The organism is Brevibacterium sediminis, assembly GCF_024895295.1.
Classification (GTDB): Bacteria; Actinomycetota; Actinomycetes; order Actinomycetales; family Brevibacteriaceae; genus Brevibacterium; species Brevibacterium sediminis.
This window is the reverse complement of record NZ_JAHQRN010000003.1, coordinates 285,164-400,506: the sequence shown is the minus strand read 5'-3', so window position 1 is coordinate 400,506 and position 115,343 is coordinate 285,164. Positions and strand designations below refer to the sequence as shown.

The window sequence follows — 115,343 nt, the reverse complement described above, 5'->3', positions numbered from 1 at the left end:
GTTGACGAGTCCGGCCGAGAGCAGGGCGAGGACGCCGAAGGTCGTGGTGTTCGAGATCGAGACGAAGGCGTCGGAGAACACGGCGATGAGTCCGGTGGTCGACATGATGCCGAGGATTCCCGCGTAGAGCGGGAACTGCAGGAGGATCTCGCCGACGTTCGACGCAGCCTCCTTCGTCAGGTGGATGAGCTCGAACGGGTTGCGCACGAGCAGGAGGATGAGCGCGAGGAACGACCAATTGACGATGTCGAGGGTCAGTCCCCCGCCCTGGGCGAAGTGGATGATGAGATAGGCGACGAGAGCGAGACCGACGATGAGAGTGAGCACTCGTGAGGCGTCGATCCGGTCGGCCGGAGTGACGACCTCCTCGTCGACCTCGCTCTGCCCCTCCGAACTCACCGAGGCGGGGAGTTCGTAGACGGTGGCGCCGGACTTGGGTGCGACGAGGAAGAAGAGGAGCGCGCAGACGATGATGACTCCGGCGATCGCCAATAGGTTCCAGCCGGCGAAGATCGTCTCCGACACCGGAACTGTCTTCCCGCCGAGGGACTCGGAGAGGAAGGAGTCCGGGGTGGCCGCGGTCAGCGGACCCGATCCCGAATACCCCATGTGCCAGACGACGAATCCGGAGTAGCCGGCGGCGACGAGCAGCGGGAAATGGACCTTGATTCCGCGTTCGCGTGACTGCACTGCGATCTCACGGGCGAGCAGGGCGCCGACGACGAGGCCGAGTCCCCAGGTGATGAGACTGGCGAGCGCGGCGACGATGAAGACGAAGACATAGGCGAAGGTGGCGTTTCCGGGAACTCGAGCGAGCCGGGCCAGCAGCTTCCGCACCGGTCCGGTGTTGGCGAGGATGTGCCCGAGCAGGAGGATCAGACACATCTGCGTCATGAACTCGAGCAGACCGGCCAGTCCTTCACCCCAGCCGGTGACGACGTCCGTCGGTCCGGCGTCGGTGAAGATGAACGCGAGGACGGCGACGATGAGGGTGAGGACGATGGCGAAGGTCAGGGCCGAGGGAATCCACTGTTCGAGGAATCGGTTGACCGGCCGCATGATCCCTTTTGAGGCTGCGGCGTTGACCTGGGTTGACGGCTTCGGTGCCGACATGGGAAGACCTCCCGCTGAGAATTATGAGAATTGTCTGTGCGTGGTCTCAGCATACAATCAGGGCGCTGTCCCTGTAAGAGACAGCGCCCTGAGCGCGATCACAACCCGGTCACGATCGGAACCCGGATTCTCGGGCTCCGGTCGTACCGATCAGTCCTGTTTGTACACGAGCTGCTTGTTGACGAATTCGTCCATCGCCAGCGGACCGAGTTCCCGGCCGACTCCGGAGCGCTTGACTCCGCCGAAGGGCAGGTATTCGCGGCTGCCTTCCGGAGCGTTGAGGAAGACCATGCCGGAATCGATCTGGTCGCCGACGCGTTCGGCACGGGCGATGTCGGTGGAGAACACGGCGGCCCCCAGGCCGAATGGGGTGTCGTTGGCGAGCTCGACGGCTTCTTCCTCGCTGCTGACCTTGTAGACGATGACAGCGGGGCCGAAGAGCTCTTCGTAGTATCCGCGCATGCCCTTCTGCACATCGGTGAGGACGACGGGTTCGACGTAGGCTCCGCCGCCGTCGTACTTCTTGCCGCCGGCCAGCAGGGTCGCGCCCTCGCTGACGGTGTCCTGGACCTGCTCGACGAAGCGGTCGGCGGCGGCCACCGACGACAGCGGGGACAGCCGGGAGCCCTCCTCGCCGGGAACGGCGGGGGTGTTCTTCTTGGCCGCCTCGGTGATGGAGGAGACGAAGTCGTCGTAGATGTCGTCCATGACGATCATCCGCTTGGGCGAGTTGCAGGCCTGGCCGGTATTGCCCATGCGGGTGTTGAAGAACGTCTTCGCGGATTTCTGGACGTCGTCCGTGTCGAGCAGGATATAGGGGTCGGATCCGCCGAGTTCGAGCACGACCTTCTTGAGGTTCTTTCCGGCCTCGGCAGCGACGGCGGCACCGGCGCGTTCGGATCCGGTCAGGGACACTCCGTGGTTGCGGGGGTCGGGCAGGATGATGTCGGCGACCTGCTCGTTGCTGGCGTAGATGTTGATGTACGCACCTTCGGGCAGGCCTGCCTCGATGAAGATCTCTTCCATGATCTGTGCCGAGCGGGGGCACTGCGGGGCGTGCTTGAGCAGGATCGTGTTGCCCAGGGCCAGGTTCGGGGCGGCGAAGCGGGCGACCTGGTAGTAGGGGAAGTTCCACGGCATGATGCCCAGCAGCGAGCCGACGGGCTTGCGGCGGATCATGGCGGTGGCGTCCTTGGGTCCGCGCAGGGGTTCGTCGGCCATGAAGGCTTCGGCGTTGTCGGCGAAGTATTTGTAGATCATCGAGCTCAGCTGAACCTCGCCCTTGCCCTCGGGCACGGACTTGCCCATTTCGAGCTTGATGACTTCGGCGAGCTCCTCGGCGCGCTCGGCGTAGATCTCGGACACGCGGGTGAGGATGGCGGCGCGCTCGGCGACCGTGGTCCGGCTCCACTCGTCGAATGTCGTCGCCGAACGATCGAGGGCGGCGAGGATCTCGGCATCGGTGGCGGTGGGGAATTCTTCGGCGACTTGGCCGGTCGCCGGGTCGGTGACGCGATACATGGTGGTCATGGCTGTCCTCTTTCACTTCGACGGGGTTGAGGCGATCACCGATGGTGTGATCGCAGGTCCATCCCCCACGCTATGGCCGAACCCCGGCGTCGGCAACGGCGGTCTCACCTCCTGGGCAGATTCCCAGCCATCACCGAGGCGGCTGACCCGACCGACGGTGCGCGCAGCAACGCCGCCGGTCGGGCCTATTCCGCCGGTCAGGTCTGATCCGCCGGTCGGATCTGATCCGCCGGTCGGGTTCGTCCCGATCCCTCAGCCGGTGACGCCGGTGATCTCGTCGGTGGCGTGCGGCAGCTCAGCGCTCTTCTCCACTTTCCCGGTGCCGAGGTCGACGATGTGGATCTCCGACTTCTCCGGATCGGACACGTACGCCTTCTCCCCCTGCACGAACAGGGTCGGTCGGGCCTGCTGCCAGTCGACCGGTTCCTTCCATTCGTCGATGACAGGGTATTCCTCATCGATGCCACCGGACTTCGGGTCGATGACCCGCAGCGTCCCATCGGTGCCGAGGACGAGGGCCTCACCGTCAGGGCCGCGACCCAGCGAACGGAAGCTGTACGAGGCGCCGAGGTCGACGAGCTTCATCGTGCCTGCCTCGGTGTCGGTGAGGCTGATGCGCTCAGGACGCTCGAGCTCGGCGTCTTCGTCGACCTTGTAGTCGCCGAGAACGACTGGGGACTCGTCACTGCCGGCCTGATTGCCGATGCGCCCGTAGTCATCCTCCGCGTCGATCTTGCTGAACTCACCGTCCTTGTACAGCAGAATTCCGTCCTCGCAGCCGAGCGCGATGGCTTCGTTCTCGGCCGCCGCTTCGCCGTGAACACCGGGGCAGTCCTCGCTGCGGGCGATCTCCTTGCCCGACTCGTCGACGACCTTCGCTCCGGAGCGCTCCTCCTCGGTGCCGATGGTGTGCAGAGTCGACCCGTCTTCGAGTCGGACCGCGACACCGTGGTGCGGCTCTTCGGCTTCGATCACCTGCGGGTCCGGTGCGCCTTCGGCGAAGGAGGACGTGTCGAAGGTCTGGATCTTCCCATCGCCGTCGCCGAAGAGTACGGTCGTCCCGCCGTGCCGGACGACGTGCCCGGGAGTGTCGGTTTCATAGACCGTGTCGGTCAGGGTCGGCACCGCGGCATAGCTGTGAGTGTGGTCGCCGTGCTCTTCGGTCCAGACCCCCGCGTCGAAGAGCCGGAACCCCTCGGCCACGGAGACCATGACGTGGCGGGAGTCGCCGACGGGATTGACGCGGTTGAAGCCTTCGAGCTTCGCATCGTCGATGACCTCGAGGGTCTGCGCGTCGAGCGTCATGATCCCACCGTCGTAGGTGGTCACCAAGCGCGGGGCGGGGGCGTCGAGTTCCTCGGCGTCCTCGGCCCCGGCCTGTTCACCGCTGTGGTCGTCGTGACCGGCCGCTTCGCTTTCGCTTCCGCTCGTGCCGCAGGCTGCCAGCAGCAGGGTCGCGGCGAGGGCCGCGGATGCGGAGCCGATGATCGTGCGGTGTCGCCTCATCACTGGTGTTCTCATTTCCTCTGTTCTCTCTTCTTCTCTGTGGTGGATTTCAGTCTTCGGGTGCCAGTCCCGCGGCGATGGCCTCGGCGTTGGCTTTCTGCATGTCGATGTAGGTGGCGGCGCCCCCGTCGGCCTCGGTCAGGGATTCCGAGTACAGGGGCACCACCTCGACCTCTGCATCGACCTCACCGGAGAGCGCCTCGGCAAGTTTCTGCGGTTGGGAGGAGTCGGCGAAGATCGTCGGTACACCTGCTTCCTCGACAGTTCTGGCGAGCTCCTCGAGGTCGGCGGCCGAGGGTGAGGCGAGCGTTGTGCCGCTGGGCAGGACAGCACCGATGACCTCGAAGTCGAAGCGCTCGGCGAAGTAGCCGAACACGTGGTGGTTGGTCACGAGCTTCCGCCGGTCGGCAGGGATCGCCTCGGCGATGTCCGCGATCTCGGCATCGAGGTCTTTCAGCTGGTCCCGGTAGGTGTCTGCGGAAGCGGCGACCGCATCGACGACCTCACTTTCGACCTGTTCTGCCAGGGTGTCTTCGATGGCGTCGACGGCGGTCAGCATGCGTTCCGGGTCGGTCCAGAAGTGCGGATCCGCTTGGTCCGAGCTCTCCCCGCTGCGATAGTCGAGCGGATCGATGTGCTCCCCGACTTCGAGGACCTCGACGCCTTCGCTGCGGGCATTGTCGAGGTTCGCGTTCAGTCCCTCTTCGAGACCGAGGCCGTTGGAAACGATGAGATCCGCTGATTCCATCTGCCCGGCTTCCTTCGCCGAGATGCCGAAGGAGTGGGGATCGGCGTTGGGTTTCATGAGCACCGTGACGTCGGCGGATTCTCCGACGACATTGCGCACGACATCGCCGAGGATGTTCGTCGTTACGACGATGCGCGGGGTCTCCTGCCCGGTCGAGCAGGCCGTGACCGCGGCGGTGAGGCCGAGGGCGAGCGCCGCGGCGAACAGCGAAGTGAACGGTCGGGGCCTGCGCGGTTCTCTCGGGACTCCGGGCCGCGCGCCTTTCGTGCTCATCGGCCGGTGACCGCGAGCGCGGCCGGAGTTCCGCCGACGTCGAAGCTGCGCGCCTGGCGCAGCCCGTCGGCCTGGTCGAGTTCGAGAACTGTGCCGGAACTCGGGTCGCTGACATAGGTGCGCTCCCGGTCGACGACGACATCGGGACCGGACCCGTGCCCCTCGCTCTCTGTCTTCGGCGCGTCGATGAGGTTCTCCTTCGTCTCGGACTCTCCTGTCTCGGGATCGATCGCGTAGGCCGTGCCGTCGGCATCGAGGGCGACCACGGCGGAGTCGTCGCCGGCCACGGAGGCGGCGACCACCTCGGCGCCGGTGTCGGCATACGTCCATTCACCGGACTTCGCATCGAACAGGCCGATTCCGTGGTCATCGAGAGGTGCGGCGGTGAGGTCGCGGCCGACCTCCACCGACCAGGCACGCGACCCGTCGGCTTCGTCGGGATAGGGCACGAGCTTCGCGGAGAGATCGTCATCGAACGTCATCAGCCCCTCGGCGCAGGCGAAGGCGGGACCCTCTCTGGTGACCCCGGTGCCGTGGATATCCGCGCAGTCCTCATCGACGGGTTCGGCTTTGCCCTTCTCGTCGTAGACGGCGAGTGAGGACGGCAGATCCTCCGACGATTCGCCGGGGACGGTGGAGATCAGGTGGTCTTCGTAGGGCACCGCGACACCGTGGTGGGGACCGGGCCTGATGGTGCCCAGCTGTTCGACGTTCCCGTCGCCGAGTCCGCCGCGGTCAAGGAGCTTCGCGCGTCCTTCTCCGTCGAAGAAGAGTGCGACGCCCGTGCCGGCCGAGACGACATGGGCGGGATCGTCGCCGGTGACCGCGTCGAGCGCTGTCGGTTCGGCGCGGTAGTAGTGCTTGTGGTCGCCGTGGTCGACGGTCCAGACTCCCGTGTCGACGGGGGTCACGGTTCCGGCTTCCTGATCGGCGAGGTAGAGAAAGCGGGCGTCGGTCCCGGCAAGTGTGGTGTCCGCGGTTGCAGGTACCTCGAGCACGGTCTCCTCGCTGATCAGGTCGAGGATCTGCACGGCACCCGATTCCGAGTCGCTGACGCTCAGGCGCAGCTGCGGTTCGCTCGCCTCCTCGGCGCCTTCGACGTAGCCGTGCGGGGTGGCGGAGTCGGTGTCGGACTCGGGCTCCGCCGCTTCCGGAGAGGCATTCTGACATCCGACGAGCAGTGCGGCCGCGAGGATCGATGCGGCGGCGGGGAGTGGCAGGTTCTTCATAACGACTTTCTAATGATATTCATTCTCATTACCAGTGAGATACTAGCGCATTGCGGAGTCGTTTCGCGACGAGGGCGACAAAGAAGGCCCCGACTGCGACGAGGGCGATCGTCGCCCCGGCCGAGGTTCCCGCGTGCCAGCTGATCAGCAGACCCGCGAAGGTCGCGAAGGCACCGAGTGCCGCGGCGGCGACCATCATCGCCCCGACGCTCCTGAACAGCAGGAACGCCGTGGCCGGTGGCCCGATGAGAAGTCCGAAGACGAGCAGCGTGCCGACGATCTGGAACGACGCGACCACCGCCAGGGCCGTGAGGACGAGCAGCGCCGCATGCGCCCACCCTGGCCGCATGGCCAGGGTGGCGGCCTTGCGCTCATCGAAGGCCAGGGCGAGGAACGGCCGCCGCAGAAGGATGCAGGCGAGCACGCCGAGTCCGGTCGCGACGCCGAGGATGACGAGATCAGCCCAGCGGACGCCGAGCACGTCCCCGAACAGGAAGGCGGTGAGGTCGACGGCGAAGGACTGCGAATGGGAGATGATGACGACGCCGAATGCGAGCATGCCGACGAACAGCAGCCCAATGCTCACGTCCTGGGACAGCTTTGATTCGCCTGCGACCCAGGTGATGCCCGCGGCCATGAGCAGGGCGCTGATCGCTGCACCGATCATCAGATGCCCGCCGAGCAGGGCGGCGATCGCCACCCCCGGGAGCATGCCGTGGGACATCGCATCCCCGAAGAATGCGAGTCCGCGCAGCACCACCCAAGTGCCAATGCAGCCGCAGAGAATGGCCGCGAGCACACCAGCAATGAGCGCGCGGAGTACGAAGGAGACGCCGAAGGGCTCGAGGATGAGTTCCATTCAGATGATGATAACCGTTATTATTATCAAATGGACAAATCGTCTCCCACTATCGACGTCACGGGCCTGACCTGCCACTACGGCGGGCTTCTCGCCGTCGACGCCATCGACCTGCACATTCCGGTCGGGGCGGTCATCGCCCTCGTCGGCCATAACGGCTCCGGCAAGTCGACTGTGCTCATGGCCCTGGCCGGACTGCTCAGCCCCAGCGCCGGAGCGATCATGGGCAGACCTGCCGATATCGCATTCGTGCCCCAGCGCAGCACCGCTCCCGACCATCTGCCGATCACCGTCAGACAGACGGTCGAGATGGGCCGGTGGAGGAGGACGGGTCTCTTCGGGCGCCTCGGCGCCGCGGATCGGAGGATCGTCTCGGACTGCCTCGACCGGCTGCACATCTCCGATCTTGCCGACCGCCGCCTCGGCGGACTCTCCGGTGGCCAGCGGCAGCGTACGCTTGTCGCCCAAGGACTGGCCCAGGACGCACCCCTGCTTCTCCTCGACGAACCGTTGGCGGGAGTCGACTCCGAGGCGGTCGCGCTCATCGGTCGAGCCATCGATCAGGCACGCTCCGAAGGTACGACGATCGTCCTGGCCACTCACGACGAGGCGCAGGCCCACTCCGCGGATCGGGTGGTCCGACTGCACCGAGGATCTGTTGCCGAGGTGCGCACGCGGGGCCGGGAAGGCGGCTCAGAGACACCCACAGAGCACAGACGACTGCTACGGTAACCCCATGGCCAGTGTGACTGAACTCGTGAAGCGCTACTACACCACCGTCGATGCCGGAGATGCGGACGCCACCTCGGCGCTGTTCGCCGCGGACGCCAGCTATGATCGACCGGGCTATCCGACGATGGTCGGCCAGCAGATCACCGACTTCTACCATGGCGAACGCGTCATCGAATCCGGTGCGCATTCGCTGCAGGAGATCCTCGTCGACGGTGATCGCGCGTCCAGTCGCGGTGTCTTCAGCGGCCGTCTCAAGAACGGCTCTGAGACCTCGGTGGGTTTTGCGGACTTCTTCCTCTTCGACTCCGCGGGCCTCATCGCCGAACGCACCACGTACTTCTACCAAGCAGCGGTCTGACACCAAGCAGCGGTCTGAACCGCTTGTGCCCGATCACCGGCCTGAGCCGCTGCGGCTGATCACATCGTGTTGACGATCAGTCCGATGTGTGTGTAGAAGTTCATCGCGCCGAAGAGGACGAACACGATTCCGGTGATCGTCCAGACCACGCCGGTCACGGAGATCGCAGCTCCACCGACTTGCGCGTCGACCGGGGTGCTCAGCACCTTGCGCACCGCGAAGGGGAACAGCACCGCCCCGAGACCGACCAGGGCGAAGAGCAGTGACATGAATGTGGCTTCGATGACCGGGTAGTCAGCAAAGGCACCGGAGATCGGCTCCTGCGGCGGAGCGGCGAACAGCTGGTAGACCGTTCCCGCGAGTGCGATGGCGAAGAGGGCGAGTCCGAGCGCGGCGATGAAGATCGACAGCGGCTTCACCGTGCTTGCCGCCATCCCCAGCGGATCGGCATCGGCCTTGAGGTCGGCCCCGCGCTTCCACAGATACCAGGCAGCAGCGAGCAGGAGCACGCCGAAGGCGAGGCTCGTCTCGCCGAAGATGACGTTGTCGAAGGCGAATCCGCCCGCTGCCAGCGGCCAGGTCAGCGTCATGTGCAGACCGGTCAGGGTGAGGATGAGTCCCAGCACGCCGAAGGTCAGCGCCCATCCGTCGGTGCTGAGCACGCGTCTGCCTCCACGCCATTTCGATCCTGCGCTGTCAGCGACTCCGGCCGTCCCTCCGGCACGGCGCAGTTCCCGGTAGAACAGGACGACGGCGAGCAGTCCGGCGCCGACCGCCACTGACATGATCGTGTTGTAGGTGGGCATCGTGGCCCAATCGATCATTCCCGGCGATTCGACGCCGGTGAAGAATCCGCCCATGGTGATTTCCTCCTGAGGTGATCGCATTGCGGCATCCGGGGCAGGTTGCCCCGGAGCCCCAATGCACTTGCTCTTATGACAACGCTGAGAATCACCTCAAAGATTCCTTATTCGTCCTGGTGAGAGTGTCTGACTCGTCACCAATACGGGCCAACGGTCAGCACGTGGGAAGACGTTTCAGCGCCCCTGACCGCGGGCCTCGAGCACCGCCTTCTGGATCCGATCCCGGACGGCCGCTGCCTGTGGGGTCGGGGTCGGGCCATAAGCGTCTTCGACCTGTTCGAAGACGTCCTCCATACCTGCGGGATCGATATCGACCGGCAGGTCCTCGATGGCGGCGAACGCCGGTCCGATATGGTCCATGAAACCGCGGATCCCGGCCTCTCCCCCGCCGAAGTGCATGCCTTCGAACTGGCCGATGGCCGACCAGCGCAGACCCAGCGAATTCTTCATCACCGTGTCGAGCCCCTCGGCAGTGACGACGCCGTTCTGCACGAGCGAGATCGCCTCTTTCATCAGCGCATTCTGCAGCCGGTTGCCGACGAATCCGCGGATCTCGCGCCCCAGCACCACCGGTTCGCGCCCGCAGCTGCGGTAGAACTCGACCGCGGCCTCCACGGTCTCCTGGGAGGTCTGCGGCGACGGCACGACCTCGACGAGAGGCATGAGGTGCGGTGGATTGAACGGGTGGCCGACGATGACGCGGGAGGCCGCGGACTCGGGCAGTGCGGCCGCGATCGTTGAGGCCGGGATCGTCGACGACGATGTGGCGAACACGGCCCCGGCCGGAGCCGCCTCGGCGATCTGAGAGAACAGCACGGGCTTCGATTCCGGATCCTCGGGACCGGATTCCTGGACGAAGACGACACCTGCCACTGCGGCCTCGACGGATTCGGCGAGTTCCACGGTGCCGACTTCAGAGGCCAACTCATCTTCGGCGGAGGCATCAGCGGTGACGTCGGCCTGTAAGCCGGCGACCACCTCGGCGAGGTCGGGACGCGGGTCGAAGACCCGCACCGTGTACCCGCTGCGGGCGAAGAGGAAGGCGAACGATCGGCCGATGGTTCCGGCGCCGATGACGGCGACTGTTGAGCTCATGCGACCAGGCTATACCCGCCCCACCTGCTCGAGCGGCGGAGTTCACTGGGGCGTGCGAGGGCATTCACCCAAGCGTGCGGCGGCAGACACCGGCCCGTTCGCCGTAGTCGAATCGTTGCCGTGTGCCTCCCGCCGAGGTCGCGTCCTGGTGGCACAATGTCACCATGAGCGCGAACCCAGAACTGAGAACAGTGGACTCGGAGATCATCGCCCTGGCGGAGGACGAATACGCCGCCGCGGCCGAGACCGCACGCATCGAGGTGCGCGAGATCCACACCGCCGACGAGGCGGCCAAGGCCTCACTGCTGCTCGACGAAGTCTGGAACGTTGACGAGACCGGCACGAACGTGTTCGAACCCAGCCTCATCATCGCCTTCGCCCACGCCGGCAACTATGTCTCCGCTGCGTACAGCGTCGACGAACCCGACGAGATGATCGGTGTGACCATCGGCTTCTTCGGCCAGCCTCTGGGTTCGGTCATGCATTCGCATATCGCCGGAGTCCGCCATCAGATCATCGGCCGCGGGGCCGGATCCGCTATGAAGCTGCACCAGCGTCTGTGGTGCCTCAACCTCGGCATCACCGAGATGACCTGGACTTTCGACCCGCTCATCGCCCGCAATGCGTACTTCAACTTCCAGCGTCTGGGCGTCGGCATGGTCGAATACCTCGAGGACTTCTACGGGCAGATGCGCGATGGGGTGAACTCCGGCCAGGCCAGCGACCGGATGATGGTGTCCTGGCCGCTCGACCGTCCGGCACGCGCCTCGGTCGTCGATCCCGGATCGGCGTTCCCCTGCCTGCGCGCCGATGACGACGGGGAGCCGCTGCTGAGCGAGGTTCCGAAGGAGACCGAGTTCGTCTCGCTGGATTTCCCCTCCGACATCGAGGACCTGCGCGGACAGGATGCCGATCTCGCCAGCCGCTGGCGACTGGCGCTGCGCACGGCGCTGACCGGGCTCGTCGGCGACGGCTGGGTCGTCGACACCTGCCTCAAGGGCGGCACCTACCTCCTCCACCACCCCTGAGCGTTCACCTTCGCTGCCCGTTCGCCCGGCGCGGCGAGCCTGCTCGCGCTGCCGGCAGCTGTCCCGTTCACCTCGGCGTCACCTGATACGTGTTCACTGAGGTGTTCACCTGAGCGAAGCGGAGGACCGATGAACAGTGATACGGCGGCCACACAGCCGCCTGGTCCGGTACCCCTCGCCGAGGTGGCCGGATCGTTCCTGCGCCTCGGCCTGACGTCGTTCGGCGGTCCCGTCGCCCACCTCGGGTACTTCCGCGAGACCTTCGTCAGCCGCCGTTCCTGGCTGGACGACCGTGAGTACGCCGACCTCGTGGCCCTGTGCCAGATGCTGCCCGGCCCTGCGTCGAGCCAGGTCGGCATGGGACTCGGGCTGCGCCGTGCGGGCCTGCCCGGGCTCGCGGCCGCGTGGGTGAGCTTCACTCTGCCGTCGGCGATTCTGCTCACCCTCTTCGCGTTGGGGCTCTCGGCCTTCGGTGACCTCGGGGATGCCGGGTGGCTGCTCGGGCTCAAGGCCGCCGCGGTGGCCGTCGTCGCCGGTGCCGTGCAGTCGATGGCGAAAACTCTGACCCCGGATGCTCGTCGTGCGAGCATCGCCGCTGCCGCCCTCACCCTCATGCTCGTCATCCCGGATTCGATGGTGCCGACGGCGCTCGTCCAGATCGCCGCGATCGTCCTCGGCGGAGTTCTCGGCCTCGTCTGGCTGAAACGGCCCGACGAAAGTGGGAAAGAGCAGGAATCGTCCGCCGAGGCGGCCGCACCCTACACAGCGGTCGATTCCAATTCAGTTTCCGCCTCCGAGTCAGCAGCTGCCGCGGTCGGGCCCCATTCCCCCGAGAGCCGCATCGCCTCCCGCGGTGCCAGACGGTTGGGCATCGCCTCCCTCATCGCCTTCGCCGCTCTGCTCCTCGGACTGCCCGCGCTCACCGCGGCGACCGGGGATGCGACCATTCGCCTCATCGATATCTTCTATCGGGCCGGGGCCCTGGTCTTCGGCGGCGGTCATGTCGTCCTGCCGCTGCTCGAGGCCGAACTCGTGCCCACCGGTCTGGTCGGCCACGACACGTTCCTCGCCGGCTACGGTGCAGCACAGGCCGTTCCCGGTCCGCTGTTCACCTTCGCGGCGTTCCTCGGAGCGTCGATGACGACGGGACCGAGCGGCATCCTCGGTGCCGGTATCGCCCTGTTGGCGATCTTCCTTCCGGCGGGTCTGCTGGTCGTCGGGATCCTGCCGTTCTGGGAACGGCTGCGTGCCTGGGAACCGGCGACGGCGGCACTGACCGGAGTCAATGCCGCCGTCGTGGGGCTGCTGGGGGCCGCGCTCTACGATCCTGTGTTCGTCGAGGGGATCACCTCGCCTGCGACCCTGGCGCTGGCCGTTGCCGCCTTCGTCGCCGGGACCATGTGGAAGGTCCCGGCGTGGACGACGGTGATCGGCGCCGGGGTGCTCGGCTGGCTGCTGCTGTGATTGGTCAGGCCCGGGGCTCGACCGATCGCTGCCCGGATCGGCCTTGTGATCAGGACTGTTCCCAGTCCTTGCGCAGCAGCTTCTTGTCGAGTTTGCCCACCGAGGTGCGCGGCATCTCCTCGACCACCCTGACCTCGTCGGGCATCTGCCACTTGGCGAAACGAGCACTCAGCGTTTCGACGATCGAGTCCCGGGTCACCTCGGCGCCGGGGTTGGCCACAACGTAGGCGACGGGACGCTCATCCCACTTCTCGTCGGGGACGCCGATGACGGCGGCCTCGCTGACGTCGGGGTTGTCGAGGATCGCGTTCTCCATGTCGATCGACGAGATCCACTCGCCGCCGGACTTGATGACGTCCTTAAGTCGGTCGGTGATCTTCAGGTAGCCGTACTGGTCGATGGTGCCGACATCGCCCGAGCGCCACCACCCGTCGAGGAACCGGTCGGCGTTGTCGGGCAGCTGGTAGTAGGACTCGGTGATCCAGGGTCCGCGCATGAGGAGCTCACCCATGGACTTTCCGTCGCGTGGCAGCTCATTGCCCTCGGGGTCGACGGTCTTCATTTCGACACCGATGATCGGCAGGCCCTGCGAGCGCTTGAGGTCCCACTTCTCTTCCTCGTCGAGGTCTAGACCGGGACGGATCTTCCAGTTCGTCGACGCCAGCGGGGTGGTTTCGGTGGCACCGTAGCCGTGGATGACGTCGGCCCCGGTGACCTCCTTGAACCCGCGCATCATCGACAGCGGCGGCTCGGACGACCCGGAGACGAGACGGACACCGCTGAGGTCCGGGGCCTGCGGCATCTTCTTCATCATCTGCAGCATCGGCCCGAAGATGGCGGGGGCGCCGTTGGCCAGGGTGACCTTCTCCTCGACGAAGGCTTGGGCGATGGCACCGAATTCCTCGGCGGCGAACTTGCCGGGCAGGACGAGCTTGGCGCCGGCGGCCACAGCATTCTGCGGGAAGCCCCACGACAGCACATGGAACATCGGGGTGATGGGCATGACGCAGTCGTCGAAGTTCGCGTGGAGTGCGGCCAGACCGCCCATCGTGTGCAGGTAGATCGACCGGTGCGAGTAGTACACACCCTTGGGGCGGCCGGTTGTGCCGGTGGTGTATCCGGCGTAGGCGGCGGTCTTCTCGTCGACGACGGGCCAGTCGTAGGTCTCGGACTTCTCCGCGATGAGGTCTTCGTAGGAGACGACGTTGGTCAGGCTCGTCTCGATCTCGGCGATCGGCTTGTCGGTCATGACGACCCAGCCCTTGACGTCGAGCTTCGGGGCCAGCGATTCGGCGACGGTCAGCAGCGATTCGTCGACGAAGATCCAGTCCGACTTCGAGTGGCTGACGACGTAGGCGAGGTCCTCGGGAGCCAGGCGCAGGTTGAGCTGGAGCATGGTCGCGGCCACACCGGGCACGGCGAAGTAGAGCTCGAGGTGGCGGCGAGAGTTCCAGTCGAGGACTCCGACCATGGAGCCGGCACCGACGCCGAGGTCGGCGAGGCCGTGCGCGAGCTGCGCCATGCGCTTGAACTCGTCGGCGTAGTTCGACCGGCCCCAGGATCCGTCCGAACGGCGGTAGACGACCTCGGCATCACCGAAGACGGTGGCTGCATGGCGGATGAGGCTGGTGGTGTTGAGCTGGTAGCTGTCGCCCAGGGTGGACGGAATTCCTGTCAGCATGAGACTCCTTCGTTCGTGCTCCGGTCCCTCCTCGTCGCTGTGGCCGCGACGGGAGAAGAATCGTGATCGCCGGTTTCGTGGTGGGCGGTCGTCACCATCACATCAGGTGGGGAGGCGGTGCGGATGCAGATGCCTTTATTCGTGGTCAAACAGTTATCAACCGGTCTGCGGTCCGGCCGCTATGGACCAGCGTGCGGTCTGGCAGTCATGAACCGTTTCATCCGCGCCGACCCACAATCATTCCCCGGTAAAGCCGGGTGCCCTCTTGTCGAGGAAGGCGGCGACCCCCTCGGCGAAGTCGTTGCTCGCACGCAGCGCATCCTGTCCTTCGACCTCGCGGGCGAAGGACGCGTCGAGTTCGGCCAGGCTGGCCCGGTTGATCGCTCGCTTCGAAGCTGCCAGGGCACGGGTCGGGCCCTGCGCGAAGACCGCGGCGACTTCTCCGGCACGTTCCAGGTGGCTTCCAGCCGGAACGACCTCGCTGGCCAGTCCCCAGTCGAGGGCGTCGGCGGCCTGCAGCTTCTCTCCGGTCAGCGCCAGGCGCAGGGCCCGGTGGCGTCCGGCCGAGGCGGCGACCAGGGCGGTCGAGCCCCCGTCGGGCATGAGCCCGATCTTCGTGAACGGCAGCATGAGATAGGACTTCTCGCTCATCACCAGATAATCGCAGGCCAGGGCGAGGGAACATCCGATGCCCGCGGCCGGTCCGGACACAGCCGCGATCGTGGGGATGGGCAGGTCGAGGATCGCGGCGATGATCCTATTCGCTCCGGCGAGGTTGATGCCTTCGCGCTTCGCCACTCCACCCTGCAGGTCCGCACCAGAGCTGAAGGACCGTTCATTGCCGGTGAGGATGATGGCGCGGGAGTTCGCGGCCGCCTCGGTGAACGCGGTGCCGATGGCTTGGAATGTCTCCTCGTTGAGCGCGTTGAGGCTCTCCGGACGGTTGATGGTCACGGTCGTGACATCGCCGCTGACTTCGGTGAGAACGCTGGTGGACAATGCGACTCCTTCGTACGAATCCGATGATCCGGGTAGCTTTCGGGGCTTCTGCTTCCGTCCGCTCTCGGGCGGGCGGAAGCATCTACCGTCACTTTAACGTACGTTAAGTTGATCTGCGTCACAGACCCGAGCAGCTTCGTTCTTCGCCGAGAAACGGGTCAAGCGTCGAGAAACGCCCGCCCACACCCGTGTCTCGGCACGCAGCCCGTTTCTCGGCGGAATGCGTCGTGCTCAAGCCAATGTGGCGTCGAGCTGGGCGGCGGTGAGTTCCCGGTCGGCGAAGACCAGGCGGACGGCGGTCGGGTCGGGATTGCCGGCGTCGGGTGCGCGGTGAACGAGTTCGAGGCCGAGCCTGCGAGCGACCTCCGCCGAGGCGGTATTGACCTCGAGCAGATACGCCACGACCGGCAGCTCCGGGTCGATGTCTGCCGCGGCCTCCATCGCCTCCCGCGAGACCGCTGTCGCCAGGCCACGCCCCTGCGCTTCGGGCCGGAACCGGTATCCGAGGTTCCAGAACGCTCCGGGAGTGCCGCGTGAGGCACCGGGGCCGGAGACTCCACGCAGCGAGCAGCCGCAATGGCCGAGGATGTCCCCGCCCGGAATCTGCCGCACCATCCAGGGTCCGATTCCGTCGAGTTCCCACTGCGAGGCCAGTCGGACGAGGATCGCTTCGGCCTCTTCCTCATCGGTCAGACGGCCACTGGGCAGGTGCGTCCAGACCCGCGGGTCGGAGTCGATGGAGAAGAACTGGTCGAGGTCGTCCGCGCTGGGTCGGTCGAGCACATAGTCGGGCGTCTGCCTCATCAGGCAAGGGCCGCCTCGAGGTCAGCCCAGAGGTCGTCGAGGTTCTCGATGCCGACGCTCAACCGGATGAGCCCCTCGGGCACTGTCGCCGGTTCCGAGGGGTGTCGGCGGCGCCGTTCGATGAGGGATTCCACCCCGCCCAGGGAGGTCGCCGGCGTCCACAGTCGGACCGCCTCGGCGATGGCGGTGGCCTTGTCCGCGGTCGCGACGGTGAAGGAGATGATCGCGCCGAATCCGTTCATCTGCGCGGACGCGCGGGCGTGGCCGGGGTCGTTCGGCAGGCCCGGGTAGCGTGTTTCGACGACGGCCGGGTGGGCGGCGAGGCGCTCGGCGATGACCTGGGCGTTGGCCTGCGCGCGGTCGAGGCGCACCGCCAGGGTGCGCAGTCCGCGCAGGGCCAGCCAGACCTCGAAGGGACCGGCGATTCCGCCCCGCATGGATCGTTCCGTGTGCAGTTCTTCGCGCAGTCCGGTGCTGCTGGTCACGACCGCACCGAGGACGACGTCGGAGTGCCCGGCGAGGTATTTCGTCACCGAGTGCACGACGATATCGGCGCCCAGGTCGAGCGGAGTCTGCAGCAGCGGGGTGGCGAAGGTGTTGTCGACGGAGACGAGGAATCCACGGTCCTTGGCTGCCGCGGTCAGCGCGGGAACGTCGGCGACCTCGAGCATCGGGTTCGTCGGCGATTCGATCCACAGCATCCCCGGGGATGCGGCTTCGCCCGCCGTCGCGTGCCCCGCTTCGTCGAGGGCGGCGATGACCGCCTCGGTGTCGGCGATATCAACGGTGACAAGGTCGAAGTTCTGCCGCCCAGCGATCTGCTCGGCTGAGGCGAGCGCTCCCTGGTAGCTGTGGGTGGGGATGATCAGGGTGCCTCCGGCGGGCACGAGGCTGATCACGGCCGAGATCGCCGCCAGGCCGGAGCCGAAGACCAGTCCGGGCAGGCTCGCATGTTCGAGCTGACCGAGCGCCTCTTCGAAGGGCGTCCATGCGGGAGTGTCGAAGCGGGCATAGGCATATGGCGAGTTCGAGATGTCGCCCGCGCTCACGAAGGTCGAGGACAGATCGATCGGCGGGTTCACCGAGGCGCCATCGACGCGCTGAGGTCGTCCGGTCTCGACGACGATGGTGTCCGGAGCGAACTCGGGATGACGGGCGGGAGAGGAGGCTGGCTCGGGCTGTGTCATGTCCCCAATATATGCCTCACCGCATCACACGGAATCGACAGCGATATTTCGGACACTTTTCCGAAACTCTGAAGGGTTCGCCCGGTGTCCGCTGCTTCGGACGGCGCGGAGACTTCGACCTGCTCGAGCCCCCTTCACTTAGGCCCCTTCACTCGGGTCCCGTCGTTCGGATCCTGTCACTCGAGACTGTCGATCATGTGCTCGAGCAGCAGACGCGCCCCGGGTGACTGCCGTCGGTTCCGGGCCCATACGGCGTGGAGCTCGCGGGTGAGGTCGACGTCGTCGGCCACCGGCAGCGGCACCAGACGTCCGGCTCGGAAGTCATCGCGCAGGGCGAGTTCGGACAGAACGGCCGGGGCCACGGATGTGGCGGCGGCAATGCGCAGGGCGGAGTTCGATCCGTACTCCCCCGCCACGCGCACTCCTCCCGCTCCGAGCAGTGCCGAGTCGATGACTTCCCTGGTGCCCGAACCGATCTCACGCACCAGCAGCGGCACCTGCGCCAGCTCCTCGGCGGTGACCGGCTTCGTCCAAGCGTGGGCGAAGTCCGGGGCACAGGCGATCATGAGTCGGTCACGGCCGACCACCTCGGCGTTGAGGTCCTGCGGCAGGGACACGGATTCGATGAGCCCGAGGTCGCAGGTCTGCCGGCGCACCCGGTCGATGACGGTCGCGGAGTTCTCCACCGACAGACCGATGTCGATCGTCGGGTGTGCGGCACGGAAGGTCGTGAGGTGGTGGGGCATGAGGTATTCGGCGACCGTCAGCGAAGCGCTGACCTTGACGGTTCCGGCGCGGGCGTCCTGGATCGCGCGGGCCCCGGCGTAGAGCGTGTCGTAGGCTTCGATGACATTCGATGCCCATTCGGCGACGGCGCGGCCCTCGACGGTGAGTTCGGTGCCCCGCGGAGAGCGCCGCAGCAGCGGCACCTTGAGATCGCGTTCGAGGTTGCGCAGGCTGCGGGAGGCATTCGGCTGGGCGAGATCGAGTTTCGCCGCGGCCTGGCCGATCGACCTGGCGTTGCCGCTGAGGGCCACCAGCAGCCCCAGAGCCTGGAGCTCGGGCCAGTTCTTCATATTCCCGAGGTCGTGCATATGCTCATCATGACATATCAGATCCATATGGGTTGCTAAGAAATCACCGTCTACTGCGACCGTGCAGGCGTTGACAGACTGAAGTCATGAACCGCTTCGTCTCCCTCTTACCCGGACTCGCCGTCGCCGCTGCAGCCACGGCCGTCGCGTGGCCGATCTCCATGCTCGCCCCCGTGCTCTCACCGCTGCTCGTGGCGATCGTGCTCGGAATCCTTCTGGGCAATCTCGTGCCCAACCTGCCCGAGGCGTTCATGCCCGGACTCAACTTCGCCGCGAAGCCGCTGCTGCGCCTGGGCATCGTCGCCCTCGGCGCGCAGGTGGTGCTCGGCGACATCCTCGACCTCGGGTGGCTCGTTCTCGTGCTCGCCGCCGTCATCGTCGCCGCCGGCATCCTTTCGGCCCTGGCCCTGGCGGGACCGCTCAAGGTCGACCGCCCCCTGGCCGTGCTCATCGGCAGCGGATTCGGCATCTGCGGTGCCGCCGCCGTCGCCGGAGTCGAGTCGACTCTGAAGTCGAAGAAGGAGGATGTGGCGGCCGCGATCGGCCTCGTCGTCCTCTTCGGCACCCTGATGATCGCGATCGTGCCCGGACTCTCGACCGCCCTGGGTCTGTCCCCGGAGACCGCCGGAATGTGGGGCGGTGCGGCTACCCATGAGGTTGCCCAGGTCGTGGCGATCGGCGGGATCATCGGCCCCGCGGCCCTCGAGATCGCCGTCCTCGTCAAACTCGCCCGCGTCATCATGCTCGCCCCCACCGTCGCCGTGTTCAGCTACGCAGTGCGCCGCAGCGAGGACAAGGCACTGACGAACACCGGCACCGAGGCGGCCGCCGGTTCCACCGGAACCTCAGCAGCCGCGGGGTCGACTGGAGAGAGCAACGGGTCGGGTGCATCGGCCGCGGGGGCGGTATCGACCGGTGGGCCGGTGTCGATCGCGGCGAAGCAGACTCCGGCGCAGGGCAAACGTCCGCCGATCGTTCCGCTCTTCGTCGTCGGCTTCCTCATTATGGCGGCCCTGCGCACCTTCGGCCTGCTGCCCGAGATCGCGGTCACCGGTCTCAGCTGGATCCAGACAGTATGCCTGGCTATGGCGATGTTCGCCCTCGGCCGCGGAGTGCAGTGGCGATCACTGAAGAACCTCGGCGCCCGGCCGATCGCCCTGGCCGCACTCGTCACGATCATCGTCGCCCTCATCGCCCTCGGCGGAGCCATCCTCCTCACCTAACCCTCCCCAATTGCTACCTGACGGCGGCCCAGCAACCTCGCGCGAGGTTGCTGGGCCGCCGTCAGGTAGCAATTGGGGAGGATTTTCCGTCTATCGGGACTTTCCGACGGATCGGACACGCCTCAGCGGTACCCGCCGGTAACACTGGTAGTCTCTCAGCGAATCAGCCAGCGATGCTCAGTGTCGCTTCAGCCTTCGCAAGGACATCATGCTCACTCAGATCATTGCTCTGCTCATATTCGTCGCCCTCTTCGCCATCGGCGCTGTCCGCGGCGTGCAGATCGGCGTGCTCATGCTTGTCGGCGCGGCCGGAACCGGGCTCCTCTTCACCGATATGGCCATCGACGACATCATCGCCGAGTTCCCCTTGGACATCATGATCCTGCTGGCCGGGGTCACCTATTTCTTCGCGATCGCGCAGGAGAACGGGACCGTCGACAAAATCATCGACTGGGCCCTCGAACGCGTCGGATCCTCGGCGGTGCTGCTGCCCGCGGTGTTCTTCGTCATCACGGGCTGCATTGCGGCCATGGGTGCACCGTTGGCGGGACTGGTGATGATGCCCGTGGGAATGCAGGTCGCCCGCAAGTACGGTGTCGACTACGCGCTCATGGGACTGGCGATCTGCTTCGCCATCGGCGCCGGCGGCTTCGCCCCGACCAGCCTCTACGGAATCGTCACGTACTCGACCGCCCACGATGCCGGCATCGACCTCTCCCCGTTCCTGCTCTTCGGAATCGCCGTGGCCGTCTACCTCGTCATGCTCGTCGTCGCCTACTTCATGTACGGTCGGTCGCTGTTCTCGAAGACGACGGTGGCGGCCGCCGAGCATGCTTCGGCCGGGAGTGCCCAGTCGAAGATCTCCCGCGGCTCCGCCTCGGCGTCGAGTGTCGCCTTTGGTGAGGATGACGAAGACGAAGCGCTCTTCGACTCCTCCACCACCGACGTGGCGGGAGAATCCAAGCCGTTCACCTTCGTACAGATCCTCACCGTGATCTTCATGGTCGGCCTCATCGGCACCGTGGTCGTGCTCGCGGCCCTCGGTCAGGAACCGGACATCGGCCTGCTCTGCTTCATGTTCGGAGCGATCCTCGCGCTCGTCGACCCGAAGACGGGCAAGGCCGCGATCCCGAAGATCGACTGGCCGACCGTGCTGCTCGTCGGCGGCATCATCACCTTCGTCGGCGTGTTGCAGAACATGGGAGCCGTCGACCTGCTCGGCGAAGGCGCCGAGTCGATCGGTTCGCCGCTCATCGCCGCCTTCGTCCTCTGCATCGTCGGCGGCCTGGTCTCGGCCTTCGCATCGACGACGGGCATCCTTGCTGCGCTCGTGCCGCTGGCTCTGCCGCTCATCGCCGCGGGTGGGGTTCCCGGCTGGGCACTCATCGCGGCTCTGGGCGTGTGCTCGGCGGTCGTCGACGTCTCACCGTTCTCGACGCTGGGTGCCACGGTCGTCGCGACCGCCCCGGTCGAGGACAAGCCGCGCCTGACCCGCATCCTCGTGAAGTTCGGCATGTCGATGGTCGTCATCGGACCGGTCGCGCTCGTCGGCGGCCTCGTCGTGCCCGCCATGATGTTCTGAGGCTGGGTTCCGGGCCAGGCTCTCGGACCGGACCCCAGACCCAGGCTCCAGAGCCTCTAAGAATAGGTCAGCATCGGACACTTTTCTCCAACAGAAGTGTCCGATGCTGACCTATTTTCCGGCTGCACCCCGTTCTTCGGTTGCATCCCGTTCTTCGGCTGCAACCACGCTTCTGCCGCCCCTCAGCTCAAGGGCTTGGCCAGCAACACGAATTCCAGGTCATCGACCTTCGGCAGCCCGAAACGTTCGTCACCGTAGGGGAAGGGCTCGGTTTCGCCGGTGCGCACGTAGCCGCGGCGCTCGTAGTAGGCGATGAGTTCGTCACGCTTATTGATCACGCTCATCCGCATCGACGTCGCACCCCAATGTTCGGCCACCCACGCCTCGGCGAGGCCGATGAGCAACGACCCCAGCCCTTTGCCCTGTCCCAGCGGAGAGACTGCGAGCACCCCGAGGTAGGAGGCTCCGTCTTCGGGCTCTCGCACATAGACGCTGGCCACGGCACGACCCTGATCATCGCGGGCGAGCAGGATCTGGGAGTCCGCCTCGACGAGCATGTCCTCGGCCATCGGACCATCGAGCCGTTGTCCCCCGAGCAGGTCCGCCTCGGTGGTCCACCCCTGTTTCGATCCCTCGCCGCGGTAGGCCGAAGACACGAGCTCGACGTAGTCGGGAATGTCGGCGGACGTCAGTTCGGTGACCTCGAATCCGACTGCGCGCAGCTTCTGGCGGTGCGCGTCGACCAGGGTCGCCGAGGGGTGTGCGGTCATAGGTGGGACTCCTTCAAGATCGTCCGGTCGGCTGCGTCAGACCAGGCTAGTCGCTTCCTCAGAAACAGAACTATAGTGTCAGTTGTCAGGACAGCGGCGATCGCCGATCGAACGCCGACGACCATCGCGCAGTGTCGCCGGCACGGACATTCGGGAGGAATGACCATGGACATCGACATCTCGGGAGAGACCTTCACCATCACCGAGGATGCTGCGGCCAAACGCTTCACCGTCTCCCACTCCGGAAAGGTCATCGGTCTCGTCGATTACATCGACCGTGAGGCGAGTGCCGATGACACCGCCGACGGCCCGGTGCGCATCTTCACCCACACCGAGGTGTCCCCCGAGTGGGGCGGCCGCGGCTTGGCCGCCAAGCTGGTGCGCTATGCACTGGAGACCAGCGCCGAGGAGGGGCTGAAGTTCCGGACGACGTGCTCCTACGTGCAGAATTTCCTGGTCAAGAACGACGAGTTCGACAAGTTCGTCGCCTGAGCGTCACGCTCGGTCTCGTCAGCTCCCTGCCCGGGGACGTCAACTCGCACCCCAGAGTCGTCATTACGCAGTGACCGGGCCTGCTTCGCTTAATTTCGCGGGCGTCAGCGGTTCGCCGCTGGCGCCTTCTTCTGCATTGCCCACGATGTTCGCGCTCTCGACGATCTCCTGTTGACGGTCGTGTCCGGAGACGAAGCGCAGGACGAAGATCGCCCAGGCGGTGACTGCCACGATGACCGCGGCGACGAGTGACCACAGCAGTCCTGGGTCACTGACTGCCAGCTGTGGGATCTCTCGTCCGGGGACTGCAGCGGCAAAGATGCCTGCGATCAGTGCACCCAGATAGGAGCCGACCATCATTCCGATGTGGCGGCGGACATTGCCACGGCGGATCGCGATGACGCTGAGCGTGGTGGAGATGAAGATCCAGATCGCCAGGGCGTGGAAGAGCGTGAAGGAACCGGTGAGCGAGTAGATGAACATTCCGCTGGTGCACACGAAGTACATGAGAATGACCCAGGACCGTCCGATGAAACGGTGCTTGCGGTCCTTGGTGCGGCGGATGATCTGGATGGGTCCCAGCAGGACGACACCCGTGGCGGCGATGGCATGGATGGCGATGAAGAGTGAGAACATGTCATTAAGATAGTTTCACTAACCAAGTGTGGCAACGTGGATAGTGAACGCCGCTTCCACTATCCATTCACCGTCGTCGAGGATGAAACCTGCAGAAGCAACCTGCAGAAGTAGGGGCACAGTGAAGCTCAGCGCATTGGCAAAGGCCGCCGGCGTCTCGGCGGCGAGTATCAAGTACTACATCCACGAGGGGCTTCTGCCGCCTGGACAGAAGGAGAATGCGACGACGGCCGTCTACGACGAGGCGCATCTGCACCGGCTGGTGCTCATCCGCTGGCTGCGCGAGGAGCTGGCCACCCCAATCGCCGACATCGCTGAACTCACCCGCGCCATTGACGACGAATCGCTGCCGACGATCGAGCTGATGGGCGTATGCCAGGAGCTCGCCTTGCGCGGGAATTCCGGACTGCCCGCCTCGGCGCAGCGCGCACCGGGTTCCCCGCCGTTCGCCCTGCAGGCCTCTAGAGGACATCCGACCGCAGCCTCCCCCACCCCTGACCGCTTCGATGATCTGGTCTCCGAGGTGATCGATCGCCTCGGCTGGCCCGATGAGGAATCGGCGGCGAGGAATGCACTGGCCCGTGTTGTCGCAATGGTCGATGCGGGCGGATACCCGGTCACCGTCGATTCGATCGTTGCCCAGTGCCGGGCCATTGCTCCAATCGCTCAGACTCATGTCCGCCCGATCAGCATCGAGCACAGCCGCGACAGGGTCTGCCTGAGCGTGATCCGCGGCATCACAATGTCCAATCGTCAGCTCATCGCTGCGAGTGCGCTGGCTCATGCTTCGCTGTCGATGATGTCGCGCGGCCTCGATGACTGACCGCTATCCAACGCCCGGGACCGCCTCACCACTTCGCGGTGACCGGGCCACACCCCACACCGCTGCACCCACAACCGCCTCGGCCTTACCAATTGCGCTCGGCCTGACGTAACGCACTGGAGCAACAGTGCCGTCAGTCAGCACCGAGGTGATCAGGCACTGGCGGTGCGTCGTCCCTTCTTCGCAAGGTAGGCGGCGACGGAGATCGAGACCAGACAGCCCGCTGCGAGGTAGGCACCGACGAGGTACCAGCTGCCGTCGCCGACTCCGACGAGGTAGGTGGCGATGAACGGAGTGAAGCCGCCGGCCAGCGCGCTGGCCAGCTGGTAGCCGACGCCCGCTCCGCTGTAACGGAACTCGGGGCTGAACATTTCGGCGAACAGCGGCTGCTGGACGCTGACGACCGCGTCGTGAGCGATATTGACCAGCAGCACGGCGAAGATCACGACGGCAATCGTGCTTCCCGATTCCAGTGCGAGGAAGAACGGGATCGCGCTGAGCAGTCCGATGACTCCGCCGGTGAGATAGACGCGCAGACGTCCGTACCGATCAGAGAGGTAGGCGAAGGCAGGAATCGTGACGATTCCCAGTCCGCCGACGAGCAGCGTGATGTTGAGCATAAACTGCCTGTCGAGACCGAGCTCGTCCGTCGCATACGACAGCGCGAAGGTGGTGACGATGTACATAGTCAGAAGCTCGATGAACCGCAGTCCGACGATTTGTGCGATCTGTGCGGGGAATCGCTTGAAGGCCTCGAGGATCGGCAGTTTGGCGACTTTGTCCTCGTCCGCGTTCTTCACTCGCTCCACATATTCTTCGGATTCGGCGACACCGGAACGGATCCACAGCCCGACCAGGACGAGGCCGGCGCTGGCGAGGAACGGGATCCGCCATCCCCAAGCCAGGAAGCCTTCGTAGGTCAGTCCGCCGCTGAGGATGGCGACGAGTCCGGTGGCCAGCAGCAAGCCGACCGAATAGCCGACCTGAACCCCGCTGGAGTAGAAGGCGCGCAGCTTCGGCGGTGCGCTTTCGACGGCCATGAGCGCGGCGCCTCCCCATTCTCCGCCGACCGCCACGCCCTGGATGCAGCGCAGCAGGACGAGCAGTGCCGGTGCCAGCCAGCCGATCGCCTGGTAGGTCGGCAGACAACCGATGAGGGCGGTCGCCACGCCCATGATCGTCATCGTCCAGATGAGCATGGACTTGCGCCCGAGGCGGTCGCCGAAGTGGCCGAAGATGATTCCGCCGAGCGGGCGGAAGATGAATCCGACGCCGAAGGTCGCGAACGCCGCGAGCGTGCCCGCCCGGTCACTGTAACCGGGGAAGAAGAGCTCGCCGAAGACCAGAGCTGCGACGATCCCGTAGAGCAGGAAGTCGTACCATTCGACGACGGCGCCGATGAACGACCCAGCAGCCGCACGGCGTGCACGCCGTCCCACGTCAGGTTCAGCTCTCACCTGGTCTTCGATATCGGCCATCGGATTCTCCCCTGAACTCGTCTTCGGCCTCCTGCTGGCCGCCCTCGCGTGATCGCCGCTGAGCAATCTAGCACGGCCGATGACGACTGAGCGGCCCGTGTCCACCAGGGAAAACGCACGTCGCCGGTCAGTCTCCGTCCACGGTTGCCGATGCGCTGGGGTCAGGCACCGACCGGAGGGGCCACGACAATCGGCAACTGTGAACGCCTGCACGCTTCGCCGCTCGCGACCGTTGTCGATTCTCGGCCGGTGCCTGTGATCCTGCCGGAGGTCCGTGATCCCCGGATGATCACGATTCGCCGAGGCGGCTCCCTCACCGATGCCGTCCACCACCTTCTCGCGCTGTGGGCCGCCGACTGCGCCGAACACGTCCTGCCGTTCTTCGAAGCCGTCTGCCCCGAGGATGAACGACCTCGCGAAGCCATTGCCGCCGCCCGGGCGTGGGCAGCCGGTGAAATGCCGATGATGGAGGCTCGCGCCCTCGGCGGTCATGCCATGGGTGCGGCACGACCCCTGCGTGGACCCGCCCGATTCGCCGCTTATGCGGCGGGACAGGCAGCCTGCGTCGGACACGTCGCCGAGCACAACCTCGGTGCAGCGGCCTACGCGATCAAAGCGGCCCGAGGGGCATCGGGGAAGGACCTTGGGGCCGGTCTCGGCGAACGCGACTGGCAGCGCGACCGGCTGCCAAATGAAGTCCGCGAACTCGTGCTGGAAGATCAGGCACGACGCGACGCGATCTGCTGGTCGGTCTTCAGCGCCTGATCGCTGGCGGCACCCTCCATGGCAGACAGCACGCTTTCAAACGGGTGCTATCTGTCGTGAACTGGACTGCCAGCGACAAACCCTCGTGGTCACCGTAACCCTGGTACGCAGAAGCCCGCCGGAGTGTACGGGCGTCTGCGTCGGCCTCGCGAAATCCTTGCGGACCTCGCTTCAGAGGCTTCGGGGCTTCACGCGCGCCGGCGAGCGAGAACGTCGTTGACGGCACCGAGGTCGGCGGCCTTCGTCGTCCGGATCGCCTTGCGCCCGTGGCCAAGGGGTCCTTCCTCGCGGGCGGAGTCGCTGAGTTCCGGCCGGTAGCCGAGCTCTTCGGCGAACTGAGCCGCGATATCTTCACGGCTGCGGGCCTCGGTTTCGTACGAGCTGGCATCGGCCGCCGATGCCGAGGGCATCGGATGCTCGGCTTCGGGTGCGTCGACATAGCTGGGCACCGGCAGCGGGGTCGGCGACCAGCCGTCGCGCGATTTCAGGCGTTGCATGAACGGGTCATCGACCGTGCGAGCCGCCGCATCAAGTGCAGCGTGCACATCCGCATCGACTTCCTTTCGACCGGCCGCATCTGCGACGGTTTCGGTCTCAGTGAGGAGGTCGGCTCCGAGCGAGACCGGGGTCTTGGTGGACTCGGTCCGAGCCTTTTCTGCAGACGTCGCCGAGGCGGCGTCGGCATCGTTCTCGCGGTCGATGTTGGTACCCGTCGCCTTCGGCTCTGCCGTCGACGTTGATTCCGCGGTCACGACGGTGCCCGACGTCGAGGCGGCCTCCGAGCCGGCGGCCACCTCGGCGGAAGTCGCGTCACCGTCTGCGGTGGCGTTCTCCTTCACGACCGGGATCGGTCCGGTGAGGAGGACCTGGCGCGTGCTGTGGCCCTCGGCGGCTTCCTTGCGGATGCGCACGAGCGGGATCTCTCCGGTGTCGGCCTCTTCGCGGGACTTCTTCGCCGCGGCGGAGCGGTTCATCGCAGCGCGAGCCTGCGCGGCCTTCGCCGCCGCGCTTGTGCCCTGGGCGGCCGCGGCGATCCGGGCAGCGGTTCCGCTCGAGGTCGATGCCGGGGCCGTGCGAGGCTGCTGCTTGACCGGAACGGTCTGCGACTTCGCGGACTTCGCGCCCGTGCGAGCTGTCGTCTGCGATCCAGTTGCAGCCTGTGCGCTTGTCGTCGTCTTGGCCGAGGCAGTCGGTCGTGAGGAGGCAGTCTGTCGTGCCGTGGCAGTCGACGGTTCGGCCGATTTCGGCTCGGCGGCACGCTCGACCTTGGCGGCGTGCTCCGGCTCAGCGGCACGCTTCGGCTGGCCCGCTGACCGTGACCGTGCGGTCTCCTGCAAACGTCGCAGCTTCTTCTTCGTCTCGCGCTTGCGCAGATTGAGCGTGCGCACGAGGAAGAGAGTGACGACCGCGAGCCCGAGGAAGACACCGGCCAAAGCGATGTGCACGACCGAGAAGGCCGCGAGCACACTTGACACAAGGATGCCGAGAACCGAGGCGAGGAAGACCAGGGAGAAGCCCCTGACCATAGTGTTCAGCGACTTCAGTGACTCCCGCAGGGTCGTGGCTTGCTCGGTCATCGCATGTTCCTCATCGGTTCCGATGGTCGGATTGGAAATCTGTCGGTTCTGTCCATCTGTGCCGGCCATCCCCTCGCCGAGGTGGCCGCCGCGTCCCGTCCGGGACCGGCCTTCACGTGGTCCGCCTCCGTGAGGAGCTGGACCGGCGCCGGCCGAAGCCATCCGGCTCGTCGACGCCTTGTGCCCCGCGCCGGTCGAGTGCGGCGGATGGGCCTGTGGCGAACGGCCCTGTCTGTCCGACGGCCCGACGGAGCGGCCGCTGTCGTTGAAGACGGCATGGACCGCGGGGTGGAGCAGTCGCACATTGTCAGAGGCAGCGCCTGCACGAACACCTGTGTCAGTACCGACGCCTACGCTGGAAACGACAACACCGCGACCGACGGCCGCATGGTCGGCGGACAGGGAGGAGTAAGTTTCACCGACCGCAACGGGAAGGACGTTGAGCTGGGCGTGCTCGGCAGCCTCGGTGATGGTGTGTGCTTCGGCGTGACCGTCGATGACGGCGAGCTCGGGAGTGGAGGCCGAGAGACTCAGCTTCGGGGCCTCGACTTCCTGTGAGACGTCCGGGGTCGGAACCGACGGCACCTTCCGAGGTTTGTCGTGGAAGACCTGGATGCGCTCCGAATGGTCGTGCCCGGGGATGGCTGTCTCGGCGGAGACGACGGCCGCATTGTCCGGAACCGTGTCGATTTCGACGCGCGAGAGATCCGTCGCGGACTTCCGAATCATTGCGGGCACAGCAACGGCGAAGACCACGACGATGGCGATGACGACGATGATGCTGGTGTCCACAATGCCACCCTAAGTTGCAGGCATCAGGGAAGTCGTGAAGACGCGAGGTGTGTCGGTCAAACTAGGGCGAAGTTCACCGAATTCCCAGGCGGCGGCTGGACGTCCCCGGTTCGCGCCTACCACCCGCCGGTGCCGTGCCTGTATGCGGCCAGCAGACCCTGAGGGACCTCCTCGGCGAGGAGGGCGAAGGTGCGGTGGTCGCACCACTGCCCATCGATGTGCATGTACTTCTCGCGCAGCCCCTCATCGCGCAGACCCAGCTTCTCGACCACGCGCAGGCTCGCGGTGTTCTCCGGGCGGATGTTGATTTCGATGCGATGGAGTCCGAGGGCGAAGAAGCAGTGGTCGGCGGCCATCGCCACGGCGACCGGGGTGATACCGCGCCCGGCCACGCGCGAGTCGATCCAGTAACCGATCTGCCCGGACAGGATCGAACCCCAGCTCAGTCCCGATACGGTGATCTGTCCGCGGAAGTTCCCGTCGACCTCGATGGCGAACGGCACGGTCTGCCCGCGTTTGGCCTGTTTGTCCTGCATCCGCACCATCGTGCGGAACCCCGGCAGCTCCTGGCCCGGCGCAGGCAGGGTCGCATCCCACGGGCGCAGCCAGTCGCGGTTGAATCGGCGGACCTCTCGCCAGGCCTCTTCGTCGCGGCGGCGCAGCGGTCGCAGCACGATATCGGACTGTCGATCAGTCAGGATGACAGGCCACACACGGCTGCCCTCGCTCTCGGGATCAAGGTCGGTCTGCCCGGACGGGCTGAACCAGGACGGTCGGCTCGGAGCCGTGTCGGCGCTCAGTCCAGCGTCGGCACGAACTCGCGCAGCCACGCTTTGAGATCGTCGCCGAGGTCCTCCCGGTCGCAAGCGATCTGCACAACGGCCTTGAGGTAGTCGAGCTTGTCTCCCGTGTCGTAGCGGGCGCCCTTGAACACGACTCCGTAGACGCCGTGGCCCTCGTCGTCTCCGGCGAGCTCCTGCAGGGCATCGGTGAGCTGGATCTCGTTGCCGCGTCCCGGCTTCGTCGTCTCGAGGACATCGAAGATCTCCGGCGCCAGCACGTAGCGGCCGATGATGGCGAGATTCGACGGAGCATCCTCGGTGGCGGGCTTCTCGACGAGGTCGGTGACCTTGACGACCTCGTCGTCGGCAGTGGACTCGACGGCGGCACAGCCGTAGAGGTGGATCGCCTCGGGCGGAACCTCCATGAGGGCGACGACACTGCCGCCGGTCTTCTCCGCGACCTCGATCATCTTCGGCAGGATCGGGCTGCGCTCATCGATGAGGTCATCACCGAGGAGGACCGCGAACGGCTCATTGCCCACATGCTGACGCCCCTTGAGCACGGCATGGCCGAGTCCCTTGGGGTCGCCCTGGCGCACATAGTGGATATCAGCGAGTTCCGAGGGATGGCGCACCGCGGCGAGCTTCTTGTCGTCGCCCTTCTGCGCGAGCGCTGCCTCGAGCCCGTCAACCCGGTCGAAATGATCCTCCAGCGGCCGCTTGTTCCGACCGGTGATCATGAGAACGTCCTGCAGACCGGCATCGACGGCTTCCTCGATGACGTACTGGATCGCCGGCTTATCGACGACCGGGAGCATCTCTTTGGGGGTGGCTTTCGTGGCGGGGAGGAACCGAGTTCCGAGACCGGCGACGGGGATCACGGCCTTGCGAACGGTGCGCTGCGCTTCATCACTCATGAAGTCATCTTAACGAATCCGCCAACCCCGGTTAGTCTGAAATGCGTGGACTCACAAACTTCGAAGGCGCAGCTGCGGTCCCGCATCCGCGCCGCTCGCGCAGACCGCTCCCTCATCGAGGCGACTCCGGGGACCACGGCGGCTGCGGGGACGGTGGCGGCCGCTGCGTGGAACCTCATCCGAGAAACACCGGTTCGTTCCCTTCTTGCCTATGCGGCGCTGCCCGGAGAGCCGGACCTCGACCCGGCACTCGATCAGTTTCTCGCATCCGGCGGCACCGTCTACCTGCCCGTCGTCACCAAGGTGGGCGAACCTTTGATGTTCGGCCAGGTCACTGGTTCAATGGCCAGCCTGAGACCGCAGGGCCGATGGGGAATCCGCGAACCGGCCCGGGATGGTGAGCTGCTCACCGCCGCCCAGCTGCTCTCCCCCACGATCGGCCTCGACCTCGTCTTCGTCCCCGCCCTGGGCTTCGGCACCGATGGTGCTCGGCTGGGAAACGGAGGCGGCTTCTACGACAGGACCTTCGGCCCGCACGGGGCCGAGCCTCTCGGGTCGGGCGTTTTCGGATCGGGACTTCCTGGTTCCGAGCCCCCTGGTTCCGAGCCCCCTGGTTCGGAACGCAATGGTTCGGCAGCTTCTGGTTCGGCAGCTCCTGGCTCGGGTCCCCGCGTTGTCGGGGTGTGCTTCGCCTACGAGCTCAATCTCAAGGGTCTCGCCGCAGAAGTCTGGGACCTGCGCATCCCGGAGGCCGTCACCGACGACGGAACTCACATCTTCACGGCCTGATCGTCGGGAATCAGCACCCACTCGCGCATGTTGATATGTGGATAACCTTGTGCATATCCCGGACCGGTGCTCCGGGGAGGTTCCGACGTGCACTATAATCTTGTCGTCGAAGAAAGGTCTCGAATGCCCGTCTACTCCTACGCCTGCAAGAGCTGTGGTCACGCCTTTGATATTCATCAGGACTTCAGCGATGACTCGCTCACCGTCTGCCCGGAATGCCAGGGCCGCCTGAAGAAGGTCTTCGGCGCCGTGGGCATCAGCTTCAAGGGATCCGGCTTCTACGCCACTGACTCCCGCTCGAGCAAGTCGAGCACCGTCAGCTCCTCGAGTTCAGACTCCTCCTCGAAGGAGTCCTCGAGCTCGTCGTCGAAGGAATCCTCCAGCACGTCGACTTCGTCATCGAGCAGCTCCTCGGCAGCGAGCACCCCAGCCGCAAGCTGAGCGACGCCGGTCGCCAGCTGACACTTCCCAGCCGCCAGCTGACAGCCGGCACCTACAGGTGATTCACCTCAGCCGCCAGCCGACCGAATGCCGCGACGAACCGGCTCTCGTCACTCAGACACCAATCGCCTGTGGACGGCACGAACTGTCCACAGGCAAGTACCGTACCCTTGCTGCGGGCCGCGCACCGCCGCAGACTCGGCGGCATGGGCATCTTCCACCGCATCCGGTCCTCGTCTTCTAGCTGGTCACGGCCGTCTCGCATTCGGCCGCAGCGCATCCTCGCCGCCGTCTGCCTCGCGTGCGCCTGCGCTCTTGCCGTCTGGGTGCTCACACCGAGCAGCGCAGGAACGGCGATCGTCGTCGCGAAGTCGGACCTGGCGCCCGGAACCGAGCTCAAGGCCCAGGACCTCACTCTCACTCAGTTCCCTTCCGACCTCGTCCCCGACAAGGCATTCAGGTCCGTTGAAGAGGTGAAGGGACGGGCCACCTCGGCGGGGTTGTCGAAGGGGTCACCTCTGACCTCGTCGATCGTTCTCGATCAGCAGGCGCTGCCCAAAGGCAGTCGCGATCTGCTCATGCCGATCCGTCTGGCCGATGACGCCTCGGCGGCACTGCTCCAACCGGGGCAGAAGATCCGACTCTTCTCGTCCCTGCCCGATGGCGGGTCGGAAGTCGTCGTCGAGAAAGTGACGATCGCCCGCCTCGTCGACAAACCCGAAGGAATAGCCGCGGAGTCAGGACAACTTGTTTCCGTGATCCTCTCCGCCGATGACGCCGGGCGTGTCGCCGAGTTCGCCGGACTCCCCATCAGCTTTGCAATCCTCCCTCGCTGAACCATGCCATCGCCGGGCCGTTCGCCCTGCTGATCTGCGGTAGTCGGAGACGTCTGCGTTCACCTGACCGGCATTCATCACTGCGTTCCGACTACCCGGAGCATCACATCGATTACCCGAAGCGTCAATACGATGATCAGACTCGCAGAACATTTCTGCTGACAATGAGTTACCCATGTGTACTATTGGAACGTAATTGAGCTATTCGATAACAGCATTTCAGTGAACACACACCGAGAGGGTTTCTCTAATGCTTAAGGGATTCAGAGACTTCATTCTCCAGGGGAATGTCGTCGAACTCGCAACAGCGGTCATCATCGGCGGCGCTTTCACCGCCATCGTCACCGCCTTCTCCGACAAGATCATCAACCCGCTCATCGCCGCTGTCGGTGGTGCTGAGGGACCGGCCCTGCAGATCCCGCTCAAGGAAGGCGTGCCCGAGGCCACCCTTGATATCGGTGCGGTCATCACTGCGGCCATCAACTTCCTCATCGTGGCCGCCATCGTCTACTTCATCATCATCGTGCCGATGAACAAGCTCAACGAGCTGCGCAAGCGCGGAGCTCCCGAAGAAGAAGTTCCTCCGACCACCGAGGATCTGCTCGGCGACATCCGCGAGATCCTGCGCAACCAGGTTGCCTCGCCTGCCGGACCCGCCGAAGGTCCCGCCACCGACGGTCCGATCGATCCGAACCAGCCTCCGCGGCACTGATCACCAGCCGATCGCAAAGAAGGCCCGCTCGCATCCGAGAGCGGGCCTTCTTCATGTCTGAAACCTCTCCAGCCCGCTTGAAACCTATCGGCCCGTCTGAAACCTATCGGGCTATCTGAGACCGATCGGGCGCTATTGACCGACCGTAAAGGGCGGGGAGATGCCCGGTCAGATCGAAGCCACCAGACGGATCAGGAGCTATGACCAGTGCGGGGGCTTCTGCGAACGGTAGTAGTCCTCGCTGAAGCCGCCGCCACCGGAGTCGGCTTCATTGCGCAGAGTCGCTCGATATCGACGCTTCGCCGCTTCGACCCGGGCCCTCCGAGACTCATCAGTTTCGGCCTCGCCGTCGCCATGTGATGGCTGTACCGGCTCAGCGCCGGACTCGCCGCCGCCGTGCAGTGGCTCGTCCAGTGCAGTGTTCGACCCGCTGACGCTGGGATCAACCGTTTCTCGGTCGCTGCCGCCAGCCTCTCGGTCGCAATCAGCATCCTCGCTGCCGGCGGGCCGGTCAGGCATCGTCGTTCTTCGACCCCGACTTCGCCGAGGCGGTCCCGTCCGTCCCGGATTCAGCCGACTCCGACTCCCCCGACTCCGCCTCGGCCGAATCCGACCCGCCAAAGTCAGCGGCGGTCGAATCCTCGTCGGCCGAATCCGAGTCTGCGGACTCGGCCCCAGCCGCGCTGGCGGCCCCAGCGTCGTGCGTGGCAGTTGCCTCCGCGGACGAACCTGCACCGTCGTCCCCGGCGCGGTCGGACCCCGCATCAACCGAATCAGCGTGGGCGAGCTCGTCGGCCGCCTCGGGGACCTGGTCATTGCTTGCGGTCTGCACGAGGCCGGCGGAGCGGAGCTCATCGGCACGGATCTTACCGGTGTCGAAGGTCGGCAGGATGTCGTCTTCGACGGGTCCAGTCGAGTTCGACCGTGGGATGAACACCTCAGCGCCCGTGACTTTCTTCGCCTGCGCATGGCGTTCGCGGTAGCGGTCCACGGCGGCCTGCAGCTGGGAATCGCCGCGGCTCGAGTTGCCCTTCTGCGCCAGCGCGGTGCGCAGCAGGTCCTTGATCTCACCGTCGCCGCGCACGACCGCATCCGACTGGATCCAGTCGATCATCTGATCGAGGCCTTCGGCGGAGTACTTGTGCATCGGCAGACCGGGCACGAGCTTCGGTCGGCTGCCGGTGCGGCCGACGACCACCGAGGCGGCACGCGCCGCATTGAGAACGGCCTGCGGGCTCATCGTCTCCACGGTGGCACGCCAGGTCTCGAAGATCTTCTCGGTCTCGGTCTGCGGGTCGACGAACGCATCGGTCGACCACACGCGCATGAACTTCCAGCCTCGGCGGCTCAGCTGTTCGGGCAGCACCCGGTCCCGCTGGCGCAGGCTGCGCATCGACGCGTATTCGGGTCCGTCACCGGCGACGGCGATGATCATTCCGTGCTCGTCCTCGGTGGAGTTCGCCACGGCCAGGTCGATGCCGTTGTAGTGTTCGTGAGCGACGACGCCGAGCTGCAGCAGCCGGTCGGCGATGTCATTGAACAGCGGATCGTAGATCTCGCCGTGCGGTCCGGGCTGGTGGACGCCGCCGGTCGCGACCTCCTCGAGCAGCTGCGGGAGCATGACCGCTCCACCGTTGAGTTTGCTGCGGTCGAAGTCCTCGGCCTCGATGCTCGAGACCAGGGTCAGCCGCTTCCTGGCCCGCGTCATCGTGGCCGCGAGGATGCGACGACCATCCGGCCCGGACAGCGGACCGAAGTCGTGGATGACGCGACCGTGGACGGTGCGGCCATAGCCGAGGGTGAAGATCACGGCATCGCGCGACATGCCCTGGACGCGTTCGGCGTCGGTGACGACGAATGGTTCCTTCGAAGAATCGTTGAAGAACGCCGCCACATACGGCAGATCCTTCATCGCCCGCGAGATCGCCGTAGCCACTCGCTGCGCATGATGCGGGGTGAGCGCGACGACGGCCAATGACTCCCGCGACCGATTCCGCGCGTGCTTGAGCACCAGATCGACGACGCGTTTGACCTCGGCGTCGGGGCTCTCGACCCGACCGGTCCCGATGTCCGTGGGGCCCCTGCCGTCGGCGACATAGGAGAATTCGAGGCCGCTGCCCTCACCGGTATGCGCGGTCGGCAGCGTCGAAATCGTCGAATCGTAGAAGTGCCGGTTGGCCAGGTCGATGAGCCCGACCGGGGATAAGCGGTAGGAGTTCGACAGTCGCATCCGCGGCAGGAACTCGCCGAGGCGGTCCTGCACCGAGCGGGGATGTTTCCCGTCGTCCATGCCGAAGCGATCGACCGCGATCGAGAACGGGCGCGGTCCGAGCAGGCGGGAGTCTCCGAGGGAGATGACCTGACGGGCTCGGGTGATTCCGGGAACGACATCGGCGACCGAGAGCCGTCCGGCATCGGCGATGACGACCGCATCGAAGAGAGGCAGAGCGGAGAAGAGTTCGGGCACCGTGTACGGGCTGCCCATCCACACCGGGGCCAGAGTCGTCAGCAGTTCGGGTGCCTGCGTGGAGATCCGCTTCGTCGAAGTGTGCTTCGACAGCAGCTCCTGTTTGATGACTCCGGCGGCGATCGGGTCGGATTCGATTCCGCGCTTCCATGCCTGCGCATGGTTGTAGCGCAGTCGGGAGGCACCGGCAGCGACGAAGGCGCGGTCGTTCTCGCGGAAGCCTTCGGCCACCTGGTGGAGAGCGGCACCGTCGTGGCGACCGATCGCAGGATCTTCACCGGCCATGGTCTGCAGTACGGAGGCCCAATATGCGAGGTCGAACTCGGGGCCGACGAGTGACTCGTCGACCTTGCGCCTGCGCAGATCGGCCATGAGATCGCCGAGGCCCTCGCCGTCGAGTTCACGCTGCAGGCGGGACCGTTCGGGCAGATCGGCGAGGTTCTCCGAATCGCTGCCCATCGCTTCGGCACGTGCCTGAAGTTCCTCGATGAGCATCGATCCGAGGTCCCCGCCGTCCGGCGTCGTCTCGAGGATCGGGGCGAGCTTGGCCATATCGGCTTCCACGCTCTGGAGGATCTCGTCGGCTTCGAGGACGCCGCGCGGGATCTGCGGGCGGCCGTCATGTCCGGCGAGGTCCGAAAGGATGACCCGCTGGGCGCGGACGTCGATGAGTGCCTCGTGGAGGTCAGGCACCTCGGCGCCGGGCCGGAGGAACTCCGCGGCCGATTTCTTCAGTCGACGGCGCTGCATCATGCCAATCTCGACGCCGACATCGGCCCGGTATTCGGGTGTGCCGGTGGCGGCGATGAGGTCATCGAGGCGGTGGTCGTAGATGTCGGGTGCGAAGTTGTCGAGCGTCTTGCGCACGCGCAGGAGCACGCGGACGGCGCGGGACCAGTCGTCGACATTGCGGCGCGGATTGAGTTTCGCCTTCTGCAGCACCGGTTCGGTGGCAGCGACGAGGTCGGGGATCATCCGACCGATGCGTTCGGCCACGGTGCGTGCGGCTTCGGCTTCTTCGACGGATTTGAGATCGGCTCCGAACCAGACGGTGTCTTCGACATCGAGGGTGAAAGCACCCAGTCCGGCGAGTTCACCGAGTTTGCCGCGCAGGATGTTCCGGCGGTCGTCGCTGGCGCCGAGGATATCGTCATCGAAGCGCACCGGTGTCTGCGGGGAGTCATCACCGGAGGTCAGTTCGGCGAGGTGCTGCATGGTTTCGTAGACGGAGACGTCCCACGGCTTGCGCCTGCGGTGCAGGGAGGAGACGTGGTCGGCCAGGGTCGCCCGCTGTTCGTTGAGTTCGGTCAGCAGGTGGGACAGGTCCGGGCGTTCGGACTTCTCTGCCGAGGCGATGAGACCGATGAGCTGTTTGCGGATGTCTTCCGAACCAGCGCGGGTGTCGACCGCGAAGTCGGAGAGTCCGACCTCGCCGAGGCGAGCAGAGAAATCGTCGAGCGCATCGGAGGTCTGCGCGAGGAAGAGGACGCTCTTGCCGGTGTGTGCCAGTGTGGTGGCCACGGCGACGGCAACCTGGGTGGCACCGGTTCCGGGCGGGGTGTCGACGACGACGGAGTGACCGGACACGGCAGCGTCGACGACGGCCTGCTGGTCACCGTCGACGTCGATGACGAGGAATTCCTCCTGCGGCTTCCGGTCGGGAAGAGGGGTGATCGGCTCCTGAAGCGCAGCGGGTACGACGTCTTCACCGTCGGCTTCAGCCGCGGGTGCTGTCTTCTCAGACTTGGTCGCCGATACAGCTTCGGCATCGGTCGACGTCTTCTCGTCGTCGGTGGTCGTGTCGACGGCGGACTCGGCGGCAGTGACCGGCTCTGCGGCATCGAGTGGTTCGTCGGTGATCGGCACGGTCGGCTGACCGTAGTCCTCATCGGCATCGGCATCCGCTGCATCAGCGGCACCGGCAGCTGCCTCGGACGAAGCATTCTCGGCCGCAGGCTTCTCGTACGCAGCTTTCTCACCGGTCTTCTCGCCGCTGGTTGCCGACTCAACAGCAGACTCAGCAGCATCCTCGGCGGGGTCGCCTTCTGCCGTTTCCGCAGTCTTGGTCTCAGCTCCTGACTTCGCTGCGTCCGCGGAGGTCGCTTCAGGCGCCGACTTCTCGCCGCCTGCGGGTTCGGTGTCCTTGTCTGCGGACTCGGCGGCACCGGCGACGCCGGCGACTCTCTTCGCTTCGGCTCGCTTCTGCTCGGCTTCGGCCTTCTCGGCGGCGGCGATCTTCTCGTCCGGGAGCACGCCCGGCTGCGGCACATACGAGGGCCCGCCGAGGGAGGCACGCACGTCCTCGTCACCGGCCAGCGCCCGCAGAACGGGATGCTGGGTAGGCAGGTAGTCGGTAGAGAACGGGTTTGCGATGTTCGCGAACGTCGAGATGATCAGGCGGTGGTTGATCCGCAGACCGGGCACGTTCTGCCCCAGATCGCGCAGGCGGTCGAGAGCCGGGCCCGGGTCGAAGCCGTGCGGTCCGCCGGTCGCGTCGACCCATTCGTCGACGGGCACGTCGAGGTCGTATTCCTCGCGCAGATGCTGGACGAGAGCGGGGTTGATCGTGATCTCGTTGTCGAGCACGATCTCGTAGTCCTCGACTCGGGACCCACGAGGCACCAGCGTGATGTGGCGCATGACGACGGGGGCGTTGAACTTGAACTTCGCGTCCTTCTCCGTCCACGAAGCGAATCCGAGCGCCAGGTGGGCGGTGCGGATGCCGCGTTCGTTATCGAGCTGCTCTGCCTTCGACCGGATGGATTTCGCACGCCGACGCGCGTCCGTGAGGATGTCGTGGTCGCGGATGAGGCTGGAGAGTCGGGTGGCGCGACCGGCCAGCAGCTGTGCCAGGCCGGAGGGGTGAGCGCCGGAGAGGTCGATGCTTCCGTCACGGGAGTCCCGGAAATGAAGCATGGTGTCGCGACCGCCCAGATGGGCAGCCTGCTTCTTCCACTCGGCGAAGACATCTCCGAGTTCTGGGAACTGTTCGTCTCTAACGGAATCCGACACAATTCGACCCTAACGAGAAACTGTCCATAATAGGTGCTGGCACACCGTGGAACAGTGAGGTTTCTTCTACGCTACACTGGGTGATCGTGGTTGAGGACGACCACCTGGCCCCCGTAGCTCAGGGGATAGAGCACCGCTCTCCTAAAGCGGGTGTCGGCAGTTCGAATCTGCCCGGGGGCGCCAGAACCACCTGTCCGAGCAAGATCCACTTGCCGATGTCGCCCAGACCCACCATCGCCGAGGCGGCCGATCGTATCGATCGGCCGCCTCGGTGATCGTCTTCCGGCCTGAATGATCCGCTCCTCGTGATCGGGATTCACGGACTCAGGCGGGGTCTAGAGGCCAGGCTCTGCCGGGGCCTCGTTGCTCTTGCGGCGACCGTGATCGCGGGCGACGCGGACGACCATCGTCGGGCACTGCGAGTACGGCAGCACCGACTGCGAGGTCGAACCGAGCAGGAGGCCGGCGAATCCGCCGCGGCCACGCGAGCCGATGACGAGCACTTCGGCCGTGTCAGAGGCTCGGACGAGCACCTCGGCGGGCTGGCCGTCGAAGAGCGTCCACGTGACGTCGAGATCAGGGAACTCTTCGGCCAGCCGCTGTTTGGCGACGACGAGTTTGTCCGCGCCCTCGTTGACGAGGCGTTCGAGGTCGGCGGTGCTCGGCAGCCACTCGGGACCGATGACCGTTGTGGTGATCACGGCGACGATGTGCAGCGGTGAGCCACGGCGCACAGCCAATCGGGCCGCCTTCCACAGCGCCGGGGATTCGGCGCCGAGGGAGTCGACGCCGACGACGACCTTCCCGTCGAAGCGCAGACCTTCGATCGACTCGGCATTGGGGTCGTGGGTTTCGACCTCGACGCCGTCCTGTCGGATCGGCCGCGACGAGGTCGGGTGCGCGGGGCGCTCGGCCTGGTTGTCCCAGCAGGAGGGGACGACGACTGTCGGGCATGCGGAGTGCGCCGGCAGAGCGCTCGAGACCGTGCCGAGGAGACGACCGGCGAAGCCGCCGCGCCCGCGGGAGCCGACGACGGTGAGGCAGCCGGTCTTCGATTCGTCGATGAGCACACCGGCGGCGTCTCCGATCTCGATGACCGCCTCGACGGGAACACCGGCGGCCTTCACCTCGGCGGCGGCCTCCTTGAGCGTGTTCGTCACGGCCGCACGGATCGAGCTGTCGTCGATGGGCACATAGGACACGTCGATGGCGGCCGCGGCCACGCTCGGGATCGTGTAGGCGCCGACGAGGCGGATCGGACGGTCCAGGGAGCGTGCCTCTTGGATCGCCCAGGCCAGGGCATTGCGGCTCGGCGGCGAACCGTCGATTCCGACGATGACGGCTTCGGGCTCACCGGCCGGGGCCGGGTCGGGGTTCTGTGGGCGATCCTGCTCACTCATCGCAAGCTCCTTGGGTCGAAGCGAACTTCTGTTTCGTCCACCCTAGAGCACATTGACGGTGAGAACTTCACCTATGTCACATCGTTATCCGAATTGCGCCAACATATGGACAACACGGTCCCCTATCTGGGACGATGGCCCGTTTTCAGGCGGCGCTGGAGCTGTTGTCAAGCAGCGCTGGAGTATTCGAGGAATGGTCGCCACTTCTCGACGGGCTTGTCGATCCCACGCATCCACAGCTGACCCAGGCGGGGCTCCTGCGGCAGGAAGCTGAGCTTCCAGCCGATCTCACTGAGAGTGCGATTGCCCTTGCGATTGTTGCATTCGCGGCAGCACGCGACGAGATTCTCCCAGGTGTTCGCTCCTCCGCGAGACCGTGGGACGACGTGGTCGACGGTGTACGCCGGTTTCGAGCAATAGGCGCAGCGGTGGCCGTCCCGACGCAGGACTCCGCGACGGGAGAGCGAGACGCGGCGGTTGCTCGGCGGGCGCACATAGCGGGTGAGCAGGATGACGGAGGGCTGATCGAGACTCATGTGCTCGGATCTCACCGGAATGTCCTCTGCGGCCAGAACTGTCGCCTTTCCGGTCAGCACGAGCACCACGGCTCGTGTGAACGGAACGATCGACAGCGGTTCATAACCGGCGTTCAGCACGAGAGTCTTCATATCTCGCCCCTCATCTTCTTCTCTATCGGGCCGAAACCGGCTGCCCCGGCCCCAGGGAACACAAAAGGCGCCGTGCTCATGGGCACGACGCCTGGGAAAGAGGGCACGGAGACAGATATGTACTCCGCACCAGAGACTGGAGCGGCTATTCGAATTATTCGACTATGCCCCATCCGCTTTCCTTCGCATCAGCGGTTGACACCACTTGGTGTCCACCATTTATGGAACTCAATCTTCTCCAGAGTAACGCCGCGCGCGCCCGTGACCCAATTCATACGGCTAGCGTCACGGAAACTTCGGTTTCCGTTCACCGAATCTGGTAGGTGCGATATGCGCCCGAAGTTTCCGGGCATACGAAAGCTCCCCGTGCGACTCGAGGACCGTCGAGTCTCACGGGGAGCAATCGGAAAGAAGATCAGAGAACGCGGATGAAAGTGACGTTGCCCATCCAGCTGTAGCTGCGCTTCGAGGTTCCCGAGCTCGGCGAACCGGCATCGTACATCTGTCCGCCACCGGCGTAGATGCCGACGTGGCCGGGGTGCCAGATGAGGTCACCGGGCTTGGCTTCGGACTGCGAGACGATCTGGCCTGCACCCTTCTGTGCACCGGAGGTGCGGGGCAGGTTCACGCCGACGTGGCTGTAGACCCACGAGGTATAGCCGGAGCAGTCCCAGCCGTTCTGGCTGGTTCCGCCCATGACGTAGGGGGTTCCGACGCCCTTCTGGGCCCAGGCGAGGACCTGCTCGGCCTTGGATCCGTCGATGGATCCCGAGTCCTTGGAGTCGGACTCGCCCGAATCGGACGATCCGCTGTTGGCGGTGTCGTCGGAGGTTCCGGCGGATTCGTCGGAGGAGGGAGTGGAGGTTTCGACCGGCTTGGGCTTCGGCTTGGGCTTCGGAGCAGCTTCAGCGGTGATGGCCTTGCTCTCGACACCGAAGGAATCGGACTTCTTGTCGTCCTTCTTGTCCTTCGAGTCGTCGCCGATGGTGACGGTCTGGTTCTCGAAATCGACCTTCTGGGTGGTCTCGGCTTCTGCGGAGACCTTGCTCTGGTCGTCGGCTCCCTGACCGGCGGCCGGCATCACTGCGGCGGTCAGCAGACCACCGCTGGCAGCGACAACTGCTGCGCGACGGCCGAAGACGCCTGAGTTGGCGTTCAGAAGTTCAGTGAGTTCGGTCAGTGGAGTCTTGACCTTGGCATCGGCGGCGCGGCGGCCATGCTGCTTAGTTGCCACGTTTTCCCTCTCGCACCTATTGGCTTTCCGGGCCAACCGCCGCTCTTGGTCCTTGGTATCCCACAGCGAGCGCGGCGTTCGGTTCTCGCTGTGCAGTCGTCATTGCGTGAACGACCTCCACAACTGTAACCAATCGGTGACTGATTGTCACGTTTTTGTCACAACCACCGGAGGAAAACCGTGATGTTTTCCATAAAAACGCAGGTCAGAGGCCCTAAACGGCGTAAAATATTCGTAACATTTTCTCGTTATACGACGTGACCCAGGGGTGGAAAATCCACTCCCTGGGTCAGAGATCACAGTCATTTGTAACGAATCGGGGTTCGGGCACCCGCTCTTTCGTTACCGTTGCTCGGTCTCGTCGTTATCGAGACACAGCGCTGCCGTCACCGAAACGCCCTCTCGTCCCGTTACCGAGACTCAGTCTCGCCGCTATCGGCGGAGGCCTCTGGGCGTCTCAGCTTCGGTAGGCGAAGACGTGCGAGGCGGTCTCGACCGGCAGGTCGAGTACGTCCTGCGCGCCGGGCACCTGCACGGTGATGTATTCGCCGTTGCGAGAGATTTCGACGTCGCTGCCCGGCAGGACGCCGGCGACCTGGAACTGCTGAAGCAGATGGATATCGACCTGCAGGGGTTCGGCCAGCCAAGCGATCGTCAGCTTCTTCGCACCGTCCCGGCCGACTGCCGTGGCGAGGTCGATGACGTCGGTGGTCTTCGAGGCCTCGCCGCCGATGACGTCGAGTCCGGGGATCGGGTTGCCGTAGGGCCCGGTGGAGGTCTCCGAGAGCAGCGTCACGAGCTTGCGCTCGACCTGCTCGCTCATCACGTGCTCCCAGCGGCAGGCCTCGTCGTGGACGAGTTCCCATTCGAGTCCGACGACATCGGAGAGGAGACGCTCGGCCAGGCGGTGCTTGCGCATGACGTCGGTGGCGATCCGTCGGCCCTCCGGAGTGAGCTCGAGATGGCGGTCGTTGCCGACGTGGAGCAGTCCGTCGCGCTCCATCCGCGCCACGGTCTGTGACACGGTGGGGCCGGAATGGTCCAGGCGCTCGGCGATGCGGGCACGCAAAGGCACGATCGACTGTTCTTCGAGCTCGATGATCGATTTGAGGTACATCTCGGTTGTATCAATGAGGTCGTTCACTTCTGACCAGCCACTCCACTCTTCGTCTTCAGGTCGTTTCGACCGTTTCAGGCGTTGTCACCATTTCGGGTCGTTCCGACCCTGCCCCGCCCCGCACAGGCGAACCCGTTCGCGGCCGTTGCGATCTGCCCCAATCCTATCGTGCGTTCAGCAATTCCCGTGATTCGAGGATTCGCCCCGTCCCGGAGGCGACCTCGGTCAGCGCCTGACGGCTCGACCGGGGTCTGCATCTGCCCGCTCGGGAAGAATTCGCACCGCCCGGCTCAGCCCGCGTTCGTGTAGGTCGTCTTGTGCACTGTGAAGAACTCGCGTGCCGCCCGAGCCTGTTCGCGGGGACCATAGCTCGACCCTTTCCGTCCGCCGAAGGACACGTGATAATCCACTCCTGCAGTCGGAGCATTGACCATGACCATCCCGGCATCGGCGTAACGCTTGAAGTGGGTCGAATATTTCAGGGAGGTCGTGAAGATGCCCGCGGACAGTCCGAACTCGGTGTCGTTGGCCACGGCCAGCGCTTCGTCGTAGTCGGCGACCTCGATCACCGAGGCGACCGGACCGAAGACCTCTTCGACGTTGATCGTGTCGCCCGGCTTCGTGCCCGTGACGAGTGCGGGCGCGAGGAAGTACCCCTCCGTGTCCGAATCGATGAGCTCACCGCCGGTGACCTCCCCGCCTTCGGCTCGGGCCTTGGCGATGCAATCGAGGTCCTGGTCGAGCTGGGTCTTGGAGACCACGGGTCCGATGGCGACGCCCTCGGCTCGGGCGTCTCCGACGGTCAGCGCCGCCATCTTCTCCTTGAGCAGCGCGACGAATTCGTCGTGGACACCGGAGGTGACGATGAGGCGGGAGGACGCGGTGCAGCGCTGGCCGGTGGAGAAGAAGGCTCCGTTGATCGCGGCCTCGGCGGCCGCTTCGAGGTCGGCGTCGCCGAGCACGACGAGCGGATTCTTCCCGCCCATTTCGCACTGCACTCTGATCTGGTGGGCCGCAGCCGATGCGATGACGGACCGTCCGACGGCGACGGATCCGGTGAAGGTCACGGCGTCGACCTTCGCCGAGGTGGTCAGTGCGTCCCCAACCACGGAGCCCGGCCCCATGACGAGGTTGAGGACCCCATCGGGCAGTCCCGCCTCGGCGAGGATATCGACCAGTGCGTACGCACTGGCGGGGACGAGCTCGGCAGGTTTGAATACGATCGTGTTGCCGAAGGCCAGAGCCGGGGCGATCTTCCAGGCCGGGATGGCGATCGGGAAGTTCCACGGGGTGATGATGCCGATGACGCCGATGGGCTCGTGCGTCATCTCGGCAATGAGTCCGGGGCGGACCGAGTCCACGACCTCACCGGTGTTGCGGATGGTCTCGCCGGCGAAGAACTTGAAGATCTGGGAAGCGCGCAGCACCTCGCCCTTGGCTTCGGCGAGCTGTTTGCCCTCTTCCCGGGCGAGCAGATCGCCGAGTTCATCGGCGCGTTCGGCGATGAGGCTGCCGGCCTTGTCGAGGATCGCGAATCGCTGCTGTGAGCCGAGGTCCGCCCAGGCGGGGGCGGCAGCGCGGGCGGCAGCGATCGCCGAGGCGACCGTGGCGGCATCCGCGCGGGCGTACCGGCCGATCACATCGGACGGGTCGGACGGGTTCGTATTCGTCGACCGGTCGTCGCTGGGCACCCGTGCGCCGCCGATGAGGTTATCGAAGACGGCGTCGGGTCCGTACTGGGTGGCTGATGTCTCGGCCATGGATACTCCTTTGTATGTATAGGGCTTGTGTGCAGGCAGGCCTCAGGGGTAGAGGCGGACGACCTCCCAGGCCGAGGCGTCGTCGAGGTCGGCCGTTTCGTGACTGCCGTCGGCGCGGCGGAAGACCCACCGGTCGTGGAACCGATTCTGCTGGCCCTGCCAGAATTCGATCTCGAAGACGCGCACGCGGAATCCGCCCCAATGATCGGGCCGCGGCACATCCTGACCCTCGAGCTCGGCCGTCGCTGCATTGTATTCGGCCTGCATCTGCTCGCGGCCCGTCACCGGCTGGGACTGCTTGGACACGGTCGCCCCGATCTGCGATCCACGGGGGCGCACGGCGAAGTACGCGTCCGAGTCCTCGGGGGCGGCCACCTCGGCGAGGCCGCGGATGCGGACCTGCCGTTCCATGTCCTGCCACGGGAAGTTCACGGCGATGCGGGGGTCGGCCTGCAGCTGCCGGCCCTTCGCGGAGTCGTAGTCGGTGAAGAACAGGAGTCCGCGCTCGTCGAGGCCTTTGAGCAGGACGATGCGCGAGCTCGGGCCCCACTCGTCGAGAGTCGAGACGGTCATCGCATTCGGTTCGCGGACATGGTCGGCCGCCTCGTCGTACCAGTGACGCAGCAGGTCCAAGGGTGCGGTGTCCGGGTGTTCGAAGACGGCTGAGTCATAGGACTTCCGGGTCTGCGGGAGGCGATCGACGGGCTCACTCATGTCTTCACTCTACGACGCGGCACGGACACGAGTCAGCCGGGTCCCGCCTTAGTGGGGCGGTCAGGCCCCGCCTCGGTGGGGCGGTCAGGTCCCGCCTCGATGGGGCGGCCGAGGCGGGGAATGTCGAGTCGGCACGTCCGTCACATGACGGACCGGTCCCGGGCGCCGGGCGGGCCCGCCGTAGAATGTCGAGCGTGACTGCGACGAATATTGAGATCCCGAAGAACCTCCTGCCCGCCGACGGACGCTTCGGGTCCGGCCCGGCCCGCATCCGCCCCGCCCAGATCGAGGCGCTGACCTCGGCCGCGACCGAGGTGCTCGGCACCAGCCACCGCCAGGCGCCGGTGAAGAACCTCGTCGGCCGCATCCGCTCCGGACTGGCCGAGCTGTTCAGCCTGCCCGAGGGCTACGAAGTGGTGCTCGGCAACGGCGGGTCCACCGTGTTCTGGGACATCGCGGCCTTCGGCCTCGTCCGCGAACGGGCCGCCCACGCGACCTTCGGCGAGTTCGGACAGAAGTTCGCGAAGGCCACCGACACCGCTCCGCACCTGAAGTCGTCCCTCGTCCTGGGCGCCGAACCTGGCACCGCTGCGATCCCGACACCGGAGGCCCTGGCTGCCGCTGGTCTCGTGGACTCCCCCGCCGAGGCGGCCACCGGCGAGAACGCCGCCGACGTCTTCGCCTGGCCCCACAATGAGACCTCGACCGGTGTGGCCACCCGGATCGCACGTCCGACCGGGATCGCCGAGGATGCCCTCGTCGTCATCGATGCCACCTCCGGCGCCGGCGGGCTCGATGTCGACATCGCCGAGACCGACGTCTACTACTTCGCCCCGCAGAAGAACATGGGCTCCGAAGGCGGACTGTGGGTTGCGATCATGTCGCCGCGCGCGATCGCCCGCGCGCAGGAGATCAAGGACTCCGGACGCTGGATCCCGACCTCGCTCGACCTGGTCACCGCGATCGAGAACTCGGCCAAGGACCAGACCTACAACACCCCGGCTGTGGCGACCCTGCTGCTGCTCGCCGAACAGATCGAATGGATCAACGGCAACGGCGGTCTGTCCTGGGCGGCCGAACGGACCGCTGAGTCTTCCGGGCTCGTCTACGACTGGGCGGAATCCGCCGAGGCGGCCCACCCCTATGTTGCAGACGCTGCGGATCGTTCGTCGGTCGTGGCCACCGTCGATTTCGATGATTCGGTGAATGCTGCTGCTGTGGCCAAGGTTCTGCGGGCCAATGGCGTCGTCGACGTGGAGCCCTACCGCAAGCTCGGCCGCAATCAGCTGCGCATCGCGACCTTCGTCTCCGTTGACCCCGACGACGTGCGAGCACTGCTTAGCTGCATCGACTACGTCGTCGACGCCCTAAAATAACGAGCAGCGCGCCGTCCGCTCCTCCACGTAATGCCAGAACGCCCCGTTGCAACGGGGCGTTCTGATGTTTACGGGATGTTCCGGCGCTTATGGTGCGGGATGCCGCCAGCGGGACGGAGAACCTCCACTCCGAAAAGATCGTGTTGCGGGGCGTAGGCTCGTGACTGATCGGCGGCAACCGCCGTTGTGAAGGATCTGCCCGGGGAGGCGCACCGTGACCAGCACCGCGACCGACGCACGAGCACGCACCGTCGACAGCTGCGCCCGCGTCGGCGTCATCGGCAGCGGCATCGCCGGGGCCAGCACCGCTTTCGCCCTCGCTTACCGCGGCGTCGACGTCACCATCGTTGACGATGCCATGGCCGGGCAGGCTACAGCGGCCAGCGCAGGCATCATCGCACCGTGGGTGTCGACGAGCACGGGCGCCTACTACGAGACGTACGCAGCCGGCGGAAACTTCTATCCGGAGTTTCTCAAACGGTTGACTGCGCTGGGCATCCCGGACCTCGGCTACCGCCGATCCGGTGCCCTCGTCGTCAACAATGACCCGGGCACTCTCGCCGAGGCGGCTGCGACTATCCGTGAGCGCGTCGCGGCCGCCAGATCCGTCGCTGGCGAGATCCATGACGTCGATGCGGCGGAGCTGGCCGAGCTCTTCCCTCCGATCGCTCCGGACATGACTGGACTCCTCATCACCGGAGGCGGACGTGTCGACGGGCGGGTTCTGCGAGATGCGATCCTCACCGGGGCCCGGCAGTATGGCGCCAAGTTCGTCGCTGACTCCGCGCAGGCCATCATCGCATCGGGTAGGGGAACTTCGAGCAGGGGAACATGGTCGGTGCGCACCACCTCGGCGATGGACGACTTCGACGCGCTCGTCATCGCAGGTGGGGCACGGAGTGCTGATCTCCTCGACCGACTCGGTCACCAGGTGGGGATCGCTCCTCAGCGTGGCCAGCTGCTCCATCTGGGGCTGCGCGGGGTCAACACATCGCCGTGGCCGACGATTCACCCGCTCGACCACCACTACATCACCCCGTTCGACGGAGGCCGCATCGTCGCGGGAGCCACCAGGGAGGACGGCGTCGGCTTCGACGTCCGCGCAACGGCCGCCGGCACGAAACAGGTCCTCGACGACGCGCTGCGGATCGCCCCCGGCCTCGCCGAGGCGACTGTCCTCGAGGCCCGGATCGGCGTACGCCCCATGTCGACGCGGGAGGGGGCACTGCCCCACGCGGGAGCGGTCCCGGGCGCGGACGGACTGTGGCTGGCTTCGGGGTTCGGAGCCGGTGGACTCACGATGGGTCCACTCATCGGCGACGGGCTGGCGAGGCTGATACTCGGCGAAGAGGCAACGGAGATCGCCCACCTGGCGCTGTGAGCTGCGGTCTGACACTGAGCGTTGCGGTCCGGAGCTGTGATCCGCGGGCTAGCTCAATGAGTTGAGGACTGTCTCTGTGGCCGCAGATGCTTGTCGGGTGGGTTTCGCGGTTTGCTAGCCTGAGGTTATGACTGCGGCGCTGCCCCGAGCCTTCCGCTGGTTCTGGGCGGGCGAGACCGTCTCTGGTTTCGGCAGCTGGATCACCATGATCGCCCTGCAGGTCATCGTCGTCGACCATCTGCACGCGGGTACTGTAGGTTTGGGCTGGCTGAACGCCTCCCGGTGGCTGCCCTACCTGCTGTTCGGTCTCGTGCTTGGAGCGCTGATCGACCGGGTGCGGCGCAGACCAGTCATGATCGGGACCGACCTGGTGCGAGCAATTCTGCTGTGCGCAATCCCCGCTCTGTGGTTCGCCGATCTGCTCGATCTTGGTGTGCTCGTCCTACTCGTCGCGCTTCTGGGAACGGCGACACTGATCAACGACAGCGCTTCGCAGGCATATCTGCCCCGCCTCGTCACCCGGAGCAGCCTGCAGCCTGCCCACGCCCGAATCGACGGTACCAACGCGGCCGCAGAGACGGCCGGGCCCGCGCTCGGCGGTGCGCTTCTCGCCCTCATCTCCGCTCCTCTGGCCGTTCTCGTCAATGTCTCGACCTTTCTGTTCTCCGCGATCGTCGTCGCACTCATCCGCGTCGAAGAACCCAGGCTGGCGCCGCAGTCGCCGCCACCGCCGAAACGGCGGCTCGGGCACGAAATCGCAGCCGGCCTGAAGTGGGTGTATACGACTCGAACGCTGAGGGATCTCGCCGTGTGGACACACATCTGGTTCGCCGGGCAGGCGATTCTGGCATCGGTCACGGCTGTATACTTCCTCAACGACGTCGGGCTCAACACCATCGCTTTCGGCATCGTCATGGGAGGAAGCGGACTCGGCGGCATCGCCGGAGCGCTGAGCTCAGGGACGGTAGGGCGTCGCGTGGGATCCGGGCGGACCGTGATCCTCGCCCACGTGGGCTCGGCCATCGGAGTGCTGGTTCTCATCTCGGCCGAACTCGCCGCGGACGGCGAGGCGGGGAACGGCCGGTCCACAGTCGCCTCGGCGATCATCCTGTTCACCGGGATGTTCCTGCACGGTTTCGGGATCGGGCTGAGCAACTCACATGAGATGGCCTACCGACAGTCGATCACTCCTGACCGTTTCCAGGCGCGGACGAACACGACGATGCGTTCGATCAACCGCGCCGTCATCGTCATAGTCTCGCCGCTGGCCGGATTCCTCGCAGCTGCCACCGGCACCGATTTCGCCTTGGTCCTCGCAGCCGCGATCTTCGCTCTCACAGCAATCGGACTGTGGTTTTCGCCATTTAGGGCTGCGCGACTCGACCGCGGCTGAGAATCGCATACCTGGCGGAACGGGTTCGCGCCGCTTCACCGGTCCGCCTCAGGCATCCCACACCCTTAGCCGCAGAACACCCCGTTGCAACGCGGTGTTCTGCCGCTGTCGGTGAGGGGTCCCGACCTTACCCGCGGTGAAGCCACTCTGAGTGCGGTGTGACAGTAACGGTGCGGGATGCCATCCGCCGGCCCAGGGCTGACCGTGACCGGCCCTTACCCGAAGAAGTGGATAAGCACGCCGATGCCGAAGGTGATTCCGGCCAGCATGGCGAGGATGAACTCGATGCCCGCGCCGAGGCCGATCGCCTTGATCGACTCCCAGCTGGAGTTCCACGCCGTCTTTCCGTCCTTGAGGCGGGAATACTCGGCGAGGTAGAGACCGGCGACGAAGCCGATCGGCAGGCCCAGCACCGGAATGACGAAGAAGCCGATGACGGCGAGCACTCCGCCCAGCAGCACCGAGGAGTTCGGCACCTGCATGGATTTGAGTTTGCGGCCCGTGAGCACGAGCGAGGCGCTCATCCCGGCCGCGACGAATACGGCGACTATGGCGAAGATGATCCATGCGGTCGGTCCGCCGATGATGATCGCCCAGATGAGCACCGCGATGGCGATGAGGATCGACCCGGGCAGCACCGGCACGATGATGCCCAGGCAGCCGACGAGGATCGCCAGGCCGACGAGCACCGAGGTGATGATGTCAGTAGTCACAGTCCGTCCGTTTCCCTTGCTCAGCCCTCGAATCCCTCGCCGAGGCGGTCGATCGAAATTCTATGACACGAACCTCCGGGCCCGCCGAGTGCCGGGTTCCTCCCGCCAACGCCCGGGGCCGAACGCCCACCGGCAGTAAGCGACCCCGCCCGCTCGAACCCGTCAGTGTCCGCTGCCGCCCGGCGGCCTGCCCTGATAGCTCATGTGCAGCCGGATCCGCGACTTCGGATCCCGGTGGAGGCGCAAGTCCTTGGCCATGATCATCCACAGCAGGCCCACGGCGAAGGCGATGATCCCCGAGGCGACTCCGACGACGAGCGCCATCCGCGGTCCGAAGGCATCGGCCACCCAGCCGGCCAGGGGTGCCCCGATCGGGGTGCCGCCCATGACGACGGCCGCGTAGATGGCCATGACTCGGCCGCGGTAGTTCGGCGCGGTGGTCGTCTGCACATAGGCGTTCGCCGAGGTCATCATCGTCAGCGATGCGAAGCCGACGAACATCAGCGAGGCGGCGAAGAGATAGTAGTTGGGCATCAGCGATGCCACGCCGACGGCCACACCGAATCCGCCGGCGGCTCCGAAGATGAATCGCAGGCGGGGCTTCTCCCGCCTGGCCGAGGCGAGCGCCCCGGTCACCGATCCGATGGCCATGACGGAGTTGAGCAGGCCGAAGCCGCTGGCATCCTTGCCGAATTCGATCTTCGCCATCGTCGCCGTGTAGATGTTGAAGTTGAATCCGAAGGTCGCGACGATGAACAGCACGACGAGCACGACCGTGATGTCCGGGCGTCTGCGCAGATACTTCAGTCCGCCGAGGACTCCGCCCTTGCCACGCCGACCGGAAGGATGCAGCTTCGACTTGTCGAGCCGGAGGAGCACCGTGAGCGTCGCCGCGAAGCCCAGTCCGCTGATGAGGAAGACGGGACCGGGCCCGATGACGGCAGTGAGCACACCGGCCACGGCCGGACCGATCATGCGGGCACCGTTGAAGGACGCCGAGTTGAGGCTGACGGCATTCGGCAGCAGCTTCTCACCGACGAGTTCGGAGACGAAGGCCTGCCTGGCCGGGTTGTCCAGGGTTGTGAGCATCCCGAGCGTGAACGCGAGCACGTAGACGTGCCAGAGGACGATGACGTCGGTGATGGTGAGGACGAAGAGGACGAGTCCGATGAATCCCAGCAGCGCCTGAGTGACCATGAGCAGACGCCGTTTGTCGAACTTGTCGACGAGGTTTCCCGCGAACGGGAACATGATCAGCTGCGGTCCCAGCTGCAGCGCCATGGTGAGACCCAACGCCGAAGCGTTGTTGTCCGTGAGCATGGTCAGGACGATCCAGTCCTGCGCCGTGCGCTGCATCCATGTCCCGGTGTTGGAGATCAGGGCACCGGCGAACCAGTGCCGGTAGTTCGGCTCCGACAGCGACCGGAACATCTGGGACATCGAGTGGTTCAGCCCTCCTGGAACTCGAGCTCGCCGGAGTAGTCGTCGACGACCGCTTCAGCAGGCTCGTTGTTCGGCCGTCTCACATCGGTCTCCGAATGCGCACCGCACCCGGATTCGAGTCCGACCACGCGGCCGTCGAACGGCGACCACGCATTGGCGCAGACCCCGAACTTCTGGCGCAGCGATCCGGCTATCGGCATGAGGTAGCCGCAGCTGCCGCAGTGCCCGGCCGCGCGTGAGGCGAACTCGCTGTCGGGTCCGGCATCCGATTCCGACCACCGGCTCGCAGCCGCGCTCAGCCCGTCGGAGGAGAGCACGCGTTCACGACCGAGACCGAATTCGAAGTTCTGGATCTGGTCGACGTTGTCCGCCGAATTGTCCTCGGTCTGCTGGAAGCCCGGCTGCAGGTTCGGATCCTGGTCGAGCTTCGGCAGGGTGTCGCGCGGGCCCATATCGCCGGGTTCGAGCCGTTCCTCCCACGGCACCCACTCAGGGGCGACGAGAGCATCGGGCCCGGGCAGCAGCGCGGTTTCGCAGACCGTGACCTTCTTCGCACGCGGAGCGCGGGCGAGCACGGCCACCCACCGCCAACCGCGGTAGGTCGGGTCGGTGCACACGAAGTAGTGGGTGACCAGGCGGGTCGCCTCGGCCACCGTGCCCAGGTGTTCGCCGACGACGGCGGTGCCGGCCACCTCGGTGATGGCGGTGCGTGCGATGTCGATCGCCGCGGCCAGCTGGGCGTCGAGGACGACCTTCTCCGTGCCCGATCGCGGACGACCGGTCTTCGATGCCTTCGCCGAGGCAGCCGTGCCGGAATCCGCGGCGACCGCACTTCCAGCGGCGGCCGATTCGCCCGCAGCGGTCGGCACATCGCTGCCGGGGGCCGCCTCGGTGGTCTGTTCGGCGTCGTTCTCGACGGGCGCGGCGGTCTGCCGGGCCAGCCAATCACTGAACAGTGATGACATCAGGACTCCAAATCGTCGGCAATCGCCCGCAGCAGGCTGGCGACCTTGTTCCCATGGGTGGGGTCCGGGTAACGGCCGTGCTGCAGTCCGTTGTTGAGGTCATCCAAAACTTTGATGACATCTTCAACCATAACTGCCATGTCCACGGCCGGACGTCGGCGGGCCTTGGCGACTTTGCCGGGAGTGGTGATCGGGCGGGCCTTGAGCACCTGCGCTCCGCGGCGGGAATCGACGACATCGTATTCGAGCCGGGTGCCCTTGGTGACTTCGACTCCCTCGGGCAGCACGGAGGAATGGAGGAAGGCCTGCGAGCCGTCCTCGGCGATCACGAAGCCGAAGCCCTTGTCGGCATCGAACCATTTCACGCGTCCGGTGGGCATGATGTCCTTTCTGTCTGTTCGTACCCGTTGAAGCGGGCTGATCGTACGGTGCCCGCAGGTGCGGGCTGTGTGTCGGTCGGCTGCGGAGTCGGATTCCGCGGCCGGCAAGCAGGTCGGGTGGTGTGGTCGCTGTGCTCGTGTGCCCTCATCGCCGTCAGTCAGACCATGCCGACTGCGGGACCGAGGGCATCGCATCGGCGCTGTGATCCCTGGCTCTCACCTGTCCGTGGAGGTCACGTGCAGGGTGGCGGTGAGCACCTTGTCCGCGGCGGGAGATCACGGGGGCGTACGCGATTGGGTGGTCGGCCGCCTCGGCGAGGTGGGGATCCGCACCATTCGATCACATTGTGCGGGTGGGGCTCATGCCCGTACCCGAACCTGCAGGGTGAGGCATGAGTGATGGTTTCAGCGGTGGCCCACCCCGGTCTGTCTGCGTCGGATGGCGGCTCGGATCATGGCCACGCAGGCGAGGATGACGGCGATGGGCACGAGGATCATGGGCAGGTAGGTCAGCAGCGGACTGGGCGTGAGTCCCATCCAGGCCTGGCCGAGGACGCCGATGAGGCCGAGCGCCCCGATGGCTGCGGCGGCAACCGCGGCGACGACGATGGTCGTGTCGACTCGAGTGGCTGACAATGCGCGTCCTTCCGTCCGATCTCTGATCCTTCTCTGCGCCTCCATTGTACCCCTCGCGATAGACTGATCTGCGATGTCAATGACCTTCAGCCAGTGGCTGTCCCACAGTGCAGATGCCGACTTCGAGTCCTTCGTCCGGACTCGACGCGACCTCCTCCAACCCGAGTCCCCGACGATGGCGGCCCTGGCCGCGGCCGCGTCCTCGCGCATCGGGGTCTCCCGCGGCATCGAAGCTCTCGATGCGCAGTCGCTCGAGGTCTTCATCGCCTTGGCCAAGGCGGCCCGGACGACGCCGGAGATCAAGATCACCGGCAATCCGCATATCGATCCCGCCCTCGCCGAGGCGGCCCTGCCCCGACTGCGCGGCCTCGGCCTGGCATGGCCGGCCGGTGGGGATGGGAACTGGCGGATCCAGTCCGAGGCCATCACCCTGCTGCCCACCTCGGCGGCCGAATCAGCCAGGGCATATCCGTGGCAGATCAACCCTTCGTCGGTCGATGCGAGCACGGCCACGATCGGCCAGCCGCTCATCCACAACAGCGAACAGGCCGCCGTGGCCGAGGTCATCTCATCTCTGCGCGGCCTCGTCGATGAGCTCGCCGCCTCCCCGATCTCCCGGCTGACCAGCGGCGGCATCTCGAAACGAGACGTCTCCCGACTCGCCCGCACCCTCGAACTGGGTCTCGAGCAGACGATCACCCTGCTGCAGGCGGCGAAATCGCTGCACCTCATCGGGGTCCTCGACGATGCGCTCGATCCGCAGTGGACGGCCGCCGACGATGCCGACTCCGCCCTCGCCGGCGATCGTGCCGAACTGTGGGCGGCGCTGGTCGGGGCGTGGCTGCGCGATCTGCTCGACGTCACGCAGCTGGCGGCGGGGGCGAGCGAGAACGAACGCCTCACGGTGCTCGCGGCTCCGAAGAAGTCCCTGTTCAAGGGCTATGGGCTGTCGGTGCCGGCGATGCCGCTGCTGCGCTTCGCCGTGCTCTCCGTCCTCCATGACATCGGTCTGGGCTCGGCACGGTCGGCCGGGTGGATCCATGCCGAGGTGCTGCGTCGGCATCCGCTGCTGCCGGCGCACGAATTCGCAATGACCGAGGCCGTTCTCCACACCTGTGTGAGCTTCGGGTTGGCGACGACTCCGCTGCAAGAGCCGGATCATTTCGGTCCGAGCCGGTTCGGTCTTCGACTGGCCGCCGGGCTGGATCGGGCGATGGCCGAGCATGCCGAGCAGGACCCCTCGATCCTGCCGTTGGGTGTGTCCGTCGAGGCCCTGACAGTGCCCGGCGATGTCATCGCCGCGGTCGCCGAGGGGCTGGGGGCCGAGGTCGACACAGTGCTCATCCAGTCCGATCTCACCGCCGTGGCCACCGGCCCGATCGAACCACGGGTCCACCATATTCTGCGCAAGTATGCCGTCGTCGAGGCACGCGGCCAGGGCACCGTCTATCGCATCGACGCTGAGACCATCGAAGACACCATGCAGTCCGGGACCACCCCGGAGGAGGCCTTGGCCGAACTCGCAGGCATCAGTGCCGAAGAGCTGCCGTCGACCTTGGAATTCCTCGTGCAGAACACGGCCTCGAAGCTGCGGCGGGTGCGGGTGGCAGGGGCCCGGGCGGTGCTCATCGTCGACGACCCGGTCGACCTCGATGTCATCCTCTCCGATCAGGCGATGATGCCGGCCGGTCTCGAACGGCTGGCTCCGACCGTGGCGATCGCTCAGCTGGGCCCGGAGCGGACGATGCATCTGCTCGAGGCCGGGGATCACCATGCTCTGCTGCATTCGGCGGCCGGGCCGGTGCGCAAGCGCCGGGTGATCACCGAATCGGAACCCGAGGTCAGCGTGAGGCGACGTCCGCGGGTCAGCGACGGCCACCTCGGCGAATATATTCGAATCCTGCGGTCCGCACCGGCGGCGGCCGCCCAGGTGAGCACGGATGAGCCTTTAGGGCATATGGATCGGCTGCGGGAAGCGGCGGAGGAGAAGCGTCGCGTGCTCATCCGGATCGCGGATTCCCACGGCAAGGAACGGACGATCGAGATGCTGCCGACCACCCTCAACGCCGGCCGCGTCCGCGGAGTGGTGACGACCACCGGCGCCGAGGCTTCCCTGTCCGTCGCCCGCATCGTCTCCGTCGACCCCTCCCCCTAATTGCTACCTGACGGGGGCCCAGCAACCTGGCGCCAGGTTGCTGGGCCCCCGTCAGGTAGCTCGGAGCGGGAACAATCGGGGTGATGGACGTGTTGTGTCCTCTGGTGTCATCACACTTCGGGAAGGGAAGTATTGAATGAATGGTCCGTTGATCGTGCAGTCCGATCGGACTGTGCTGCTGGAATCGGGACATCCTCTGGCCGTCGAGGCGGCCGTGGCGATCGCCCCGTTTGCGCAGCTGTCACGGACCCCGGAGTACATCCACACCTATGAGATCACTCCGCTGGGGCTGTGGAACGCTCGCGCCAGCGGCCATGATGCCGAATCCGTCGTCGATGTGCTCCTCGAATTCGCGAAGTACCCGGTCCCGCATGAGCTGCTCGTCGACATCGTCGACATCATGGACCGCTTCGGTGTGCTCACCCTCATCGACCACCCGATCCACGGCTTGACCCTGACCTCGACGGAGACGGGACTGCTCGATGAGCTCGTCGGTCAGCCCGACCTCGTCGGCAAGTTCGGCAAACGCATCGATGCCGAATCCGTCCTCGTCCACCCCTCCGAGCGCGGGGAGCTCAAACACGCCCTGCTGCAGCTGGGCCACCCGGTCTCCGACCACGCCGGCTACGTCGACGGTGAAGCCCACGAGATCTCCCTGTCCGATGATGCCCACGGCGGTCAATGGCATCTGCGCGACTACCAGAAGCAGGCGATCGACCAGTCGCTGTCCGGTGAGTCCGGGGTCGTCGTTCTGCCGTGCGGTGCAGGGAAGACAGTCGTCGGTGTGGCCACCATGTCTCGGGTACAGACGACGACGCTCATCCTCGTGACGAACTCGGTCTCGGCCAAGCAGTGGAAGGACGAGATCCTGCGCCGCACCACCCTGACCGAGGACGAGGTCGGCGAATATTCGGGATCGACGAAGGAGATCCGCCCGATCACCATCGCCACCTACCAGGTGCTCACCACCCGCAGGAAGGGTTCGTACCTCCACCTCGAGCTCCTCGATGCCAAGGACTGGGGCCTGGTCATCTATGACGAGGTGCATCTGCTTCCGGCGCCGATCTTCCGACTGACCGCAAGCTTGCAGGCTCGCCGTCGCCTCGGCCTGACCGCGACGCTGGTGCGTGAGGACGGACGCGAGGACGAGGTGTTCTCCCTCATCGGGCCCAAGCAGTACGAGGTGCCATGGAAGGAACTCGAACGACTCGGCTATATCGCTTCGGCCGCCTGCCATGAGGTCCGCGTCCGGCTCGACGGCGGAACCCGAACAGCGTATGCCCGCGCCGACGGGGAGGACCGGTACCGGTTGGCGGCGACCTCGGATGCGAAGCTGCCGATCGTCTCCGAGCTCGTCGCCGATCACCCGGATGCGCAGATCCTCGTCATCGGTCAGTATCTCGACCAGCTCGAGGAGATCGGAGCCGAACTCGGTGCGCCCGTGCTCACCGGGCAGACTCCAGAATCGGTGCGCCAGGAGCTCTTCCGCGAGTTCCGGTCCGGGGAGATCCCGGTGCTTGTGGTCTCGAAGGTCGCGAACTTCTCTGTGGATCTGCCGGCCGCCTCGGTGGCGATCCAGGTCTCCGGAGCGTTCGGGTCCCGGCAGGAGGAGGCTCAGCGCCTCGGGCGGATCCTGCGTCCGAAGGAAGACAAGGGTTCGGCCACGTTCTACACGGTCGTCGCCGCCGATACCGTCGATGAGCATTTTGCCGCTCAGCGCCGCCGCTTCCTCACCGAGCAGGGCTACAGCTACAGCATCGAAGTCCGCTGATACTCCCCTCAATTGCTACCTGACGGGGGCCCAGCAACCTGGCGCCAGGTTGCTGGGCCGCCGTCAGGTAGTTCGGGGAGACTCACCTCCGGTCGCGAACCACTCGGCCTTCGTCCCAGACCGGTGCTGCCGACTCATAGACTTCGCCGTCGGCCCCGAAGACGAGGAACCTGTCGAAGTCACGAGCGAACCATCGGTCGTGCGTGACTGCCAGAACCGTCCCATCGAATGACTGCAGCGCAGTCTGCAATGCCTCAGCGGAGACGAGGTCGAGGTTGTCGGTGGGTTCGTCGAGCAGCAGCAGAGTCGCGCCCGCGAGCTCGAGCAGCAGGATCTGAAAGCGCGCCTGCTGCCCGCCCGAGAGTGAATCGAAGGTCTGCTCTGCAGCACCGGCCAGCTCGTAGCGGGCAAGCGCCCGCGAAGCCGGTTCCCGCGGCAGGCCTGCTCGATGCTCGTCCCCGCGGTGGAGGATCTCGAGCAGGGTCCGCCCACGCAGGTCCGGGCGGCCGTGCGTCTGCGCGAACCAGCCGGGACGCACGCGGGCTCCGAGCCGCGCTGTTCCGTCGTGGGCGACGGGCGCGATGTCGATGTCTGAGACCGGTCGATGCTCGGGTTCGGGGTCGCTGCCGCCGGCTGCGAGCAGCCTCAGGAAGTGCGACTTTCCCGACCCGTTCGATCCGAGTACGGCGATCCGATCCCCGTAGTGAAATTCGAGGTCGAACGGCAGCATGAGGTCGGTGAGTTCGAGCTCATCGGCGACGATCGCGATCTTGCCCGTGCGGCCGCCGCGCAGACGCATTCCGAGGTTCTGTTCACGCGGAATGGCTTCGGGCGGGCCGGCGGTCTCGAAGCGCTCGAGACGAGTCTGCGCGGCCCGGTACCGCGAAGTCATGTCCGAGTTGTAGGCGGCCTTCTGCTTGTACATCTGCACCAGCGACCGCAGCTTCGCGTGCTCCTCGTCCCATCGCCTGCGCAGCTCCTCGAGCCGTTCGAACCGGTCCGACCGGGCCGCGTGGTAGGTGCCGAATCCGCCCGGATGCACCCATGCGGTGTTCCCCGCCGCAGAGAGCTCGACAGTGATGATCTGCGTGGCCGCCTGTGCAAGCAGCTCACGATCGTGGGACACGAAGAGGACGCTCTTGTCCGTGTCCTTGAGCTCGGCTTCGAGCCAGCGCTTGCCCGGGACATCGAGGAAGTTGTCGGGCTCGTCGAGGATGAGGATGTCATCGGGGCCGCGCAGGAGCGCTTCGAGCACGAGTTTCTTCTGCTCCCCTCCCGACAGGGTGGAGATCTTACGGTCCCGGCAGCGGTCGTACGACATTCCCAGCGCCGAGGTGGTGCAGGTGTCCCACAGCACCTCGGCGTCGTATCCGCCCACGTCCGACCAATCGTTGATCGCCGTGGCGTAGTCCATCTGCACGGCCGTCGACTCGCTCTCGGGTCCGAGCAGCTTCTCTTCGGCCCGACGCAGATTCGCCGCCGCACGACGGATCGGCTTCGGAGCCAGTTCCTCGAGCGCCTCGGCGATGGTATCGGCGGAGATGAACTGACGCATCAATCCGATGCTGCCGGTATGCGAAACGGCTCCCTCATCAGGGACGAGCTCACCGGTGAGGATCCTCAGCAGAGTGGTCTTGCCGGCACCGTTGGCACCGATGAGCGCGGATTTGGCCCCGTCCCCGACGCGAAACGACACCGATCCGAGCAGAGGCCTGCCGTCGGCGAGGGTGTAGGAGACATCGTTGATCTCGATATGGCCCATGTGGTCAACCTATCAACATCTCTTAACATCGCAGATGTCTTCGAACTACCCGACGGCGGCCCAGCAACCTGGCGCCAGGTTGCTGGGCCCCCGTCAGGTAGTAATTACGTGGTGATGAGGGAGGGTTCGGACTTGGCGACGACCTCGCGGCGGGCGACGCGGCGGGCCAGGCGGGACTCGCCCCACTTGATGAAGCCGACGCCGCCGAGGATGAAGACTCCGCCGAAGAGCTGGATCGGGGCGGGCATCTCGAAGAGGACCAGCCAGGCGACGATGACGGAGAACGGGACCTCGACGAGATTGACGAACGATCCGACCGTCGCCCCGACATAGCGCAGACCGAGGATCCCGGTGATGTAGGCGCCGACCGTGAAGACGACGATCATCGCCATCGGCACGACCCACGACATCGACACCCCGCCGAAGTCGACGTCCGCCGTCACCGCGTTCCACGGCATGACGCCGGCGAGCACGATGGCCGACATCGCCAGCGCCCCGATGCCCATGCCCAGACCGGTCAGCGCGACCGGTGGGATCGTGATCGTGTCCTTCGCTGAGACGAGGAAGTAGCTGGCCAGGCAGACCGCGGCAGCCATCGCCATGACCACGCCGAAGATGCTGATCGACGATCCGCGCAGGTTGAGCACGAGCAGGAGCCCGATCATCGAGACGACGACCCCGATGAATGTCACGGTCGCCGGCCGGGTCCGCGTCCGCGCCCAGATCCAGAAGACGATGAGCATCGGCGCGGTCATCTCCAGCAGCAGCGCCACGGCCACGGTGAGGTGTTCGACGGCGACGAAGTAGAACCCCTGGACGCCGGCCATCGAGACCAGGCCGTAGGTGACGACGGTGCGCCAGTGCGTGAGCACTTCGCCCCAGCGTCCGCGCAGGGCGATGAGGGTGGGGATGAGCAGCAGGACCGCGGATCCGGCCAAGCGGATGAGCACCACCGCGCCCGGCGTCCACCCGATTGCGTACATCGTCTTCGCGATCGGCCCCGACACCGCGAAGAAGAACGCGGAGGCAAGAGTGAGCAGGAACCCTGCGATGACGGTGCGATTCATTCCTGACCTCCTGATGTGGTGAAACGTTGAGTGGCCTACGAGGACAGACGTCCCCCGAGGTGGTGGTGCGGTGTTGAGTTGACAGTGCGACGCTGAGCGGATGGTGCGGTGCCGGATCATCCCCTCGCCGAGGCGGTCCGACGGCTGCCGGTTTCAGTATCGACCCTTAATTTGAAATGGGTCAAGTGCATTTTGGTCCTTACATCCTGTGGCAGAATGTTATTCACCATGGCTTTCATCTACGACATTCGCGCGAACCTCACGATGCTCGTCGACCTCCTCAACACCTCCGGCGACATCACGGACGGCGGTGACGAACTGACGACAACCGCGAAACTCCGCGAATTCGCGGCCCGGCACGACTTCTCCGGACCTTTGACCGCCACCAGAAGCGACGTCGACGAGACCCTGGAACTGCGCCGCAGATTCGCCGCAGCACTGGATGCGAGCATCGACGCCGAGACCGACGACGAGGTCGAAGCGGGGACGATCGCGGTCGTCGATGAGATCAATCTCACACTGAGCGATTCGGGGTCAGTGCCGCAATTGGTCAAACACGACCATTGGGACTGGCACCTGCACGCGACCGGCGCTCAAGCCAGCCTGGCCGACCGAGTGGCCGCCGATGTCGCTCTGGTCCTCATCGACCTCATCCGCTCCGGCGATCTCGACCGGCTCGGCCGCTGCGCCGCCGAGGACTGCCGCGCCTATCTCGCCGACCTCAGCCGCAATCGCTCGAAGCGCTTCTGCGATACCGGCAGCTGCGCCACCCGCACTCATGTCGCAGCCTTCCGCGCCCGCCAGTCCGACGCCGACTCCCACATCTGACCCGAGGAGCCGCCCATGTCACTTCAGCCCTTGCGCATCACCGCCGGACGCAAGCTCGCCGCCGGCCTTGCAGGCATCATCACCATGTCGGCCACGCTGACGTCGGGCTTCGCCATTGCGGTGCTGTCATTCCTTCCCGCGGATCCCGGAGGGCTGCTGAGCGAAAAAGTCGTCTTCAGCGCCCTCGCCGTCATCGTGGCCCTCGTCTCCGCCGCCATCAGCTTCCTGCTCGTACTCGCGGCCCTCGGCCGCTTCCGCACCGGCGGCAGCCTGTCCAGATTCTTCCGATACCAGCTGGCGGCACTCGGGGCCGGCGGCGGGCTCGGCCTCGGCTTCGTTCCCGCCATGACAGACGCGGCTCCGATCTGGTGGGTGGTTGCAATCGCCGCCGGCCTCGGACTCATCGCCGTCTGCCTGCTCACATTCCGTAAGGCCCGTTATCCGATTCTCGACCGCCCTCCCTACCCCAAGGCAGCCTTGGCCGAAGGCAGCGTTATCGACTACTGGTCCGGTTCCTCGGCAAGAGCACCGAGCCTGACCGTGGTTCACTTCGTCGATAACAAGGGCCGGGACCGCTGGGCCCGTCACCTCGTCCAGCAGGACCCGTCACTACGAGGCACTGTCGGCCAGGTGATCTATGACCGCCACCGCCCCGAGCGGGTTCGGCGCTTCGCCGTCACCCAGCAGCTCTTCGACCTCCGCCCACCGCGTGAGATCCGAGAGAATCCGACATCCCGATCGGGCACCGTCTTCCCGATGCCACCCGACCCTCGCCCGCCGCGCCCACGCTGAGCCGAACACCCATACTCAGCTGAACGCGCCCTCGCACACCCACCTCGGCGGGCAAATCTGAAAACAAACTGGTCGCGACCACATTTTTCACTGAAATCGAGCCTTCGTTCCTGAGAACGAATACCCGATCCAGGACCCAAAAGGACTTTCCTGAGAGTTTTCCAGTGACGCATGTCACAATTGCATTCAGGTAATCTCCAGCCCACTCCCAGAAATGGGTCTCAGACTGGATCCATGACTACAGCACAGAACGACACCGACATCGAAGCCACCCTGCTCGTTGTCGATGATGAACCCAATATCCGCGAACTCCTGTCCACCAGTCTCCGCTTCGCCGGCTTCGACGTCGTCTCCGCCGCCAACGGCGCCGAGGCGCTGCGCCTCGCCGAGCAGACCGACGTCGACCTCCTCGTCCTCGACGTCATGCTCCCGGACATGGACGGCTTCACCGTCACCCGCCGTCTGCGCCAGATCGGCATGAACGCCCCCGTCGTGTTCCTCACCGCCCGTGATGACACCTCGGACAAGATCACCGGTCTGACCGTCGGCGGTGACGACTATGTGACGAAGCCCTTCAGTCTCGAAGAGGTCGTCGCCCGCATCCGCGCCGTCCTCCGCCGCACCCGCAATCTCGAGGACGAGGAGAACGCCGTCATCGTGGCGGGCGACCTCGAACTCGACGACGATACCCATGAGGTCCGCCGCTCCGGCATCCTCATCGACCTCTCCCCCACCGAGTTCAAGCTGCTGCGCTACCTCATGCTCAACACGAACCGCGTCCTGTCGAAGTCGCAGATCCTCGACCACGTGTGGGAATACGACTTCGGCGGAGACACCGGAATCGTCGAGTCCTATATCTCCTACCTGCGCCGCAAGATCGACGTCACCCCGGAGACGGATGCCGCCGGCCACCCCGTCGAGATGGAGTGGACGCCGATGATCCAGACCAAGCGCGGGGTCGGCTATATGCTGCGCACACCGGAATCCAAGTAGTCGTCCATGCAAGGACGATAGATTACATACGTGGCAATAGAATCCCGTCCCTCCCGTCCCGGCTTCTGGGAAGAATGGTCTCTGACTACCAAGCTGCTGGCCATCATGATGCTGCTCATGCTGCTCGTCCTCACGGGAACGAGCGCTTGGGTGTTGGAGAACCTGCGCGACAGCCTCGTCCAGCGCACCGATGAACGACTCATCAGCGCCTCCGAGACCCTGGCGAAGCAGGCCTACCAAGATGTGTTCCAGAAGGCCGAACTCCAGTCCGGGGACGACGACGCCGAGGATGCGCCGTCGTCGACGACGATCGATTCGAATTCCTGGGATCAGCTCAAGAGCCTCCTGCCGGGCGGATTCTATGTGCAGTTCTACAACACGGACGGAGATCCGATCCGCGGCCCCGTCGCCCCGGAGCCGCAGAACCATCCGATCCTGCCGAAGATCAACGAGAAGGAAGTCTATTCGCGCGGCGGCGAGCCATTCACCGTCGCCGGAACGAGTTCGCAGTGGCGGGCCCGGGCGATGAAGGTGAAGAACACCGACGTGCTCGTGTCCATCGCGGTGCCTTTCGACCGGGAAGTCGACAACATCAACGAGCGGGCCCGGAACACGATGATCGGCATCGGCCTGTTGGCCCTGGCGATGGTCGCAGGAGTCGGCTATTGGGCGATCAACAACACGTTCCGGCCGCTGCGCGATATCGAGAAGACCGCCTCGCGCATCGCCGCCGGAGACCTGTCCCAACGTGTGCCCAGCTATCCGCGCAACACCGAGCTCGGGCGGCTGTCGGCGGCACTGAATACGATGCTCGGACGCATCGAGGACTCCTTCGACGGGCAGACCCGCTCGGAGAAGCGCATCCGCCAGTTCGTCTCCGACGCCTCGCACGAGCTGCGCACGCCCCTGGTCACGATCCGCGGTTATGCGGAGCTGTACCGGCAGGGTGCGATCACGAAGTCCGAGGACGTCGCCAATGCGATGGAGCGGATGGAGTCCGAGGCCAAGCGCATGGGCGTCCTCGTCGACGATCTCGTCGTCCTGGCCAGGCTCGACGAGCAGCGTGCCGCCGAGATCGGTCCGGTCGATCTGCACAAGGTCGTCCGCGATGCCGCCGCCGATGCCGCGGCACAGGCCCCGGACCGCGATATCAGTTTCATCGGACTCGACGGTGAGGACGCCCAACCCGTGCCGATGATCCGCGGCTCCGAATCGAAGATCCGCCAAGTCATCGTCAACCTCGCCGGCAACGCCGTGCGGCACACCCCCGAGCACGCGGCGATCGAATTCGCCGTCGGCGTCGTCGGTCTCCCCGAGTCCGTCGACCCCGATTCCGCGGACACCGGCGAGATCCGCGAGGGCGGCGCCCGCGGCCAGAACGGTCGCAATGGTGCGAAGAGCGGGGCGAAGGACAAACCCCGTGAACGCGGGTTCGTCACCGGAGGGGTCCGCATCTTCCGCCGAGGCGACTCCGCCGGACACGACCAAACCGACACCCAACCGACCCCCCGGACCGCCGCACAGTCCCCGACCAAGCCCGACCGTCAGGTGGGTCCCGAGAGTCCCGCCGCGAATGCGGAGCGGGGAGAGGGGCAGCACAACGGGCAGCTCAGGACACCGTCCGGATCGCAGTCGGCGCAACCCACCGGTCCTCAGAATTCCGGATCGCAGAGTGGGGCAGCGGACGATTCCCAGACTGCATCGAAGTCCGCATCGTCAGCCGGACCCCAGTCCGGCTCGCAGTCCAAGGCTCCCGAGCCGGCGAACATCGTCCCCGATGTCACGGCGGCCGGATCGATCACGGTCGATGAGTCACTGCGCGGATTCCCCAACGGCAGGGTCCGCTTCGAGGTCAGGGACCACGGCGACGGTATCGACCCCGAGGTGGTTCCGCGCATCTTCGAGCGCTTCTACCGCCTCGACGTGTCCCGGACCAGGGACACCGGCGGATCCGGGCTCGGGCTGTCGATCGTCAAGGCGATCGTGGAGAACCACCATGGTGCGATCTCCGTCCACGAAACTCCGGGCGGCGGTGCGACGTTCCGCATCGACCTGCCCATCTCCGACAACGGCGAAACCACTGCGGACACGCGAAAGGATGAGCGATGAACGAGAACACCGACCCTCAGAATCCGGATGAGGTGTCCCGCAGCTCCCGATCGGATGATCAGACACCGCGTCCGTCTGAGAATCAGGGCAGCGGTCCCGCCGGCGGGGGACGTCGCAGCCCATCGGCAGGTGGCTACCGAGGGTCCGGAGCCGAGGTTCCGCGCACCTTCCCGTCCCAGCCCAACGGTCCTGCACGCGTCAGTCCACCGGTCGCACCGCCCGAGAGACGCCCCGACGTTCCGTCGACTCAGGCACAGAACCCTGTGGACGGATCCCCTCACCGAGGCGGCTCTCCCTCCCAGCAGCCGTCGCCGTATCAGCCGAACGGGCAGCAGCACTCTTCGTACCAGCCAGGCAGCCAACAGCAGGGCGACCAGCAGGGACACCAGAGCGCCCACGGCAACTACGGCAGCCAATCGCAGCCGGATCGGCAGAACGTCCAGCCGAATCAGCCTCATCACCAGCCCCCGTACGGTCAGCCCCAACAGAATGGGCCGCAGTCGTATCAGGGCCAGAACAACGCCGGACAGAACAGCACCGCCTCGTCGACTACCGGCACCGGAACCCCGGCAGGACCCGGAGGAGCAGCAGGACCCGGAGCAGCAGCTGTTGGCGCTGGTGCCTATCACGCCGGGGCGAACTCTCAGGGGACAGGACCCGCCGGCTATCCAGCCGCTCCCGACCACCCGAACAGCCCCGGCAACCCGAACGGCCCCCAGAACCCGCACGGTCCCGGGTACCCGAACGCTCCGGGCCAACAGTCTGGTTCCGGTCAGCAGGTCGCTTCGAACCAGCAGAACACCCCGGGCCACCCCACCGGCTCCAACGCCTATTCGGCCGCACATGGCTCGGGCCCCTATTCCTCGGAATTCTCAGCCGTCGGTTCTCAGCCCGGGCCCGGTGGACCGGGAGATCCCAACGGACCCGGTGGCCCGGTCGGGCCGGACGGGTTCGGTCCGTACGGAGCTCAGCAGCCGCCTCGGCGAGAGAAGAAAGGACCCGGCTGGGGTGCGACGATCGCGATCGGCCTGGTGGCCGCGCTCCTCGGTGGGGCTCTCGCGTTCGGAGGGAACTATGCGCTTTCGGCGTTGCAGCAGGACGAACCGCGCAAGGTCGCCGAGGAGACGATCGAGACCCCCGATTGGACGCAGGTCGCTGAGAAGACCTCGGACAGTGTGATGTCGATCCAGGTCGGCACTCGAGGCCAGGTCCAGGGACTAGGCTCGGGTGCGCTGTACGACGATCAGGGCCACGTCATCACGAACAACCACGTCGTCGCGCCCGCGGACACCCCCGACGGCGAGATCGCCGTGACCATGAAGAACGGTGAGACGACGGAGGCGAAGATCGTCGGCCGCGATCCTTCGACCGATATCGCCGTCATCAAGCTCGAACAGGTGCCCGACGGTGTGAAACCTCTGGTCATCGGCGATTCGAAGAAGCTGACCGTGGGCGACCCCGTGATGGCCCTGGGCAACCCGCTCGGCCTGGCCAACACCGTGACCACCGGCATCGTCTCCGCGCTCGACCGTCCGGTATCGACGGAGAACATCGGCGACGATGCCTCCTCGCAGGAGAAGGAGATGACGATCACGAACGCCATCCAGACCGACGCGGCGATCAACCCCGGCAACTCGGGTGGACCGCTGGTCAATGGTGATGGCCAGTTCATCGGCGTGAACTCGGCGGCCGCATCGCTGAGCCAGGGCGAGGGAGGTCAGTCCGGGTCGATCGGCATCGGATTCGCGATCCCCGCGAACCAGGCTGTCATGATCGCCGATCAGCTCATCTCCTCCGGCAAGGCCAAGCATCCGTTCCTCGGCATCACTCTCACCGACGGGCACATCAACAGCGGCGGGATCAGCCGAGGCAGCGCCAAGGTGCAGTCCGTGGCCGGCGGATCCCCCGCGGCCAAGGCCGGAGTCAAGGACGGAGACGACATCGTCGAGGTGTCCGGAACCAAGGTGAACAACGCCATCGCCCTGCGCGCCCTCGTCCGCGCTCAGCCGGTGAACACCCCGGTCGAGGTCACCGTGGTCCGTGGCGGAAAGGAACAGAAACTCGACGTCACGCTCGTGCTGCAGTAGGCACGTCGCTGAGGCGGTTCGCTGCTGCAGCGGTCAGCCGCCCGAACTTCCACCACTCACGCGTCCGCGCTTGGGGATCCGGTCGTGACTCAGCCACCTGGAGGGTGTGGACAGCCGAACGCTGTCCACACCCTCTTTCTGTGCTCTTCCTCCCTTCGGCCACAGTCGCCGACACTGATGTCGTCTCGCCCGACCGCGGCGGAACATCTCTGACCAAGAGGAGTGATGATGAGTTTCGAAGTCGACGCCGAACGCGTCCAATCCGCTGCCACAGCCGCCGCGAACACCTCCCGCAATCTCGTGTCCGAATCCGACACGATGATGCGCAATCTGCTCGCCCTCCAGGAATGCTGGCGCGGCAGTGCGGCCCAGAATTTCCAAGCCGTGGTCAACCAGTGGGAGCGTGCGCAGAAGCAGCTCATGGAATCGCTCAACTCCGTCCACGGAGCGCTCCACACCGCGGCCCGGCAGTACTCCGAAGTCGAGGCGGCGAACTCGCGCCTCTTCGCCCCCTGAGCCGATCGGATTCCACACTCACGATCGAGCTTCCGCTCGTGACGGGCAGTTCCCTTTCCGCCTCGTCGAGTCCCTGCTCGGTCGGGCGTCCCGACCGGATCCGCTCGCGCTGCACGCCCTGTCGAGTCCCGTTCGCCGAGCGTCACAGATCCCCGCCGCGGATCCCCGAGTTTCTGCGGCCGGGATCTGTTCGTTCTCGTAGTCGGCGTCTGGCAAACTATCAGCCTTTCTCAGTAGACTTGAGAGCGATAGTTCGCGGCGGTGTTGGCCAAGGATCTCCGGACCGGAGTGGATCGGGTTGGCAGCGTCGGGTCAAACCAATGCAGGAGTCGACTACGGATGAGTATCTTCCAACGGATCGCGACGATCTTCGGTGCCAAGGCCAACAAAGCTCTGGACAAGGCCGAAAACCCCAACGAAACCCTTGACTATTCGTACCAGAAGCAGTTGGAGCTGCTGCAGAAGGTCCGTCGTGGTGTTGCCGATGTCGCCACCAGCCGCAAGCGCCTCGAGCTGCAAATCAACCAGCTCGAACAGCAGCAGAACAAGCTCTCCGGTCAGGCCGAGAAAGCCATGCAGATCGGTCGCGAAGACCTCGCTCGCGAGGCCCTGACCCGCAAGTCCGGGCTGACCCAGCAGATCACCGACCTGCAGACCCAGCACGAAGGACTGCAGGGCGAGGAGCAGAAGCTCACTCTCGCCTCGCAGCGTCTCCAGGCCAAGGTCGACGCCTTCCGCACGAAGAAGGAGACGCTGAAGGCCACATACAACGCCGCCGACGCACAGACCAAGATCGGCGAGGCGTTCTCGGGCATCTCGGAAGAGCTCGGTGACGTCGGACTCGCCGTCCAGCGCGCCGAAGACAAGACCGCGTCGCTGCAGGCGCGCGCCGGTGCCGTCGATGAGCTCCTTGCTTCGGGTGCCCTCGACGACGTCACGGGAACCCAGAAGGACGACATCACCGCCCAGCTCGACTCCCTCTCCAGCGAGAACGACGTCGAGATGGAACTCCAGCGGATGCGTGACTCCCTGCCTGCCGGGTCCGAGAAGCAGGACCAGAAGTCGCTCGAAGGTGAGGATCAGCAATGATCATCCGCATCATGGGCGAAGGACAGTTCGACGTCAAGAACGTCGACCAGGACCTGCTCCAGAAGTACGACAACCAGGTCGAAGATGCCGTCAACGCCGGCAACGAGGAAGCCGCCCGCACCGCGCTGAGCGCCCTCCACGACTACGTCACGGCCAACGGGCAGCCCGTCGCCGATGACTACCTCGGATCCTCCGATGTCGTCATTCCCTTCGTCGACGCCACCTTGGCCGAGATCGCCGAACTACTCACCGGCGAGGGTTTCATCCCGGACCCGGCCTGAAACCACAGAGCACCGAAATGCACCCGGCCCATTGTCTTCGACAGTGGGCCGGTTCTGCCACTGCCAGAGAGGAACCCCGATGAAGAATCGCTTCGTCAAAGACAACGGACTGACCATGCGGATGGGATGGACGATCTTCCTCAACGGCCTCATCTATGTCGTCCTCATCCTCGCGATCTGGTGGATCTTCGGACAGAACATTCCCGGAGTCATCATCGCCGTCCTCATCAGCGCCGGCGCGTTCTTCTTCCAGTGGTACTTCTCCGACAAGATCGCCATGCGTGCCATGGGCGGACGGGAGGTCTCCCCCGAGGAGGCTCCGGAGCTGCATACGATCGTCGACCGACTCTGCCAGCTGGCCGATTCGACGAAACCCCGCGTGGCCGTCTCGAACTCCCCGATCCCCAATGCCTTCGCCACCGGCCGCTCCCCTGAGCGCTCGGTGGTGTGCGTGACCCGTGGCCTGCTCGAGAAGCTCGACCGTGATGAGGTCGAGGTCGTGCTCGCCCATGAGCTCTCACACGTCGCCCACCGCGATGTCACGGTGATGACAGTTGCCGGCGTCACCGGTGTCGTCGCCGCGCTGATGATGCGCGCCGGTTACTACATGAGCTTCGGACGGTCGAACAACAATAACAACGGCATCCCGATCCAGCTCCTCTTCATCCTCGTCGGAGCCGTCGTCTACGGGCTCTCGTTCGTCCTCATCCGCGCCCTCTCCCGGTATCGCGAGTTGGCCGCCGACCGCGCAGCGGCCATCCTCACCGGTGCACCGTCCACACTGGCGTCGGCGCTGACGAAGCTCAGCGGAGATATGGCCAAGATCCCGGAGAAGGATCTGCGGTCGTCCGCCTCGGCGAACCATCTGGCTCTCATCCCCGCCATCAGCGGAAAGGCCGCCTTCGGCCAGCTCTTCTCCACTCACCCCTCACTCGAGAAGCGACTGGAGCAGCTGGCCCAGATCTCCGCCCAGCTCTCGCGCCCCGAGTGAGCACCAACTGCACCTTTTGAACTGCGCACCACCGATATAGGAGTTCCATGGGATTCTTCGACGCACTGCTCGGCCGGTCCAAACCGAAGCGGGCCAACCTCGACGACCTCTTCGCCCTGCCTCCGGCAGCACTGACTCTGCAGGCCGCGACCGGCTTCACCCCCACCGGTGTCGGAGCCGTCGCCTTCCGTCAGGTCGAGGGAGCCGCGTTCCAATCCGCCGAGTCCGAAAGCGTCGCCCTCATCGGCTCCGACCCGGCCGCCTCGGTGAGGCAGGAGAACGACGGGTTCGGGTTCACGTGGCAGGTCGTGGCCGATGAGAACGCCGAGGTGGTCAACCTCGTCACGAACATCCACGCCGTGAACTCGGCGCTGGTCAATCAGGGCTTCGACACGATGCTGCTGTGCACAACCGTGTACTTCGTCCATCCCGATGGGCGTCGGATGGCGTTGGTCTACCAGTACAAGCGCGGGACTTTCTATCCGTTCGTGCAGTTGGGACTGAAGCAGCGGGACAATCCCCTGGAGATCCAGGTCAAGGGCATCCTCTCGAACGAGCTGCCGTTCGAAGAGGACACGTCGAACTGGTCGGCGCTGTGGGACGCCCCGGGCATGAACGACACCCCGGGGGCTCCTGAACTGCAGTAGGCGGTTCGTCCGAACAGAGAGCAATTCAGCCGGAACAGAAAGCATTTCAGTCCGTACAGACAGATGGAGGGCGTCCCCGCGGGGACGCCCTCCACTCATAACTGAAGCTGTCAGCTTTCCTCAGCCTTCCTCAGCCGCCACCTCGATGACTTCGCCGAGGGCTTCGATGCGGTCGCCGGGTCGGATCGTGGCACCGCGGCGAGTCTCGACCGATCCGTTGACGCTGACCTCACCGTCGGCGATCATGTCCTTGGCCATGGCACCGTGTTCGGCGATTCCGTGGAGTTTGAGCAGCTGACCGAGTCTGATCGACTCGCCGCGGATCCCGATCGTGTCCATCAGAACATGTCTCCGAATCCGTCGAACAGGCCGCCGCCGTCACCGCCGTCGCCTCCGAAGAAGCCTCCGCCGTCACCGCCGCCCATGTCTCCGCCCATATCGCCACCGGCGTCGCCCATGTCGCCGCCGTAGGCACCGTCCCAGCCGCCGCCCATTCCGCCGAACATCATGGCACCCATGAGGACGCCGGGCAACAGGCCGGAGCCGGCGTAGGAGTTGAAGTAGCCGCGGTTGTATTCGGCGTAGGCCGGCCCGGCCTCCCAGTAAGCGCGACGGGTGTGTCCGTCACCGGTGACGACCTTGCGCACCAGCGGATCGGCTCCGACGGCGACGCGCTCGGCGTCGGCGGCGCACACGGGCACGGGGCGCAGCTGGCCGCCGGCCGGGGCCCAGTCGATGTCTTCGACCGAGGGACCGTGCTGCGGGTTGAAGAAGCAGGGCGGACGACGCACCGGCAGGGGTTTGCCTTCGACCCGGGCGCGAACGCATTTGGCGGCATAGCGGCCGTCTTCGAGCGCCTCGGTGACGTGGCGGATGTCAGTGGGTTCGGAGACCTTCTCGAGTGTCTCCTTGGCGACGTCGTACGAGTCGAGCGCCTGCTTGTAGTCCTGCGCTCCGCCCGTGTCGAGGTCGACGCCAGCGGTGATGACGTCGAGTTCGGCGACTTCCTCACCGAATGCGGTGACGTCCTCTTCAGCGGTCTTCTTCACCTGCTGAAGTTCAGCGGCGTGCAATTCCTGCTGCCGCTTCTTCTCCTTGCGGTGACCGATGAAGAAAACGGCCCCGAGAACTACGAGCAGCAACAGAAATACTTCAGTCACGATCCATGCCTCCCAGGCTAGCTTTGTCCTCGAACAGTATGCCCGATGAAACTGGAAGACGTCTGAGCCTGTGCCCCACATCTGCTCAGTCCGCGGCCGTCGATGACGGCTCAGACCCAGACGGTCGAAGACCGATGCATGCAGGTCACGCGACGACGTTGCGCGCGGGTCATCGAACACCGTCGCTCGCCCAGTGCGCCACCGCCTCAGACGTCCCGTGCGCCACCGCCTCAGACGAAGGCCAAGAGTCCTTTGGCCAAGGCCGCGATCCCGCCTCCGAAAGCGAGGACGAGCATCCCGATCCGCGCTGCGTCCACGTCGATATGGCGGGAGAGCCAATCGCCTCCGGCGAGGCCCGCCACAAGGACGAGCCCAAGTCCGATCCAGACTCCGAGCTCCAGGTGAGGCCAGGTCCCTCCGTCGATGATCACCTTCATCACCACCGCTGAGGCGGTCCCGACGACGAGGAAAGGCTGCAGGGTGGCTGCGAACGACCGTTGTTCCCAGTTCGTCAGCACAGCGTAGGCGCTCACCGCCGGTCCCCCGGCTCCTGCCGCGGCAGACATCGCCCCGGAGAAGAGACCGGCCGTCAGGCGTGTGCCGATGTTTGCGGGGATCGTCCGCCCCAGCTTCCCCAAGGTCAGTGAGCTGATGAGGGAGACGATGATGAGCGCGCCGATGAGGATCTGCAGCGGTGGGGTGGGCATCGATGACGACAGGAGTGCGCCGGGGATGGTCCCGATCACCGCGCCCAAGGCAAGATGTCGGAAAGGCGGCCATTCCACCTCGGCGGAGGTGCGGACGAAGACGGAGAATGAGGCGACGATTCCGCAGATGTTGACGAGGATGACGCCGCTGAACGGATCGAGGAGGAGGACGAGGAAGGGACCGCTGACCAGGCCGAATCCCATCCCGGTGACGCGCTGGGACAAGGCGCCGAGGAACACGGCGAAGAGGATGAGCACGACGACGGGTTCCACTCGGTCGAGTTTAGTCCAGCCCGATTCCCGGCTGATCCTCAGTCTCACCGCTGATCGCGGGGTTAGAGTATTCACCATGAATGCCAGTCCCCTCTGGTCGCGGTTCAGCGCAGATCCCCGCTCGTATGGGCAGGTCCGGGCCTCTGATGCCGATCGCGCGGTCGTCAGTGATGTCCTCTCGGAGGGTTATGCTCTCGGTCGGCTCGACGTTGAGGAGTTCGATGAACGCACCGAGGCAGCTGCGAAAATCAAGACGCTCGGTGAAGTCCCAGCGCTGATCGAGGACCTCGTCCTCGCCGATCCGGCCGAGGTCGAGCCTGGCAAGCTCGATGATGCGGGCCGTGCGCAGGCACTGGCTCGCCTCGAGGCAGAGCGGGTGCCGATCACGCCGGAGCAGATCGATGCCGCGGCGCAGAAGTACTACCGAGATCGGGTGCGTCGTGCACTGCTCGGTGCTGTTGCAGGGCCGGTCGGGATCGTGCTGGCGATCTGGGCGATCTCGTCGATCGCATCTGGAGGGTTCATCTTCTTCTGGCCGATCTTCGTCATCATTCCCACGCTGCTCGGCGGACTGGGACACATCGCGCGCAAGGATGAGATCATCCGCAAACGGAAGAAGGAGCTCACCCGCAGAGCCCGGGCCCAGCTCGGTGATGCTGAGGCCAAACGACAGCTCGAGGAGGGTGAGCCTCCCGAGCGGGATTTTGAAGCGGACTTCGGTACGGGCCTGCAGCCGCCGCATCCGTCTCATCCGCCGTACTCTCCCGGACAGATCTCACGGCGGGAAGAGCGGGACCGGCGCCGGTCGCATCGCCGCCATAACCGCGACAATCCCTGGGACTGAGGTTACGTTCCGTGTCTGGCAGGGTCTGGGCCTCTTCAGGCCCGGGAACTCCGTTTCCTACTCAGACCGGGCACGTCCGGAACCGTCTCAGCCAGGGAACGTCCGGAACCGTCTCAGACTTGGAAGATCCGGATCTGTCCGAACTCCTGTGCCTTGTGCGTGGTGAACCACATCGTGTGCGAGAAGTGCCGCAGGTCGTCGCCGTCGGCCTCGGCCTGCCAGTATCCCCACGCGGCCGCGGCCTTGCCGTGAGTGATCGCTGCTTCGAGGTGGCCGACCTCGTGAGAATGGCCGGACAGTTTCAACAGCGCTTCGACGATGGCTTCCCGGCCCGTGTGGGTTTCAACGTCGGAAGGGTGGACGATCTGCAGCACGCAGTCGTCGGCGATCACCTCGTTGAGTGCTTCTCTGTCGCCGTTGAAGAGATTCTCCTCGAACGTCGCAGCGAAGACGTTCTTCGGACTGTTTCCGCAGGCATCGGTTCCGGTGAAGGTCATGGACCCAGCCTATGCGGGACGAGGCTGCGGAACAACGGGTCGGCGGGCCGCCTCGGCGATGATGGTCGCCGACGCACGACGAGCGGACACTTCCGCGTGAACGATCTGACCGTCGGGCCGGGACCCGAGAGTCCGAGCACGAAATCGGCCGTGCCGGCACCCTTGCGGGCACCGGCACGGCCGATCGAACAAGCGGTGGCTATCAGAAGCCCATGCCGCCCATTCCACCCATTCCGTCCATACCGGCAGCTGCGTCTGCACCTGCGGCGGCCTTTTCGGGCTTGTCGGCGACGACCGACTCGGTGGTGAGGAACAGACCGGCGATCGAGGCGGCGTTCTGCAGGGCAGAGCGGGTCACCTTGACCGGGTCGTTGATGCCAGCGGCCAGCAGGTCCTCGTACTCACCGGTGGCAGCGTTGAGACCGAATCCGGCTTCGAGGTTGGCGACCTTGTCGGCAACCACACCGGCTTCGAGGCCGGCGTTCGTGGCGATCTGCTTCAGCGGGGCTTCGATGGCAACCTTGACGATGTTGGCACCGGTGGCCTCGTCTCCCTCGAGTGCGAGGTCGGCGAATGCGGCCTTGCCAGCCTGGATGAGCGAGACGCCGCCACCGGCGACGATTCCCTCTTCCACAGCAGCCTTGGCATTGCGCACGGCATCTTCGATGCGGTGCTTGGTTTCTTTGAGCTCAACCTCGGTGGCGGCTCCGGCCTTGATGACTGCAACACCGCCGGCCAGCTTGGCCAGACGCTCCTGCAGCTTCTCACGGTCGTAGTCGGAGTCCGAGTTCTCGATCTCGGCGCGGATCTGAGCGACCCGTCCGGCGATCTCCTCGGCGTCTCCGGCACCCTCGACGATGGTGGTCTCGTCCTTGGTGATGACGACCTTGCGGGCGGTGCCCAGCAGATCGGTGGTCACGCTGTCGAGCTTGAGCCCGACTTCCTCGGACACGACCTGGCCACCGGTGAGGATGGCGATGTCGGCGAGCTGAGCCTTGCGACGGTCACCGAAGCCCGGAGCCTTGACGGCCACGGACTTGAAGGTGCCCTTGAGCTTGTTCAGCACCAGGACGGCCAGGGCTTCGCCCTCGACGTCTTCGGCGATGATGAACAGCGGCTTGTTGGACTGCTGGACCTTCTCGAGGACGGGCAACAGGTCCTTCACGTTCGAGATCTTGGAGTTGACGATGAGGATGTAGGGATCCTCAAGGACAGCTTCCTGGCGATCGGTGTCGGTGACGAAGTAACCGGAGATGTAGCCCTTGTCGAAGCGCATACCCTCGGTCAGTTCGAGCTCGAGTCCGAAGGTGTTGGACTCCTCGACGGTGACGACGCCTTCCTTGCCGACCTTGTCGATGGCCTCGGCGATCAGTTCACCGATTGCGGGATCTCCGGCGGAGATGCCAGCGGTAGCGGCGATCTGTTCCTTGGTCTCGATGTCGATGGCGTTGTTCAGCAGGACGTTCGTGACGGCCTCAACGGCCTTCTCGATACCGCGCTTGAGGCTGAGCGGATCAGCACCGGCTGCCACGTTGCGCAGACCTTCGCGGACGAGAGCCTGTGCGAGCACGGTAGCGGTGGTGGTTCCGTCGCCTGCGACGTCATCAGTCTTCTTGGCGACTTCCTTGACGAGCTCGGCGCCGATCTTCTCGTAGGGGTCCTCGAGTTCGATCTCCTTGGCAATGGAGACGCCATCGTTGGTGATGGTAGGTGCGCCCCACTGCTTTTCGAGCACGACATTGCGACCGCGGGGTCCAAGGGTCACCTTGACCGCGTCCGCAAGCTGGTTGAGGCCAGCTTCGAGTCCTCGACGAGCTTCTTCGTCGAATGCAATCATCTTTGCCATAGTGGCTTAGATCCTCCCTGATGGAGTGGAGTGGGAATCCAGAGCAGTCGTCAACGCCCGCGACGGCAGAGAGTGTGTCCGCATGTTCCATTCCACATATGGACCACGCTCTCGAGACGACTGGTGGGAACCCATCGGTTTTCACCAGTACTAGATTTAGCACTCTCCCCATGCGAGTGCAAATGTTTGTCGCCCGCCAAGATGGGCGAGGGCAGTTCAGATCCGCGAGTTGTCGGCGCGCGATGGAGGCGCAGCGGGCAGTTCGGCCCAGCGCGAAACGCTTGGCGCAGGCCCGATTGCCCACGATTTCGAACAGCCCAGTTTAGGGCGAGTAGCCCTGTTTTCAACATGGGCTGCTCAACTCACACTGGGCTGAATCGAAGTCCAAGCGCACGGGTGCACCCGACGCGGCCCCCGCGCCCCGCGGGCACTGAAAAGCGCCGAGCAGTTGCCTGCTCGGCGCTTCCCCCGTGCGATTGGTGCCGGTCGGCCCGAAGGCCGTTCCGACTCCCCGCCGCAGCGGATCAGAAAACTGTGCTGACAGCAGCCAGTCTCAGAGGAGGGTGACGGACTCCGCCTGAGGACCCTTTTGTCCTTCTCCAACTTCGAACTGAACCTGCTGGCCCTCTTCGAGAGAGCGGTAGCCGTCCATCTGGATTGCGCTCCAGTGAACGAACACGTCCTGGTTGTCGCCTTCAAGGGTGATGAATCCATAGCCCTTTTCAGCGTTGAACCACTTGACGGTACCTTGTGCCATTACTTCTCCATACAGTGCAGTGCCATTGAAATCCCGCATCGCAGCCGCGATCAGATGACCCCACCCGAGATACGGAAGCTAGTAAAACTCAACTGACCCCGCGACTTCTCTCATTGACCTCTAGAGAATAATCTCGGTGAAGCACGAATAGAACACAAGGTGCTGTGCTTGCCTAGCTGTTGCAACTCTACCGCAGGCGCGCATCCCACCTAGAGCGGTTCAACACTGTTATAGATTCGTTACCTAAGGGTTTCTGCCCTGTTCACAGCGGGGATCGCGGCAAATGAAATCAGACCATTCGGTCAGGAATTCGCCGAGGCGGCCCACCGTCCCATGACCCGACCGCAACCAAGGAGCCCCGCCGTCTCATGCCCTCATCGCCGAGGCGGCCGAGGCCGAACCGATCCCGCCGACTCAGTCGCGCTGCCGCGCCGCCGAATCGCTTCGGATCACTCCGAGTCCCCGCCTCCACTGGGTTCGGGTCCGCGATCGGCGATGTCCGAACAGATGACGACCGTGATGTCGGCTTCGAAGTCGGACGAGGCCTCCGTGGCGGAGACTCCCAGCGACTTGGCGACGAGCTTGGCCTGGGACGCGTTCTCCTCGCCGTTGTAGTACACGGTCGAATCAGAGAGATTCGTCGAGTAGTTGCCGACCTGCCCGAGCTTCCAGCCCTTCTCTTCGACAGCCTCGGAGAACTTCTTCGCTGCACCGGAGACGCCGGAGCCGTTGAGCACGTCGACGGTGATCGAATCGTCCGCGACGCTGACTTCGCTCTCACTCGGTGAGGGTTCGGCCGACGCCGATTCGGAGGCCGGAGGGTCGGCGATCTTCGACTCGGGGTTGCCCATCGAAGAGAAGATGATGTTGATGGCGGCCACGACCAGCAGGACAGCGACCAGGGCGAGGATGATGACCAGCGAGATGGCACCGATGTTCGACGACGCCGCGGACTCCTGTCGATGGGCACCGCTACGCCGGCCGGGCTCGATCTCGTCGAATTCGTCGGTCATGTCTACCTCGAGACGCGGGCTTGGGCGCGTTCGCTCTGCCGCGTGCTGCGGATTCGGCGAAGGCGCTTGACCAGCATGGGGTCGCTGGCCAGAGCTGCAGGGTTGTCGAGAAGCGAGTTGAGGATCTGGAAGTAGCTGGTGGCTGACATGTCGAAGCGCTCACGGATCGCGTGGTCCTTGGCGCCTCCGTATTTCCACCACCGCCGCTCGAACTCCAAAACGGCCACCTCGAGCTCGCTCAGTTCTGAGGTGTCGTCGTTCGGCGGCATAGAGGTTGTGCTCCTTCGAGAGGTGTCTGTGCTTCTATCCTATCGCCGGATCGGCGGTACCGAAATTTCCGGCGCGCCGCCGAGGCTGTGAGGTCGATCCCGACCGGGGCACGGCTCGTGGGACGGCAACTCGCACATGCCCGGCGGCGGCTGCGCGGGCAACTGCATCATCCCGCCGCACGGCACCGGATCGGTGACCGTGTCGACGGGGTGAAGGGAACGACCTGCGCCGAGGCGGGGCCGCCTCGGCGAACCGGGTGACCCGATCACGAGGATCGGATCGACCCCACATTCGACCGCAAGAGCAGGGCCGCCTCGGCGGGGAAAAGGATCAGCGGATGCGGATGTTGACCTGCTTGATCTGGGTGAATCCTTCGAGCATGCCTTCCAGCGATGCCTCTCGCCCGAATCCGGAGGTCTTCATGCCGCCGTAAGACTGGCCGGCCAGCTGGCCGCCGCCCTGGTTGACCTGAACCCAGCCGGATTCGATCCGGTTGGCCATGGTCAGGGCCGCGTCGACGTCCTTGGTGAAGACGAAGGCCGCGAGTCCGAAGTCGGAGTCGTTGGCCATGTCGATGACCTCGTCGATGTCCTTCCACGGGATGACCGAGAGGACGGGGCCGAAGATCTCTTCACGGCTGGTCTGCCAGTCGTTCTTCGCCTTCGAGAAGATCACGGGAGCGTGGTAGAAGCCGGGTTCGCCGACTTCCAGCGAATCGGAGCCGTCGTAGGCGATCTCGACGCCGTCCATCGACTTGCCCATCTCGATGTAGCTGGCGACCTGGTCGTACTGCTTCTCGTTGATGATGCAGCCGATGTCGGTGGACTCATCGCGGGGGTCGCCGACCTTCATCTTCGACACCGCGTCGACGAGCTTGGACAGGAAATCGTCGTAGATGTCCTCGTGGAGGAACAGACGCGACCCCATGGTGCACGACTGGCCCTGGCGGGCGAAGCGGGTCGACAGCAGCACCTGCTCGAGGGTGTCGTCGTCGTTCGAATCCGGGAAGATGATGTTCGGGGACTTGCCGCCGAGTTCCATCGACGAATGCGCGAGACGGCCACCGGCCACCTCGGCGACGTGACGGCCGACGCTCGTCGATCCGGTGAACGAGACCTTGTCGACGTCGGGGTGGACGTTGAGGGCCTCACCGATGACCGAGCCCTTGCCGGTGACGACGTTGAGCACACCGGCGGGCAGGATGTCGGCGATGATCTCGGCCATCTTGAGGATGGTCAGCGGTGCATCCTCGGCGCATTTTAGGACGATCGTGTTGCCGGCGGCGATCGCGGCGGGGGTCTTGAAGGCGGCGATCATCAGCGGCGAGTTCCACGGCAGAATGCCGGCGACGACACCCAGCGGCACACGCTTGGTGTACTGGAGCTGCTTGTCTCCGGCGGGCAGGGTGTTGCCCTTGACCTCACCGGCGACGCCGCCCATGTAGCGGAACAGGTCGGCCAGGGTGATCGTCTCCGGGCGAGCCTGGGTGCGGATCGCGTTGCCGGTGTCGAGAGCAGTCAGCTGGGCGAGTTCCTCCGAGGCGGCTTCGAGCGCATCGGCGCAGGCCAGAAGCTTCTTCTGGCGTTCCTTGAACGGCAGGGCCGCCCACTCGGGGAAGGCCTTCCGTGCGGCCTGGACGGCACGGTCGGCGTCGGCCTCTTTGCCGTTGGGCACCTTGGCGATGACGACGTTGCGGTCGATCGGGGTGATGACATCGGTGGTGTCGCCGTCAGCGGCATCGACCCATTCTCCGCCGATGAGCATCTTCCAGTTCTTGGCCTCTGGGAATTCCGACATTTCGGTCCTTTCGTTCAACGATGAACTCCTTAGGCCGAGCATAACGCGTGGCGCTGAACGGCAATACACCGGTTCGGTAGGCGATCGCGCACACCCGATCTGCGCTCCGTGCACATGCGCGCAGGTCGATTCCCACCCTCGCCGAGGCGGTGTCGACGTCATCGTCCTCCGTCGCCGAGGCGGTGCCGGTGTTCGCAAAGCTCGCCCCTCCCGCGTCTGCGCGGTGGATGGCGGATTGTTGGGTCGATCCACGGTGATATCGGTGAGGAAACCACCGCGGATCGACCCAACAATGATGTCCGTGGTGGCTTCCCGCCCCCGCATCCCCGCCGCCGGCGACAGCACCGCCGTTCCTGCTCCGCCCATTCCCTGGCAGCTGACGCCCATTCCTTGGCAGCTGACGCCACTGTCCCAGCGCGACCTCGTCCGCCGAGCATCGCTACACTCGTGCCCATGACGTCGACGCCTCCGCTGACCGAGATCATGTCCCCCGATTGGGCGAACGCCCTGGCCGGAGTGGAAGAGCGCATCCACTCGATGGGCGACTTCCTCCGCGACGAGATCGCTGCCGGCCGCCAGTATCTGCCGTCCGGGGACTTCGTCTTCCGCGCCTTCGCCGAACCGCTGTCCGAGGTCAAGGTCCTCATCGTCGGCCAGGATCCCTACCCGACGCCCGGCCACGCCATCGGCCTGTCATTCGCCGTCGACCCCGATGTCCGTCCCCTGCCGCGGTCGCTGGGCAACATCTACAAGGAACTCGAGTCCGACCTCGGGATTCCGCCGGCCGCGCACGGGGACCTGCGCGCCTGGTCACGCCAGGGAGTCATGCTGCTCAACCGCGCCCTCACCGTCTCCCCAGGCGAACCCGCCTCCCACCGCGGCAAAGGCTGGGAGGAGATCACGGAACGGGCAATCACCGCGCTGATCGAACGCGATCAGCCGCTTGTTGCGATCCTCTGGGGCCGCGACGCCCGGAACCTCGCTCCCCTGCTGACATCAGGAACCGCCGAGGTGGCCATCATCGAATCCGCGCATCCCTCACCTCTGTCGGCACGGCGGGGATTCTTCGGTTCCCGACCGTTCTCGCGCACGAATGAATTGCTCGCGCAGAGGGGCATCGACCCGATCGACTGGGCCCTGCCGGATCAGGTCTGAACTCGGCTCAGGCCCTGCCAGATCGCGCCTGAGCCCGGATCAAGGGTGAGCCCGAATCAGAGCTTGGCCCGGATCAGGTCTGAGTCCGGGACCCGATCTGAGCCCGGATCAGATCTGAATCGGACCGGTATCGGCCTCGTCCGAGGCGTCCGCTTCTCCGGTCTCGCCCGATTGAGCCTTCTCTACCCCGGCCCCACTCGACTGAGCCTTCGGTCCTCCGGCCCCACTCGACTGGGTCTTCGCACCGCCGGGCTGCACCGAGTCGATGACAGAGGTCGACGTCTCGCCGCTGCGCACCTCTTCGACCTTCTCCTCAGCCGAGCTCTGACTCTTGAGGTTCTTCAACGGCAGCGCCAGATAGCTGCCGAGCACAGCGCCGACAGCGAGCGCAGCATTCGCCAGGATCGCGGTGAACAGCGAGGACAGACCCACAGCGAAGGAGACGTTCTCCGATTCCGACGCGATCTGATAGACAGCGGTGAAGATCGACAGCCCCTGCAGCAGGGTGTAGATGCCGGGAATCATCAGCACGATCGCCGGCGCTCCCAGCCGCAGCGCCAGCGGCCGCGACAGGAAACCGGTGACGGTGGCCGCCAGCAGACTGGCAAGCACATTGTCGACGTCCAACAGCGTCAGCGACATCATCGTGATGTGCGAAGCAAGGCCGACGAGCGCCGCCGGCAAGATGAACCGGCGCCTGGCCGACATGGCCACCGCACCGGACATCGCCACCACGGCCGCCGCGACCATCGACAGGATCGCCGTGACCACATGCGGGCTCGTCTTCGGCACGAGTACTTCGATATGACTGAGTCCGATGGCCTGACCGCACACGATTCCCAGGGCGATGCCGGAGACGATGCCGGCCAGAGTCATGAACACCCCAACCACCCGCCCGGCGGCGGTCAGCGGGAAGTTCGTCAGCGCATCCTGAACCGCCGAATACAGCGACTGCGTCGGCAGCAGCAGAACGATTCCGGCAGCCACGAGGTACTGCGGTGAGGCGATGATACCGACGTCGCCGGCGATGGTGGCGATGAGCGTCGCCGAGGCTGCCTGAATCGCCGTGATGAAGAACGACGGCAGGTGGGTGCGGCCGAGCAGCTTGCCGAACTGGAACACGACGATGGCCATCGTGATGCCCAGGGGAATCGCGATCGGGCCTCCTCCGAGCAGCAGGACGAGGGCACCGACCATGAAGCCCCAGGCTCCGGTGGTGAACCATTCGGGGAACGGTCGCCGCTGCGTGCGGATCGCGTCGAGCCGACTGCGTGCCTCATGGAATTCCAGACGCCCGTCGACGAGGTCGGTGACGAGCTTGTGCACCGAGGCGAGCTTCGCGAAATGCGTGGACTCACCGCGGTTGACCCGCATCACCGTCAGCAGACGTCCGTCCGAGGTCGAATAGTGCACGACCAGGGTGTTCGAGGTCAGATCGACCTCGACGGTGGCCAGACCGCACGCGGTGCACGCGGCGATGACGGAGACCTCGACATCGCTGGTGCCGGCACCGGCGCGCATCATCATCGCCGCGATATCGGCGGCGAGGTCGAGGATCATCCGGGCTTCGTCTTCGCTCGGCTCGTTCGCCTGGACGGGCGCCTGGTACGGGGTGCCCTTGAGCGCGGTGACGATCGGGACCGGCTGCGTGTTCTCCGTCGTACCGGAGACGAGTTTGCCGACGGTGCGCCGGGCGACCTTCTGGGCGATGCGCTGAGACGCACCGAGGTGGTCAGTGCGGGATTTCGACCGCCCGCCGCCGCGTTCGGCCTTCGCCGCCTTCGCCGCGGCGGCCTTGGCGAGATCTTCGGGCTGGGGTTCCGGTGAGGAGTCCCGCAGTTCGGCTAGCCGCTGCAGGCGGGTGCGTTCGAGCAGTTCGCGCAGGGCCTGGGATCCGGCCTCCGGGTTGCCGCCGGAGGTCGGGGCCGGGGACGAACCTCGGACAGGGCCCGGCTCGGCCGGATCCTCGACCCGAACCTCGGTGGTGGTGGCGTCTTCGAGTTCTCTGTCGCTCACGGCTCGCTGATGAGTGTCGGGCCGAGTGGGTCGGCGATGTGCGCGGTTCCTGAGGCGGCGTCGTAGTCGAAGACGCGACGGCCGGAGACGAAGACGGTCTCAGCGCGGGAGGTCAGATCGAGCGGATCGCCGGACCAGATGACGATATCGGCGTCGCGGCCCACAGCCAGGGAACCGAGGCGGTCGTCGAGGCCGAAGATCGCGGCCGGGTTGATCGTCAGCGCTTCGATCGCGACGGTCGGGTCGAGTCCTTCCTTCACGGCCAGGGAGGCTTCGTGGATGAGGAAGTTGATCGGGATGACCGGATGGTCGGTGGTCAGCGCGATGCGCACTCCCGCCTCGGCGAGGGAGGCCGCGGTGGCCAGGGTGCGGTCGCGCAGTTCGACCTTCGACCGGGAGGTCATCAGGGGGCCGAGGATGACGTCGATGCCCTTGGCGGCGATGAAATCGGCGATCTTGTGGCCTTCGGTCCCGTGGTTGATGACGAGGCGGTAGCCGAATTCCTCGGACAGGCGGATGGCGGTGGCGATATCATCGGCGCGGTGGCAGTGCTGGTCCCATGCGAGCTTGCCGTCGAGGACGTCGGCCAGGGTCTCCTTGACCAGGTCGCGGTCGAACGGGGTGCCATCGGCGTCGGCTTGCGCACGTTTGGCCTGGTAGTTCCGCGCTTCGACGAAGGCGTCGCGGATGATCTTGATGGTGCCCATCCTCGTCGATGGGGTGACTTTCTTCTCCCCGTAGACGCGTTTCGGGTTCTCGCCGAGCGCGGACTTCACGGACAGATCCTGTGTCACGAGCATCTCGTCGACGATTCGACCCCAGGTTTTGAGGAAGGCGGTGCGACCGCCGATGGGATTGCCGGAACCAGGTTTGATGAGCGCCGAGGTGACACCCCCACGCAGGGCATCCTTGAATCCGAGATCGGTGGGGTCGATGCTGTCGAGCGCGCGCAGGCCCGCACCGTTGGGATCGGTCATCTCGTTCGTATCGTCACCGGACCAGCCTTCACCGTCCTCATGGACGCCGAGGTGGCCGTGGGCTTCGATGAAACCGGGCAGGACCCAGCGTCCACCGGCATCGATGACCTCGGTGTCCGCTGGGAGGGAGGACGTGTCGACGGAGCCGGGGGCCACCTCGGTGATGCGGCCGTCCCTGACCGTCAGCGTGCCGGTTTCGATCGCCTCGGCGCGGTTCCCGGACGCATCGGCCACGGGCACGATCCACGCGTTCGTGATGACGAAATCTGTGGCTGCGGGGACCGGGACTGACCGATACATTCTGCTCCTAGCGAGGGGGTCGGCGACGACGTCGGGCTGCGGTGTCGAGTCTACGCCACTCGAAGTTTCGACTGGGTGACCTCGGGGCCGTTCGCCGCGTTTGCGCACGGCCTCCGCCAAGGCGAGTTCCCGCCCCCTTCCCCTCCCAATTGCTACCTGACGGCGGCCCAGCAACCTGGCGCGAGGTTGCTGGGCCGCCGTCAGGTAGTTCTGGGGCGGACGGGTCCCCGCGTCGGGTCCGGCGTATAGTCTGGATGAATCGCACGAAGAGAGAAGGATCCCTGATGCTTGAGCCGATCACCTCATACGTCGCAATCGGAGACTCGTTCAGTGAGGGTCTGATGGATCCCGACCCACGGGTCGAGGATCGGTACCGCGGCTGGACGGACCGGCTCGCGCTCATGCTCACCGAATCGTCGGTGGGCAGCCCGGACCTGTCCTATGCCAATCTGGCCATCCGAGGTCGGCTGCTCGACCGCATCGTCGATGACCAGGTGCCGCAGGTGCTCGAGATGAAGCCGGACCTCGTGAGCCTATGCGCCGGCGGCAATGACTGCCTGCGTCCGAAGGCCGATATCGATGCCCTGGCCGCGAAGTTCGAACGCGCCGTGATCGCGATGCGTGAGGCCGGCATCGAGGTGCTCATGTGCAACGGCTTCGATACCGAGTTCAGCACCCCGCTCATCCGTGCGGTGCGTCCGCGCGTGGGAATCTACAACGCCCACCTGTGGTCGATCGCGCAGCGGCACGGCTGCCATATGGTCGACCTGTGGGGGCTGCGTTCGCTCTACGCCGCGGAAATGTGGGCCGATGACCGCATCCACCTGTCGACGAAGGGCCACCACCTCGTCGCCGAGCAGGCTCTGGCCACCCTGGAGAGCGGCCGCTCCCTGCCGGTGAAGGGCTTCGGCGTTCCCGCCCGTCCGACGCGGGCGATCCGCGAGGTGATGAGCGAGGAGTCGCGGTGGGCCCGTGAGTACCTGGCCCCGTGGGTCGGTCGCCGCCTGCGCGGGCAGTCCTCCGGTGACACTCTCGACCCCAAGCTGGCAGAACTCACTCGCGTCCGCGACCTCGTCGAACGCTCGCGTGAGGTCGACCGTGCCCGGGAGAACGGTGAGACAGGCGCCGCCGGCGAAGCGGACACTGCCGGCCGGACCGGCTCGGGCGAAACTCACACAGGTGAAGCCGGTGGGGTGAACGCACCTCGGGGTTCCGAAGGATGAGCGTCGAGTCCGTGCGCATTCCCGAGCTCTCTGCCGCCGGGACCGACCTGGCTCCGGCGTTCCGGCACAACTACGGAGACTCCCCCGAGCAGTTCGTCGAGGTCTATGGTGACCCGGCGACCGCCTCGGCGACGGTCATCTTCGTCCACGGAGGCTACTTCCGCCCCCGCACCGATCTGTCCCATGCCCGACCGTTGGCTCGGGCGCTGGCCGAGTCGGGAGTGCTCGTCGCGTCCATCGAGTATCGACGCCTCGGCGGTCAGCCGCTCCTGCTCGACGATGTCACCGCGGCCATCGAATCGGTGTGCGCCGAACTGCCGCGCTGGGGTGTGAGCGAACGAGCACAGGGCAATCTCATCGTCTCGGGCCATTCGGCCGGTGGCTGCCTCGTCCTCGCCTGGGCTTCGCACCTGCCCGACGGGGGTCCGCGGATCCGTCTGCGTCCTCTGGCACCGGTGACCGATCTGCTGCGGGAGGTTGAGGGCCACCTCGGCGATGGAGCAGTCCTCGACTATATGGGCGTACGGCCCGAGCACGATCTGGAAGCCTACCTGCGCCACGATCCGCGCTCACGGGCCGCCCTCATCCCGGCACGCGTCGACGTGCATTCGATCCACGGGGATGCCGATGCCACCGTCAACGTCGAATTCTCCCGTGTCTTCCCCGCCGCCCTGACCGAGCTGCCGGGCGCGAACCATGCCGATGTCATCGACCCCGATTCTCCATACTTCGCACAGATGAGGAACCTGCTGCTCGGCTGAAGAACCTGCCGCTCAGCCGAAGAGCCTGCTGCCAGACGGAGGGCCGGCTCCACAGCAGAAGAGCCGCACCGGTGAAGCCCTCGACGGCTCCGTCTGCCCCACCGGCTCCGCCTGTCCACGAACGGGCGCCTCAGATTCCTTCGGGGCTGATTCCGGGGCCGTTCTCGATTCCGGTGCGGATGTCGAAGAGCTCGGGGAAGAACGTGAGATCGAGTGCCTTCTGCAGGAATCCGACTCCGCTCGAACCGCCCGTACCGCGTTTCATGCCGATGATCCGCAACACGGTGCGCATGTGTCGGTAGCGCCAGATCTGGAAGTTCTCCTCGAGATCGACGAGCTCTTCGCAGCTCTCGTATTCCTGCCAGTACTTCTGCGGGTTCTCGTAGATGATGCGGAAGACATCGGACAGTTCCTCATCGAAGGTATGGGCGACCGATTTGTCTCGGTCGAGGAGCCGCTGCGGCACCGGAAGACCGCGCCGGGCCAGGCAGGCGAGGACCTCGTCGTAGATGCTCGGTTCCTCGAGGTACTGCTCCAGGGCCGCACGCGCCTCGGGCTCACCGTCGAAGACCGGGAGCATGGCCCGATTCTTGTTGCCGAGCAGGAACTCCACGGCCCGGTACTGCCAGGACTGGAAGCCGGAAGCACGGCCGAGCTGATCGCGGAACCCGACATATTCGCTCGGCGTCAGCGTCGCGAGGACAGACCACTGCTCGGTCAGGGTCTTCTGGATGTGTTTGACGCGGGCGATGCGCTTGAGCGCGGTCTGCAGCTCATCGGCGGCGATGAGGCGCCGGGCGTCGAGGAGCTCGTGGATGACGAGCCGGAACCACAGCTCCGTGGTCTGGTGCTGGATGATGAAGAGCAGCTCGTCGTGGTGTTCGGGACTGCTGACTGGATGCTGGGCTCCGAGGAGCCGGTCGAGGTCGAGATACGACCCGTATGTCATCGACTCCCTGAGGTCGGTGTGGACCCCGGCTTCGAGGTCGCGTTCGTTCTTCTCGGCCGTCGTCCGAGCGTCGCTGCCCGGGTCATGGTTGGTGTCGGTCATGACCTCCAGCATAAGGGTCAGCCGGGTTGCCGCCTCTGCGGTTCGGCGACTTCCCGGACGTCATCGACCAGCTGCTTCCACTCCGGCGGCATCTGAGACTCGCCGAAGCGGACTCGCCCGTACCGGCTCTCGATGAGGTAGGCGAATCGGTCGGCCCCCGTCGTCTGCGGCGAATCATCCTTCTGCCCGCTGTCGGACCAGGGAAGTTCGGCGATGCGCGGGCCCAGGTCATCGCGTCGGGTGCTTGCGTCGATGTCGACTTCCCAGACGAGCAGCATCCCGCCGATCCCGCCCGAGCGTTCCACGAGCAGATGCCCGAACCCATCGGCAGGCTGCTCGTTCACCAGCTGCTCCCCTGGTTTCCACGGGCCGAACCGGCGTGGGAGATGCCCACGGTTTCCCATCCGGACACGATCGCATCGTGAACGTCGGATCCGGCTCCGAACTGGTCGGCCGCCTCGGCGATGGTGAGCTCTGCGAACTCCGCGAATTCGGTGCGCTGCGTGATCTCGGCCCCTGTGAGGACGGAGTACCAGACCTGTCCGACGCTTTCCCAGGCCGGGCCGCCCACGGCGATGGCGGCGAGCGCGAAGGCCCGGTTCGGGATCCCGGAGTTGAGGTGGACCCCGCCGTTGTCGGAATCGGTGGTGACGAAGTCATCCATATGCGCAGGCTGCGGGTCCTTGCCGAGGACGTCGTCGTCATAAGCCGTGCCGGGTTCGATCATGGAGCGCAGGGCACGACCGGTCACCTCGGGGGTGAAGATTCCGGCACCGATGAGCCAGTCGGCGTCCTCAGCATTCTGTCCCGCGTCGTGCTGTTGGGTCAGGGCGCCGAAGACATCGGCGCAGTGCTCGTTGAGCGCTCCCGGTTGGCCGAAGTACTCGAGGTCGGCGGTGTGGCTGATGACACCGTGGGAGAGCTCGTGGCCGATGATCGACAGCGAACCGGTGAACCCGGTGAACACTTCGTCGTCGCCGTCGCCGAAGACCATGAGGCGGCCGTCGAAGAAGGCGTTGTCGTAGTCCTTGCCATAGTGGACGCTGGCCATGAGCGGCATTCCCGCACCATCGAGCGAATCGCGCCCGAACACCTCGGAGAACAGCGGATACGAAGCACCGAGCCCGTCATAGGCTTCGTTGACCGGCTCATCGTCGACGGGCTCTTCGCCCTCGGAGCGGACGAGTTCGCCGGGCAGCACCTCGGTGTTCTGAGCATCGTGGACGAGGCGCTGCAGTCCTGCAGGAGCGGGTGCGGCGAGCGCGGATACGTCTCTGCCGAGATCGGCCGGTGGGGTATAGCGCAGCCCGGCCAGGCGCAGGTTCCGACAGCTCTCGTCGGACATCCGGCAGCTTGCCGCGGCGGCCGCGGCCTTCGGGAACCGCTCGGTGCCGCGCTCGGCAATCGCATCGAGAAGGTAGGGCGGGACGACACTGTGAAATGGGACGACGCTCTGAGAGACCATGACTCCAGCGTGCCACTTTCAGAGACGAACCGATAGGGCCGCGTTACGTGCGACCTCGAACCGATAGGGAGCCCGGCATATCCGCACCGAGCTCCGGCACATCCGCGCAGGGCTCCGGCACATCTGCGCCGGGCTCCGGCGTTCAGCCCGATCGACCTGGCCGCGTCGAGGCCTCAGCCGATGACCTGAACACAATCCAAAGAAAGTATTGCAAAGACTTCTTTGCAAGCGTATCTTTGCATTATGAGCGAGGACACCGGACACGACGCCACTCACGAGATCACCCACCCCGACGGCGTCCGCGAGATCAGCACCTCGGCCCTCAAGGGCCTGGCCCATCCCCTGCGGATGGCGATCTACGACGCGCTGTCGACGCAGGGCCCGCAAACGGCGACAGGCCTGGCCAAGCGCCTCGGCGAATCATCCGGGGCAACGAGCTACCACCTGCGTCAGCTCGCTCGGCACCAGCTCATCCGCGAGGTCGAGGGCGAACGGAGCGGGCGAGAGAAGTGGTGGGAGAGGATTCCCGGGGCCATGAAGGTGCCGGGCCCCGAACGCGACCTCGATCCGTCGGCACGGACCGCCTCGTCCTACGTCAACCGAGAGTTCGTGCGCAATGCGCAGCGCAACTTCGAACACTTCATCGATGCCGCCTATGACGGCCAGCGGATGCCGAAGTCGTGGATCGAAGCCGCGGTCAGCGAGACGAGCAATCTGCGCCTGACCAAGGAACAGCTCGCCGAGATCGCCGCCGAGTACGAGAGAACCACCATGGCCTTCATCAACAAGTACCGCGGCCGCAATGATCCGGGCTCCCGCCCGGTGCAGATCCAGTTCTACGCCTTCCCCCTGACCGATGGAGAGGAAACCCCATCATGAGCACGCTCACCGCACCCATCCGCCCTCCCCTGAACGGCATCGGGACTGCCGACGGCAGGGCATCTCACCAGCGCCGCATCGTCGAACGCACCATCACCGTGACCAGGGAGTTCGTCGTCGACAGCGGCGAGGACACCCGCGCCAGGGCATCCGGCCTCGAGGGTCTGGTCCTGCGCCTGGCGCTGTGGCTCATTGAGCGTCGCCGCGTCCGGGCCCTGCACGTGCAGGTCGACTCCGCGGAGATGTCGCGTCGGGTCGACCACGCCAAACAGAGGCACATCGACCGCTATCACGGTCTGCCGTTCTGACGAGGGCGCAGATCGGACCGGCACTCCCGTTCTGTTGCACGTGGTCGCGCGAGCTCCTTCCCGGCCCGCGCGAACTCCTCCCCCGGCCCGCGCGCACCCGTCAGCGGAGCACGATCACCGCACGACCGCCTCGGCGCCGGTCCTGCCGTTGTCATCGAGCGGAGGGAACACGACGAGGGTGATGACGATGATGACCATGAAGAATGTCGTGAGGAAAGTCGGGACCGGGATGATCGGGTCGAGGAGGACGAGCAGCGCGCAGGCCGGGACGACGGTGTTGACGACGGCATTGGCGTTGGCGCGGATGGCGACCACCCATACCCCGAGGACGAACACCACGATCGGCACCGAGACCGTGAACGTCGCCAGCACCGGATTCAGAGCGCTGGCACCGAGCTGGGAATCGGCCTCCACGCCGACCCCGGCCGAGAACGCACCGGCGGCGGCGAAGATGAAGAAGTGGCCGTAGCCGTATCTGAGCGATCCGCCGAGGCTGCCGATCGCCCGGTGATGCGGCGGCCAGAAGTAGATCCACCACATCGCCGCAGTGACGATGAGGCAGAGGACGCCCAGTGAGATCAGCGGGACGATGTCCTCGACTTCGCCCAACGCGTCGAAGACGGTGTTCGCCGAGGCCAGGAGGCTCTCGCCGAGGACGATGATCGTGAAGCAGCCATAGCGTTCGGTGATGTGGTGCGGGTGCCACGGAGTCTTGCCGCGGGCTTCGGCGATGACCGGCACAGCCACCTCGGCGAGGATAAGCACGACGAGGCCCACGGACCGGATCATGGAGTCGTCGATGGCCAGCCACATCACCCACAGGATCTGGGCCAGGCCGATACCGGCCGCGTAGATGATCGTCGTCCACCGTGCGACCCCGGCACCGCGGGAGGCCCGCAGCCATTGGGAGATCATGATGATGCGCATGAGCACGTAGCCGCCGATGAGCAGCCGGTAGTCCTCGTTCTCGAAGACGGGGCCGATGCCGGCGGCGAGGATGAGCACCCCGCCCATCTGCACGATCGTGAGCACTCGGTAGAGCCAGTCGTCGGTGTCGAAGGAGGTCGCGAACCACGTGAAGTTCATCCACGCCCACCAGATCCCGAAGAACACGACCAGGTAGTTGACCACCCCATCGCCGAGGCGGCCCTCCGTGACCGTGTCATGCAGGTGTGAGGACGCGATCGAGACGGCGATGACGAAGACGAGGTCGAAGAAGAGTTCGAGCGTGCTGGCTGCCCGCCCCTCTTCACCCGGATCGCGCGGACGCATCGGACTGAGGCGGAACCGTGGTGCGGCTGAGTGCTGTGCGGTCATGGGATCCTCACCGGTCGGATTGAGTGCTCGCACATTCTATGGCCGTCCGGCCGACTCCGGCACCCCGCTGCGCTGGCCCAACACCCGCCGAACCGGCCCGCCCGGTGTACCGCATACCCGCAGCCACTCTCACCTCGGACTCCGCAAACGCCTCGGCCCCGCCTCAACTAAACTTGCCACGTGCTCAAACCCATCCTGTGGCCGGTGCTCGTGCCGTTCGCCCTCTTCGCCGTCGGCCTGGGTGCGATCATGCCGATCCTCGTGCTCGGGGCGCTCTCGCTGGGCTCGACGCAGGCGTTCGCCGCAGCCATCGTCGGCATCATGGGGGCCGTGTCGCTCATGGCCACGGTGCCGGCCGGGATCCTCATCGACCGCCTCGGCGATTTCCGGGCCATGTTCGTGGCCACGTGCGCGGCGATCATCGTGCTCGGTTCCATCGTCACCGCCTTCATCTGGGATTCGCCGTATTCGCTGCTCGTCTACACGGTCGCGCTCATGGTGTTCGGCCCGGTCTCCGATGTGTGGAGCCTGGCCAGACAGGCCGTCGTCGCCGAGGTGATGCCGCCGGCCGACCTCGCGAAGGCGATGACCCCACTCGGCGGCACGCAGCGGGTCGGCAACCTCGTCGGGCCGATGATCGGCGCCGGCCTCATGCTCGTCTTCCCGATTTGGTCCGTGTTCGTCTTCTCCGGCCTCACCGCCGTCGCCGCGATCGCGATCATGACCCTGCCGATCGCCCAGATCCCCGGTTTCGAGGACCATCCCCACCGCGCCGAGGCGGCCCCGACCTCATGTGCGGACGATCCCTCACCCACCGAGGCGGCCCACCCCACCGAGGCGAACGATCCGGCACACGGTGACGTCGCCCCTCCTCGGCGGAGGAAGAAGGATCGCCGGCCGCCGCTGGACGTGCGGTGGAAATCGGTCATCCTCACCGGCGTCACGATCATCGCACTGGCGGCCGCCCGCGCCGCCCAGCCGGTCGTCGTTCAGCTGTGGGGCGTCGAGATCGGTCTGCACAAGTCCTCGATCTCGCTCATCATCGCCTTCGGCGCCGGGCTCGAACTCATCGTCATGTTCCTCGGCGCGTACATCAAGGATCACCTCGGCCGGGTCGCGACCCTCGTCGCGTGCCTGTCCATCTTCGGCACCGGGTTCGTCATCATGGTCGCGAAACCGGATCTCGCCGGGATGGTCATCGCCGCCGCGGTCATGGCTTTCGGCAACGGCCTAGGCGCGGGCGTGAATATGACGATCGGCGCGGACCTCTCTCCCGCGGTCGGGAGGCCGCGGTTCCTCGGCATCTGGGCGATCTTCAACAACGGCGGCAAGCTCGGCGGGCCGACGCTGCTGTCCCTCATCATCACCGTGACCACCCTGCGGTTCGGGGTGCTCTTCCCGGGACTGCTCGCCTTCCTCGGTGCGGTGTGGATCCTCATCTGGGCCCCTCAGGTAGGCCTGCCCGGAAGGCGGAGGCGCCTCGATCCGCCGCGCACGGACTGACTCGACGGACTAGGCTGGAGATGACCGAATCGACGATGTTCGGCTGACAGCCCGAAGCTGAAGGCCCGCAGCGGCCGGCCCACAGCTGAGAGTCCGAACAGGATCAGGAGAGTCATCGATGGAAGCATTGGACGTCGGCGGATATGTGCTGGTGAGCCTCGCCGCACTCGTCTTCCTCTTCCTCCAGTCATGGTTCGCCGCCACCGTGGTCCGTCGCGTCGTCGGCGTCCCCACCGGCTGGCCACGCACGCTGGCCGTCGGTCTCGTCATGAGCGGCGTCGTGGCCGTGACCGTCCAGTACCTCTACCGGGCCGGCACCGGGCAGAACGTCGACGGACTCGACGTCTCCCCCGGAGTGGCGGTGCTGTTCATGGTGCTCGCCCTCGGTTGGATCTTCGCTCTGGGCGTCGGTGCCCTCGTCATGCTCGAAGCGGCCTTCCCGACCGGGTCCCTGCCGAGCCCTCAGTCGCTGTTCTTCGGGTGGAAATCCCGTCGTCGCCGCGGCCGCCGCTACGCCCAGGTCGTGTCCATCGCCGTGCGGCACGGGCTCGGCTCACAGCTGCGCGGCTTCGGAGGGGATTCGCCTGGTCGCGACGTCAAGACCGCGCGAGCGCTCAAGGAATCCCTCGCCGAGGCGGGGGTGACCTTCGTCAAGCTCGGACAGATGCTCTCCACCCGCAGAGACATCCTCCCGCCGGTGTTCGTCCGTGAGCTCGAGACCCTCCAGACCCAGGTCACGCCCGAGCCCTGGTCGGTCATCGAACCGGCCATCGCCGAGCGGCTCGGTCGACCGATCGGAGAGGTGTTCGCACGGATCGGCTCCACGCCGCTGGCGGCCGCCTCGGTGGCACAGGTCCATGAGGCGACCCTGCTCGACGGCACAGAAGTCATCGTCAAGGTGCAGCGGCCGAAGGCGCTCAATCAGGTCACTCAGGATCTCGACATCATCCTGCGGTTGGCGGGTTGGCTGAACAAAACCACAACCTGGGGCAGGGATCTGGGTGTACAGTCACTGGCCGCAGGTTTCGCGAACACGCTCGAGGAGGAACTCGACTATCGGATCGAGCTGGAAAATATGGCCAGCATCGAGAACTCCCTCAAACGGTCGGGGAAGTTCGACGTCACAGTTCCACACGGCTACCCGGGCCTCAGCGGCGAACGCCTGCTGGTCATGGATCGGCTGCCCGGACAGCCGGTCTCACGGGCGGGGGCGCTGCTGACCGGGCTCAGTGATGCCGAGCGGTCCCGGTTGGCGACCACACTGTTGGGTGCCACGCTCGAGCAGATCATCGGTGATGGGATCTTCCACGCCGATCTGCATGCCGGCAATATCTTCATCACTCCCGAGGGGAAGCTGGGGCTGCTCGACTTCGGTGCGGTCGGCCGACTCGATCCGGGCACACAGACCTCACTGGGACTCATGCTCTACTCGATCGACCAGAACGACAGCGCCGGGGCCACCGACGCCCTCATCGAACTCCTCGGACGTCCCGACGGGCTCAACGATCGGGAGGTCGAACGAGCCGTCGGCGAACTCCTGCTGCGCTACGGCGGCGGCACCCGTGCGGCGCAGGGTCAGAAGCTCTTCGATGACCTGTTCAATCTCGTGCTCGCCCACCGATTCTCAGTGCCGGCACCGATCAGCGCCGCATTCCGGGCGATGGCCTCCGTGGAGGGTGCGCTGCTGACGATCGATCCGCACTTCGATGTCGTCGCCGTGTCCCGGCAAGAGGGCAACAGGCTCGTGAGGTCGAAGCTCAAGGGCACGAAGATCACCGATGAGCTGCAGCGTCGGGCCCTGCAGCTGATGCCGATGATCGACCGCATGCCCCGCCGAATCAACAAGATCACCGAGGACCTCGAACACGGCCGGTTCTCGATGAATATGCGCGTGCTCGAGAATCCCTCCGACCGCAGCTTCCTCACCAGTCTGTTCCAACAGCTCATCGTCGCCGTGCTCGCGGGGGCCGCCGTGGTGGGAGCGATCATGCTCATCACCAGCGATGAGGGTCCGCTGCTGACGAAGGACATCCACCTGTACTCGTTCTTCGGCTTCGTGCTGCTCTTCGGCGGCTTCGTGCTGAGCATGCGCTCCCTCATGCTCGTGTTCCGACGCGACGGCCAGACCTAGCCGGTCGCCCGGCGGCTCGCCTCCGCCACTCGACCGCAGCGCTCGGCCACTCGCCTCCGCTGCCTCGTTCAAGGCTGAGCGCACTTTTCGCGCCGTGTACGAATCGATAGCCGCGCTCCGCCTTGAACGAGAGATGTTTGCGCTTGAACGAGAAGCTTGTGCTTGAACGAGCGCGGCCAAAGCCCGTCGCCCGCAGCAGCGCAGATCCCAGCCACGGCACGGCCCGGGTATGAAGAAGCCCCGCGTTCCGCTAGTTCTAGCGGTTCGCGGGGCTTTCCCGAGTGGAGCCCCCTGTCAGACTCGAACTGACGACCTTCGCTTTACAAGAGCGGTGCTCTACCAACTGAGCTAAGGAGGCGTGGCGCGCACCGAGCGTGCGCGCCTACACGATAGTAGTCCATGGCCGGGCCAGGCCACAAAACCGCGGGGACGACGAAGGCCGGGCCCCACCTCGGCGGGGTCCGGCCTTCATTCGTGCACTGCCGGACCGAGCGCTGTCCCGGACGATGTCCGGTCCAGCCCCGGACAGGAACCGATCAGGTCCTCAGGGACTCAGCCCTTGAACTCTCCGGTGGCTTTGAGGATCTCGGTGGCCAGGGCCTGCGAGTCGCTGGTCTTGTCGGTGTGCTTGCCGTTGATGAGCACCCACGGGGTGGCTTCGACACCGTCGTCCAGCGCGGTCTGGCTCGACTGTTCGACGAACTTGTCGAAGGTGCGGTCCGTGACGCAGGACTTCACGGTCTGCTCGGGATCGGCCGTGAGCTTCTTCGAGGTGTCGACGCCGGCGTCCTCGGCCACCTTGAGCAGCTCCTCATCGGTGCGGCCCTCGGTGCCTTCCTCCGGCTGCTGAGCGTAGAGTGCGTCGAACAGGTCCATGGCGACCTCGGGCTGGCTGTCGACGACACAGGCGGCGAGGTTGGCGGCGCGGGTGGAGTACTCGTTGCCACTGGACATGCGGTCGAGGAACGACACCGGCTTGTAGTTGACGACGACCGAACCCTCGTTGGCGAGCTTGCGCAGCATGCTCGCATTGCCTTCCTCGAAGGCCTTGCACCCGGGGCACTGGAAGTCGAGGTAGACGGTGACCGTGGCGGCGCCCTTCTTCGCGCCCTCCTCGGTCGGAGCCGGCAGATCCGATTCCTCACCTTCCGGCATCTTCAGCGGCTGCACGAGCGTGTTGTCCTTGCCCACGGTGATTCCGTCGGAGACATAGTTCGAGGGGCTGACAGCGGGTTTGCTCTGCTGGAATACGAGCACACCGACCACGGCGAGCACGGCGACGACGACCACTGCGATCCCGGTGTACAGGATCGTCTTCGCCGTCTTCTCCTTCTTCGCCTGATTCGCCGCGATCTGGCGGGCGTTCTCGCGTGCGCGGTTCCGCTTGTCGTCCGCGGAGTTGTTCTTCGCCATTGTTCCTCACGTTGGATCGTCTGACATCGGTGCGGCCTGAGGCCCGAACGGTGCGGGACGGCTTCCGCGACCCGACGGCACCACTGTACCGAAACAGGTGCTTCGCCGACTCCCAGAAACATTCAAGGTTCAACTACAATGTTCAACTACCTCGGGCTCTTCCGGCTATCAGTACGGATCGAATCGCACGGTCGCACGGTTGAACAGTGCCCAGGTGCCCAGGTGCACGATCGCCCAGGCGCCCTGGCGCACGATCGCCCAGGTGCACTCTCACATTCCCGCCCGCGCCGGACCAACCCGCCCGCACCGAACCGACCGACCCGCACCAGACCGAACAGTCAGTCCGACCTGCTCACACCGGTCCGGGCAGGTAGTCGAAGGGGTTGATCGTCAGCGGCCACCAGGACATGGCCGCCCCCGACTGGATGACCATGACGGCGAGGATGACGAGCAGCGCGATCACCGCCAACGCGATGAGGCGGCCGAGCTGATTTCGAGTGGCTCCAGAGACGAGCAGACGTGAGCCGAAGCGCAGGCTCGAGGCTCCCGGCCCGACCCACAGCACCAGCGAACCTGCGGCGCCGGCCGCCCACACCGACCATTGTTCGGACGACCCGCTGGGCACGATCCCGGCGATGTCGAGCCGGGTGAGCACGAGCGCGGCGGCGGCTGCGATCGCCGGCAGGATGAGCGAGGCCACCGAGGTCAGGATCGAGGCCAGCATGGCTCCCGGCGCCGAGGCGAGCGCTCGGAAGAATCCGCCCGAATCCGTTCCGCGGTCGAACCGGTACCGCTGGACCTTCCGGTCCAGACGTGTGCCGGTGCGGGCGAGCACCGACCAGATCAGCGCAACGACGCTGACGACCAGCGGGCCGAGTGGCATGACGGCGACGGCCAGGGCGACGAGTCCGAAGACGACCCAGCCGCCCGACTGCACTCGTCGGTACCCCATCGGCGTCCACGGCTGACCGCCGGGCTGCATCTGCTGACCGCCCTGCTGCGTCGGCTGGCCGCCGGGACCGGACTGGTCTCCCCACTGTCCCTGGGCAACCTGGCCGTGCTGTCCGCCGGGACCGTTCGGTCCGACGAGGTTCTGTCCGTGGCCGGGTTGGACGAAGCCGGAACGGCCGAGGTCAGCACCGGCCATCGGGGAGCCCGGGCCCGCTTGGATGCCGCCGTTGGGGTTACTGATCGGCGGTGCGGTCGCCTGCTGCGGCGGCTGCCCGTGCATCTGCCCGGGACCGTAGCCCGCTCCCTGGTTGGACCCGACACCATGACCGGACCCGGCATGATTGGTCGGTCGGCTGGATCCGGGGTACTGCGGCTGCCCGCTGCCGGAAGGGCCGGCTCCCGGGTACCCCGTGCCCGCGCCCAGAGCCGCACCCCCGAACGCTGCCCCCGCTGCCCCGGCACCGCCAAGACCGGCACCACCAAGGCCGGAACCGCCGTGACCGCTGCCGCCGTCGTCGACGGCAGGCATGACCGCAGTGCCGCTCGATGTCCGCTGCGGTCCACCCGAGCCGGCCCCGCCGCTGGGACCGGAACCGAGCTGCGGCATCCGCCCGGACTCGATGTCGACGAGAGCGTCGAGGATCATCTGCCCCGACGGACGACGTTCGGGTTTCGGGTCGAGGCAGGCGGAGATGAGCGGAGCGAAGTTCTTCGGCGCCCCGTCGAGGTCGAATTTGCCCATGGCCACACGACCGAGCACGGCTTCCAAGGGTCCGGAGCCATAGGGGTTGCGGCCGGTGGCGGCGAACGCCATGGTCGCGGCCCATCCCCACCAGTCGGTCTTCTCACTCGACGTCTTGCCGTCGGCAATCTCCGGGGAGAGATAGCCGGGGGTGCCCATGACCAGCCCGGTGGCGGTCACGCGCACTTCGTCGGCGACCTGGGCGATGCCGAAGTCGATGACCATCGGCTCACCGTCCATGATCATCACATTGGCGGGTTTGAGGTCGCGGTGGATGACGCCGGCATCGTGGACGGCGTTGAGAGCGTCGAGGAGGGCGTGGCCGAAGTGTACGAGCTCATCCTCGGCGAAGGGGCCGTTGTCGCGGACATCATCGGACAGGGTCTGCCCGTCGACGAATTCGGTGATGATGAACGGCTGCGCGGAATCGAGTTCGGCGTCGAGCACCTCGGCGATGCGGGGATGGCGGATCCGGCGCAGGGTGCGGGTTTCGCGGGCCAGACGCTTCCTGGCGGTCTCGTCATTGGCGATATGCGGATGGAGGACCTTGACCGCGACCGGGTTGTTTCCGCCGTCGACACCGAGGTAGACGACACCCATGCCGCCCGAGCCGAGCTCCTCGATGAGGCGGTAGCCTCCCAGTTCCTGATCCATCACCTGGCCAAGCCTAGTCGAGCGAGTACAGTTCATTCCAAGGACCGACACAGGAGGAGGCGCAGATGAGCACCGTCGACTCTGCCGAGCCCAGCACCGAGATCCCCTACGGCGACAGCGATTTCGTCGTCGTGGCAAACCGCCTGCCCGTCGACCGCGATCCTGACGACGAGAATCGCGGATGGCGCACCTCACCTGGGGGTTTGGTCACTGCAGTGGCTCCAGTGATGAAGGCCCAGGAGGGGGCGTGGATCGGGTGGACGGGCGTCGCCGACGAGGATTTCGAACCCTTCACCATCGACGGCATGCACCTGACCCCGGTGACTCTGACAAGTGAGGATGTCCTCAGGTACTACGAAGGGTTTTCCAACGCCACACTGTGGCCGCTCTATCACGATGTCATCGTCCCTCCCGAGTACCACCGCACCTGGTGGGACGCGTATGTGCGGGTCAATGAGCGCTTCGCGGCCAAGGTCGCCGAGGTGGCTGCGCAGTCCGCGACCGTGTGGGTTCACGATTATCAGCTCCAGTTGGTTCCGCAGATGGTCCGACGTCTGCGCCCTGACCTCGCGATCGGGTTCTTCAACCACATTCCCTTCCCGCCCTACGAGCTCTTCGCTCAGCTGCCGTGGCGCGACGAGATCCTCCGCGGGCTCCTCGGCGCCGACCTCATCGGGTTCCAACGGCCGGCGGACGCAGCGAACTTCCGCCGTGCCGTCCGCGGGCGTCTGGGATACGCGACGAAGGGGTCGACCGTCTCGGTTCCGCCGGGTGACTTCCTCCCGGCCCACCTCGTCCGCGCCGAGCCGTTCCCGATCTCGATCGACACCCCTTATCTCGAGGAGCTCGCCCGCGATCCGAAGATCGTCGAGAGGGCGAAACAGATCCGCGAGGAGGTCGGCAATCCTCGGGTGGTCATGCTCGGCGTCGATCGGATGGACTATACGAAGGGCATCCGCCACCGGCTCAAGGCGTTCGGGGAGCTGCTCGCCGAGGGCCGACTCGATGTCGAGGATGTCGTGCTCATTCAGATCGCGACACCATCGCGGGAGCGGCTCGAGCAGTACAAGATCATCCGCCACGACGTCGAACTGGCCGTCGGGCGGATCAACGGTGAGCAGGTCGATGTCGGATCGATTCCCGTGCGCTACCTCCACCATTCCTATCCGCGCGACGAGATGACAGCGTTCTTCCTCGCCGCCGATGTCATGCTTGTGACCGCTCTGCGGGACGGAATGAATCTCGTTGCCAAGGAATATGTGGCGTGCCGAAGGCGAGACGACGGAGCCCTCGTGCTCTCCGAATTCACCGGGGCTGCCGAACAGCTCAAGGGCGCGGTGATGGTCAATCCCCACGACATCGCCGACCTCAAGGCGGGCATCCTCGAAGCCGTGCAGATGGACGAGAGGACTCGCACCCGCCGGATGAAGCAGATGCGCAAGAGGGTCGCCACGGACACCGTGAGCCGGTGGTCGAAGAACTTCCTCGCCGAACTCGAGCACATCAAGGACAATCCCGAGGTCATCGTCCCCGAACGGCCCGTGGTGCAGAAGAACCGGACCGCACCGCCGCCGGATGTGCCGGCGGCCCCATCAGATCGCGCCGACAGACCCGATGATGCCGAGTGGACAGACGATATCTCCACCGCCCGCTAGGAGAAGAACAGTGACATCGAAGCCGACCGTGCTCGGTCCTGCCCCCTCCGCCCCCGCCGAGGTGGCCCTGCGCGATCTCGCCACCGCCGATTCGTTGCTGCTGGCCCTGGATTTCGATGGGGTGCTCGCACCTCTTCAGGACGATCCCTCGACGTCCCGGATGGTCCCCGAATCGGCCTCGGCCATCGCGGCGCTTGCCGGTCTGCCGCGAACTCGGGTGGCGCTGGTGTCCGGACGCGATATCGCCACCCTGCGACGCCTGTCCGAGGCGCCGGACTCGGCGTGGCTGATCGGTTCGCACGGCGCAGAGGCCGAGCTCGGCACCGACGCTGGTCGCAATCCCGACACCGCAATGGGCCGGTCCCCCGAGCTCGCTCCGGCCGAGGCGGAGATGCTCGCCGCCATCGACACTCACCTCGACGCGTTCGAACACACTCTTCCGGGCGCTGATGAATGCCCCGGTTCGGCCGCGGCGACCACAGGTGCGGCCGCGACGACGGGTTCGGCCGCAACGATTGGCGCGAGCGACTCGGGCCATGCCGACGGCCCCTCGGATTTCCTCATCGAGCGCAAACCCTATTCGCGGACGGTCCACACTCGCGGACTCGCCCCCGAGGCCGCCGCGGCCCTCCATGAACACGCCCTCGACGTGGTCGAGGAGTTCCCGGACATCCGTGTCATCGAAGGCCACGACATCACCGAACTTGCCGTCAAACAGGCAACGAAAGGCGATGGCATCCGGCTGCTCGCCCGTGCCGGCGAACCGACGGCAATGGGCTACCTCGGCGACGATGTCACCGATGAGGACGCCTTCGCGGCCCTCGACGAACTCACGGACTCCCGTGCTCTGAACGCTGGTCTCACCGTCAAGGTCGGGCCCGCGCCGACTCGCGCTTCATGGCGGATCGCCGATCCTGCAGCCGTGACCGAACTGCTCGGCCGCCTCGTTGCCGAACGCACGGAATTCCTCCGCACCGTCCACGACTGAGGTCGAGCCGACTCGCCGAAGATGATCCGGTTCGCGACCGGCATCGGACCGCCTCGTCACACTCCGGTCGATCCGACTCACCGGTCGGATCCACATCACGGCAGGACCGCCTCGGCGAGGATGATTGCGATCGAAACCCGAGATCAGCGGCGCTGCGGGGGCACGGCGCTGGCCCGGAGGACGAGATCCGGGTCGACCGTGTAGTCGACATGTACGCGCGCGTCACCGGCGGCGATCATCGCGCGGATCTCGTCGATCGCCGACTGCGCCACGGTCGCCCAGTCATAGACGACCTGCGACAGGGGCGGTTGGACGACATCGGCGTCGGGGACGTCGCCGACCGTGAGCAGGGACAGGTCCCTGGGAACGTCGAGTCGCAGCCGTTGGGCGGCCTCGAGCATGCCGAAGGACAGGGACGGGGCGCAGGCGATGACGGCGGTGCAGCGTAGGTCGAGCAGCTCCTCGGCGGCGGCGACTCCGGCCATGGCTCCGCCGGCAGCCTCGACGACGGGGGCCTGATCACGGGTGGCGGGAATGTGGAGGATCCCTGCCATCGATCTGCGGAAGCCGGCGATCCGGGCCGGGGCAGCCGAATCGCGCAGCACGGCGAGCCCGATGCGTTTGTGGCCGAGGTGGACCAGGTGGGCCACGGCGGTCTCAATTCCGCCTGTCGCGTCGAGGTAGATGCGCGAGATCCCGTCGTCGTGGCGGGCATTCGAAATGCGGATGAGCGGCAGCCCACGTTCGGCGAGCATCCCCGCAAGCACACCGGCGGCACCGCCGCCGACGACGACGGCTCCGGAGATCGTGGGCCCGCCGTGTTCGCTGCCGAGGATCGTCTCGAGGAGGGCCTCATTGCGTTCGGCGATGGCCTCGATGTGGACGACGGCGATGCCGAGTCCGAACATCCGGTTCGTCAGGATCTCCGCAAGCCGCGAATACGGGTCCACGTTGCCTGCTGACACTGCGGGTTTGATGAGCGTGATGAGCGACGAGCCGGCACCCGATCCAGCCCCAGCACCGGATCCTTCCCGTGTGCCGGATTCGGCGTACGGGGTCTGGCCGGCAGCGCCGAGGATCGCCAGAGCCTGCCGCACCTTCGCCGACGAGGCGGCCGACACCGATTCGGGATCGCGCAGAGCTCGTGAGGCGGTGGCTTTCGAGACTCCGGCAGTACCGGCGATCTCGGCGAGACGGACGTGCCGGTGCTCGGGCAGGTGTTCGCTCATTGGCGGGCCGCCGTCGTCGAGGTTCGGGCGACGAGTCGAGGACGGAACACCGGAGGCACCGAAGGCAGACCCGTCGTCGAGATCCGCAGGGTCTGCAGCGTCGCATCGATGAGGGCATTCGACAGCCCCTCGACGTCGAGGCCGAGCACCGTGGCCGGCGGGCCCGTGAACTTCATCGTCGGGGAATCGCCGAATCCGACGACCGACATGTCCCGCGGCACCTGCAGATGCCGGTTCCGCAGACCGTGGAGGGCTCCGTGCAACTGCAGCGCGGACTGGACGATCACCGCTGTGCAGGTCGCATCCTTGAGTTCGAGCACCGCACGCGATCCGCCGGAGAACGACTTCGGCACCCGTGAGATCCAGTCCTCGAGGTTGAGCCCGAGATTTCTGGCCGGATGTTCGGCGAGGAAGCGGCGGATGAGCTGGACGGCCAGTTCACCGCTGTCGTTGCAGATCAGCCCGATGCGCCGGTGTCCGATCGCCCGCAGATGTTCGAAGGCCGTGGTCATCCCACCGCCGAGGTCGAGGCGCGCGGCGATGACCTCCGTACCGGCTTCGGAGACCTCCTCGGTGGCGGACTGTTCGGCGACGCGGATGCAGGGGATCTCCGTATTCAGACTCGTCATCGTCGTGGTCACCAGGGCCACTGCGCCCGCCTCGATTGCGGTCTGCAGCGGTTCCGGGTCGGTTTCGACGAGCGGGCGGGTGACGAGGAGATCATGATCCTGCAGGGCCTTGGCCACGCGGGTGCAGACCTGGACCTGCCAATGTTCGGGATTGCCTGGAGCGCTGACGGCCACGAGCCGCCTCGGCGCATCATGGAGCAGGGTCGAGCGCGAATAGCCGAGCTCGCTCATCGCCTCCAGCACCTTCGCCCGGGTCGACTCGGCGACGGCACCGCGGCGACCGAGCACCCGGGAGACCGTGGCCAGAGAGACTCCGGCCCTGGCGGCGACCTCGTCCAACGTGACCTTCATACGAGTCAGTCTACTTTCGCGCCGCGGTATGCGTCGGCGCATCCGGCGGGGGTGGACGCCGCGGTATGCGTCGGCGCACAGCCATCGTGCTGAGAATCACTCTACGCTTTGTCGAATTCACAGAGCACCCCAATCATCCACCCCTTAGGATGAGAGTGACTGAGCATCCCTGCCGGGTCACCGACGACCAGCTGCTCACGGAGTTATTCAGAAGTTTTAGGAGGACTTATGTCAACGGTGTCGTTGAATGGCCTCAGTCATGTCTACGAGAACACGACGTCCGAATCCGTCCACCCGTTCAATCTCTTCGTCGATGACGGAGAGTTCCTCGTCCTCTACGGACCCAGCGGGTCGGGCAAGTCGACGATCCTGCGAATGCTGCACGGACTTGAGACCCCGAAGTCCGGCACGATCCTCATCGACGGCGCGGATATCACCCACGCGGCCGTCAACGACCGCGATGTCACCCTGGCCCTGGAGAGCTACGCGCTCTACCCGCATATGAGCGTGCGCGACAATCTCGGCTTTGCGCTGCGCGTCGACGGCCTGCCCGCCGACGAGATCACCGAACGCGTCGAATCCGTGATGGACAAGATCGGGCTGAGCGACATCCTCGATTCGGTTCCCGGAGACCTCACCCAGCTGCAGCGCCAGACCGTGGCCCTGGCGCGTGCCGTGGTGCGCCGACCCAAGGTGCTCATCATGGACGAGCCCGTGGTCAATCTCGTCCCCGAGCAGCAGGCTGAGACCCTTGCTCTCATCAAGCAGCTGCAGCAGGAATTCGGGCTGACGACGATCTACGCCACTTCCGATCTCGAGGATGCGAAGGTCCTCGGCGACCGGATCGCCTTCCTCGATCGCGGACGGCTCATCGGCGTGGAGACACCCGACCTCGCCGAGGCGCTCGTGGCCTCGGTGTCCGACACGGACTCCTGAGCCGTGCCGGGAACCCTGCCCCCGCCGGACCCGTCAGCACAGGCCTCACCGTCGGCGACGACGCCGATCGACGCAACCGCATCGGTCGACGCAGCCGCTCCCTCACCGGAGATCCACACTGTCCGGAACGCCGATCATGCGGCCCTGGCCGAGCTCCCCTGGCACCTGCCCCTGGCCGAGTGGCCGGAGAAGCTCCTCGGCGGTCTGCCCCGCGGAATCTCCCGCCACGTCGTACGCTATGTCGAGATCGGAGACGAAGTCCTCGCGATCAAGGAGACCGACGATGCGCAGGCCACGCGTGAGTTCGACATCCTCGGTGCGCTCGGCAACCTCGACGTCCCCCTCGTCGAGGCCCGCGCCGTCGTCGGAGGGCGCAGGACCGCATCGGGCCAGGCACTCAAGGGCGCTCTCATCACCGCCTATCTCGAGTTCTCTCTGCCCTACCGTGCACTGTTTTCCCGTGACCTGGCCGAGGACACCGGCGGCCGCCTCGTCGACGCTCTGGCTGTTCTGCTCGTCCGCCTCCACCTCGTCGGCTTCTACTGGGGAGACGTGTCCCTGTCGAACACGCTCTTCCGCCGCGACGCCGATGCCTACGCCGCCTATGTCGTCGACGCCGAGACCGGCGAGCTGCACGACCAGCTCTCCGACGGGCAGCGGAACATGGACCTGCGGATCGCGCGGATGAACATCGCCGGGGACTTCCTCGACCTGCAGGCCGCGGGACTCGTCGCTCCCGAGACCGATCCGCTGGCGGCCGGTGAACGGCTCTGCGAGTCGTACAACGCGCTGTGGGCGGAGCTGACCCGGGTCGAGGAATTCAGCGTCAACGAACGCTGGCGCATCGACGAACGCATCCGCCGCCTCAACGACCTGGGCTTCGACCTCGGCGAACTGACCGTGACGACGGATCTCGACGGCATCAGCCTCCTCGTGTCCCCGAAGGTCGTCGAACCCAACCACCACTCACGGCGTCTGCTGCGCCTGACCGGGATCGGCGCGAACGAAAACCAGGCCCGAGCGATGCTCAACGACCTCGATTCGTTCCGTTCGGCTCCCGAGATCGCCGAATTCGACGAACTCGACGAATCCCAAGCCGCCCGCCGCTGGCTCGACGAGGTGTACAAACCCCTCATCCAGGCGATCCCGGAGAACCTCACCCGCAAGCTCGAACCCGGGCAGATCTTCTACGAATTCGCCGAGCACCGCCGCACCATGGCGCGCGCCCGTCAGCGCGACATCCCCACGATGGAGGCCATCGCCTACTTCATCGTCGACTACCTGGCGAACCTCCCCGACGAGATCCGCTACGTCGACAGCAAGAAATTCTGACCCCCTCCCCGAGGCGGTCCTGACCTCAGCCGATGTTCCACAAGGTGAAACGGGAACGGCGGGACCGCCTCGGCGGGCATACCTTTGAAGTCCACGGAGCGACATCGGTGTCGCTCCGGAACCGAACCCCGCCCGGAAGGATTCCCGATGTCGACGAACGAGCCGATGCCCACGAACGAGAACAACCCGTCGATCCCGTCCCTGTTCGACCTCAGCGGGCGCACGGCCGTCGTCGTCGGGGCCGGCTCCGGACTGGGACAGGCCAGCGCGATCGGGCTCGCCGATGCGGGGGCGCACGTCGTCGTCGCCGACCTCAACCTCGCCGGCGCCGAGGAGACCGCCGCCCTCATCGCCGCTCGCGGGAGCGGGTCAGCCGCCCACTCCACGGCGCAGGGTACGGCATCGGACGGATCGGCCGCGCCGGGAACGGACGGAACGGCCACGGCTGCAGCCGTCGATATCACGGACACGGCCTCCGTCGATGCCCTCGTGGACGCCTGGGCCGATGCCGAGATCCTCGTCATCACACCGGGAGCGAACGTGCGCAAACGCCTCGTCGACACCACCGATGACGAGTTCGACCGGGTCATCGACATCAACCTCAAGGGCACGTACCGGCTGATGCGCGGTTTCGGCCGTGAGATGGGTGAGCGGGGTCGCGGATCGATCGTCACCTACGCCTCATTCCGGGCGCTGGCCATCGAACCCGGCCAGGGAATCTATGCGGCAGCGAAAGCCGGTGTCGTCCAACTGACGAAGACAATGGCCAGCGAGCTCGGAGGCAAGGGCGTGCGCGTCAATGCGATCCTGCCCGGCCCCTTCGACACTCCCCTGACCCAGCAGATCAAGGCCGACGGCAAGTGGTGGGACGCGTATGCGGACAAGACCGCCCTGGGCCGCTGGGGTCGCCTGCACGAGATCGCCGGTCCCGTTCTGTTCCTCGCCTCGGACGCCTCGAGCTATGTCACCGGGCACTCGCAGCTCGTCGACGGCGGCTGGATGGCGCAGGACGGCCGGTTCACCCCCGACGTGTGAGATCCGCGACGCTGCCGGGCGGAGTGACCAGTGACCACGCGGGGGTCCGTCGAGACAATATTCATGATTATGCAAGAATATTCAAATGACCGTTTCGCACACTCCGCCCACCCCGCCGGCGCACACTCCCACAGGAGTGCTGCGGCAGCTGGGGCGACGCAAGTCGATCAGCGCCATGACCGCCGAGGCCCACACCGATGCGCAGACCGCGCAGCAGGGTGGGCTGCGGCGGACCTTCGGCGTCTTCCAGCTGACGATGATCAGCGTCGGCGCCACTTTGGGCACGGGAATCCTCGTCATCCTCGGCGAAGCCGTCCCTGTGGCCGGCCCCGCAGTGTGGCTCGCTTTCGTCCTCGCCGGAATCACCGCGCTGCTGTCGGCGGTCAGCTATGCCGAGATGGCCGGAATGGTGCCGGTGTCCGGGTCGAGCTACTCGTATTCCTACGCCACCCTGGGTGAGGGCGTCGCCTGGGTCTGCGGCTGGTGCCTCGTCCTCGAATACGCGGTCTCGGTCGCGGCGGTCGCTGTCGGCGCCGCCGACTACGTCAACGAGACCCTGCGCGTCTTCGGCCTCGAGCTGCCCGCATCGCTGACCGCGGGGCCCGGAGTGGCGGACTATCCCGGCGGCGTCATTAATGTCTCTGCCCTCATCGTCGTGGCCTTGGCGACCGTGCTGCTGATGCGCGGCGCCCGCGAATCCGGTGTCGTCAACACCATTCTCGTGTTCGTCAAGATCGGCATCCTCGTCTTCTTCGCCATCGTCGCGTTCACCGCGTTCAAGGCCGGCAACTTCGCGCCGATGCTGCCGATGGGTGCCGCCGGAGTCACTGCGGCCGCATCCAGCGTGTTCTTCTCCTATATCGGCTTCGATGCCGCGTCCACGGCCGGTGAGGAAGCGAAGAATCCGCGCCGGGATCTGCCGCGGGCGATCATCTTCTCGATGCTCATCGTCACCTCGATGTACGTCCTCGTCGCCGTCACAGCGATCGGTGCACGGCAGTGGCAGTGGTTCGACGGCGCTCACGCCCCGCTGGTCCAGATCGTCGAGGAGATCACCGGGTCGAATATCGCGGTGCTGCTCTTCGCGGTGGCCGCGGTGCTCGCGATCTTCTCCGTCGTCATCACCGTGCTCTACGGTCAGTCGCGGATCCTGCTGACGATGGCCAGGGACGGAATGGTGCCGAAGATCTTCGGCCGCGTCTCCCAGCGCACCGGTACCCCGTTGGTCGGCACTCTCATCGTCGGCGGCCTCGTGGCCATCACGGCGGCGTTCATTCCGCTCGGCGAACTCGCCGACGCCACGAGCATCGGCACCCTGTTCGCGTTCTGCCTCGTCAACATCGCCGTCATCTACCTGCGGTTCAAACGCCCCGACCTCGAGCGCTCATTCAAGGTTCCGTTCGGGCCGGTCGTGCCCGCGCTGGGAGCCGTGGCGTGTGCGTTCCTCATGGTCAACCTCGGCGGGCGGACATGGATCGTCTTCGGAGCGTGGATGGCCGTCGGCGCGATCGTCTACTTCACCTACAGCCGCCGCCACTCAAGAGTCGGGGCATTGGACGAGCAGACCTACCGCACCTCCCTCTAATTACTACCTGACGGCGGCCCAGCAACCTCGCGCGAGGTTGCTGGGCCGCCGTCAGGTAGTAAGAGGGGTCAGGGGCGGCGGGCTCTTGCCACCTCGTAGAGGGACACGGCAGCGGCGATGCCGGCGTTGAGCGATTCCGTGGTCGCGGCGATCGGGATCGACACGATCTGATCGCACTTCTCCGCGATGAGCCGCGACAGCCCCTTGCCTTCGGAACCGACGACGATGCACAGCGGGTCGCGGGTGAAGGTCAGCTCGGGCAGCTCGACGTCACCGTCCATGTCGAGGCCGACGACGAAGACATTCTGCTTCTTCAGCTCGTCGATCGCCCTGGCCAGGTTGACCACCTGTGCCACGCGGATTCGCGATGCGGCGCCGGCCGAGGTCTTCCAGGCCGCTGCCGTCATCGAGGCGGCGCGACGTTCGGGGATGATCACTCCGTGACCGCCGAAGGCCGCCGTGGACCGGACGATGGCACCGAGGTTGCGCGGATCCGTGATCCCGTCGAGGGCCACGAGCAACGGCGTCTCGGCACGTTCGGCCGCGAACTCGAGCAGATCGGAGGGATCGGCGTAGTCGTAGGGCGGGACCTGCAGGGCGATGCCCTGGTGGATCGCGTCATCGGTGAGCCGGTCGAGGTCGGGCTTGCTCGCTTCGAGCATCGAGATGCCGCGCTGAGTCGCGAGAGTGATCGATTCGCGGACCCGATCGTCGGAGTCGATGCGTCCGGAGACGTACATCGCGGTGGCCGGAACGCCCTCGCGCAGTGCCTCGAGGACCGAATTGCGCCCGGCGACCATATTCGGTCCGAGTTCCTTCTTCTTCCGCTTCGCCTGCGCCGAGGCGTTCGAGCTCTTGCGCTGCTGCGCGGCCTTGTGCGCCTTATGATAGACGCGGTCCTCGGCTTTCGGCGTCGGTCCCTTGCCGCGCAGGCCGCGCTTGTTCTTACCGCCCGACCCCTTGGTCGGACCCTTCTTCGAACCGCCGGAGCGGGGATTGGAAGCCATCTGATTCCTTCAAATACGTTGGGGCCGCGAGCTCGTGCCCGTGGCCGAAATTCGTCGCCCTCAGCCCTCGCCGAGGTGGTAGCGGTAGCCGTCGGACGTGTCCTCGATGACGACGCCGGCCGCGGCCAGTTCGTCCCGCAGGGCATCCGCGGTGGCGAAGTCCTTCTTCGCCTTCGCCTCGGCCCGTCGCTCGGCCATGGTGGCCACGAGGGAGTCGAGCGCCGACTCCGCCTTGGCATCGGCCGCGGAACCGGCCCAGACCTCAGCGCTGGGATTGACACCGAGGATGTCGAGCATGAGCTCCACCTCGGCGACGATCCGCGTCAGGCCTTCCCGGTCGCTGCCGGAGTCGAGGAGCTTCGCCCCTTCGCTCACGGAGGCGAAGACCACGGACAGGGCACGAGGCACACCGAGGTCGTCGTCGAGGGCGGCGGCGAATTCGGCGGGCACGTCGACGCTGCGTGAACCGTAGGCGTCGCTGACGTCCGGCAGCGCCGGCGCGTCCGCGCCGAGCGTCTGGCGGGCGCGCTGGAGGAAGTTCTGCAGCCGTTCGAGCGAGGCCGCTGAGCGTTCCATCGCCTCGTTCGAGAAGTCGAGGATCGACCGGTAGCTGGCACCGGTGAGGAAGTAGCGCACGGCCAGCGGGCTGAACGTGTCGAACAGGTCGGAGGCGAAGACCGAATTGCCCAGAGACTTCGACATCTTGTCCCCGCCCACGTTGAGCAGGCCGGAATGCATCCAGATGTTCGCGAACTGGTCCCCGGCGGCACGGGACTGCGCCAGCTCGTTCTCATGATGCGGGAAACGCAGGTCGAGTCCGCCGCCGTGGATGTCGAAGTTCGACCCCAGGTACTTCGTCGACATGGCCGAGCACTCGATGTGCCAACCCGGTCGGCCCCGACCCCACGGTGAGGGCCAGGAGGCGGTGATCGGTTCGGAGTCCTTGTGCGCCTTCCACAGAGCGAAGTCCCGGGCGTCCTTCTTCCCGCGCAGCTCAGCGCCCTCCGACAGTTCCATGTCGTCGAGTCTCTGGTTCGTCAGTGCCCCGTAGTCGCTCCACGAGGCGGCGTCGAAGTAGACATCGGCGCTGCCGTCGAGCGCGGGGTAGGCATGACCGGCCTCGATGAGGCGGGAGATGAGTTCGATCATCTCCGTGATGTGCCCGGTTGCGCGCGGTTCGCTGCTCGGCGGCAGAACGTCGAGCGCGTCGTAGGCTGCGGTGAAGGCGCGTTCGTACTTGTACGCGTGAGCGAACCACTCCCGCCCCTCTTCGACGGACTTCGACAGGATCTTGTCGTCGATGTCGGTGACGTTGCGGATCACGGTCACCCGGTAGCCGCTGTAGAGCAGCCAGCGACGTAGGGTGTCGAACACCGAGGCCGACCGCAGGTGGCCGATGTGCGGCTCGCCCTGCACCGTGGCGCCACAGACGTAGATACCGACCTGACCGTCGTTGACGGGGCGCAGGTCTTCGGTCGTGCGGCTGGCGGTGTTATAGAGCGAGATAGTCACGCCCACAAGTCTACCGGGCCTGGCTGATTTCCCCGTTTCCCGATATTCGATACACGACTGTTACGCGGCTCACGTGATGCGCGGCACATCACTCAGCAAGTTCCCAGTAAAGTGGACGCAAGAAATGAAGACCGAGGCGAGAGACCTTCTCGCATAGCGGACTTCGAACGAGCCCGACCGTCTCACGGACGAGACTGCGTGGGCTGACTCGGTCACGAATCCCCGGGACCGCCACAGAAAGGACACCATGTCTCTCAAGACATCACCCCAGAGGGAGGTCTTCGCCACCCGCGGCGCGTTCATCTTCGCTGCCATCGGTTCGGCCGTCGGCCTCGGCAACATCTGGCGCTTCCCCTATGTCACCTACGACAACGGCGGCGGCGCCTTCATCATCCCCTACCTCGTCGCACTCCTGACAGCGGGCATCCCGCTGCTGTTCTTCGACTACGCCATGGGGCACCGTTCACGCGGCTCGGCCCCGCTCTCGTTCCGCATGGCATCGAAGGTCGCCGAACCCATCGGCTGGTTCCAGACCGGAGTCGCCTTCGTCATCGGCATCTACTACGCGGCCATCATCGGCTGGGCCGGCTGCTACATGTTCTTCTCCCTCAACCAGGCCTGGGGAGACGATGCGGCCACCTTCTTCCAGTCCGACTTCCTCAACCTCTCCGACCCGGGAATCTCGATGGAGTTCGTGCCCGCGGTGCTCATCCCGATCATCATCGTCTGGATCATCACCCTGGGCATTCTGCTTCTGGGTGTGCAGAACGGCATCGCCGGATTCTCGAAGATCTTCATTCCGCTGCTGGTGATCCTGTTCCTCGCACTCGTCGTCAGGGCACTGTTCCTGCCCGGCGCAGCCGAGGGCCTCAACGCCCTCTTCACGCCCGACTTCGCAGCTCTGACTGATCCGAATGTGTGGATCGCGGCATACGGGCAGATCTTCTTCTCACTGTCCATCGGCTTCGGCATCATGATCACCTACGCCTCGTACTTGAAGAAGAAGACGAACCTCACCGGCTCCGGCCTCGTCGTCGGCTTCTCGAACTCCGCGTTCGAGATCCTCGCCGGCGTCGGTGTCTTCGCCGCTCTCGGATTCATGGCAGCGGCACAGGGCACTCAGGTCTCCGAGGTCGCGGACTCCGGCATCGGCCTGGCGTTCATGGCCTTCCCCACACTCATCTCCGAGATGCCCGGCGGCGGACTGTTCGGCTTCGCGTTCTTCGCCTGCCTCGTCTTCGCCGGCCTGACCTCGCTCGTCTCGATCGTCCAAGTGCCGATCCAGGCGCTGCGTGAGAAGTTCAGGTTGGGGAACAAGGCATCGATCATCCTGGTCGGCGGTGTGATGGCAATCATCTCGATCCTGCTCCTGCCCACCGTCACCGGACTCTACGTGCTCGACACGATCGATGCCTGGGCCAACAACATCGGCATCGTCGGCGGCGCCGTCGTCGGCCTCATTGTGATCGGATGGGCGCTGCGGAAGCTGCCGGTCCTGCGCGATCACCTCAACGCGATCTCGAGCTTCAAGGTCGGCTGGTTCTGGATGATCATCCTCGGCGGAGTGACCACGCTGGTGCTCGCCTATATGCTCATCCATCAGATCATCACCTACGCCACCGAGGGATACGAGGATTACCCGACCCTGATCACCGGGGTTATGGGCTGGGGCATGATCGGCCTGCTCGTCGTGGCAGCGATCGTCCTCACGCTCATCAAGTGGCCGAAGCAGACGATCGACGAGGCGGAGGCGGCGATCGCCGATTCCGCAGCCGAAGAGAATCTCCGCAACGAAACCAAGGGAGCCTGAAATGGGTACCTCAGCAATCATCATGATGGTCATCGCCATGGTCACCGTATGGGGCGGACTCGGCGCCGCGATCATGCACCTGCGCAAGCACCCCGACGAGGAGTGAGCACCGCGCCCACTCCGACGGCATGAGACGACGAAGGCGGTCCGATCCCCGATGACAGGGATCGGACCGCCTTCCTCGTGCTCATGTGTATTTCCCTCGCCGAGGCGGCCGGGCCGTGGTCACGGCCGCCTCGGCGAGGCCGGCGTGGCCTTGCGGTCATCCCGGCGACGGTGCCGCGGTTACGCTTCGGCCACCTCGGCGGGCCGGTTGAGTCGACTGTGCTTCCGCGAATAGGCGAAATACACGACGAGGCCGATGACCAGCCACACGAGGAAGCGGATCCACGTGTCCATGTTGAGGTTGAGCATGAGATAGAAGCAGACGATCGCGGAGACGATCGGCAGCACCGGGACGAACGGAACCTTGAACGGGCGCTCGAGCTCGGGACGGGTCCGACGCAGCACGATGACACCGATCGAAACGAGCACGAAGGCCGAGAGCGTGCCGATGTTGACGAGCTCGGCGAGCGTCGACAGGGGCACGAACGCGGCGATGACCGCGATGATCACGCCGGTGATGATCGTGAACCGGTACGGAGTGCCGAACTTCGGGTTGGTCTTCGCCAGCCACTGCGGCAGCAGGCCATCGCGAGCCATGGAGAAGCCGACGCGCGTCTGCCCCATGAAGAGGATCATGCACACGACGATGAGGCCGATGCAGGCTCCGATCGCAATGAGGTTGCCCATCAGGGGAAGACCTGCATTGACGAACGCGGTCGCCAGCGGGGCACCGTCTTCGGGGTCGATGTCCTTGTAGTTCTGCATACCGGTGATCACCAGGGAGACGGCGATGTAGAGTCCGGTGACGATAGCCAGGGAGCCGAAGATGCCGATAGGCAGATTTCGCTGCGGATTCTTCGTCTCCTCTGCTGTGGTGGCAACGACGTCGAAGCCGATGAACGCGAAGAACACCATGGCCGCTGCTGCGAAGATGCCTCCGATGCCGAAGACGCTCGGGTCGAGTCCGAAGAGCCCCTGAACGACAGGCAGGTGCATCATCGATCCGCCGGTGTCGGCAGGCTCTTCCGCCGGCGGGATGAACGGCACCCAATTCGAGACCTTGACGAAGAAGAGCCCGACGATGATGACGGCGAGGACGACGAGGACCTTGAGGAAGGTGACGATGATGTTGATCCGGCTCGACAGCTTGATGCCGGTGACCAGAACGATCGTCAGACCCAGCACAAGCAGCCCCGCGGGCAGGTTGATCCAGCCGCCCTCGGCTGTGGCGATGGCATCGGGGATGGCGAACGGCGTGCTCTCGAGGACTACCGCGAGGTACTGACTGAATGAGGTCGCGAGCGCTGCCGACCCGACGGTGAATTCGAGGATGAGATCCCAACCGATGATCCAAGCCAACAGTTCGCCCATGGTCGCGAAGGTGAACGTGTAGGCGCTGCCGGCAACCGGCACCGTCGACGCGAATTCGGCGTAGCACAGCGCCGCAAGGCCACAGGCGACGCCGGCGATGAGGAAGGACAGCGCGATGCCCGGCCCGGCGTTCGTCGCGGCGGCGTGCCCGGTGAGGACGAAGATGCCGGCGCCGATGCAGACGCCCACGCCGAAGATGACGAGGTCGAGTGCGCCGAGGTTCTTCTTCAGCTGATGTTCGGGGTCTTGAGTGTCACGGATGCTCTGCTCGATGGACTTCGTGCGTTTCCATTCGCCTGCCATGACTCCTCCTTTGCAGTATGGCAGTGAGAACCGCACCGCCGAAGGTGACGCGGATCACTGAGATTGAGTTTACCGGTCAATGATAAACCACAATGTGAGACGTATTCACCACTCTGGCCGTCGCCTCAGATCGTGGCTCCGCCCACCGCCTGCGATCCCCGTTCCGCCAGGGACGAACCGCCGGACGCAACAGCGCCGACTTCCGCTCCGCGTACCCCTCAGAGTGCACGAGACCGACGACCGATCGAGGCTGCCCGACGAACGGTTCCGCCCTCTCTGAACCATGTCAGCGCACGTAAGTGCACTGATTTCCGGACCGACCTGGTCGAGCCCAGCGTGCTTGGTTAGGGTGGGGGCTGTGAACACCCCATTCCGGGGTAGGCTCAGTCCACTTCGGGTGTTCCCATCCGCGGACACCCGTCACCGAAGACATTTAGGAGACGCAATGCCACAGACCGTCAAGGGCGTCATCTCTCGCAGCAAGGGAGCCCCGGTCGAACTCACCGACATCGTCATCCCGGACCCGGGACCAGGCGAGGTCGTCGTCGATGTGAAGTCGT

Annotated in this window: 100 protein-coding genes and 2 tRNA genes (2 of these 102 running past the window's edge); 46 read left to right on the top strand and 56 right to left on the bottom strand. The window is 65.7% G+C overall.

Annotation, left to right across the window (positions count from 1 at the left end; translation table 11 throughout):
* From KTJ89_RS09125 to aztB, 6 genes are all read right to left on the bottom strand, one after another.
* On the bottom strand, nt 1–1,113 hold the 5' portion of the coding sequence (locus tag KTJ89_RS09125; protein ID WP_259357453.1) for a short-chain fatty acid transporter. Its footprint begins 267 nt before the window's first position; 1,113 of the gene's 1,380 nt are visible here — the first part of the coding sequence; its start codon is at nt 1,111–1,113; its stop codon lies off the left edge, out of view.
* A 150-nt stretch (nt 1,114–1,263) separates the two neighbouring features.
* On the bottom strand, nt 1,264–2,643 hold the full coding sequence (locus tag KTJ89_RS09120) for an NAD-dependent succinate-semialdehyde dehydrogenase (protein ID WP_259357452.1): 1,380 nt from the start codon (nt 2,641–2,643) through the stop codon (nt 1,264–1,266).
* 252 nt (nt 2,644–2,895) lie between these two features.
* Entirely contained in the window at nt 2,896–4,149 is a 1,254-nt protein-coding gene (gene aztD, locus KTJ89_RS09115; protein ID WP_259357451.1) for a zinc metallochaperone AztD, read from the bottom strand.
* A gap of 49 nt (nt 4,150–4,198) precedes the next feature.
* Complete coding sequence (gene aztC, locus KTJ89_RS09110; protein WP_259357450.1) at nt 4,199–5,170, bottom strand: zinc ABC transporter substrate-binding protein AztC; 972 nt, start codon at nt 5,168–5,170, stop codon at nt 4,199–4,201.
* Nucleotides 5,167–6,399, bottom strand: a complete 1,233-nt coding sequence (locus KTJ89_RS09105) for a YncE family protein (RefSeq protein WP_259357449.1) — start codon at nt 6,397–6,399, stop codon at nt 5,167–5,169. The genes aztC and KTJ89_RS09105 overlap by 4 nt, the downstream gene beginning before the upstream one ends.
* 28 nt (nt 6,400–6,427) lie before the next feature.
* A complete protein-coding gene (aztB, locus tag KTJ89_RS09100; RefSeq protein WP_259357448.1) occupies nt 6,428–7,258 on the bottom strand; it encodes a zinc ABC transporter permease AztB in 831 nt (276 codons plus the stop codon).
* A 30-nt stretch (nt 7,259–7,288) separates the two neighbouring features.
* Here aztB and aztA point away from each other — a divergent pair, with 30 nt between their 5' ends.
* On the top strand, nt 7,289–7,990 hold the full coding sequence (gene aztA / locus KTJ89_RS09095; protein WP_259357447.1) for a zinc ABC transporter ATP-binding protein AztA: 702 nt from the start codon (nt 7,289–7,291) through the stop codon (nt 7,988–7,990).
* A 4-nt stretch (nt 7,991–7,994) separates the two neighbouring features.
* Nucleotides 7,995–8,348 (top strand): nuclear transport factor 2 family protein, encoded by a 354-nt coding sequence (locus KTJ89_RS09090; protein ID WP_259357446.1) that lies wholly within the window; start codon nt 7,995–7,997, stop codon nt 8,346–8,348.
* 59 nt (nt 8,349–8,407) lie between these two features.
* Here the strand turns inward: KTJ89_RS09090 and KTJ89_RS09085 are convergent, their stop codons facing one another.
* Nucleotides 8,408–9,235: a DUF981 family protein gene (locus KTJ89_RS09085; RefSeq protein ID WP_259357445.1), complete on the bottom strand. Its 828-nt coding sequence runs from the start codon at nt 9,233–9,235 to the stop codon at nt 8,408–8,410.
* Nucleotides 9,236–9,385: 150 nt separating this feature from the next.
* On the bottom strand, nt 9,386–10,306 hold the full coding sequence (locus tag KTJ89_RS09080; protein WP_259357444.1) for a 3-hydroxyacyl-CoA dehydrogenase NAD-binding domain-containing protein: 921 nt from the start codon (nt 10,304–10,306) through the stop codon (nt 9,386–9,388).
* Nucleotides 10,307–10,470: 164 nt separating this feature from the next.
* Here KTJ89_RS09080 and KTJ89_RS09075 point away from each other — a divergent pair, with 164 nt between their 5' ends.
* Entirely contained in the window at nt 10,471–11,334 is an 864-nt protein-coding gene (locus KTJ89_RS09075; protein WP_139468195.1) for a hypothetical protein, read from the top strand.
* 129 nt (nt 11,335–11,463) lie between these two features.
* Entirely contained in the window at nt 11,464–12,798 is a 1,335-nt protein-coding gene (chrA, locus tag KTJ89_RS09070; RefSeq protein ID WP_259357443.1) for a chromate efflux transporter, read from the top strand.
* Nucleotides 12,799–12,847: 49 nt separating this feature from the next.
* Here chrA and KTJ89_RS09065 read toward each other — a convergent pair whose 3' ends face one another.
* The 5 genes from KTJ89_RS09065 to KTJ89_RS09045 all read right to left on the bottom strand — a co-directional run bounded on the left by KTJ89_RS09065 (nt 12,848) and on the right by KTJ89_RS09045 (nt 18,563).
* Nucleotides 12,848–14,479: a long-chain-fatty-acid--CoA ligase gene (locus KTJ89_RS09065; RefSeq protein ID WP_181270705.1), complete on the bottom strand. Its 1,632-nt coding sequence runs from the start codon at nt 14,477–14,479 to the stop codon at nt 12,848–12,850.
* 237 nt (nt 14,480–14,716) lie between these two features.
* On the bottom strand, nt 14,717–15,478 hold the full coding sequence (locus KTJ89_RS09060; RefSeq protein WP_259357442.1) for an enoyl-CoA hydratase: 762 nt from the start codon (nt 15,476–15,478) through the stop codon (nt 14,717–14,719).
* Between the two features lie 231 nt (nt 15,479–15,709).
* On the bottom strand, nt 15,710–16,282 hold the full coding sequence (locus KTJ89_RS09055) for a GNAT family N-acetyltransferase (RefSeq protein ID WP_259357441.1): 573 nt from the start codon (nt 16,280–16,282) through the stop codon (nt 15,710–15,712).
* A complete protein-coding gene (locus tag KTJ89_RS09050; RefSeq protein ID WP_172170379.1) occupies nt 16,282–17,469 on the bottom strand; it encodes a trans-sulfuration enzyme family protein in 1,188 nt (395 codons plus the stop codon). Before KTJ89_RS09050 ends, KTJ89_RS09055 begins: the two co-directional genes overlap by 1 nt.
* A gap of 176 nt (nt 17,470–17,645) precedes the next feature.
* The gene (locus KTJ89_RS09045; RefSeq protein WP_172170377.1) at nt 17,646–18,563 is read right to left on the bottom strand and encodes a LysR family transcriptional regulator; all 918 of its coding nucleotides are present in this window, start codon (nt 18,561–18,563) and stop codon (nt 17,646–17,648) included.
* 86 nt (nt 18,564–18,649) lie between these two features.
* Here KTJ89_RS09045 and KTJ89_RS09040 point away from each other — a divergent pair, with 86 nt between their 5' ends.
* Together KTJ89_RS09040 and KTJ89_RS09035 are read left to right on the top strand one after the other, a co-directional pair.
* Nucleotides 18,650–19,786, top strand: coding sequence for a putative sulfate exporter family transporter (locus KTJ89_RS09040; RefSeq protein WP_172170375.1), 1,137 nt, complete (start codon nt 18,650–18,652; stop codon nt 19,784–19,786).
* A 208-nt stretch (nt 19,787–19,994) separates the two neighbouring features.
* Complete coding sequence (locus KTJ89_RS09035) at nt 19,995–21,368, top strand: SLC13 family permease (protein ID WP_259357440.1); 1,374 nt, start codon at nt 19,995–19,997, stop codon at nt 21,366–21,368.
* A 182-nt stretch (nt 21,369–21,550) separates the two neighbouring features.
* Here the strand turns inward: KTJ89_RS09035 and KTJ89_RS09030 are convergent, their stop codons facing one another.
* Nucleotides 21,551–22,138 (bottom strand): GNAT family N-acetyltransferase, encoded by a 588-nt coding sequence (locus KTJ89_RS09030; RefSeq protein ID WP_259357439.1) that lies wholly within the window; start codon nt 22,136–22,138, stop codon nt 21,551–21,553.
* A 165-nt stretch (nt 22,139–22,303) separates the two neighbouring features.
* On the opposite strand from KTJ89_RS09030, the gene KTJ89_RS09025 reads away from it, so the two are divergent.
* Complete coding sequence (locus KTJ89_RS09025) at nt 22,304–22,630, top strand: GNAT family N-acetyltransferase (RefSeq protein WP_139468185.1); 327 nt, start codon at nt 22,304–22,306, stop codon at nt 22,628–22,630.
* Nucleotides 22,631–22,693: 63 nt separating this feature from the next.
* Here KTJ89_RS09025 and KTJ89_RS09020 read toward each other — a convergent pair whose 3' ends face one another.
* Nucleotides 22,694–23,266 carry a DUF2306 domain-containing protein gene (locus KTJ89_RS09020; protein ID WP_259357438.1) on the bottom strand — a complete coding sequence of 191 codons (573 nt, stop codon included), beginning with the start codon at nt 23,264–23,266 and terminating at the stop codon, nt 22,694–22,696.
* 121 nt (nt 23,267–23,387) lie between these two features.
* On the opposite strand from KTJ89_RS09020, the gene KTJ89_RS09015 reads away from it, so the two are divergent.
* The gene (locus KTJ89_RS09015; RefSeq protein ID WP_259357437.1) at nt 23,388–24,089 is read left to right on the top strand and encodes a MerR family transcriptional regulator; all 702 of its coding nucleotides are present in this window, start codon (nt 23,388–23,390) and stop codon (nt 24,087–24,089) included.
* A 152-nt stretch (nt 24,090–24,241) separates the two neighbouring features.
* Here the strand turns inward: KTJ89_RS09015 and shiA are convergent, their stop codons facing one another.
* Nucleotides 24,242–25,567: a shikimate transporter gene (gene shiA / locus KTJ89_RS09010; RefSeq protein ID WP_259357436.1), complete on the bottom strand. Its 1,326-nt coding sequence runs from the start codon at nt 25,565–25,567 to the stop codon at nt 24,242–24,244.
* A 255-nt stretch (nt 25,568–25,822) separates the two neighbouring features.
* Here shiA and KTJ89_RS09005 point away from each other — a divergent pair, with 255 nt between their 5' ends.
* On the top strand, nt 25,823–26,332 hold the full coding sequence (locus KTJ89_RS09005; protein WP_259357607.1) for a putative immunity protein: 510 nt from the start codon (nt 25,823–25,825) through the stop codon (nt 26,330–26,332).
* 188 nt (nt 26,333–26,520) lie between these two features.
* On the opposite strand, the gene KTJ89_RS09000 is transcribed toward KTJ89_RS09005, so the two are convergent.
* The 3 genes from KTJ89_RS09000 to galU all read right to left on the bottom strand — a co-directional run bounded on the left by KTJ89_RS09000 (nt 26,521) and on the right by galU (nt 30,400).
* Nucleotides 26,521–28,701: a hypothetical protein gene (locus tag KTJ89_RS09000; protein ID WP_259357435.1), complete on the bottom strand. Its 2,181-nt coding sequence runs from the start codon at nt 28,699–28,701 to the stop codon at nt 26,521–26,523.
* Nucleotides 28,702–28,817: 116 nt separating this feature from the next.
* The gene (locus KTJ89_RS08995; protein ID WP_139468299.1) at nt 28,818–29,414 is read right to left on the bottom strand and encodes a GNAT family N-acetyltransferase; all 597 of its coding nucleotides are present in this window, start codon (nt 29,412–29,414) and stop codon (nt 28,818–28,820) included.
* Between the two features lie 83 nt (nt 29,415–29,497).
* Nucleotides 29,498–30,400 carry a UTP--glucose-1-phosphate uridylyltransferase GalU gene (gene galU, locus KTJ89_RS08990; protein ID WP_139908928.1) on the bottom strand — a complete coding sequence of 301 codons (903 nt, stop codon included), beginning with the start codon at nt 30,398–30,400 and terminating at the stop codon, nt 29,498–29,500.
* Between the two features lie 45 nt (nt 30,401–30,445).
* Between galU and KTJ89_RS08985 the strand changes: the two genes are divergently transcribed.
* The 4 genes from KTJ89_RS08985 (at nt 30,446) to mscL (ending at nt 33,178) form a co-directional block, all read left to right on the top strand.
* Complete coding sequence (locus KTJ89_RS08985; RefSeq protein WP_259357434.1) at nt 30,446–31,189, top strand: 5-formyltetrahydrofolate cyclo-ligase; 744 nt, start codon at nt 30,446–30,448, stop codon at nt 31,187–31,189.
* Between the two features lie 123 nt (nt 31,190–31,312).
* Nucleotides 31,313–31,630, top strand: a complete 318-nt coding sequence (locus KTJ89_RS08980; protein ID WP_139468176.1) for an FmdB family zinc ribbon protein — start codon at nt 31,313–31,315, stop codon at nt 31,628–31,630.
* A gap of 206 nt (nt 31,631–31,836) precedes the next feature.
* Complete coding sequence (locus KTJ89_RS08975; protein ID WP_181270718.1) at nt 31,837–32,466, top strand: SAF domain-containing protein; 630 nt, start codon at nt 31,837–31,839, stop codon at nt 32,464–32,466.
* A 250-nt stretch (nt 32,467–32,716) separates the two neighbouring features.
* Nucleotides 32,717–33,178, top strand: coding sequence for a large conductance mechanosensitive channel protein MscL (mscL, locus tag KTJ89_RS08970; protein ID WP_062862383.1), 462 nt, complete (start codon nt 32,717–32,719; stop codon nt 33,176–33,178).
* Nucleotides 33,179–33,689: 511 nt separating this feature from the next.
* Here the strand turns inward: mscL and KTJ89_RS08965 are convergent.
* Nucleotides 33,690–38,657 (bottom strand): PDDEXK-like endonuclease domain-containing protein, encoded by a 4,968-nt coding sequence (locus tag KTJ89_RS08965; protein WP_259357433.1) that lies wholly within the window; start codon nt 38,655–38,657, stop codon nt 33,690–33,692.
* A gap of 107 nt (nt 38,658–38,764) precedes the next feature.
* Here KTJ89_RS08965 and KTJ89_RS08960 point away from each other — a divergent pair.
* Nucleotides 38,765–38,840: transfer RNA gene (locus tag KTJ89_RS08960), tRNA-Arg, on the top strand.
* 152 nt (nt 38,841–38,992) lie between these two features.
* On the opposite strand, the gene KTJ89_RS08955 is transcribed toward KTJ89_RS08960, so the two are convergent.
* The 6 genes from KTJ89_RS08955 to pdxH form a co-directional block, all read right to left on the bottom strand.
* The gene (locus KTJ89_RS08955) at nt 38,993–40,057 is read right to left on the bottom strand and encodes a universal stress protein (RefSeq protein WP_139468173.1); all 1,065 of its coding nucleotides are present in this window, start codon (nt 40,055–40,057) and stop codon (nt 38,993–38,995) included.
* Between the two features lie 167 nt (nt 40,058–40,224).
* Nucleotides 40,225–40,725 (bottom strand): HNH endonuclease, encoded by a 501-nt coding sequence (locus KTJ89_RS08950; protein ID WP_139468172.1) that lies wholly within the window; start codon nt 40,723–40,725, stop codon nt 40,225–40,227.
* A gap of 415 nt (nt 40,726–41,140) precedes the next feature.
* Entirely contained in the window at nt 41,141–41,959 is an 819-nt protein-coding gene (locus tag KTJ89_RS08945; RefSeq protein WP_259357432.1) for a C40 family peptidase, read from the bottom strand.
* Nucleotides 41,960–42,416: 457 nt separating this feature from the next.
* Nucleotides 42,417–43,103, bottom strand: a complete 687-nt coding sequence (locus KTJ89_RS08940) for an iron-dependent transcriptional repressor DtxR (RefSeq protein WP_139908932.1) — start codon at nt 43,101–43,103, stop codon at nt 42,417–42,419.
* A 263-nt stretch (nt 43,104–43,366) separates the two neighbouring features.
* On the bottom strand, nt 43,367–44,836 hold the full coding sequence (locus tag KTJ89_RS08935; RefSeq protein ID WP_259357431.1) for an aldehyde dehydrogenase family protein: 1,470 nt from the start codon (nt 44,834–44,836) through the stop codon (nt 43,367–43,369).
* 42 nt (nt 44,837–44,878) lie between these two features.
* Nucleotides 44,879–45,550 (bottom strand): pyridoxamine 5'-phosphate oxidase, encoded by a 672-nt coding sequence (gene pdxH / locus KTJ89_RS08930; protein ID WP_259357430.1) that lies wholly within the window; start codon nt 45,548–45,550, stop codon nt 44,879–44,881.
* Nucleotides 45,551–45,744: 194 nt separating this feature from the next.
* Between pdxH and serC the strand changes: the two genes are divergently transcribed.
* The 3 genes from serC (at nt 45,745) to KTJ89_RS08915 (ending at nt 49,700) form a co-directional block, all read left to right on the top strand.
* Complete coding sequence (gene serC, locus KTJ89_RS08925; protein ID WP_259357429.1) at nt 45,745–46,926, top strand: phosphoserine transaminase; 1,182 nt, start codon at nt 45,745–45,747, stop codon at nt 46,924–46,926.
* Nucleotides 46,927–47,140: 214 nt separating this feature from the next.
* The gene (locus KTJ89_RS08920; protein ID WP_259357428.1) at nt 47,141–48,307 is read left to right on the top strand and encodes an NAD(P)/FAD-dependent oxidoreductase; all 1,167 of its coding nucleotides are present in this window, start codon (nt 47,141–47,143) and stop codon (nt 48,305–48,307) included.
* A 127-nt stretch (nt 48,308–48,434) separates the two neighbouring features.
* Nucleotides 48,435–49,700: an MFS transporter gene (locus KTJ89_RS08915; RefSeq protein WP_259357427.1), complete on the top strand. Its 1,266-nt coding sequence runs from the start codon at nt 48,435–48,437 to the stop codon at nt 49,698–49,700.
* Nucleotides 49,701–49,915: 215 nt separating this feature from the next.
* On the opposite strand, the gene KTJ89_RS08910 is transcribed toward KTJ89_RS08915, so the two are convergent.
* From KTJ89_RS08910 to KTJ89_RS08890, 5 genes are all read right to left on the bottom strand, one after another.
* On the bottom strand, nt 49,916–50,413 hold the full coding sequence (locus KTJ89_RS08910) for a DUF456 domain-containing protein (protein WP_139908938.1): 498 nt from the start codon (nt 50,411–50,413) through the stop codon (nt 49,916–49,918).
* Between the two features lie 162 nt (nt 50,414–50,575).
* The gene (locus KTJ89_RS08905; RefSeq protein ID WP_259357426.1) at nt 50,576–51,853 is read right to left on the bottom strand and encodes an MFS transporter; all 1,278 of its coding nucleotides are present in this window, start codon (nt 51,851–51,853) and stop codon (nt 50,576–50,578) included.
* Nucleotides 51,854–51,861: 8 nt separating this feature from the next.
* Nucleotides 51,862–52,821, bottom strand: a complete 960-nt coding sequence (locus KTJ89_RS08900) for a DUF3027 domain-containing protein (RefSeq protein ID WP_259357425.1) — start codon at nt 52,819–52,821, stop codon at nt 51,862–51,864.
* A complete protein-coding gene (locus KTJ89_RS08895; protein WP_101543626.1) occupies nt 52,821–53,201 on the bottom strand; it encodes a cold-shock protein in 381 nt (126 codons plus the stop codon). Before KTJ89_RS08895 ends, KTJ89_RS08900 begins: the two co-directional genes overlap by 1 nt.
* Nucleotides 53,202–53,606: 405 nt before the next feature.
* On the bottom strand, nt 53,607–53,837 hold the full coding sequence (locus tag KTJ89_RS08890; RefSeq protein ID WP_101543627.1) for a hypothetical protein: 231 nt from the start codon (nt 53,835–53,837) through the stop codon (nt 53,607–53,609).
* Nucleotides 53,838–53,910: 73 nt separating this feature from the next.
* Here KTJ89_RS08890 and KTJ89_RS08885 point away from each other — a divergent pair, with 73 nt between their 5' ends.
* Together KTJ89_RS08885 and KTJ89_RS08880 are read left to right on the top strand one after the other, a co-directional pair.
* Nucleotides 53,911–55,992, top strand: coding sequence for a helicase-associated domain-containing protein (locus tag KTJ89_RS08885; RefSeq protein WP_172170333.1), 2,082 nt, complete (start codon nt 53,911–53,913; stop codon nt 55,990–55,992).
* 136 nt (nt 55,993–56,128) lie between these two features.
* The gene (locus KTJ89_RS08880) at nt 56,129–57,763 is read left to right on the top strand and encodes a DNA repair helicase XPB (RefSeq protein WP_137211323.1); all 1,635 of its coding nucleotides are present in this window, start codon (nt 56,129–56,131) and stop codon (nt 57,761–57,763) included.
* An 82-nt stretch (nt 57,764–57,845) separates the two neighbouring features.
* Here KTJ89_RS08880 and KTJ89_RS08875 read toward each other — a convergent pair whose 3' ends face one another.
* Both KTJ89_RS08875 and KTJ89_RS08870 read right to left on the bottom strand, forming a co-directional pair.
* The gene (locus tag KTJ89_RS08875) at nt 57,846–59,525 is read right to left on the bottom strand and encodes an ABC-F family ATP-binding cassette domain-containing protein (protein ID WP_259357424.1); all 1,680 of its coding nucleotides are present in this window, start codon (nt 59,523–59,525) and stop codon (nt 57,846–57,848) included.
* Between the two features lie 104 nt (nt 59,526–59,629).
* A complete protein-coding gene (locus KTJ89_RS08870) occupies nt 59,630–60,592 on the bottom strand; it encodes an EamA family transporter (protein WP_181270729.1) in 963 nt (320 codons plus the stop codon).
* Nucleotides 60,593–60,820: 228 nt separating this feature from the next.
* Here KTJ89_RS08870 and KTJ89_RS08865 point away from each other — a divergent pair, with 228 nt between their 5' ends.
* The 10 genes from KTJ89_RS08865 to pspAB all read left to right on the top strand — a co-directional run bounded on the left by KTJ89_RS08865 (nt 60,821) and on the right by pspAB (nt 70,925).
* Nucleotides 60,821–61,420, top strand: a complete 600-nt coding sequence (locus tag KTJ89_RS08865; RefSeq protein ID WP_259357423.1) for a CGNR zinc finger domain-containing protein — start codon at nt 60,821–60,823, stop codon at nt 61,418–61,420.
* Nucleotides 61,421–61,435: 15 nt separating this feature from the next.
* Nucleotides 61,436–62,212, top strand: a complete 777-nt coding sequence (locus KTJ89_RS08860; protein ID WP_259357422.1) for a PH domain-containing protein — start codon at nt 61,436–61,438, stop codon at nt 62,210–62,212.
* A gap of 234 nt (nt 62,213–62,446) precedes the next feature.
* The gene (locus KTJ89_RS08855) at nt 62,447–63,205 is read left to right on the top strand and encodes a response regulator transcription factor (RefSeq protein ID WP_039208507.1); all 759 of its coding nucleotides are present in this window, start codon (nt 62,447–62,449) and stop codon (nt 63,203–63,205) included.
* 30 nt (nt 63,206–63,235) lie between these two features.
* Nucleotides 63,236–65,314 (top strand): sensor histidine kinase, encoded by a 2,079-nt coding sequence (locus KTJ89_RS08850; protein ID WP_259357421.1) that lies wholly within the window; start codon nt 63,236–63,238, stop codon nt 65,312–65,314.
* Nucleotides 65,311–67,401 (top strand): S1C family serine protease, encoded by a 2,091-nt coding sequence (locus KTJ89_RS08845; protein ID WP_259357420.1) that lies wholly within the window; start codon nt 65,311–65,313, stop codon nt 67,399–67,401. Before KTJ89_RS08850 ends, KTJ89_RS08845 begins: the two co-directional genes overlap by 4 nt.
* A gap of 228 nt (nt 67,402–67,629) precedes the next feature.
* Complete coding sequence (locus tag KTJ89_RS08840) at nt 67,630–67,917, top strand: WXG100 family type VII secretion target (RefSeq protein WP_035321190.1); 288 nt, start codon at nt 67,630–67,632, stop codon at nt 67,915–67,917.
* A gap of 339 nt (nt 67,918–68,256) precedes the next feature.
* The gene (locus KTJ89_RS08835) at nt 68,257–69,006 is read left to right on the top strand and encodes a PspA/IM30 family protein (protein ID WP_101543641.1); all 750 of its coding nucleotides are present in this window, start codon (nt 68,257–68,259) and stop codon (nt 69,004–69,006) included.
* The gene (gene pspAA, locus KTJ89_RS08830) at nt 69,003–69,287 is read left to right on the top strand and encodes a PspA-associated protein PspAA (protein WP_139468159.1); all 285 of its coding nucleotides are present in this window, start codon (nt 69,003–69,005) and stop codon (nt 69,285–69,287) included. Before KTJ89_RS08835 ends, pspAA begins: the two co-directional genes overlap by 4 nt.
* 79 nt (nt 69,288–69,366) lie before the next feature.
* A complete protein-coding gene (htpX, locus tag KTJ89_RS08825; protein ID WP_101543644.1) occupies nt 69,367–70,278 on the top strand; it encodes a zinc metalloprotease HtpX in 912 nt (303 codons plus the stop codon).
* Between the two features lie 47 nt (nt 70,279–70,325).
* A complete protein-coding gene (pspAB, locus tag KTJ89_RS08820; RefSeq protein WP_259357419.1) occupies nt 70,326–70,925 on the top strand; it encodes a PspA-associated protein PspAB in 600 nt (199 codons plus the stop codon).
* Between the two features lie 120 nt (nt 70,926–71,045).
* On the opposite strand, the gene KTJ89_RS08815 is transcribed toward pspAB, so the two are convergent.
* The 3 genes from KTJ89_RS08815 to KTJ89_RS08805 form a co-directional block, all read right to left on the bottom strand.
* Nucleotides 71,046–71,264 carry an RNA-binding S4 domain-containing protein gene (locus tag KTJ89_RS08815; protein ID WP_259357418.1) on the bottom strand — a complete coding sequence of 73 codons (219 nt, stop codon included), beginning with the start codon at nt 71,262–71,264 and terminating at the stop codon, nt 71,046–71,048.
* Nucleotides 71,264–72,085: a hypothetical protein gene (locus KTJ89_RS08810; RefSeq protein WP_139908947.1), complete on the bottom strand. Its 822-nt coding sequence runs from the start codon at nt 72,083–72,085 to the stop codon at nt 71,264–71,266. Before KTJ89_RS08810 ends, KTJ89_RS08815 begins: the two co-directional genes overlap by 1 nt.
* Nucleotides 72,086–72,315: 230 nt before the next feature.
* Nucleotides 72,316–73,065, bottom strand: coding sequence for a sulfite exporter TauE/SafE family protein (locus tag KTJ89_RS08805; RefSeq protein ID WP_259357417.1), 750 nt, complete (start codon nt 73,063–73,065; stop codon nt 72,316–72,318).
* A gap of 76 nt (nt 73,066–73,141) precedes the next feature.
* Between KTJ89_RS08805 and KTJ89_RS08800 the strand changes: the two genes are divergently transcribed.
* A complete protein-coding gene (locus KTJ89_RS08800) occupies nt 73,142–73,909 on the top strand; it encodes a DUF1707 SHOCT-like domain-containing protein (protein ID WP_259357416.1) in 768 nt (255 codons plus the stop codon).
* 113 nt (nt 73,910–74,022) lie between these two features.
* Here KTJ89_RS08800 and KTJ89_RS08795 read toward each other — a convergent pair whose 3' ends face one another.
* The 6 genes from KTJ89_RS08795 to KTJ89_RS08770 form a co-directional block, all read right to left on the bottom strand.
* Nucleotides 74,023–74,406, bottom strand: a complete 384-nt coding sequence (locus KTJ89_RS08795) for a DUF4440 domain-containing protein (RefSeq protein ID WP_259357415.1) — start codon at nt 74,404–74,406, stop codon at nt 74,023–74,025.
* Nucleotides 74,407–74,608: 202 nt separating this feature from the next.
* Entirely contained in the window at nt 74,609–76,252 is a 1,644-nt protein-coding gene (groL, locus tag KTJ89_RS08790; RefSeq protein WP_039208485.1) for a chaperonin GroEL, read from the bottom strand.
* Nucleotides 76,253–76,805: 553 nt separating this feature from the next.
* Nucleotides 76,806–77,009, bottom strand: a complete 204-nt coding sequence (locus tag KTJ89_RS08785) for a cold-shock protein (RefSeq protein ID WP_025780447.1) — start codon at nt 77,007–77,009, stop codon at nt 76,806–76,808.
* 449 nt (nt 77,010–77,458) lie between these two features.
* A complete protein-coding gene (locus KTJ89_RS08780; RefSeq protein WP_172171477.1) occupies nt 77,459–78,022 on the bottom strand; it encodes a LytR C-terminal domain-containing protein in 564 nt (187 codons plus the stop codon).
* A 2-nt stretch (nt 78,023–78,024) separates the two neighbouring features.
* Nucleotides 78,025–78,291 (bottom strand): DUF3263 domain-containing protein, encoded by a 267-nt coding sequence (locus KTJ89_RS08775; protein WP_025780444.1) that lies wholly within the window; start codon nt 78,289–78,291, stop codon nt 78,025–78,027.
* Between the two features lie 331 nt (nt 78,292–78,622).
* Entirely contained in the window at nt 78,623–80,089 is a 1,467-nt protein-coding gene (locus tag KTJ89_RS08770) for an aldehyde dehydrogenase family protein (protein ID WP_139468152.1), read from the bottom strand.
* A 453-nt stretch (nt 80,090–80,542) separates the two neighbouring features.
* Between KTJ89_RS08770 and KTJ89_RS08765 the strand changes: the two genes are divergently transcribed.
* Nucleotides 80,543–81,244 carry a uracil-DNA glycosylase gene (locus KTJ89_RS08765; RefSeq protein ID WP_259357414.1) on the top strand — a complete coding sequence of 234 codons (702 nt, stop codon included), beginning with the start codon at nt 80,543–80,545 and terminating at the stop codon, nt 81,242–81,244.
* A 108-nt stretch (nt 81,245–81,352) separates the two neighbouring features.
* Here KTJ89_RS08765 and KTJ89_RS08760 read toward each other — a convergent pair whose 3' ends face one another.
* Together KTJ89_RS08760 and KTJ89_RS08755 are read right to left on the bottom strand one after the other, a co-directional pair.
* On the bottom strand, nt 81,353–83,260 hold the full coding sequence (locus tag KTJ89_RS08760; RefSeq protein WP_259357413.1) for a threonine/serine exporter family protein: 1,908 nt from the start codon (nt 83,258–83,260) through the stop codon (nt 81,353–81,355).
* Nucleotides 83,257–84,537: an amidohydrolase gene (locus KTJ89_RS08755; RefSeq protein ID WP_259357412.1), complete on the bottom strand. Its 1,281-nt coding sequence runs from the start codon at nt 84,535–84,537 to the stop codon at nt 83,257–83,259. The genes KTJ89_RS08760 and KTJ89_RS08755 overlap by 4 nt, the downstream gene beginning before the upstream one ends.
* 284 nt (nt 84,538–84,821) lie before the next feature.
* On the opposite strand from KTJ89_RS08755, the gene KTJ89_RS08750 reads away from it, so the two are divergent.
* On the top strand, nt 84,822–85,760 hold the full coding sequence (locus tag KTJ89_RS08750; RefSeq protein ID WP_259357411.1) for an SGNH/GDSL hydrolase family protein: 939 nt from the start codon (nt 84,822–84,824) through the stop codon (nt 85,758–85,760).
* On the top strand, nt 85,757–86,521 hold the full coding sequence (locus tag KTJ89_RS08745) for an alpha/beta hydrolase (protein WP_259357410.1): 765 nt from the start codon (nt 85,757–85,759) through the stop codon (nt 86,519–86,521). The genes KTJ89_RS08750 and KTJ89_RS08745 overlap by 4 nt, the downstream gene beginning before the upstream one ends.
* A 130-nt stretch (nt 86,522–86,651) precedes the next feature.
* Here the strand turns inward: KTJ89_RS08745 and KTJ89_RS08740 are convergent, their stop codons facing one another.
* Genes KTJ89_RS08740 through KTJ89_RS08730 form a run of 3 tightly spaced genes read right to left on the bottom strand, consistent with a single transcriptional unit; the run spans nt 86,652 to nt 89,037 of the window.
* The gene (locus KTJ89_RS08740) at nt 86,652–87,572 is read right to left on the bottom strand and encodes a tryptophan 2,3-dioxygenase (RefSeq protein WP_259357409.1); all 921 of its coding nucleotides are present in this window, start codon (nt 87,570–87,572) and stop codon (nt 86,652–86,654) included.
* 17 nt (nt 87,573–87,589) lie between these two features.
* On the bottom strand, nt 87,590–87,916 hold the full coding sequence (locus KTJ89_RS08735; protein WP_172171489.1) for a protealysin inhibitor emfourin: 327 nt from the start codon (nt 87,914–87,916) through the stop codon (nt 87,590–87,592).
* Entirely contained in the window at nt 87,913–89,037 is a 1,125-nt protein-coding gene (locus tag KTJ89_RS08730; protein ID WP_259357408.1) for a M4 family metallopeptidase, read from the bottom strand. The genes KTJ89_RS08735 and KTJ89_RS08730 overlap by 4 nt, the downstream gene beginning before the upstream one ends.
* A gap of 243 nt (nt 89,038–89,280) precedes the next feature.
* Between KTJ89_RS08730 and KTJ89_RS08725 the strand changes: the two genes are divergently transcribed.
* Entirely contained in the window at nt 89,281–89,916 is a 636-nt protein-coding gene (locus KTJ89_RS08725; protein ID WP_172171493.1) for an ArsR/SmtB family transcription factor, read from the top strand.
* Entirely contained in the window at nt 89,913–90,224 is a 312-nt protein-coding gene (locus tag KTJ89_RS08720) for a hypothetical protein (protein ID WP_172171495.1), read from the top strand. Before KTJ89_RS08725 ends, KTJ89_RS08720 begins: the two co-directional genes overlap by 4 nt.
* Nucleotides 90,225–90,338: 114 nt before the next feature.
* On the opposite strand, the gene KTJ89_RS08715 is transcribed toward KTJ89_RS08720, so the two are convergent.
* Nucleotides 90,339–91,541 carry a low temperature requirement protein A gene (locus tag KTJ89_RS08715; protein ID WP_259357407.1) on the bottom strand — a complete coding sequence of 401 codons (1,203 nt, stop codon included), beginning with the start codon at nt 91,539–91,541 and terminating at the stop codon, nt 90,339–90,341.
* 180 nt (nt 91,542–91,721) lie between these two features.
* Here KTJ89_RS08715 and KTJ89_RS08710 point away from each other — a divergent pair, with 180 nt between their 5' ends.
* Nucleotides 91,722–93,044 (top strand): MFS transporter, encoded by a 1,323-nt coding sequence (locus KTJ89_RS08710; protein ID WP_259357406.1) that lies wholly within the window; start codon nt 91,722–91,724, stop codon nt 93,042–93,044.
* Between the two features lie 118 nt (nt 93,045–93,162).
* On the top strand, nt 93,163–95,175 hold the full coding sequence (locus KTJ89_RS08705; protein ID WP_259357405.1) for an ABC1 kinase family protein: 2,013 nt from the start codon (nt 93,163–93,165) through the stop codon (nt 95,173–95,175).
* 282 nt (nt 95,176–95,457) lie between these two features.
* Here the strand turns inward: KTJ89_RS08705 and KTJ89_RS08700 are convergent.
* The 3 genes from KTJ89_RS08700 to KTJ89_RS08690 all read right to left on the bottom strand — a co-directional run bounded on the left by KTJ89_RS08700 (nt 95,458) and on the right by KTJ89_RS08690 (nt 98,935).
* Nucleotides 95,458–95,533, bottom strand: a tRNA-Thr gene (locus KTJ89_RS08700).
* Nucleotides 95,534–95,727: 194 nt separating this feature from the next.
* Entirely contained in the window at nt 95,728–96,588 is an 861-nt protein-coding gene (locus KTJ89_RS08695; RefSeq protein ID WP_139468139.1) for a DsbA family protein, read from the bottom strand.
* A gap of 352 nt (nt 96,589–96,940) precedes the next feature.
* The gene (locus tag KTJ89_RS08690; RefSeq protein ID WP_259357404.1) at nt 96,941–98,935 is read right to left on the bottom strand and encodes a serine/threonine-protein kinase; all 1,995 of its coding nucleotides are present in this window, start codon (nt 98,933–98,935) and stop codon (nt 96,941–96,943) included.
* A gap of 65 nt (nt 98,936–99,000) precedes the next feature.
* Here KTJ89_RS08690 and KTJ89_RS08685 point away from each other — a divergent pair, with 65 nt between their 5' ends.
* The gene (locus KTJ89_RS08685) at nt 99,001–100,590 is read left to right on the top strand and encodes an alpha,alpha-trehalose-phosphate synthase (UDP-forming) (RefSeq protein ID WP_139468138.1); all 1,590 of its coding nucleotides are present in this window, start codon (nt 99,001–99,003) and stop codon (nt 100,588–100,590) included.
* A 10-nt stretch (nt 100,591–100,600) separates the two neighbouring features.
* Nucleotides 100,601–101,578 (top strand): trehalose-phosphatase, encoded by a 978-nt coding sequence (locus KTJ89_RS08680; protein WP_259357403.1) that lies wholly within the window; start codon nt 100,601–100,603, stop codon nt 101,576–101,578.
* A gap of 143 nt (nt 101,579–101,721) precedes the next feature.
* Here the strand turns inward: KTJ89_RS08680 and KTJ89_RS08675 are convergent, their stop codons facing one another.
* Both KTJ89_RS08675 and KTJ89_RS08670 read right to left on the bottom strand, forming a co-directional pair.
* On the bottom strand, nt 101,722–102,807 hold the full coding sequence (locus KTJ89_RS08675; RefSeq protein ID WP_259357402.1) for a substrate-binding domain-containing protein: 1,086 nt from the start codon (nt 102,805–102,807) through the stop codon (nt 101,722–101,724).
* Complete coding sequence (locus KTJ89_RS08670; protein ID WP_139468135.1) at nt 102,804–103,787, bottom strand: LacI family DNA-binding transcriptional regulator; 984 nt, start codon at nt 103,785–103,787, stop codon at nt 102,804–102,806. The genes KTJ89_RS08675 and KTJ89_RS08670 overlap by 4 nt, the downstream gene beginning before the upstream one ends.
* A 237-nt stretch (nt 103,788–104,024) precedes the next feature.
* Here KTJ89_RS08670 and KTJ89_RS08665 point away from each other — a divergent pair, with 237 nt between their 5' ends.
* The 4 genes from KTJ89_RS08665 (at nt 104,025) to KTJ89_RS08650 (ending at nt 108,675) form a co-directional block, all read left to right on the top strand.
* Nucleotides 104,025–104,723, top strand: a complete 699-nt coding sequence (locus KTJ89_RS08665) for an ABC transporter ATP-binding protein (RefSeq protein ID WP_258041763.1) — start codon at nt 104,025–104,027, stop codon at nt 104,721–104,723.
* Between the two features lie 3 nt (nt 104,724–104,726).
* Nucleotides 104,727–106,055, top strand: a complete 1,329-nt coding sequence (locus KTJ89_RS08660) for a DUF4032 domain-containing protein (RefSeq protein ID WP_259357401.1) — start codon at nt 104,727–104,729, stop codon at nt 106,053–106,055.
* Nucleotides 106,056–106,202: 147 nt separating this feature from the next.
* Entirely contained in the window at nt 106,203–107,090 is an 888-nt protein-coding gene (locus tag KTJ89_RS08655) for an SDR family NAD(P)-dependent oxidoreductase (protein WP_253903866.1), read from the top strand.
* An 85-nt stretch (nt 107,091–107,175) separates the two neighbouring features.
* Nucleotides 107,176–108,675, top strand: coding sequence for an amino acid permease (locus tag KTJ89_RS08650; RefSeq protein ID WP_259357400.1), 1,500 nt, complete (start codon nt 107,176–107,178; stop codon nt 108,673–108,675).
* A 68-nt stretch (nt 108,676–108,743) separates the two neighbouring features.
* Here KTJ89_RS08650 and rlmB read toward each other — a convergent pair whose 3' ends face one another.
* Both rlmB and cysS read right to left on the bottom strand, forming a co-directional pair.
* Nucleotides 108,744–109,682 (bottom strand): 23S rRNA (guanosine(2251)-2'-O)-methyltransferase RlmB, encoded by a 939-nt coding sequence (gene rlmB, locus KTJ89_RS08645; protein WP_139468133.1) that lies wholly within the window; start codon nt 109,680–109,682, stop codon nt 108,744–108,746.
* A gap of 60 nt (nt 109,683–109,742) precedes the next feature.
* Nucleotides 109,743–111,194, bottom strand: a complete 1,452-nt coding sequence (gene cysS / locus KTJ89_RS08640) for a cysteine--tRNA ligase (RefSeq protein ID WP_259357399.1) — start codon at nt 111,192–111,194, stop codon at nt 109,743–109,745.
* 247 nt (nt 111,195–111,441) lie between these two features.
* Between cysS and KTJ89_RS08635 the strand changes: the two genes are divergently transcribed.
* The gene (locus KTJ89_RS08635; protein WP_139909077.1) at nt 111,442–113,004 is read left to right on the top strand and encodes a sodium-dependent transporter; all 1,563 of its coding nucleotides are present in this window, start codon (nt 111,442–111,444) and stop codon (nt 113,002–113,004) included.
* A 1-nt stretch (nt 113,005) separates the two neighbouring features.
* Nucleotides 113,006–113,110, top strand: coding sequence for a methionine/alanine import family NSS transporter small subunit (locus KTJ89_RS08630; RefSeq protein ID WP_139468130.1), 105 nt, complete (start codon nt 113,006–113,008; stop codon nt 113,108–113,110).
* Nucleotides 113,111–113,289: 179 nt separating this feature from the next.
* Here the strand turns inward: KTJ89_RS08630 and KTJ89_RS08625 are convergent, their stop codons facing one another.
* Complete coding sequence (locus tag KTJ89_RS08625; RefSeq protein WP_139468129.1) at nt 113,290–114,783, bottom strand: amino acid permease; 1,494 nt, start codon at nt 114,781–114,783, stop codon at nt 113,290–113,292.
* Between the two features lie 445 nt (nt 114,784–115,228).
* Here KTJ89_RS08625 and KTJ89_RS08620 point away from each other — a divergent pair, with 445 nt between their 5' ends.
* Nucleotides 115,229–115,343 carry the beginning of an S-(hydroxymethyl)mycothiol dehydrogenase gene (locus KTJ89_RS08620; protein WP_139909079.1) on the top strand. The gene runs 977 nt beyond the window's last position, so only the first 115 of its 1,092 coding nucleotides appear in the window; it begins with the start codon at nt 115,229–115,231; its stop codon lies beyond the right edge, outside the window.

Excerpts from the sequence above, each read along its gene's own strand:
- KTJ89_RS09120 (WP_259357452.1), bottom strand. The coding sequence starts at position 2,643 with ATGACCACCATGTATCGCGTCACCGACCCGGCGACCGGCCAAGTCGCC.
- aztD (WP_259357451.1), bottom strand. The coding sequence starts at position 4,149 with ATGAGGCGACACCGCACGATCATCGGCTCCGCATCCGCGGCCCTCGCC.
- aztC (WP_259357450.1), bottom strand. The coding sequence starts at position 5,170 with ATGAGCACGAAAGGCGCGCGGCCCGGAGTCCCGAGAGAACCGCGCAGG.
- KTJ89_RS09105 (WP_259357449.1), bottom strand. The coding sequence starts at position 6,399 with ATGAAGAACCTGCCACTCCCCGCCGCCGCATCGATCCTCGCGGCCGCA.
- aztB (WP_259357448.1), bottom strand. The coding sequence starts at position 7,258 with ATGGAACTCATCCTCGAGCCCTTCGGCGTCTCCTTCGTACTCCGCGCG.
- aztA (WP_259357447.1), top strand. The coding sequence starts at position 7,289 with ATGGACAAATCGTCTCCCACTATCGACGTCACGGGCCTGACCTGCCAC.
- KTJ89_RS09090 (WP_259357446.1), top strand. The coding sequence starts at position 7,995 with ATGGCCAGTGTGACTGAACTCGTGAAGCGCTACTACACCACCGTCGAT.
- KTJ89_RS09085 (WP_259357445.1), bottom strand. The coding sequence starts at position 9,235 with ATGCGATCACCTCAGGAGGAAATCACCATGGGCGGATTCTTCACCGGC.
- KTJ89_RS09080 (WP_259357444.1), bottom strand. The coding sequence starts at position 10,306 with ATGAGCTCAACAGTCGCCGTCATCGGCGCCGGAACCATCGGCCGATCG.
- KTJ89_RS09075 (WP_139468195.1), top strand. The coding sequence starts at position 10,471 with ATGAGCGCGAACCCAGAACTGAGAACAGTGGACTCGGAGATCATCGCC.
- chrA (WP_259357443.1), top strand. The coding sequence starts at position 11,464 with ATGAACAGTGATACGGCGGCCACACAGCCGCCTGGTCCGGTACCCCTC.
- KTJ89_RS09065 (WP_181270705.1), bottom strand. The coding sequence starts at position 14,479 with ATGCTGACAGGAATTCCGTCCACCCTGGGCGACAGCTACCAGCTCAAC.
- KTJ89_RS09055 (WP_259357441.1), bottom strand. The coding sequence starts at position 16,282 with ATGAGGCAGACGCCCGACTATGTGCTCGACCGACCCAGCGCGGACGAC.
- KTJ89_RS09050 (WP_172170379.1), bottom strand. The coding sequence starts at position 17,469 with ATGACACAGCCCGAGCCAGCCTCCTCTCCCGCCCGTCATCCCGAGTTC.
- KTJ89_RS09045 (WP_172170377.1), bottom strand. The coding sequence starts at position 18,563 with ATGCACGACCTCGGGAATATGAAGAACTGGCCCGAGCTCCAGGCTCTG.
- KTJ89_RS09040 (WP_172170375.1), top strand. The coding sequence starts at position 18,650 with ATGAACCGCTTCGTCTCCCTCTTACCCGGACTCGCCGTCGCCGCTGCA.
- KTJ89_RS09035 (WP_259357440.1), top strand. The coding sequence starts at position 19,995 with ATGCTCACTCAGATCATTGCTCTGCTCATATTCGTCGCCCTCTTCGCC.
- KTJ89_RS09030 (WP_259357439.1), bottom strand. The coding sequence starts at position 22,138 with ATGACCGCACACCCCTCGGCGACCCTGGTCGACGCGCACCGCCAGAAG.
- KTJ89_RS09025 (WP_139468185.1), top strand. The coding sequence starts at position 22,304 with ATGGACATCGACATCTCGGGAGAGACCTTCACCATCACCGAGGATGCT.
- KTJ89_RS09020 (WP_259357438.1), bottom strand. The coding sequence starts at position 23,266 with ATGTTCTCACTCTTCATCGCCATCCATGCCATCGCCGCCACGGGTGTC.
- shiA (WP_259357436.1), bottom strand. The coding sequence starts at position 25,567 with ATGGCCGATATCGAAGACCAGGTGAGAGCTGAACCTGACGTGGGACGG.
- galU (WP_139908928.1), bottom strand. The coding sequence starts at position 30,400 with ATGAGTGATGAAGCGCAGCGCACCGTTCGCAAGGCCGTGATCCCCGTC.
- KTJ89_RS08980 (WP_139468176.1), top strand. The coding sequence starts at position 31,313 with ATGCCCGTCTACTCCTACGCCTGCAAGAGCTGTGGTCACGCCTTTGAT.
- KTJ89_RS08975 (WP_181270718.1), top strand. The coding sequence starts at position 31,837 with ATGGGCATCTTCCACCGCATCCGGTCCTCGTCTTCTAGCTGGTCACGG.
- mscL (WP_062862383.1), top strand. The coding sequence starts at position 32,717 with ATGCTTAAGGGATTCAGAGACTTCATTCTCCAGGGGAATGTCGTCGAA.
- KTJ89_RS08955 (WP_139468173.1), bottom strand. The coding sequence starts at position 40,057 with ATGAGTGAGCAGGATCGCCCACAGAACCCCGACCCGGCCCCGGCCGGT.
- KTJ89_RS08950 (WP_139468172.1), bottom strand. The coding sequence starts at position 40,725 with ATGAAGACTCTCGTGCTGAACGCCGGTTATGAACCGCTGTCGATCGTT.
- KTJ89_RS08935 (WP_259357431.1), bottom strand. The coding sequence starts at position 44,836 with ATGGCCGAGACATCAGCCACCCAGTACGGACCCGACGCCGTCTTCGAT.
- pdxH (WP_259357430.1), bottom strand. The coding sequence starts at position 45,550 with ATGAGTGAGCCCGTCGATCGCCTCCCGCAGACCCGGAAGTCCTATGAC.
- KTJ89_RS08915 (WP_259357427.1), top strand. The coding sequence starts at position 48,435 with ATGACTGCGGCGCTGCCCCGAGCCTTCCGCTGGTTCTGGGCGGGCGAG.
- KTJ89_RS08905 (WP_259357426.1), bottom strand. The coding sequence starts at position 51,853 with ATGTCCCAGATGTTCCGGTCGCTGTCGGAGCCGAACTACCGGCACTGG.
- KTJ89_RS08900 (WP_259357425.1), bottom strand. The coding sequence starts at position 52,821 with ATGTCATCACTGTTCAGTGATTGGCTGGCCCGGCAGACCGCCGCGCCC.
- KTJ89_RS08895 (WP_101543626.1), bottom strand. The coding sequence starts at position 53,201 with ATGCCCACCGGACGCGTGAAATGGTTCGATGCCGACAAGGGCTTCGGC.
- KTJ89_RS08885 (WP_172170333.1), top strand. The coding sequence starts at position 53,911 with ATGTCAATGACCTTCAGCCAGTGGCTGTCCCACAGTGCAGATGCCGAC.
- KTJ89_RS08880 (WP_137211323.1), top strand. The coding sequence starts at position 56,129 with ATGAATGGTCCGTTGATCGTGCAGTCCGATCGGACTGTGCTGCTGGAA.
- KTJ89_RS08875 (WP_259357424.1), bottom strand. The coding sequence starts at position 59,525 with ATGGGCCATATCGAGATCAACGATGTCTCCTACACCCTCGCCGACGGC.
- KTJ89_RS08870 (WP_181270729.1), bottom strand. The coding sequence starts at position 60,592 with ATGAATCGCACCGTCATCGCAGGGTTCCTGCTCACTCTTGCCTCCGCG.
- KTJ89_RS08865 (WP_259357423.1), top strand. The coding sequence starts at position 60,821 with ATGGCTTTCATCTACGACATTCGCGCGAACCTCACGATGCTCGTCGAC.
- KTJ89_RS08860 (WP_259357422.1), top strand. The coding sequence starts at position 61,436 with ATGTCACTTCAGCCCTTGCGCATCACCGCCGGACGCAAGCTCGCCGCC.
- KTJ89_RS08855 (WP_039208507.1), top strand. The coding sequence starts at position 62,447 with ATGACTACAGCACAGAACGACACCGACATCGAAGCCACCCTGCTCGTT.
- KTJ89_RS08845 (WP_259357420.1), top strand. The coding sequence starts at position 65,311 with ATGAACGAGAACACCGACCCTCAGAATCCGGATGAGGTGTCCCGCAGC.
- KTJ89_RS08840 (WP_035321190.1), top strand. The coding sequence starts at position 67,630 with ATGAGTTTCGAAGTCGACGCCGAACGCGTCCAATCCGCTGCCACAGCC.
- KTJ89_RS08835 (WP_101543641.1), top strand. The coding sequence starts at position 68,257 with ATGAGTATCTTCCAACGGATCGCGACGATCTTCGGTGCCAAGGCCAAC.
- pspAA (WP_139468159.1), top strand. The coding sequence starts at position 69,003 with ATGATCATCCGCATCATGGGCGAAGGACAGTTCGACGTCAAGAACGTC.
- htpX (WP_101543644.1), top strand. The coding sequence starts at position 69,367 with ATGAAGAATCGCTTCGTCAAAGACAACGGACTGACCATGCGGATGGGA.
- pspAB (WP_259357419.1), top strand. The coding sequence starts at position 70,326 with ATGGGATTCTTCGACGCACTGCTCGGCCGGTCCAAACCGAAGCGGGCC.
- KTJ89_RS08815 (WP_259357418.1), bottom strand. The coding sequence starts at position 71,264 with ATGGACACGATCGGGATCCGCGGCGAGTCGATCAGACTCGGTCAGCTG.
- KTJ89_RS08800 (WP_259357416.1), top strand. The coding sequence starts at position 73,142 with ATGAATGCCAGTCCCCTCTGGTCGCGGTTCAGCGCAGATCCCCGCTCG.
- KTJ89_RS08795 (WP_259357415.1), bottom strand. The coding sequence starts at position 74,406 with ATGACCTTCACCGGAACCGATGCCTGCGGAAACAGTCCGAAGAACGTC.
- groL (WP_039208485.1), bottom strand. The coding sequence starts at position 76,252 with ATGGCAAAGATGATTGCATTCGACGAAGAAGCTCGTCGAGGACTCGAA.
- KTJ89_RS08785 (WP_025780447.1), bottom strand. The coding sequence starts at position 77,009 with ATGGCACAAGGTACCGTCAAGTGGTTCAACGCTGAAAAGGGCTATGGA.
- KTJ89_RS08780 (WP_172171477.1), bottom strand. The coding sequence starts at position 78,022 with ATGACCGACGAATTCGACGAGATCGAGCCCGGCCGGCGTAGCGGTGCC.
- KTJ89_RS08775 (WP_025780444.1), bottom strand. The coding sequence starts at position 78,291 with ATGCCGCCGAACGACGACACCTCAGAACTGAGCGAGCTCGAGGTGGCC.
- KTJ89_RS08770 (WP_139468152.1), bottom strand. The coding sequence starts at position 80,089 with ATGTCGGAATTCCCAGAGGCCAAGAACTGGAAGATGCTCATCGGCGGA.
- KTJ89_RS08765 (WP_259357414.1), top strand. The coding sequence starts at position 80,543 with ATGACGTCGACGCCTCCGCTGACCGAGATCATGTCCCCCGATTGGGCG.
- KTJ89_RS08755 (WP_259357412.1), bottom strand. The coding sequence starts at position 84,537 with ATGTATCGGTCAGTCCCGGTCCCCGCAGCCACAGATTTCGTCATCACG.
- KTJ89_RS08750 (WP_259357411.1), top strand. The coding sequence starts at position 84,822 with ATGCTTGAGCCGATCACCTCATACGTCGCAATCGGAGACTCGTTCAGT.
- KTJ89_RS08745 (WP_259357410.1), top strand. The coding sequence starts at position 85,757 with ATGAGCGTCGAGTCCGTGCGCATTCCCGAGCTCTCTGCCGCCGGGACC.
- KTJ89_RS08740 (WP_259357409.1), bottom strand. The coding sequence starts at position 87,572 with ATGACCGACACCAACCATGACCCGGGCAGCGACGCTCGGACGACGGCC.
- KTJ89_RS08730 (WP_259357408.1), bottom strand. The coding sequence starts at position 89,037 with ATGGTCTCTCAGAGCGTCGTCCCATTTCACAGTGTCGTCCCGCCCTAC.
- KTJ89_RS08725 (WP_172171493.1), top strand. The coding sequence starts at position 89,281 with ATGAGCGAGGACACCGGACACGACGCCACTCACGAGATCACCCACCCC.
- KTJ89_RS08720 (WP_172171495.1), top strand. The coding sequence starts at position 89,913 with ATGAGCACGCTCACCGCACCCATCCGCCCTCCCCTGAACGGCATCGGG.
- KTJ89_RS08715 (WP_259357407.1), bottom strand. The coding sequence starts at position 91,541 with ATGACCGCACAGCACTCAGCCGCACCACGGTTCCGCCTCAGTCCGATG.
- KTJ89_RS08705 (WP_259357405.1), top strand. The coding sequence starts at position 93,163 with ATGGAAGCATTGGACGTCGGCGGATATGTGCTGGTGAGCCTCGCCGCA.
- KTJ89_RS08695 (WP_139468139.1), bottom strand. The coding sequence starts at position 96,588 with ATGGCGAAGAACAACTCCGCGGACGACAAGCGGAACCGCGCACGCGAG.
- KTJ89_RS08690 (WP_259357404.1), bottom strand. The coding sequence starts at position 98,935 with ATGGATCAGGAACTGGGAGGCTACCGCCTCATCGAGGAGCTCGGCTCG.
- KTJ89_RS08685 (WP_139468138.1), top strand. The coding sequence starts at position 99,001 with ATGAGCACCGTCGACTCTGCCGAGCCCAGCACCGAGATCCCCTACGGC.
- KTJ89_RS08675 (WP_259357402.1), bottom strand. The coding sequence starts at position 102,807 with ATGAGCGAACACCTGCCCGAGCACCGGCACGTCCGTCTCGCCGAGATC.
- KTJ89_RS08670 (WP_139468135.1), bottom strand. The coding sequence starts at position 103,787 with ATGAAGGTCACGTTGGACGAGGTCGCCGCCAGGGCCGGAGTCTCTCTG.
- KTJ89_RS08655 (WP_253903866.1), top strand. The coding sequence starts at position 106,203 with ATGTCGACGAACGAGCCGATGCCCACGAACGAGAACAACCCGTCGATC.
- KTJ89_RS08650 (WP_259357400.1), top strand. The coding sequence starts at position 107,176 with ATGACCGTTTCGCACACTCCGCCCACCCCGCCGGCGCACACTCCCACA.
- rlmB (WP_139468133.1), bottom strand. The coding sequence starts at position 109,682 with ATGGCTTCCAATCCCCGCTCCGGCGGTTCGAAGAAGGGTCCGACCAAG.
- KTJ89_RS08635 (WP_139909077.1), top strand. The coding sequence starts at position 111,442 with ATGTCTCTCAAGACATCACCCCAGAGGGAGGTCTTCGCCACCCGCGGC.
- KTJ89_RS08630 (WP_139468130.1), top strand. The coding sequence starts at position 113,006 with ATGGGTACCTCAGCAATCATCATGATGGTCATCGCCATGGTCACCGTA.
- KTJ89_RS08625 (WP_139468129.1), bottom strand. The coding sequence starts at position 114,783 with ATGGCAGGCGAATGGAAACGCACGAAGTCCATCGAGCAGAGCATCCGT.